A 115,343-nucleotide genomic window follows, 5' to 3' on the forward strand; every position below is an offset into this window, starting at 1 on the left:
TCAGAGGACGGAGCCGGGATTCCCGGGACGGATGCGGCCGCGCCAGCCGCCGGTCTCGCCTCCGCGCTGCTCGATGTAGTCCTTGAAGCGCCGCAGGTCTCCCTTGACCCGCCGGTCGATCATGCCGAGGGCGTCGGCCCCCTTCTCGGCGACGCTGCTCGGCTCGACGTCCATCGTGAGCTCCACCCGGGTGTGGGTGTCGTCCAGGGACTCGAACCGGACGGATCCCCGCTGTCGGATGTCACCCTCGACGGCCCGCCAGGTGATCCTGTCGTCCGCGAGCTGGTCGACGATCTCGGTGTCGAACTCACGCCGGACCCCGCCGATCCTGGTGGTCCAGTGGTTGTGCCGGTCGTCGAGCTGCCTGACCTCCTCGACACCCTCCATGAAGTGCGGGAAGTCCTCGAACTGGGTCCATTGGTTGTAGGCCGTGCGGACCGGGACGGCGACGTCCACGGCTTCCTTGACCGTGCTCATCTGTTCCTCCTCGTTGTCCCGCTTGTCTTCCTGCGGCGACCGGGTACCCCGAGAAGGGAGAATTGTTCTGATCGGTGCAGTGCTTCCGGCAAGGAGGACGCCGTGAACGCAGTCATGGAGAGCGTGCGCATACCCGCCCGAGGTGTGCTGCTCGAAGCCGACGTGGCCGTCCCCGAGGCGGCGAAGGGTGCCGTGCTCTTCGCGCACGGCAGCGGCAGCAGCCGGCTCAGCCCCCGCAACCGCTTCGTCGCCGGCGAACTGCGGACGGCGGGGTTCGGCACCGTGCTCGCCGACCTGCTCACCCGCGAGGAGGAGAACGTCGACACGGTCACCGGGACGCTCCGCTTCGACATCGACATGCTCGCCGCGCGCCTGGTCGGCCTCGCCGACTGGCTCCAGGGGTACGAGCCCGCCGCCGGCCTCGGCTGCGGGCTCTTCGGCGCGAGCACGGGCGCCGCGGCCGCCCTGGTCGCCGCTGCGGAGCGCCCCGACACGATCCGCGCGGTCGTCAGCCGGGGCGGCCGGCCGGATCTGGCCGGGGACTCCCTGGCGGCCGTCCGGCAGCCGACCCTGCTGATCGTCGGCGGGCGGGACCAGGAGGTGCTGCGGCTCAACAGGGAGGCGATGCGGGAGATCCCCGGGGAGACCCGGCTGGACGTCGTCCCCGGCGCGACCCATCTGTTCGAGGAGCCCGGCACCCTGGAACGGGTGGCCCACCTGGCCGGTGACTGGTTCACCCGTCATCTGCCCGGCTGACCTCGCCGCGGGCCGGTCACGGCGCCGAGGGGCGCGTCTCCGTCCAGTCGACCATCAGCCGGCGCTCGGCGAACAGCCACTCGCCGTCCTGCTTGGTGAACTCGTCGAGACAGCGGATGGACGCGACCATCAGCGTGCGCTGCCCGTCGTCCCCGACCGAGACATGGTGGGCCAGGCAGTAGCTCTCGCCGGTCGCACGGTCCCCGTCCAGGGAAACGGTGCTCTGCCCGTTGAAGTGCCTCGTCGTCCGGTACGAGTTGAGGTTGTCGAACACGGGGGCGAGCGACTCCCGGCCGTGCAGCTCCTGCGTCGGCTCCGCGGCCGTGGCGTCCATGAAGACCAGGAGACGGGTGTCCTCGGTGAACAGGCTCATCTGGCCCTTGGCGTCCCGTCGGTCCGCGCAGTGGGCATAGGCGTCGATCAGCTCGCGGACGGCCGGCCGGTCGCCGGCCTCCTGCGGCGATACGGAGGTATGGGCGGCCATGAGGGGCTCCTCCGGGTTTCTTGCACCCGTCTATTTGACAGATGTATAAAAGCATAAGCGTTGCCGGTGCATGGCCGGCAATGCACCGGCAACGGCCACGCACAGGAGGGCAGTGCTCTGAACGACCGGATCGATCCGCGTATCACCCGAACGGTCCGCGCCTTCGAAGAGGCCGTGGTGGCACTGGCCTCGGAGCGTCCCGTCTCGCAGATCACCGTCGCCGAGCTCGCGGACCGGGCCGGGGTCACCCGGGCCACCTTCTACAACCGCTACAGCACCCCGCTGGACCCGCTCATCCAGGTGCTCTACGACGACCTGGAGCGTGGTCACAGGAGGGAGGACGCGCTGCGGGCCCAGGGCGGACACTCCGCTCTGGAACTGCTCCGCCTCGCCACGGCCGACATCGCCGACCACGTGGAACGGTTCGTGGACGTCTACCGGAACTCCCTCGCCGACCCGGCGGACAGCGGAGTGTACGAGGCACTCGTACGGCACTTCAGCGAGTACACCCTGGCGTTCATGGCCCGCACCGGGCAGCCCGCTCTGCCCGGTGCCAACCGGCAGGTGATCGCCCAGTTCATGGCCCATGGTTTCGCCGGGGCCATCAAGGCCTGGCTCGACGACCCGTCCGTCACCAAGGACGACATGGTCGGCTCGGCCGTGGCCTGCGCCCCCGACTGGTGGACGTCGGGTTCCGATCCGGACCCCGCCTCCCAGCAACGGAGACCCCAGTGAACGTCCTTCTCTTCGGTGCGTCCGGCATGGTCGGACAAGGCGTCCTGCGCGCCTGCCTCCTCGACCCCACGGTCGACGGTGTCCTGGTCGTGAGCCGCCGCCCGCTGGGCGTCACCCACCCCAAGCTCACGGAGGTGATCCACGACGACTTCACCGACCTGACCGCCATCGGCGACCGGCTGACCGGCATCGACGCCTGCTTCTACTGCCTGGGCGTGTCCTCCGCCGGTATGAGCGAGGCCGAATACACCCGCGTCACCTACGACTTCACCCTCGCCGCCGCCCGCGCACTGGTGGCCGCGAGCGCCGGACCGACCTTCACCTACGTCTCCGGCGAGGGCACCGACAGCACCGAACAGGGCCGCACCATGTGGGCGCGCGTGAAGGGGCGCACCGAGAACGACCTGCTCGCCATGCCGATGGACGCGTACATGTTCCGCCCCGGCTACATCCAGCCGCTGCACGGAGCGGTCTCCAGAACCTGCTCCTACCGCGTCATGTACACCCTCACCTCCTGGCTCTACCCCCTGCTGCACCGCCTCGTCCCGGCCCACACGACGACCACCGAACACCTGGCCCGCGCCATGCTGGCGGTGACCCGCCCCGGCGCCACCGAGAACCGGGTGCTGTACAGCAAGGACATCAACCGCCTGGGCGCCTGAGGGATCCCGTACGGTCGCCGCCCACCGCGTCCGCCGCAGGGCAACCGGCTGACCCGGGACGCCGGCCGGCCTCGGGGCGGATGCGCCGGCGGTGGTCATGTCCCGGTGGACCGCCCTTCGCCGGACTCCGTCGTGAGCTCTTCGAGCATGGGGCGGAGGCGGTTCGCGAGCCGGGGATCGAAGCGTTCGACCTCGTCCATCGCGAGTGCGGCGGTGGCGGTCAGGGCGCGGCGGAGTTCCGGTTCGGTGAGCGAGCGGACCAGAGTCGACTCCAGCCGATCCGTCAGCTCCTCGGGCAGCAGATGGGCGCCCTTCGCATAGGCGGTGGGATGGCCCAGCCGGAGGCAGGCGAGTGTGATCGTGTGGTCGCGTGTGGCGCCGATCCAGTGCTCGGCCTGCCACCGGTGCCCGCGCTCCATGCTGACGCGGGCGTGCAGGGCGTGGTGCCAGACGAGCCCGGCCAGGGTGCCGGGGTCGGGAGCCGCGAAGGGGTCGTGCGGCCGGGGCTCGCCGAAGAGTGTGCGCCACTGGGGGCCGCGCGGGCCGAACTCGGCCTCGGGGGCGAAGGTCAGGTCGATCTCGAGCCAGCCGGGGAGCAGGAAGACGCGGATGACGGTGCCACCGGCCGGCAGCTCCCAGTGGTGCCGGACGTCGAGTTCGTCGTAGAGCCACCGGGTCCAGCGGTCCGCGGTGTCGGTCGGCTCGCCGCGTACGGCGAGGACGAGGTCGATGTCCGACCACCGATCGCCCGCACCGACGGCGAGCGAACCCGTGAAGGCCGCGCCGGTGACGGTCCCGTCGGTCTCGGCCCGGGCCAGCAACCGCTCCCGGACCCGGTCCCGTTCGGTCGCCGCGAACATCACCCGGCTCCTTTCACCTGTTCTGCCCCACCGGGGGCTCGGCCCGCCGTGCGGCCACGAGCATCACGACCACGGAAGCCAGCGCTATCGCCGCACCGGTGTAGAGCGGCGCCGTGTAGCCGAGGCCCGCGCTGATGGCGAGGCCGCCGAGCCAGGCGCCGAGGGCGTTGCCGACGTTGGACGCTGACACATTGGCGCTCGCGGCCAGCGCCGCACCGTGGGCGGCGTCGGTCACCCTGGTGATCATGCCGGGAACGCCGGCGAACCCGGCCACCCCCATCAGGAACACCAGTATCACCGACGCCACGGCACTGGCGGCCAGCAGGCCGAACGCGGCCAGGGTGACGGTCAGTCCGAGCGACGAAAGAACCAGCGCGCGATCCCGGGCCCGGTCCGCGGCCCGCCCGCCGATCAGGTTCCCCACGACCAGACCGACGCCGTACACCATCAGCAGCCAGGCGACATCCGCCGACGAGAACCCGCTGACCTCGGTGAGGGTGTACGCGAGGTAGCTGAACGCCCCGAGCATCCCGCCGTAGCCGAGCGCGGTGGCCGTCAGCGTCAGCCAGACCTGCGAGGACCGGAACGCCCGGAGCTGGTCCCGCAGGCCGGTGGGCGCCCCGGCCCCCGTCACCGTCCCGGCCCGGCCGGGGACGAGGGCGACGATGCCGGCCAGTGCCAGCACGCCGATCGCGGTGACCGCCCAGAACGCCGCCCGCCAGCCCCAGCGCTCGCCCACCAGCGCACCGAACGGCACACCCAGTACGTTCGCGACCGTCAGCCCGGCGAACATCACCGCCACCGCCCGGGACTTCCGCTCCGGTGCGACCAGACTGCCGGCGACGAGCGAGCCGATGCCGAAGAACGAGCCGTGGCACAGGGCGGCGACGATCCGCCCGAGCAGCAGCACGGAGTAGGAGGGCGCGATCGCGGACAGCAGGTTGCCGATGACGAACAACGCCACCAGACCCACCAGGACCTGCTTGCGAGGCAGCCGCGCCGTCGCCGCGGTGAGCAGGATCGCGCCGACGGCGACACTCAGCGCGTACCCGGAGATCAGCCGGCCCGCGGTCGCCTCGGACACCGCGAAGTCCGACGCCACCTGCGGCAGCAGCCCGGCGATCAGGAACTCGGTCAGCCCGATACCGAACCCGCCGAGTGCCAGCGCCACCAGCCCGCTCGGCACCCGCCGCGGCCCGGCCGCGTGCACCTCCGCCGGCACCTGCCGGTCGTCGACCCCGGATCCGCCCATGCACCGACCCTCACCGCCGGCACCGGCTCCGTCCATGGACAAAGACCGACGGTGCTTGGACGAATCGGGATCACCGCCGCGGTCCTCGGTCCGCACCGGTCCGGCGCCGCTCACCCCGAAACCCTTTCTTCACACCTTGACTTAACATCGCGGATATTGCTTGGATCGCAACTCACCCAGAGTCCAGGAGTAGTTGTGAGACGTACGCTCACCGCGATCGCGGCCGTCACTGTCATGACACTGCCACTCATCGGCGCGGCCCCGACCGCGCACCCCGACCGAACCGAGGGCGCACAGGCCAGGCACGGCCGGATCGTGACCGGCACCTACTCCACCGGCGGTACGCAGGCCTGGCGGCCATTGCCGATCGTCAGGACGGGCACGGACACCGACGGTCCCGTCGACGCCACCGTGGTCGCTGACCCCAGCGCCCTCCGGCAGCAGTACACGGGCATCGGCTTCTCCCTGGACGAGACCAGCGTGTCCAACCTGTGGAAGCTCACCCCGGCCGAGCGGGCGAAGGCCGTACGGCTGCTCGTCGACCCCGAACACGGCGCGGGACTCGACCGGTTCCGGCTGACGATCGGCAGCCCCGACCTCATCGAACACCTGCCGTTCTGGTCGGAGGACGACCTGCCCGCCGGTGTCACCGAGGACTTCGGCCTGAAGCACTTCTCCGTCCAGCGCGACCTCGACCTGCACATCATCGACACCATCAAGCTCATCCAGCACTACAACCCGCACGCCACGTTCTTCGCGTCGGCGTGGAGCGCACCTGCCTGGATGAAGTCGAACAACCGCTTCCTCGGCGAGGTCGCGCTCAAGCCGGGGAGCAGCACGGACTACTACCAGGTCGGCAAGTTGCGGGACGACTGCATCGACGCGTTCGCCCGGTACTACGTCAAGTTCGTCCAGGCGTACGCCAGGCACGGCATCCGCGTCGACGCGCTGACCCTGCTGAACGAGCCCGGCATGGACGTCGTCTACCCGGCCATGGACATCAGCGTCGCCCAGCAGCAGAAGCTGGCCCTGGCGGTCAAACGCGAACTCCGTGCCGCCCGCCTGGACACCCAGCTCTATGTGCACGACTTCAACTTCTGGGACTGGCACGACCCCAACAGCACGGCGACGAAGAACTACTACCGCATCTTCGAGGACGCCCCCGGCGGCTCGGTGACCGGCGCGCAGGTCCGCAAGGCGGCCGACGCCATCGCCTTCCACCCCTACTGGGGCGACCCGCACGTCATGCGCGACGCCTACGAGCAGACCGGAAAGCCGGTCCAGCTCACCGAGACCAGCGACCTGTCGTCCTCGACCGTCCTCGACGACTTCCGCCTCGACGCCGGTTCCTACATCCTGTGGGCCCAGACCACCGACCAGGACGGCGGCACACTCCACTGGACGCCGTCCCGGGACAACAACATCGACTGGGACCAGGTCGCGGCCACCACCAAGTGGCCGGACCGGCTGGTCACGGTCCACACGGACACGAAGCGCTTCACGGTCCGCGACGAGCTGTACGAGCTCGGGCAGTTCGCGAAGTACCTCTCGCCCGGGGATGTACGCCTGGAGTCCAGCGCCACGGAACACGGCGTCGGCAACGTGGTCTACCGCACCCGCAACGGCGGTTACACCGCGGTCCTCGGCAACAGCACCGGCACCGACAGCCGGGTCCGGATGGTCGTCGGCGCCCAGACGTTCGTCGTGACCGTCCCGGCGGGCTCCTTCGCCACCTACCGCTGGCAGGGCCAGGCACCCACGGGCGGCCGTGACCACGCCCCGGTCTTCGCACCGGCCGCCGATGTCGTCGCCGACCAGTACGGCACCACGCACCTGCAGCTGAGGGCCACCGACGCGGACGGCGACCGGCCGGCCTACTACGCCACCGAACTGCCCGACGGCGTCACCCTCGACCCGGCGACCGGCCTGGTCACGATCCACCCGACCGTCACCGGCGAACAGGACCTGACCTTCTACGCCACCGACGGCAGAGCCCACGACAAGCTCACCGTCCACCTGACCGTCCGCCCGCACGCGGCACCCGTGGGCGAGCGGATCGAGGCCGAGAGCTACACCGGCCGGCACGGCTGGCCGGCCGGCGGCAGCAACTTCGTCGAGTCCAACTCGGCCGCCAGCGGCGGCAAGGACGTGGGCTGGACCGCCGCCGGCAACTGGCTGACGTACCGCCTGGAGGTACCGCAGGCGGGCTCGTACGACCTCGAACTGCGCGTCGCCAACGGCACGGGAGCCACCGCGGCGAACGCCGTGTCCCTCCGGGACGACACCGGCACCACTCTGGCGACGGCGTCCGTCCCGGCCACCGGCGGCTGGGGGACTTATCAGTCGGTGCAGGTGCCCGTCACGCTCCGGGCCGGAGAACAGACGGTCACCGTCTTCTGCGAGACCGGCGGCTTCAACCTCGACTACCTGCGTTTCACCGTGGCCGGGTGACGGGCGCTTATGGCTAGCCCCCGGGTGTGACAACCGGTCTGCCGGATGGTGGCAGGCGAGCCGGTCCACAAAGCTGAGAGGAGCCGCTGAACACCCGCAGCCAAGGAGGCCCCTGCCTTGCTCACCCGCCGCACCGCTGTGCTGTCGGCCGTCGCCGCCACCCTGTCCGCCGTCACCACGCGCGCCGCGTCCGCCGCCGCGCAGCCCAGGACCGGGCGGGTACGACTGACACTGCCGGCCCCCAGCGGGCCGCATCCGGTGGGGACGGTCTCCCTGCGCCTCGTCGACACCGCACGCGCGGATCCCTGGGTCGCGTCGCAGCCGTACCGGGAGCTGATGATCGGCATCCGCTACCCGGCGCGGGCCGTCGGCGCGTACCCGAGGGCACCGCAGATGCTGCCCGGGGAGGCTGCCGGGTTCGCCGCCGTCAACAACCTCACCGACGTGCCCGCCGACAGGGTCGACTGGTCGGCCACCCGCACCCACGCCCATGCAGGCGCCCCGATCGACCGGGACCGGGGTCCCTACCCGGTCGTCTGCTACTCACCCGGTGCCGGCGATCCGCGTTCCCTGGGCACCACCCTCTGCGACGACCTCGCCTCCCGAGGTTACGTCGTGGTGACACTCGACCACACCTACGACGCCACGGCCGTCCAGTTCCCCGGCGGCCGTGTCGAACACACCGTACTGCCCGCGGAGTTCGCCAAGGCCTCCCCGGACCAGGGGCGCATCACGGCCCTCCTCAGGAAGACGATGGCCGTCCGGGTGGCCGACACCCGCTTCCTCCTCGACGAACTGCCCCGCGCGCTGCCCCGGGAACTGCGCGGCACCCTCGACTGGGACCGGATCGGCATGTTCGGCCACTCGGCGGGCGGCTTCACCGCCCTGCAGACGATGCACGACGACCGGCGCATCGCGGCGGCGGCCGACTTCGACGGCGTTCTCGCCTACGTCCAGGAGGACAGCGACTCCGGCAACCTGTCCGGCGTCGCCGCCGACGGCCTCGACCGTCCCTTCCTGCTGGTCGGCAAGGACGGCAACGACCTCGACACGGTGCCGTCCTGGAACGCCCTGTGGCGGCACAGCCGCGGCCCGCGCGAGGGTCTGACACTGCGCGGCGCGGAACACGCCACGTACACCGACGCGGAGGCGATGATCCCGCAGCTCGCCCGCCGGCTCGGCCTGCCCCGGAAGACGGTCGTCGAGAACATCGGCACCATCGCCCCGGGACACGCGATCGCCGCCGAACGGCCCGTCCTCGCCTCGTTCTTCGACCGCCGGCTGCGTGCACGTGACGGCGAAGTCCTGCCCGGCCGTCATCCGGAGGTGCGCGCCTTCTCCCGCTGAGCGGGCGCCCCTTTCTGCGAGCCGAAGGGGCAAGGAGCCGTCAACCGCTCGTGCCGGCGCAGCTTCTTCGAGGTGGGCCTGCCCCGCCCGGCCGGGCTATCCGCGCCAAGGGCCGTACGACCCCTTCGGCCCTTCGGTAAGGGGCCAAACGGCGTGCCGCGGGGCGCCTGCGGCCCCTGCCCGGGGCGCCGGGGAGCGACCAGCATCGTCCGCGGAGCCGCCGCACCTCCCTGCGCGCCGTCCTGGGGCCCCGTCCACACCGACGACCACGTTCTGGCGGGTCATGTCGACTTCCCTTCTGCTCCGTTGCACGGTGGCCCGGTACTGCTGGTGCCGACCACCAGCTGACGGATCCTCAACATTCCTCACAGCGAGGGACGTTCGGCCCTACGAGGTGGGCGGGGCAGCCCCCTGCGGAGCGGATGCGACAGCGGGACATTGAAGACGCAACGAGAGGCGTCAGATCCCCGCGCACCACCCCTTGGAAGGGATGACCATCATGGCAGTCCACCACGACCACCCCCGCCGGCACCTGGGATTCCACCTCCCGTCCCTGCGCAAGGACGGGACGGCGCCCGAGTCCGGTGAGGTGACGACCGCGGCGGTGACGGCGACCAGCGCGTACGCGCTCGCCGGGCTCCGTCTGGTGACCGGGTTCGTCTTCCTGTGGGCGTTCCTGGACAAGACGTTCGGCTTCGGCTACGCCACTCCGTCCGGCAAGGGCTGGATCGACGGCGGCTCGCCCACCAAGGGCTTCCTCAGCGGGGTCGCCGCCGGCCCGATGGAGTCCACGTTCCACGACTGGGCCGGCCAGGGCTGGGCGGACTGGCTGTTCATGCTCGGTCTGCTCGGCATCGGCCTCGCGCTGATCGCCGGCATCGGCCTGCGGATCGCCGCGATCGCCGGCACTTTGATGATGGCGTTCATGTGGATCGCCGAGTGGCCGCCGGCCAAGCACCTCTCGGACGGTTCGGTGAGCATGTCCACCAACCCGTTCGCCGATTACCACCTCGTCTACGCCGTCGTCATGATCGCCCTGGTGGCCGCAGGCGCCGGCACGGTCTGGGGCCTGGGCAAGGTCTGGGCCCGGCTGCCCTTCGTCAGCCGCAACCACTGGCTGCTCTGACCTTCGGGTACACACAGAAGCACGCACCGCAGGCCCGGAATGGGGCCTGCCGTGTTGTGGTCGGAGGCCGAACACCGCGTCAGCCGATGCCGTGGACGAGCAGGCAGAGCTCGCGGAAGGCACGAGTGGGGGCCGCCGGCTCCGCCGGAGCGGACTTCGGGCACCGCGAACGGCAACGGCACGCCCGCGGTCTGAGGCGCGGATCGGGCCGTGGCGCGGGTCGGGCCGTGGCGCGGGTCGGGTTCGTGCGGTACGACGCCACGGCCCTGCGAACTCACTCGTGCGGCACGATCGCGACCGGGCAGCGGACGTGGTGCATGACGGCGTGCGCGACGGGCCCGGTGTGCGCGCCCAGCCGGGCCGGACGGATCGGGCGGCCGACGGCCAGCAGACCGGCGTCCTGCGCGGCGCTCAGCAGCCGCTGAGCCGGATGCCCCTCCTCCGCCTGCTCGACGACCTCGACGGTGGGGAACTTCTCCCGCCATGGGGCGAGCGCCGCGGTCAGGGCCCGCCGGGCGGCGGCCTCCTCCGTCTGGTGCGCCCCGGCCTCCGCAACGGCCCGCACCATCGGCAGCCGCCAGGCGTACACCGCCCGCAACGGCGTGCTGCGCAGGGCCGCGCTCTCGAACGCGAACGCGAGCACCTGTTCCGCGGGCCGCACCGCGTCGACACCGACGACCACGGCACGGTACGGGGTGTCGGCCGACGGGCGCCCTTCCGGATCCGGGGTGTGCTCGTCCTCGACGGTCTGGTCGGCACGGACGAGCACGACGGGCCGTTCCACGCGGGTCACCGTCTGCAGCGCCACCGAACCGGCCAGGAACCCACCGAACCCGCTGAACGCCCGGCTGCCGAGCACCAGCAGTTCGCCGGCGCCGCCCGCGGAGACGAGCGCCTCGGCGGCGGGCCGGGCGATCTGCTCCGCGCTCAGGTACAGCCGCGGATACCGCTCGTTGATCTGGTCCATGGCGTCGCGCAGGATCCGCCGCGCCCAGTGGCGCGGGGCCGAGAGCTCCGGCAGGTCCGACCCACCGGCGGCCGGCGCATCGGCCGCATGCACCAGGCGCAGCGGCAGGCCGCGCCGCAAGGCCTCCCGCGCCGCCCAGTCGGCGGCGGTGAGACTCTCCCGCGATCCGTCCAGTCCTACGACTACGGGGCGAAGCACGACCCTCACCTCTCTCGGATCCGCGCCCGCGCCCGGCGCTACGGGCTCCGTACCACCAGGGTCGCCGCGCGACGCCGGCCGGGGACAGGGGCTGCCCGGCCCCGGGAGCGGGCCGAACGTCCCTCACAGCCGGAGGGTGAACCAGGTGGTCTTTCCCTCGTCCGTGGGCCGTACCCCCCAGCTGTCGGCGAGCGTACGGACGAGGAGCAGCCCCCGGCCGGACTCCTCGTCCTCGGCGGCCCGGCGCGGCCGGGGCAGCTGAGGGCTGCGGTCGCTGATCTCGACGGTGAGGTCGGTGGCGGTGCGGTGCAGATGCAGGCCGATGGGCCCCTCGCCGTGCTGGACGGCGTTGGTCAGGGTCTCCGACAGCAGCAGGAGCGCGTCGTCCGCGCCCGCGGCGCAGTCCCAGGCGGTGAGCGCCTTGTGCAGGAACGCCCGGCCTTCCGGCACCGAGGAGGGGCAGGCCGGAAGGTCGGTGGTGAGGGCCGCCAGCGGTGCGGCCGGTAGCTGCGCAAGCAGCAGGGTGACGTCGTCGTTGTGGCTCTCGGCGTCCGGGAGCAGGCTCGCCAGCACCTGGTCGGCGGCGGTCTCCAGGCACGGGGTGCCGGTGAAGAACTCCTCCAGGGCGACGCTGAGTTCGGAGATCCGGCCCTCGATGTCACTTCCGGGGGTCTCGATCAGCCCGTCCGTGTACAGCACGAGGGTCGACCCGGGCGGGACGGCCGTACGGGACTGCTCGTAGAGGATGCCTCCCACCCCCAGCGGGGCGTTGACGGGCGAGTCGAGGATGCCGACCGCGCCGTCGCCGGCGCCCGCGACGAGCGTCGGCAGATGGCCGGCCGAGCAGACGGTCACGGTCCCGGAGTCGGGGGCGATGACCAGATAGCAGCAGGTGACGAGCTGATCGGGGACGTCGAGGTCGGCCACGCAGGAGTCCAGGGCCTGCATCAGCAGCCGGGGTTCCATCCCGGTCTTGGCGAGCGCGTGCGCCGCCGAACGCAACTGGCCCATGACGGCGGCGGCCTCCAGCCCGCGGCCCATGACGTCACCGATGAGCACGCCCACCCGGTCGGCGCCCAGCGGTATCAGGTCGAACCAGTCGCCGCCCACCCCGGCGCCCTGGGTGGCGGGCCGGTAGCGGCTGGCGGTGGCCAGGCCGGGGAGCGCGGGCGGCGTGCCCATCAGGCTGCGCTGGAGGGTGAGGGCGATGTGCCGCTGCTGCTCGTACAGGGCGGTCAGTTCGGCCTCGGCACGCTTGCGGTCGCTGATGTCCCGGACGATGGCGCAGGCCCCGACGACCCTGCCGTGGGTGTCCCGCGTGGGCCACAGGGTCACGTCCACGTCCAGCAGGGCGCCGGAGTCGGTGACACACAGCGTCTCGAAGTGCTCGACCTTCTCGCCCCGGCGCAGCCGGGTCAGCAACGCGCTGATCTCCCCGCGGAGTTCGACCGGGGCGAGCATGGAGACGTGCCGCCCGATTGCATCCTCGGCGGTGTAGCCGTAGAGGTCCTGCGCCGCCGCGTTCCAGTACGTGATGTATCCGTCGAGGGTCTTGGCGAGGATGGCGTCCTGGGAGGACTCGACGAGGGCGGCGAGTTCGTTGATGCGGGCCTCGGCTGCCTTGCGGTCGCTGACGTCGCGGACGGCGGCGGACACCAGCAGCCCGTCCTCCGTCTCCATCGGGCTGAGGCTGATCTCCACCGGGAACTCGGTGCCGTCCTTGCGCAGCCCGTGCAGTTCCAGGCCGGCGCCCATCGGACGCACCTGGCGGTTGGCCGAGTAGCCGCCCCGGTGCCGGGTGTGCTGGCTGTGGAAGCGGGTCGGTATCAGCAACTCGACCGGATGGCCCAGGAGTTCCTCGCGGCGGTAGCCGAAGAGCGCCTCGGTCTGCGCGTTGACCAGCTTGATGATGCCCGAGCCGTCGACGATGACCATCGCGTCCGGCGCGGCCTCCAGCAGACCGCGGAACCGTTCCTCCGCGGCGCCGGTCGCCTGTCCGGCAGCCGCAGAGCTGCTGCATGTGCAGCGCTCCGCCTCTGCTGTGACGACCACACGCGCCCGTTCGCCTTCGAGGGAGCCGACCATGTCCGCCCCACCCCTTTCCCAACGATGGTTGCGGTCATCTCAGCGGTTCCGGCGCGCTCGGGCGAGGAGAAGTCGTTTACTGGCCGTGACCGGCCGAACCTGTCCGGTGCGGCACACTGGTTGGTCACCTTGTGTGCGGGACCGGTGTCCGGGCCGTGGGGGCAGCGGGGGATGGGCCGACCTGCCCTCCCCCGGGCGTTTCCAGCACCACCTCACGGCGCGAGGGAGAAGTAGTTCTCCTCTTCCTGGGTGAAGTGCAGGCGCAGCACAGTGTGCAGCCCGTACAGGCAGGCCCGGAGGTCGTCGAGTTGTTCCGGGGGCAGGGGCCCGGCCTTGCCGGCGAGTGCGAGGTGGATGGCGATGCGGCGGGCGAGGCGTTCGATCTCGGCGTGGGCGCGGCTCATCGTGGCGGTGGCCTCCGGGCCGCCGAGGGCCGGGGCGAGTGCCGGATAGAGCTCGTGCTCCTCCGCGTACTCGTGCGGCAGCAGCCGCTCGGTGAGCAGTCGGTGGACCTCCGCCACCGCCGCGAGGGACTCGGGCCCGGTGCCGGCGGAGAGGCGGTCCGCGGCGGAGCGTACGGCCTCCAGCACGTCCCGCAGGTCATCGTGCTCGGCCGCGAAACGGTGGATGAGCGCCGTCGTGGAGCGCCGCAGAGCCGGTCGCGCCGCCCGGTCGTCGCCCAGTGCCCGCAGGGCGTTGAGGATCACCACGACGTCGATCCCCTCCTGAAGGAGAGCGCCGACGGCCGGCGGGAGCAGACCGACGGCGGCCACGGCCATCGCGGCCAGCGACAGTGCCATCCCGCCGAGCGCGCTCTGCACGGCGATGCGCCGGGACCGTACGGCGATGGCGACCGCGTCGGCCAGCCGGTCCACCCGGTCGGTGGTCAGCACGATGTCGGCGGCCTCGGAGGACGCCGTGGCGCCGCGGGCTCCCATGGCCACGCCGATGTCGGCCGCCGCGAGGGCAGGAGCGTCGTTCACGCCGTCCCCCACCATCACGGTGACCGCGCGGGCGCGTTCCGCGCGGACCACGGCGACCTTGTCGGCCGGGGTGAGCCCGGCCCGTACCTCGTCGAGGCCGAGTACGGCGCCGACCTCCAGGGCGGGTTCGGGCCGGTCGCCGGTGAGCATCACTAGCCGTCCGACTCCCGCCGCGCGCAGCCGGCGCAGCGTGCGCGGCGCGTCGGGGCGCATCGTGTCGTGCAGCAGTACTGCACCGACGGGGCGGCTGTCGACGCTCAGCCAGGCGACGGCCGCGCCGTCGAGCAGGGCCCGGTTGTCCACCCCGCGGACCCAGTCCGGCCTTTCGGCGGCGGTGTCGAGGCGGCCGACCGTCATCCTCCGGGCGGCGAGCGTGCCGGCCGCGCCCCGGCCGGGTACCTCGGACACGTCCGCCGGGACGGACAGCGGCAGCCCGCGCTCACGGGCCGCGTCCACCACCGCACGGGCCAGCACGTGCGGTGAGTACTGGTCGATCGAGGCGGCCAGCCGCAGCACCTGACTGGACTGCCAGCCGGGCGCCGCGACCACGTCGAGGACTCGAGGGCGGCCCTCGGTGAGCGTGCCGGTCTTGTCCAGGAGCAGGGTCCGGGCCCGGCCCAGTGCCTCCAGCGCCCCGCCGTCCCGGACCACAACGCCGAGCCGAGAGGTCCGCGACAGACCGGAGACGACGGCGACCGGAGCCGCCAGCAGCAGCGGGCACGGCGTGGCGACCACCAGGACCGCCACCGCGCGCACGGCGGAACCGGATACCAGCCAGGCCAGCCCCGCGGCCACCAGGGACAGCGGAAGGAACCAGGCCGCGTACCGGTCGGCCAGCCGGACGACGGGCGCGGACTCGGCACCGGCCTGCCGCGCCAGCCGTACGATCCCGGCGTACGTGCTGTCCCGCTCGGTGGCCGTGGCGCGTATCTCGAATGCGCCCCCGGCGTTCACGACACCGCTGCGCACCGGCTCACCGGCGGGGCGCCGCACGGTCAGCGGCTCGCCGGTGAGCACCGATTCGTCCAGCACCGCCGGGTCGCCGGCGACCCGGCCGTCGACAGGGACGACCTCGCCGGGGCCGACCACGAGCAGGTCGCCGGGCACGACGTCGGCCGACGGCACGGTGTGCACCTCGGCGCCGGTGCGCCGCCGTGCGGTACGGGGCGCGTGTTCCAGCAGAGCGCGCAGGTCCCGGGAGGCGCGCCGCTGCGCCACCGACTCCAGGGTGCGGCCGGTGGCGAGCATCAGCGCGATCAGCGCCCCGGCCAGGTACTCGCTGACGGCCAGGGTGCCGCCCAGGGCCACCACCGCGATCAGGTCCACCCCCGCCTGCCTGCGATGCAGGGCCTCCAGCACCCATGCGACGGCGGGGACGACGGCGGCGACCGTGCCGAGGGCCCAGCAGAGATCGGCGAGGTCCCGGGCGCCGAGCAGCCACGCGACGGCGCCGGCCGTGAGTGCGGCGGTCGTGGCCGCCAGGAGAGCCGGTTCGGTGCCAGGGAGCCGGAACGATCTGGTCCGCAGTGCGTGGTTCATCGGCGGTCCTCACTGGGGCGACCAGAAGCCGTCAGCCGTGTGGGGGTGACGGTGACCGGTCGTGCGGTACGGGCGGAGGGAGGTGCGGTACCGGGGGACGGCGGCGGTTGTCGCCCGTACCCTCGCGCGGACGGATTGCCGAATCCGCAGAACTCCGCGAATGCGGAACCAGCCATGACGTACACCTCCGGTGCCGGCGCGACGGGCCGGGGCAGGGGCGCCGCGAGGTTGCCTCCGATCCCAGCCTCCGTGCCGGCACCGCCGACGGGGGAGGGCCGGTCGGTGCGCTTTTGGGACCGTACGGCCCACTGCGGACCGGAGCGGCCGGACAGACGCCGGCATCCGGACAGTGCGGCGGTGGCCGCCCGGCCGCACGCCGCCGCCTGTCCCGGCGTCCGGGAGAGGACCCGCTGACAAGGGGAAGGGGAGGGCTGCGCCTACGGCAAGCACTTCCCGGGCCGGCGCGCTCATGTACCGCACCGCGACGGCGGGAGGAAACGCGAAGGTGACGCGCGAGGGCGAGCGGTGAACGATGGAGATGAGGTCTGAGGTCGACGTGGTGAGACCGGCCGGCCAGGGCAGCCCGTGACCGCCTCGGCAGTCGCCGAAGGCCGCGGCGTCCGGGCCGGCGGAACGGGCGGTGACCGGCATGCGGGATGTCACTCCACTCGGCGGGAGCCCCGGCGTACCGCCGGATCCGGCCGACTCGGCCACGGCGGTCGTCGACGACCGGGGCATCGTGACGGGCTGGAGCGCGGGAGCGGAGCACCTGCTGGGCTACCCCTATGACGAGGCCGTGGGAAGCCCGGTCACCCGGCTGATCGCCCCGGACGCGGGCGGCGGCAGGAACGGTCTGCCAACTTTGAACGGGCCCGGTACCACGGTCCTGCTCCGGCACCGGGACGGCCGCCACGTGAAGGTCCTGGTGCGGGCGTATCCGTCCGTCGACCACGAGGGCCGCACCCAGCGCTTCCTCGTGGCGACGCCATCGGAGCAGCCACCACCGGATCCGGTGACGGCCGACGAGGCGTTCGCACAGTGCCGACTGCCCGTGATGGTCTACGACTCCGCGCTGCGGGCCGTACGGGCGACCGCCGGTGCCGTACGGATACTCGGCCTGAGCGAGGAGCGGATACGCGGCCGGCGGGTCACCGACATCCTGCCGCCCCACCTCTGCGAACGGATCGAGGACGGCATGGGCCGGGTGCTCGCGACGGGTGAGTCCCAGCAGTTCCACGTCCGGGGCAGGGCCCGGCGGGACGCGCCCGAGAAGGTCTGGTCCGTGACCGTGTCCCCGCTCGTCACGCCGACGGGGGAGGTGCGGCACGTGGAGGTCTCGGCGCTCGATGTGACCGAGCAGCACCTGGCCCGGGAGCGGCTGGCGCTGCTGAACGACATCAGCGCGCAGGTGGGCAGCACCCTGGACGTGATGCGAACGGCCCAGGAGATGGCCGACGTCATCGTGGGCCGGCTCGCCGACTTCGTCACCGTCGATCTGCTCGACTCCCTGTACCGCGGAGACGAGCCGAAGCCCTCCACGACGAGCTCGGTCCCGCTGCGGCGCGCGGCCCAGCAGTCCGTCCTGCCCGGCGTGCCCGAGGCGCTGATCGGGCTGGGAGACGTGGACGACTACCCCGAGTTCGCACCCCCCGTCCGCTGCCTGGCCACCGGCAGGTCCTCACTGCACGGCACCCAGGACGAGGCGATCAGGAACTGGCGACGGGCGGATCCCGAGCGGGCGGGAGTCGTCCGCAGGTTCGGCATCCACTCGATCATGGTCATTCCGCTGCGTGCCCGCGGTATCACTCTCGGCGTGGCGGTCCTCGTCCGGCACCAGCGGGAGGATCCCTTCACCCGCGACGATCTGTTCCTGGCCGAGGAGATCGGCGCGCGGGCCGCCGTGGCCGTGGACAACGCCCGCCGCTACACCCTGGAACGAGCCACCGCACTGGCCCTGCAGCGCAGCCTGCTGCCGAGCCGGCTCTCGGCCCAGGACGCCGTCGAGGTGGCTCATCGCTACCTTCCGGCCCGTACCCGGGCCGGGCTGGGCGGTGACTGGTTCGACGTGATTCCCCTGTCAGGCGCCAGGGTGGCGCTGGTGGTGGGCGATGTGGTGGGGCACGGGCTGCGGGCGTCGGCCACCATGGGGCGGCTGCGGACCGCGGTGCGCACGCTTGCCGACGTCGAGCTTCCCGCCGACGAACTGCTCACCCATCTCGACGACCTGGTCACACACCTGGCGGCCGAGGAGGACAGCACCGCGGACCACGAGCCAGACCTCGAAGTTTCGACCGACCTCGTCGCCACCTGCCTGTACGTGGTCTACGACCCGATCTCCCGGCGTTGCACGGCCGCCTCCGCGGGTCACCTGCCGCCCGCCGTCGTCCGGCCGGGCAGCCCGCCGGAGTTCGCCGACGTTCCGCCCGGCCCTCCGCTGGGTGTGGGGGGTCTGCCCTTCGAGACCGCCGAGTGGGAACTGCCCCCGGGCAGTCTCCTCACGCTGTACACGGACGGCCTCGTCCAGGACGCCGGGCACGATCTGGGCAACGGGCTGGAGGAGCTGCTCCGGTGCCTGGGCCATCCCGGTTCGGGGCCGCTGGAGACGCTGTGCGACGAACTGGTCCGGACGCTGCTGCCCGCACGGCCCCAGGACGACGTCGCCCTGCTCGTCGCGCGCACCCGGGCGTTCGACGCCGGCCGGGTCGCCACCTGGGATCTGTCCTCCGACCCGGCGCTGGTGGCCGACGCCCGTGCCCAGGTGCTGGCCAAGCTGGACGCCTGGCACCTGCCGGACGTGGCGTTCGCCGCCGAGCTGGTGGTGAGTGAGCTCGTCACGAACGCGATCCGCTACGGGCAACCGCCGATCCGGTTGCGGCTGATCCGCGGTGCCGCGCTGATCTGCGAGGTGTCCGACGGCAGTGGCACCGCCCCGCACCTGCGCCGGGCCCGCACGTACGACGAGGGGGGCCGCGGCCTGCTGCTCGTCGCCCAACTCGCGCAGCGCTGGGGCACCCGGCACCACGGCGGAGGCAAGACCATCTGGGCAGAGTTCGAACTCACCGAGCCGGACAGCTGACGCCCTGAGCCGGACAGCGAGTCGCCCTGGAGAGCGCCGTCGGTCAGAATGGATCTCACGAAGAACCTCACCCGTGCACGGAGGGGGAGGGAACCATGAAGGTAGGAGTACTGACCGGCGGCGGTGACTGTCCCGGTCTCAACGCCGTGATCCGCAGCGTCGTACGCAAGGGTGTCCAGGAGTACGGCTTCGAGTTCGCCGGCCTGCGGGACGGCTGGCTCGGCGCGCTCCAGGACCGGGTGGTGCCGCTGGGCGTCCCCGAGGTGCGGGGCATCCTGCCACGCGGCGGAACCATCCTCGGCTCGTCCCGCACCAACCCGTTCAAGCACGAGGACGGCGTGCGCCGCATCCAGGACACCCTCGCCGCGCACGGCATCGAGGCTCTCGTCGCGATCGGCGGCGAGGACACGCTCGGCGCGGCGGCCGAGCTGAGCCGCCGGGGGATCCCGATCGTCGGCGTGCCCAAGACGATCGACAACGACGTACCCGGCACCGACTACACCTTCGGCTTCGACACGGCCGTGGGCATCGCGACCGAGGCCATCGACCGTCTGCACACCACCGCCGAGTCGCACATGCGCACCCTGGTGGTGGAGGTGATGGGCCGGCACTCCGGATGGATCGCCCTGCACGCCGGTGTAGCGGGCGGTGCCAACGTGATCCTCATCCCGGAACGGCCCTTCGACATCGAGCAGGTGTGTGCGTGGGTGAAGCGCCGCTTCGAGTTCCACTACGCGCCGATCGTCGTCACCGCCGAAGGCGCTGTTCCCAAGGAGGGGCAGATGGTCCTCAAGGACCGGTCGGTGGACGAGTACGGCCATGTGCGGCTGTCCGGGATCGGCGACTGGCTGGCACGGGAGATCTCGCAGCGGACCGGCACGGACGCCCGCACGACGGTGCTCGGTCACGTCCAGCGTGGCGGCACGCCGAGCGCCTTCGACCGGTGGCTGGCCACCCGCTTCGGACTGCACGCCGTCGACGCGGTCAAGGACGGCGCCTTCGGGACCATGGTCGCCCTGAGCGGCACCCGGATCGTACGGGTCCCGATCCCCGGCGCCGAGACGAAGAGCCGGATGGTCGACCCGTCGCTGTACGACGAGTTCGGGGTGTTCTTCGGCTGACACCGCGGTGTTCCTCGGCCGGCCCCTGCGCGGTGTCAGGCGGCGTGCGGTACGACCGCCACCGGACACCCGGCGTGGTGCAGCACGGCGTGCGTGACCGGTCCCAGCCGGCCCTCGCCGCCGCCCCGGCCGGCACCGCGGCCCACGACCAGCAGGTCGGCTCCGCGGGACGTGTTCAGGAGTGCCTCCGCGGGGTGCAGGAGGACGACATCCGTGCGGACCGTCACCTCCGGGCACTGCTCCTGCCGGGCGCGCAGGGCGTCGGACAACCGCAGGACTTCCTGGTCCTCCCAGGTGGCGCGGTCCTCCTCGGCCACGAACAGCGTCCGCGGCGACACGGCCTCGGCGGGAAAGGCCCATGCCTGCACCACCCGGAGCACCGCCCCGCGCGTCCGGGCCGCCCCGAACGCGAAGTCCGCCACCTCGCCGACCGGGCGGTGCGCGTCGAAACCCACCACGACCTGAGGAACGGCGCCCGCCGGGCGTGCGCCGTTCCCGAAGCCGCCGGGCCGAGGTCCGGGCACCACGACGACGGGGCGGTCGGCGGCGGCCGCCACCCGAAGGGCCACCGAGCCGACCGCGAGGCCGTTGAAGCCGCCCGAGCCCCGGGCCCCGACCACGAGCAGCCCGGCACCGCGAGCCGCGGACAGCAGAGCCTCGGCCGGGGCTTCGGCGCTCTGCGCGCCCCGTACCCGCAGCTCCGGGTAGCGGGCACCGAGGTCGGCGATCACCCCCTCGACGATGCGCTCGCCCACACGGCGCAGCGTCTCCCCGGCCTGATGGGGAACCACAGCGCCCGGAAGGGGCGGAGCGGCGTGCACGAGACGGAGGGGAACATCCCGCAGCACCGCTTCCCGCGCCGCCCACTCGGCTGCGGCGAGGCTGTGCTCGGAGCCGTCGACACCGGCCAGCACGGGGTGACTCATCGTGTCCTCCTTCGCCCGCCGTGCCTGTTGACGCGATCCTCCACTGTTCCATGGCAGGGGCCTTCGAAAGCCCCGGCAGGCGCGATGTCCGGCTGCTCGTGGACCGTTCGGCCCCGACGAAGGGCCCGACCGGCTCTGCCGGGAGGTCGCTCCGCACGGATGATGGACAGGGAACCCGTGACGCGGCCGCACGGACTGTGTCACGTCCTGCTGCCCCGCACGTGTGCGGCCGTCTCCATCGACATTCCGCGGAACAGGAGAGGCGGAAGCCATGACCGACATCCAAGAGCTTCTGGGCGACGAGGCCAAGGACCTGCTGACCCACTCCGCCCAGGGGATCCCGAGGGAAGACCTGGTACTGCCCGGACCCGACTTCGTCGACCGGGTCGTGTCCGGGACCGACCGCTCGCCCCGGGTGCTGCGCAACCTGCAGTCACTCTTCGGCCACGGCCGGCTGGCAGGCACGGGGTACGTGTCGATCCTGCCGGTCGACCAGGGAATCGAGCACTCCGCGGCGTCGGCGTTCGCCCCGAACCCCCGCTACCTCGACCCCGCGAACATCGTCGAACTCGCCCTCGACGGCGGCTGCAACGCGGTGGCCAGCACACTCGGCGTGCTCGGCGCCGTGTCGCGGCGCTACGCGCACCGGATCCCCTTCATCGTCAAGCTCAACCACAACGAGCTCCTGACCTACCCCAACCACTACGACCAGATCATGTTCGGCGACGTCGAGCAGTGCTTCGACCTCGGCGCGGCGGGCGTCGGCGCCACCATCTACTTCGGCTCGGAACAGTCCGACCGCCAGCTGCGGGAGACCAGTGAGGTCTTCGCGCGCGCCCATGAACTGGGCATGTTCACCGTGCTGTGGTGCTACCTGCGCAACTCCGCATTCAAGAAGGACGGCGTGGACTACGCGCTCTCCGCCGACCTCACCGGCCAGGCCAACCACCTCGGCGTGACGATCGAGGCCGACATCGTCAAACAGAAACAGGCGGAGAACAACGGCGGCTACCGCGCACTGGGCTTCGGCAAGACCCACCCGCTGCTGTACGACAGGCTCACCACCGACCACCCGATCGACCTCACGCGATGGCAGGTCGCCACCTGCTACATGGGCCGCGTCGGCCTGATCAACAGCGGCGGCGCCTCGGCAGGCCAGGGGGACCTGGTCCAGGCGGTACGGACCGCGGTGATCAACAAGCGGGCCGGCGGCACCGGCCTCATCACCGGCCGCAAGGCATTCCAGCGCCCCACCGCCGAGGGCATCGAGCTCCTGCACGCCGTCCAGGACGTCTACCTGGACGAGGGCGTCACCGTCGCCTGAGGGGGGCGTGGCCGGACAGCGGCGGCCGGACCCGGATGCCCCGGGCGGATGACGCCCGGCAGGCCGCACCCGGCTGCGGGCGCCGACGCCGGGCGGCATCGTGGTCCGTGGCGAGTGGGGTGAGCACGGTGCGAGGCCACACGGATCCCGCCGCCGCGACCGGCTCTGCCTCTCGCGCCGACTCTCGAAAGGGAAGCATGCCGCAGCCGGTGACCCGAGCCGGTGACATCGGACCGGTGCCGGGTGGAGTCACCCGGCCGGGCCGGTTCTGGTGGCTCTGCTCGGCACTCGTACTGGCTGCCGCGGTGGTGGCCGCCCTCTTCCGACGGCGTGAGATCGCGGAGGCGTATGACCTGATCGCCCGTGTGCGGCCACCTGGTCTCGTGGTCGCCATGGCACTCGAAGCCATGTCCCTGCTGTGCTTCGCGGCCGTGCCTCGGTGGCTGCTGAGGGTGGGGGGTGTGCGGTGGAGCATGGCGAGGATGACGTGTACCACCGTGGCCGCCAACGCGATGGCGGGTGCGCTGCCGGCCGGCGCGGCTTTCTCGGCCGCCTGGCTGCTGCGCCACCTGTCCCGCCGGGGTGCGGGCGGGGTGCTCGCCGCTGCCGTCCTGGTGACCTCGGGCGCGGCGTCGGCGGCGGGCCTCTGCCTCCTGTTCGCCGCCGGGGTGGCGGTGGCCGGTCCGGCCGGTCCCGGTGCCCTGGTACGCCCTGTGACGGACGACGTACTGCTGCCGGCTCTCGTCGCCGCGCTGGTGCTCCTCGCTCTGTCCCGCTTCGCCGGCTGCCGCCGGTTGCTGCGCCGTGTCCGGATGAGCACAGGCCGACGGTACCCGCGAGTACGCCGAGCGGAGTCGGACTTCGCCGGTGTGGTGCGGCAGGCCCGCGCCGCGGAACCCCGGCCGCTGCCCTGGCTGTGGCCGCTCGGATACGCCTTCCTGAACTGGTTGCTCGATGCGGCTGCCCTGGCCGCCGGGATGTGGGCCCTGGGCATCGAGGTGCCCTGGCGGGGGCTGCTCCTGTCCTACGCACTCACCCAGCTGGCCGGGAGCCTGCACCTGACGCCGGGGAACCTGGGCATCGCCGAAGCGACGCTGTCCGCCCTGCTCGTCGTATCCGGTCTGCCGGCCGCACAGGCGATCGCCGCGACGTTCCTCTACCGGATCATCAGCTACTGGGCACTGCAACCCGTCGGCTGGACCTGCTGGATCGGCCTCGCCCTCGAAGAGGCACACGCGGCGCGCGGCGGGCGATGAGTCCCCGCCGCGACCCTCTCGCGGGCCGCCGACGAGGCCAGGCAACGCGGTCCGCCCCTGCTCCTCGTCCACGCCCTGAGAGCGCTGCCGGCTTCTCACCGTTCCGCACCCGACCCGCTCGACGGACCGCGGTCCCCCCGGACCCGGGACTGTCGGCTGGTGATCAGGGACATCCGGCCCCTGCCTGCGCGGATGCCCTGCGAGTTGACTGACGGTGACCCCGATACGAGCCGACCGTCACCTAGCGCGGACGGCAGGACGGAGGGACGTCGTGACCGACGCTCCGCAGCAGTCCCGGGCCTACTTCGTCGGTGGTGGTATCGCCTCGCTGGCGGCCGCCGCCTTCCTGATCCGCGACGGCGGCTTCCCCGGGCAGAACATCCACATACTGGAGGAACTCCCGGTCACCGGCGGCTCCATGGACGGCCGTGGCGGATCCGCCGGTTACGTCAGCCGGGGCGGCCGCATGCTGGAGGACGAGGCTACACCTGCCTGTGGAACCTCCTGGAGAGCATCCCGACCCTCACCGACGAGAGCGTGTCGGTGCGCGAGGAGATCCGGGCGTTCAGCGCCGAGTGGCCCACCGACGCCAAAGCCCGGCTGATCGGCAAGGGCGCCGAGATCCTGGACGCCTCCGACTACGGCCTCGACACCCGCGACCGCATGGAGCTGACCCGGCTGCTCGTGCTCCCCGAGTCGCTGATCGGGGCCCGCCGGATCGACGAGTTCTTCTCCCCGCACTTCTTCGAGACCAACTTCTGGGCGATGTGGCGCACCACCTTCGCCTTCCAGAACTGGCACAGCGCCATCGAGCTGAAGCGCTACTTCCTGCGTCATGCAGGAGTTCCCCCGTATGCACACCCTCTCGGGCGTACGCCGGACCCGGCTCAACCAGTACGACTCGATCATCCGCCCCCTCCAGGTCTGGCTCACGGAACTCGGCGTGCGCTTCGAGCACGGAGTGCGGGTCACCGACGCCGACATCACCACCGACGCGGACGGCACCCGGCGGGTGCGCCGCCTCCACCTCGACCGCGCCGGACAGCCCGACGTGTACGACCTCGCGACCACCGACCACGCGTTCCTCACCCTCGGCTCCATGACCGCCGACGCCGCCTACGGTGACGACGACACCGCGCCCGAGCTGATCCGCGACAAGCGCGACGGCGGCTGGCGGCGGTGGGAGACCCTCGCGGTCAAGGCCGACGACTTCGGACGCCCGGCCGTCTTCCACGGCAACGTCGACGAGGCCAAGTGGGAGTCCTTCACCCTCACCATGCGCAGCCCGCTCCTGCTGCACCGCATCGAGGAACTGTCCGGCAACCTGCCGGGTACCGGCGCGCTGATGACGTTCAAGCACTCCGGCTGGCTGATGTCGATCGTCGTCCCGCACGCCCCGCACTTCGAGGGCCAGCCGGAGGACGTGTACACCGTGTGGGGCTACGGCCTGTTCGTCGACCGCGACGGCGACTTCGTCCACAAGCCGATGGCACAGTGCACCGGCCGGGAGATCCTCACCGAACTCCTCGGCCACCTGGGCATGTCGGACATCGAGGAGCAGGTCGCGGCCACCACGACCGTGATCCCGGTGATGCTGCCCTACATCACCAGCCAGTTCGCGCCGCGCACCCCGCACGACCGGCCGCCGGTCATTCCGCGCGGGGCGGCGAACTTCGCCTTCCTCGGTCAGTTCACGGAGATACCGGAGGACGTCGTCTTCACCGTCGAGTACTCCGTACGCGGCGCCATGCACGCCGTCTACGGCCTGCTCGGCCTCGACCGCGAGATCCCCGGCATCCACCACGCCCTCGCCGACCCGAAGACGGCGTTCGGCGTGCTGAAGGCCGCCCTGGCCTGAGCCCTGACCCGGGACCACACCGGTCCGGTTCCCGGCACGACACCGAGGACCGGACCGGGGCGTTCACCGCGTGCTCACCGGCACGTCCCGACCGCCCAGGCCCACTGACCGGAGATGCGGGTCCTGCGCGTGCCGTCGGCCGTCCGTCACTTGGCCGCGTGCCCACCGGGACGGGACGGGGCGCACTAAGGCCGTCCGGTCCCACTTATGCGTTGCGGGGCATCCGCCGCGGCGGGTGCCGGGTTCGGGGACAGGTCGAATTCCACGTCCACCGCGCCCTCGACAGCCCTGACCAGCCATGCCGCCACGGGCACCAGGGACGTGTCCCGGATCCGGCCCGCGAGCGTCACGACCCCGTCGCGGACGTCCACGCGCAGCACCGTGCCGGGGGGCGGGGAAGAGGTACGACACGATCTCGCGCCGGACCTCCTCCGCGATCGCCTCGTCGTCGCGCAGGAAGACCTTGAGCAGGTCGGCGCGGCTGACCACGCCCTGGAGGACGCCCAGGTCGTCGGCCACGGGCAGGCGCTTCACCTTGGCCCGTGCCATGATCCGCGCGGCCTGTGCGAGCGTGGCGTCCGGGCGGACGGTGAGCGCGGGGGACGTCATCAGCTCGCCCGCCGTCAGGGCACCGGCCGTGGCCAGCTCGTCGACAGGGCGCAGTCGGGTGTACCGGTCGGGGTCGCCGTCCCGGAACTCCTCCTTGTGCAGCAGGTCCGCCTCGGAGACGACGCCGACGACCCGGCCCTCGCCCTCGACCACGGGCAGGGCGCTGACCCGCCAGTCCTGCACAGCCTGGTCTGGAGCGCGCTGGACGCGGACGACTTCGCGCTCGCGCCGCTGCCGAACCACCTCTTCCCGCGCGACAACTCCTGCTGGATCTACGACCGTCTCTCGGTCAACCCGATGGCCAAGCAGGCTCGGCGGCGCGAGAGCCTGCACGCCGAGGCCATCTACCGCTTCCATCCGCTGTTCGCCGGCACGGCGCTGCTGGACGGTGTGGCGGGCACCCTGGAGGGCGGTGACGTCCACGTCCTCGGCAACGGCTCCGTCATGGTCGGCATGGGGGAGCGCACCACCGCGCAGGCGGTGGAGAACCTGGCCGCCCGGCTGTTCGCCGACGGGACCGCGAACCGGCTGATCGCCGTCCAGCTGCCGTCCGCCCGCGCGTTCATGCACCTCGACACGGTGCTGACCATGGTCGACCGGGACGCCTTCACGATCTATCCGGGACTTGCCGACTCGCTGCGCTCCTGGACGCTGCTGCCCAGCGACACCCGCGAGACCGGCTTCGACGTCACCGCCGACTCCGCCCTGGCCGAGGCCCTGGACCTGGACAAGGTCCGGATGCTCTCCGCGCCGCAGGACATCCGGGGTGCCGAGCGCGAGCAGTGGGACGACGGCAGCAGCTACCTCGCCGTCCTCGGCGACGCCCGCAACAACATGGGCAACTCGCTGCTGTCCATGGGCGCGCTGCTCGGCATGGACGTCCGGATCGCCGCGCCCGCCCCGCTGTGGCCCGACCCCGCGCTGGTCACCCGCTGCCGGGAACTGGGCGAGCGAAGCGGAGCGCGGATCCTGCTCACCGAGGACGTCGAGACAGCGGTCCGCGGCGCCGAATTCCTCCACACCGACGTCTGGGTTTCGATGGGAGAGCCGGCGGATACCTGGCGGGAGCGGATCGAGCTGCTCCTGCCGTACCAGGTCAACGACAAGACGCTGGCCGCCACCGGCAACCCGGACGTCAAGTTCATGCACTGCCTGCCCGCCCTGCACGACCGCAGCACCCACCTGGGCCAGGAGCTCTTCGAAGCCCACGGCCTGGACGGTCTTGAGGTCACCGACGAGGTGTTCGCCTCGCCGGCGTCGATCGACTTCGACCAGGCGGAGAACCGGCTGCACACCATCAAGGCCGTCCTCGTCGCCACCCTGGAGGACTGAACCATGCGCATCGTCGCCGCCCTCGGGGGCAACGCCCTGCTGCGCCGGGGCGACCACCCCGACGCGGCCGTCCAGGAGGCGAACGTCGAGCGGGTCGTCACCGCACTCGCCGCCCTCGCCCACGACCACGAACTGGTGATCACCCACGGCAACGGCCCGCAGATCAGCCTGCTTGCCGTCGAGAGCGTCGCCGACCCCGCCCTGACCGCCCCCTACCCGCTGGACCTGCTCGGTGCCGAGACCCAGGGCATGATCGGCTCCCTGCTGGCCCGCGCCCTGCACAACGCGCTGCCCGGCCGGCGTATCGCCACACTCGTCACCCACACCCTGGTACGGGCCGACGATCCGGCCTTCGGCCGGCCCACCAAGTTCGTCGGCCAGATGTACTCGGGGAAGGCCGTCCCGACCCTCGCACGGCTGCGCGGCTGGCAGGTCGCGCGGGACGGCGACGGCTGGCGCCGAGTCGTACCCTCACCCGGCCCGGAGGGCGTCGTGGAGACGGAGACCGTCCACGAACTGCTCGCCTCCGGCACGCTGGTGATCTGCGCGGGCGGCGGAGGTGTGCCCGTCGTCGCCGACGCCGACACCGGTGCCCTCACCGGGGTCGAGGCGGTCGTCGACAAGGATCTCACCGCCGCCCTGCTCGCCGAGGAACTCAAGGCCGACTTCCTGCTCATCCTCACGGACGTGCCGTGCGTGTACGAGGGCTACGGCACCCCACGGCAGCGCCCGCTGGACGACGCCACCCCGAGCCGGCTGCGCCGGGGCGGCTTCCCGGAGTGCTCGATGGGCCCCAAGACGGAGGCCGCCGCCCGGTTCGTCGAACGCACCGGCGGACTCGCCGCCATCGGCGCCCTGGACGCCGCGTACGAGATCGTCCACGGCCGCTCGGGCACGCTGATCCGCCCGGACCTCATGGGCGAGTGAGCTGCCGCCGGGGGCCGTCCGGCCCCGCGACCGTTGGACCGGACGGCACTCCCCGCGATCACCGCGACAGACCACCATTCGAAGCGAGAGCCGTCCAGTCGAGGAGAGAACCGACCATGACCGTCGGCAGCCGTACGGATGCCTGGCGGGGCTTCACCGGCATCCGCTGGCGCGAGCAGATCGACGTGCGCGACTTCATCCAGGCCAACTACACACCGTACGAAGGGGACTCCGCGTTCCTGAGCGGAGCCACCGGGCGCACCTGGGCCGTCTGGGAGAAGGTCAGCGCCCTGTTCCCCGAGGAGCGGCGCCGGGGCATCCTCGACGTCGACACCGCCACCCCGTCCACCATCACCTCGCACGCGCCCGGGTACATCGACCGCGACCGCGAACTGATCGTCGGCCTGCAGACGGACGCCCCGCTCAAGCGCGCGATCATGCCCAACGGCGGCCTGCGGATGGTGGAGAACGGACTACGGGCGTACGGCTACGAGCCCGACCCGTTCGTGACCCGCGTCTTCGGCACCTACCGCAAGACCCACAACGACGGGGTCTTCGACGCCTACACCCCCGAGATGCGCGCAGCCCGCAAGGCAGGCATCATCACCGGGCTGCCCGACGCCTACGGCCGCGGCCGGATCATCGGCGACTACCGGCGGGTGGCCCTGTACGGCACCGACCGCCTGATCGAGGCCAAGCGCGCCGAGCGTGCCACGCTGGACGCGCTCGACTCCACCGCCGAGGTCATCCGCGACCGCGAGGAACTCGCCGAACAGGCACGGGCGTTGACCGAACTGACGCAGATGGCGGCGACGTACGGCTGCGACGTCTCCCGGCCCGCCGGTACCGCCCACGAGGCCGTCCAGTGGCTGTACCTCGCCTACCTGGCCGCCGTGAAGGAGCAGAACGGCGCGGCGATGTCACTCGGCCGCACCTCCACGTTCCTCGACGTCTACCTCCAACGGGACCTGGCGGACGGGACCATCGACGAGACCCGGGCCCAGGAGCTGATCGACGACTTCGTGATCAAGCTGCGGATCGTACGGTTCCTGCGCACCCCCGAGTACGACGCCCTGTTCTCCGGCGACCCGACGTGGGTGACGGAGTCCATCGGCGGCATCGGCGAGGACGGCCGGCCGCTGGTCACCCGCACCTCCTTCCGGTTCCTGCAGACCCTGTACAACCTCGGCCCCGCCCCGGAACCCAACCTGACCGTTCTGTGGTCGCCCCGACTCCCCGAGGGGTTCAAGGAGTTCTGCGCCCAGGTGTCGGTCGACACCAGCGCCGTCCAGTACGAGTCCGACGAGCTGACCCGCCCGCGCACCGGCGACGACACGGCGATCGCCTGCTGTGTGTCGGCGATGGCGGTCGGCAGGCAGATGCAGTTCTTCGGAGCGCGGGTCAACCTCGCCAAGGCGCTGCTGTACGCGGTCAATGGTGGCCGGGACGAGCTGACCGGAGAGCAAGTGGCCCCCGCAACTGCGCCGTTGACCGGGGAGTACCTGGACAGCGACGAACTGGCCGCCGCCTACGACCGGATGCTGGACTGGCTGGCGCGGACGTACGTCAACGCGCTCAACGTCATCCACTACATGCACGACAAGTACGCCTACGAACGTGTGGAGATGGCCCTCCACGACCACCCCGTGCACCGCTTCATGGCCTGCGGAATCGCCGGCCTGTCCGTCGCCGCGGACAGTCTGTCCGCCGTGAAGTACGCCCGGGTGAAGGTGATCCGGGACCCGGAGACCGGACTCGCCGTCGACTACGAGGTCGAGGGCGACTACCCGGTGTACGGCAACAACGACGACCGCGCCGACGAACTCGCCGTCGGTCTGGTCGAGTCCTTCATGGCCAAGGTGCGCCGACACCCCACCTACCGGAACGCCGAGCACACCCAGTCCGTCCTCACGATCACCTCCAACGTCGTCTACGGCAAGCACACCGGCAACACCCCCGACGGCCGCCGCGCCGGACAGCCCTTCGCCCCCGGCGCCAACCCGATGAACGGCCGCGACCGGCACGGGGTCGCCGCCTCGGCGCTCTCGGTCGCCAAGCTGCCGTACGACCAGGCCCGGGACGGCATCTCGCTGACCACGACCATCACCCCGGAGGGCCTGGGGCACCGCCCGGAGGAACGCGCCCGCAACCTGGTCGGCATCCTCGACGCCTACACGGCGGCCAGCGGCTTCCACATGAACGTCAACGTCCTGGACCGCGCCACCCTGGAGGACGCGATGGAGCACCCGGAGAAGTACCCGGACCTGACGATCCGGGTGTCCGGGTACGCGGTCAACTTCGTCCGGCTGACCCGCGAGCAGCAGCTCGACGTGATCAGCCGCACCTTCCACGGATCGTTGTGAGCACTCTGGTACGGGGCCGGATCCACTCCTGGGACCTGTCCACCGGCGTGGACGGTCCCGGCACCCGGTTCGTGCTCTTCGTGTCCGGCTGCCCGCTGCGCTGCCTGTACTGCGCCAACCCCGACACCTGGCACATGCGCGACGGCAAGGAGACGACCGTGGACGAGGTGATGGCGGAGATCGAGAAGTACCGGGCGTTCATCACCACGGCCGGCGGCGGAGTGACCGTCACGGGCGGCGAACCGCTGCTCCAGCCCGCCTTCACCGGCGAACTGCTGCGACGCTGCAAGGAGGCCGGGCTGCACACGGCGCTCGACACCTCCGGCTTCCTCGGCGCCCGCGCCTCCGACGAACTCCTCTCCCACACCGACCTGGTCCTGCTGGACATCAAGTCCTTCGACGTCAACACCTACCGGCGCCTCACGGGCGGCGAACTCGCCCCCACCCTGAGCTTCGCCACCCGCCTCGACCGGCTCGGCGTGCGGATGTGGATCAGGTACGTCCTGGTCCCGGGCTGGACCGACGCCCCGGAACCCGTCGACGGCCTGGCCCGCTTCGTCGCTGGCCTCGACGCGGTCGACCGCGTGGACATCCTGCCGTTCCACAAGCTGGGCGCCGCGAAGTACGAGGCCCTCGGCATCCCGTTCCCGCTGCGCGACACACCGAGCCCCGCGCCGGACTCGGTCGAGCGAGTACGGAAGCAGTTCCGCACACATGGCTTGCGGGCTTACTGAACGCGAGCTCCCGTTGGTCCGCCGTATCGCCCACCGGCCAGGGCCGATCGGCCCGCCAGAGGGACCTGCGGCCTCTGCCGGAGATCCCGTCCGAAGACGACGCTCGTACCGGAAACCCCGTTCAGGAGGCAGAGATCATGACCCGTACCGTCACCGTCGGCCTCGACGGCTCTCCCGAGAGCCGCGCCGCGGCCGAGTGGGCGGCCCGCGAGGCGGAGTTGCTCGAACTGCCGCTGAAGCTGGTGCACGTCTGGGAGCCCGTACCGGCGCCCATGGCACAGGCACCGGTGCTCGGTCCCGAGATCCACCGGCACTGGACGGAGCGTGTGCCGCGCGAGGCGGCCGACGGCGTGCGGCTGCGGCACCCCGGCCTCGACGTGAGCACCGAGCAGTTGTCCGGCCGGCCCGCGGATGTCCTCGTGGGCGCGGCGAACGACGCCGAGCTGCTCGTCCTCGGCTCCCGTGCCCTGGGCGGCATCGGCGGGTTCATGGTCGGCTCCGTCGGCCTGTCCGTCGTCGCCCACGTCGAACGGCCGGTCGTCCTGGTCCGCGCCGGGGAACAGGCCGCCGAGGAGCACGAGTCGGCCCCCTTCGGCATCCCGTCCGCGCAGACACCGTTCCGGCCCGTCGTCCTCGGCCTCGACACCGAGAGCCCCGACGACGACCTGATCGCGTTCGCCTTCGCCGCGGCGGCCCGCCGAGGTACGTCGCTGCGGGTCGTGCACGGCTGGAACCCGCCCTACTCCTACGACACCTACGGCGTGGCCGCCGACCTGGGTCTCCGCGAAGACCTGGCGCGGTACGAAAGCACCGCGTTGACCGAGGTCCTGCGCCCCTGGCGAGAGAAGTTCCCCGCTGTCGAAATCATCGAGCAGTCCCACTGCGGCACCCCCGGCAGCCACCTCGTCGACGCCTCCCGCGACGCCTGCCTAGTGGTCGTCGGCCGGCGTACCCGCCGCAGCCCGCTCGGCACCCACATCGGCTCCGTCACCCACACCGTCCTGCACCACTCCACCGCCCCCGTCGCCGTCGTCCCGCACAGCTGACCTGCTGGGGGGCTGCCCACTGCATACGTGGCAGTTCCGTCTCCTGCTCCCTGCGCGGCAGCTCCGCCGCGTACTTGCCGGCCATACCGCCTGTACCGCCCGACGACCCTCGCGACTTCTGGAGTCTTTCCATGTCCAAGGCCGAACACCAGGACGCCACCATGCTTTCCGAAGACGACCTGCGCACCCTGGACGCGCACTGGCGCGCTGCGAACTACCTGGCCGCGGGCCAGATCTACCTGCTGTCGAACCCGCTGCTCACCGAGCCGCTGCGGCCGGAGCACATCAAGCCCCGGCTGCTCGGTCACTGGGGCACCTCGCCCGGTCTGAACCTCGTGTACACGCACCTGAACCGGGTCATCAGGGCACGTGGGCTGGACGCTCTGTGCGTATGGGGGCCGGGGCACGGCGGTCCGTCCGTGCTGGCCAACTCCTGGCTGGAGGGCAGTTACGGCGAGACCTACCCCGACGTGTCGCGGGACGCGGAGGGGATGGCACGGCTGTTCCGGCAGTTCTCCTTCCCCGGCGGTGTGCCCAGCCATGTGGCCCCGGAGACGCCGGGTTCGATCCATGAGGGCGGTGAGCTGGGCTACTCGCTCTCCCACGCCTACGGTGCCGCCCTGGACAACCCGGACCTGCTGGTGGCCTGTGTGATCGGCGACGGTGAGGCGGAGACCGGGCCGCTGGCCGCGTCCTGGCACTCGAACAAGTTCCTCGACCCGGCGCACGACGGCGCGGTGCTGCCGATCCTGCACCTCAACGGCTACAAGATCGCCAACCCGACCGTCCTGGCCCGTCTGCCCGAGGCCGAACTCGACTCCCTGCTGCGCGGATACGGCCACGACCCGATCCACGTGACCGGCGACGATCCGGCACAGGTGCACCGTGCCATGGCCGCGGCGATGGACCGGGCGCTGGACCGCATCGCCGTCATGCAGCGCTCAGCCCGCGAGGACGGTGTCACCGAGCGGGTGCACTGGCCGATGATCGTGCTGCGCACGCCCAAGGGCTGGACCGGCCCCGTGGAGGTGGACGGTGTGCCCGTGGAGGGCACTTGGCGGGCCCATCAGGTCCCGCTCGCCGGGGTCCGTGAAAACCCGGAGCATCTGCGGCAGTTGGAGGCGTGGCTGCGGTCGTACCGGCCGGAGGAGCTGTTCGGGTCCGACGGCCGGCCGGTCGCCGACGTGCTCGCCTGCGTCCCCGACGGTGCGAAGCGGCTGGGCGCCACCCCGCACGCCAACGGCGGCCTCCTCGTCCGGGACCTGCCCATCGCTGACCTCAACGACTTCGCGGTGCCCGTCGACAAGCCGGGCAGCACCCTGCACGAGCCCACCCGCGTCCTCGGTGACTTCCTCGCCCGGGTTATGAAGGACACCCGGCTGCGCCGGGACTTTCGTGTCGTCGGTCCCGACGAGACCGCCTCCAACCGGCTCCAGGCCGTCTACGACGCCACCGGCAAGGCCTGGCAGGCCGAGGTGCTCCCGGTGGACGAACACCTGGACCGGCACGGCCGGGTGATGGAGATCCTCTCCGAACACACCTGCCAGGGGTGGCTGGAGGGCTATCTCCTCACCGGCCGGCACGGGCTGTTCTCCTGCTACGAGGCGTTCGTGCACATCGTCGACTCGATGGTCAACCAGCACATCAAGTGGTTGAAGACTTCGCGGGAGTTGCCCTGGCGGGCGCCCATCGCCTCCCTCAACTACCTGCTGACCTCGCATGTATGGCGTCAGGACCACAACGGCTTCTCGCACCAGGACCCCGGCTTCGTCGACCACGTCCTCAACAAGAGCCCCGAGGTCGTCCGCGTCTACCTCCCGCCGGACGCCAACACCCTGCTCTCCGTCGCCGACCATGTGCTGCGCAGCCGGGACTACGTCAACGTGGTCGTGGCCGGCAAGCAGCCCTGCTTCGACTGGCTCTCCATGGACCAGGCCCGTGTCCACTGCGCCCGCGGCGCGGGGATCTGGGAGTGGGCCGGCACCGAGAACGGCACCCGTGAACCCGACGTCGTCCTCGCCTGCGCCGGCGACGTCCCCACCCAGGAGATCCTCGCCGCCGCCCAGCTGCTGCGCGGCCATCTCCCCGAGCTGGCCGTGCGCGTGGTCAACGTCGTCGACATGACCAGCCTCATGCCCAAGGACGAACACCCGCACGGGATGAGCGACTTCGAGTACGACGGCCTGTTCACCACCGACAAGCCGGTGATCTTCGCCTACCACGGCTACCCCTGGCTGATCCACCGCCTCGCCTACCGCCGCACCGGCCACCAGAACCTGCATGTGCGCGGCTACAAGGAGTCCGGGACCACCACCACACCGTTCGACATGGTCGTCCGCAACGACCTCGACCGCTACCGCCTGGTCATGGACGTCATCGACCGTGTCCCCGGTCTCGCCGTGCGCGCCGCCGCCGTACGCCAGCAGATGGCCGACGTCCGCACCCGCCACCAGGCCTGGATCCGCGAGCACGGCACCGACCTGCCCGAGGTCGCCGACTGGACCTGGACCGCCTGAACACCACCTACCCTGTGAGGAGTTCACCGCCATGACCGTACGTGTCGGCATCAACGGCTTCGGCCGGATCGGCCGTACCTACCTGCGCGCCGCCCTGGACCGTGCCGAGGCGGGCACCCAGGAGCTCGACGTCGTCGCGATCAACGACGTCACCTCGCCCGCCACCCTCGCCCATCTCCTGGAGTACGACTCGACGTTCGGGCACATCGGACGCGACGTCCTGCACGACGACAGCTCCATCACGGTGGACGGCCGGCGCATCGCCGTCACCTCGGAGCGCGACCCGGCCGCCCTGCACTGGTCGGACTACGGCGCCGGGATCGTCATCGAGTCCACCGGCCGGTTCCGTGACCGGGACTCCGCCGCCCTGCACCTGAAGGCGGGCGCCCACACCGTGCTGCTGTCGGCCCCCGGCAAGAACGTGGACGCCACCATCGTCATGGGCGTCAACGATGGTGCATACGACCGGCGACGCCACCAGATCGTCTCCGCCGCATCCTGCACCACCAACTGCGTCGCCCCGATGGTCAAGGTCCTCGACGACGCCTTCGGCATCGAGCGCGGAGTGATGACGACCATCCACGGCTACACCAACGACCAGTCCCTGCTCGACGGCCCGCACAAGGACCTCCGCAGGGCCCGCTCGGCCGCCCTTAGCATCATCCCCACCAGCACCGGCGCCGCCCGCGCGGTGGGCCTCGTGGTGCCCGAGCTGGCCGGGGCGCTGGACGGGATCGCGGTCCGGGTGCCCGTCGAGGACGGCTCGCTCACCGACCTCGCCGTGGTGCTGGAACGCGAGGCGACCCCGGACGAGATCAACGCCGCGTTCTCGGCCGCCGCCGAGGGTCCCCTCAACGGCATCCTGCGGGTGTCCAAGGCCCCGATCGTCTCCCGTGACGTCATCGGTGACCCCTCCTCCTGCGTCTTCGACCCGGCCCTGACCCAGGCCAACGGCACCCTGGCCAAGGTCTTCGGCTGGTACGACAACGAGTGGGGCTACACCAACCGGCTCCTCGACCTCACCGCTCTGGTCGCCGAGGAGTGAAACCCGCCGGGGCGAGGCCGTCCGGGGCGGGGTGAGGGCCGATCGGCCCTCACCCCGCCCCGGGCAGCCCATGGGATCACGGGCGCCCACGCCGGATGCTCGAAGTACCGACCGGTTCGGAGGAGACCCGCCATGACGGACTACCTGCTCGACCGAGCTCTCGCCGTCCACGCGCTGCTCGCGGACGGAACCACCATCTGTATCCGCTCCGTGCTGCCGGGCGACCACGACCGGCTGGAGCGGTTCTACGACGACATGTCGCCGGAGAACCTCCGCCTGAGGTTCTTCGGGCTGAGCCCTCGCTCGGCCGCCATGGCCGCCGACCGGGCCTGCACGCCCCGCCCCGGCTACCGGGCCCTGCTCGCCGAGGCCCAGGGAGCCGTGCTGGGCCTCGCCGAGTACGACACCGGCGGCAAGCCGGGCCTGGCGGAGATCTCCATCGCCGTCGCCGACGGACTGCACCACCGAGGGGTCGGCACCCTGCTGATCGAGCACCTGGTCTCGGCGGCCCGCGCGGCCGGTATCGACACCTTCACCGCCGACGCGCTCAGCGAGAACCGCGAGGTGCTCCGGCTCTTCACCGACCTCGGCCTGCGCACCTCCCGCCGTTTCGAGGGTCCGGAGGCGCGCTGCACCATCCACCTCGACGAGGACGACACCTACCTGTCGGCCGTCGAGGCCCGCGGCCGCTCCGCCGACGTGGCGAGCCTCAAGCCGCTGCTGTGCCCGGACGCGGTCGCCGTCATCGGCGCGGGCCGCACCCCCGGCTCGGTCGGCCGGGCGATCCTTCACCACCTGCACTCCGGCGGCTTCACCCGTCGCCTCTTCGCGGTGAACCCGAACGTGACGTCGGTGCTCGGTGTGCCGTCCTACCCCAGCGTGCACGCCCTGCCGAAGACCCCGGACCTCGTGATCATCGCGGTGCCCGCCGCAGGCGTACCGGCCTGCGCCGAGGAGTGCGGCAAGATCGGCGTCCGTGCCCTGGTCGTCGTCACCTCGGGTCTCGACGCCGCCCAGGCGCGGGCGCTCCTGGCGGCCTGCCGCACCTACGGCATGCGCATGGTCGGCCCCAACTGCTTGGGCATCTCGCACACGGACCCGGAACTGCGCCTCGACGCCACGTTCGCCGCCGGCCATCCACGCCCCGGCAGCGCCGGAGTGGCCGCACAGTCCGGCGGCATCGGCATCGCCCTGCTCGACGGGCTGTCCCGGCTGGGCATCGGCGTGTCGTCCTTCGTCTCGCTGGGCGACAAGTACGACGTCAGCGGCAACGACATGCTCCAGTGGTGGGAGACCGACGGCCGCACCGACCTCGCCCTCCTGCACCTGGAGTCCTTCGGCAACCCCCGGGCCTTCTCCCGAACCGCCCGCAGGGTCGCCCGCCGGCTGCCGGTGCTGACCGTGGACGCGGGACGCTCACAGGAAGGCCGCAGGGCCGCCGCTTCGCACACGGCCGCGGCCGCCACCCCCACCATGACCCGCCAGGCGCTGTTCACCCAGGCCGGCATCACCGCCACCCGCTCGGTCGGTGAACTCCTCGAAACGACAGCGCTGTTGTACTCCCAGGCGCTCCCCGAAGGGACGCGCGTCGCGATCGTCACCAACGCGGGCGGGGCGGGCGTTCTGGCCGCCGACGCCTGCGCCGAGGCGGGCCTTACCCTGCCGCCGTTCACGCCCAGGGCCGTCGACGAGCTGGCCACCGTCCTGCCGGACGGCGCGTCCTTCGGCAATCCCCTCGACGCCACGGCCGCGGTGAGCGAGGAAGAACTCAGGCGGTGCGTCGACCGGCTCGTCGGCAACCCGGGCGTCGACGCCGTGCTGGTGGTCCTGGTCCCGACGGCGGTCGCCGCCGCCACCGGCGACGACCTCGTCCGGGCCCTCACCCGGGCGCCCGGCCGCCGGACCAAGCCCGTCGTCGCCGTGCGCCTGGAGCAGGACCTTCCGGTGAAGTTGCTGCCCGCGCTCGAAGACGGCACGATCCCCAGCTACGCCGAACCGCAGGCGGCCGCTTGCGCGCTGGCCCACGCGGCCCGCCGCGCGGCCTGGCTGTCCCGCCCGGCCGGCACCGTCCCGGCCCTCGACGACATCGACACCGAACAGGCCCGGACGCTGGCCGACGCCTACCTCGACGCCCACCCCGACGGCGGCTGGGCGGACCCGCGGACCTGCGCCGACCTGCTCGCCTGCTACGGCATCCCGCAGATCCGCTGGGCCTGGGCCGAGACGGAGGACGACGCCGTGCGCGCCGCCGAACGACTGCGCGGTGCCGACGGCAGGGTGGTGATGAAGGCCCACTGGCCGGGCATCCTCCACAAGAGCCAGGAACGCGCGATCCATCTCGACCTGCACGGTGAACACCAGGTCCGGGCCGCCTTCCGCGACCTGGAGACCCGCTTCCACGGCCTGCTGACCGGAGTGGTGCTCCAGCCGCTCGCCGATCGCGGCACCGAACTGTTCGCAGGTGTCGTCCAGGACGAGGTCTTCGGCCCGCTGGTCCTGTTCGGGCTCGGAGGTACGGCCACGGAGGTGCTCGCCGACCACGCGGCCAGGCTCGCTCCGCTCACCGACCACGACGTGCACGACCTGATCACCGCCCCGCGCTGCGCGCCCCTGCTGTTCGGCACGAACGGCGCCGGGCCGGTCGACCTGGAGCGCCTGGAACAGCTGTTGCTGCGGCTGTCCCGGATGGCGGAGGACCTGCCGCAGCTGGCCGAGGCCGACTTCAACCCGGTGCTCGCCGCACCCGGCGGGGTCACCGTGCTCGACGCACGGCTCCGTCTGCTGCCGCGCCACGCCAAGGACCCTTATCTGCGCCGGCTGCGCTGAAGCCGAGGAGGGAACAGACATGAAGCACGACAAGGTGGGCTCCGTGATGACCACGACGTCGTCCACGCCACCTACGCCACCCCGTTCAAGGAAGTCGCGCGGCTCCTCGCGGACCACCGGATCAGCGGACGGCCGGTGCTCGACGACGACAAGGTCATCGTGGTCATCTCCGAGACGGACCTGATGGTGCGCCAGGCGGCCGCCCCGGTCCCCTTCGCGAACAAGCGGCGCACGCCGCCGCTCGGACAGCTGACCCGCGGTGCCCGGCGGCAGGCCGGCAAGGCCGGGGCCCGCATCGCCGGGGAACTGATGACCGAACCTCCGGTCACGGTGCACGCCGAGGACACCATCGTCGAGGCAGCCCGCACGATGGCCGCGCGGCACGTGGAACGCCTCCCCGTCCTCGATGTGGAGAACCGGCTGGTCGGCATCGTCACCCGCCGCGACCTGCTGACGGTGTTCCTCCGCCCGGACGCGGAGATCCGCACGGAAGTCGTCGACGAGGTACTGGTGCGTGCCCTGTGGCTGTCGCCCCGCACCGTCGGGGTCTCCGTCACCGAAGGTGTCGTCACGCTCACCGGCCATATGGAACGCAGGACCGAGACCGAGATCGCCGTCTCCATGACCTGCCAGATCGACGGCGTGGTCGACGTGGTCGACAAGCTGACCTACCGCCTCGACGACGCCGGCATCCGTGCGGAGCAGGCCCTGCACGGCGCGGCCGACGACTGGCTGCGCGGACTGTGAGAGGAGGCATGTGGCCATGACGGGCACCGTGCTGGTCACCTACGGGACCACGAACGGATCCACGGCACAGATCGCGGAGACCGTCGCGGCCTTCCTGCGCAAGGACGGCCTGACGGCGGAGACCCGCTCGGCCGGAGCCGTCACCGACCTGACGCCCTACGGCGCGGTCGTGGTCGGCGGCGCGCTGTACGCCGGCCGCTGGCACAAGGACGCCCGGCGCTTCGTGCGCCGCCACCGCCGCGCGCTCGCGAAGCGGTCGCTGTGGTTCTTCAGCAGCGGCCCGCTCGGCCTCCGTCGCCGGCTCCGGGGACATCCCGCCGGTGCGCGGGGTGCGGCGCGCGATGACGGAACTGGGCGTCCGGGGCCACGCCACCTTCGGCGGCTGTCTGGAGGAGGGTGCCAAGGGCTGGTTGGCGCAGCGGATCCTTCGCTCGGGAAATGGCGGGGACTTCCGGGACTTCGCGGCGATCGAGGCCTGGGCGGCTCGAGTCGCCGGGGAGTTGCGGGGAGGCGAGGCGGACGACGAGTGAGAGGTGAGAGACGTCAGAGAGCGGTGCCGATCATGGTCAGCGCGGCCTCCGCGGAGCAGGGGGGCAGCGCCTCGGCCGGGGGCGAACAGCCTGACGTCCTCCAGGACCGGTACCCCGGCGTGCCTCGCTCGCCACGGGCGAGGCACATCCGCCAGGAACTGGACCTGCTGGTCCTCCCAGGCGGCACGGTCCACGTCGGGGACGCCGACGGGCACAGTCGAAGGCGAAGTCGATCTCGGCCCGCGCTGGATCGAGGGACGAGCGGGGGGTTTCCGTGCGCCGTCTCCCGCGGACGATCGTCGTGGCACAGGTGCCATCGCTCAGCCCGTCCGGTGTCCCCACCGCGGTCCGACGAGATCCCACTCCCGCCCCCACTGTGCCATCCGCCGTTCGTCCAGCCGCCAACGGGCGACGGCTCCCGCACCCAGTGCGGCGCCCGCCACGGCGGCCACGGCCAGCGCCCCCAGAACCCCTGCCTCGATGGCCGCCTCCGTCGCGTCCGGCGGTTCGGCGACCAGGCGTCCCCGGCCGTCCTCCCAGACCATGACCGAAGTCCCTGCGCCCAGGTCCGCGTCCACCCGGGTCAGGCCGGTGCGGAAGGATCGGTCGGGCGCCGTCCACGGCACCCTGGCCATCCTGCGCTCGTCGGTCACCCCACCGGTGCCGGTGCTCTTCGGAACGCCCGTGAGCAGTACCGCCTGGACGGGTCGGCGATCGGCCCGCTGCTGTGCGAACACCTGGTCCGCGGCCCGGGCCGTCACCACGCCGGCGACGGCACCGCCCACCGCGATGAACGCCCACACGGCCAGGACGATCCAGGCCTCGACGATGTCGTCGTGCCGCCGCAGCGGGTTGTCCTGCCACCGCCACAGCCGCTTCTTCCCGCTCTTGGCTCCGCGCATCGGACCGTACCCCCTCCTCGTCGTCGTGGTGACGTTTCCGAAGGTGGCAGCCGGTGTGCCGGCCGGGTATGGGCCGGACAGGGGCCGCCGCAGGGCCGCTCGGACTCAACTTGCGAGAGGGACAAGGCCGTTCAGCCCTCCCGCGCTGTCGAGGCCGGCGGCCGGGGTGGCGTGCGGGACGGCTCGAAGGCGCTGTCCTGCCCCGTGCGGCACGCGGCGGGGGCCGGACGGCCCAAGCGCGTCCTCGCAAGCCGGGACAGGATGGATCTGCGGGGCAATCCGGCGTCTTCCCGGCGTCCGTCGGTCCCCGGCCCCGCAGCGGACCAAGGACGGTGAGCGCGACATGAAAGCCTTCGTCTTCCACGGCCCCGGGCAGTCGGCCTGGGAAGAGGTCCCCGACCCCGCCGTCAAGGAGCCCACCGACGTCGTCGTACGCGTGGACGCCGTCACGATCTGCGGGACGGATCTGCACATCCTCAAGGGCGACGTCCCCGAGGTCCTTCCCGGCACGGTCCTGGGCCATGAGGCCGTCGGCGAGATCGTCGAGGTCGGCGGCGACGTGCAGACCGTACGGCCGGGCGACCGGGTGCTGGTCTCCTGCATCACCTCCTGCGGGCGCTGCTCCTACTGCCGGGAGCGGATGTACGGCCAGTGCCGGGGCGGCGGAGGCTGGATCCTCGGCCACCTGATCGACGGCACCCAGGCCGAGTACGTCCGCGTCCCGCACGCCGACCTGTCCGTCCACGCACTGCCCGGCGCGCTCGACAGCAGGGACGCGGTGCTGCTCGCGGACATCTTCCCCACCGCTTACGAGGTGGGCGTGCTGAACGGGCGGGTGCGCCCCGGCGACACTGTCGCCGTCGTCGGTGCCGGTCCCATCGGACTCGCGGCGATCGCCACGGCCCGCCTGTTCTCACCCGAGCGGATCATCGCGGTGGACCTGGCCCCGGCCCGGCTGGAGGCTGCCCACCGGTTCGGCGCCGATGCCGTGGCCGACGTCCATGAGGCCCCCGCGCAGCTGGTTGCCGACCTGACCGACGGGCTGGGCGCGGACGTGGTGATCGAGGCGGTCGGAGTGCCCGAGAGTTTCGAGCTGTGCACCCGGATGGTGCGGCCCGGCGGTCACGTCGCCAACATCGGCGTGCACGGCAGGCCGGCCACCCTGCACCTCGAAGACCTGTGGATCAAGGACGTGACCATCACGACCGGCCTGGTGGACACCCACTCCACACCGACCCTGCTGCGGATGGCCGCCGCCGGCCGGCTGCCCACCGCGCAGATGGTCACCCATACCTTCCCGCTGAGCCGTATGGAGGAGGCGTACGACGTCTTCCGTCGGGCCGGTGAGACCGCCGCACTGAAGGTGGTGCTCGGCGGGGTCCAGCACGAGCTGGCCGTCCCCGCGGCCTGACGGGAGGACGGGACAGGGGACGGCCGAACAGGTGGGGCCGGGCGAGGCCGACCGGACCGGCGACGTGTTCAGCGAGGGAGTACCTCGTGACCGGCCGCTCAGCCGTCGTCGCCGACGAGGGCGATGCCCGTCACCAGGTCGGGGCGGATCCGGACCGCGTCTTCCATGTTCCTGTTCAGCCATGGACGCAACAGTTGCTCATAGCGGGCGAGTTCGCGTGGATCGGTCACCAGGCGTGCGTAGCCGGTGACCACCACGCTCCAGCCCAGGTGGGTGTCGGGATCGATGATGTCCGCTTCGTAGGCGACCACGACCCCGGCGCCGTCGGCCTGCCGGGTGCGGGAGGTCAGGGCGGCGCTCTCGTGGGTGCGGATGACGATGTCGCCGTCGACCAGCACATGGTTGACGGGGCGGACGGTGGGCAGCGCCTGCCGGGTGAAGACGATCCGTCCCAGGGAGACCGAGCCCAGCAGCCGCAGCGCCTCCGCGCTGTCGAGCTCGACGCTCCTGCGCGCATTCGTCGAAGGGGCGGGTGCGCTGTCGTCGTTCGCCATGTCGGGCTTCCGTCGGTGAGTCGTCCCTCGGCGCGGCGGACATGCCTCGCCGAGACGGTGCGGAGTGGTGGTACGGGCGGAGCGGCACCGCAGGGGATCGGTGCCGCTCCTGACCCAACTCTCTCCCCGGCCGCGCTGCGGCGCAGGTGCCGTTGGTCCCGCGTCCTGGGCCGATCGGCCCTTACGTGGCGGACCGGCTGCCGTCGTCCGATCCCGCGGGCCCGCCGCGCCACGGCGGCGGCGCGGCCGACCTGCGGGCCGTGTCCGTGCGGTGCGCCTCCGCCTCCGCACGGGCCCGCACCCTGTCCTCCAGCCGGTCCCCGAGTTCGTGGGCGGTGGGCTCCTCCGCGTGCACGACGACCACGGTCCCGGCCACCAGGAGCCGGGCCGTGGCCGACCACGGCCGCCGGACGTGCGGTGCGGCGGCCCGGACGACGGTCAACGTGCCCTCGGCGGGAGGGAGTCCGAGCCGCTCGAAGGCCGCGTCGACCTTCGAGCGGACATGGCCGAGCGCTTCCTCGTCCACCTCGCCCTGGGCCCGCATGCGTACGGCGTCCCTGATGGTCATGTGCGCCACGTCCTTTCGATTCTTTCGCTCACTGTGAGGGGTGTTCACCGGCTGTCGCTGACGCCGGTCGTCTCGGGAAGGGCGGCCCGTCCGGCCTCCAGCCGGGCCACCGGGACACGGAAGGGCGAGCAGGAGACGTAGTCCAGTCCCGCCTCGTGGAAGAAGTGCACCGACTCGGGGTCGCCGCCGTGTTCGCCGCACACGCCGATCTCCAGGTCGGGACGCGCCGCACGGCCCTCGTCGACGGCGATCCGGACCAGCCGGCCCACGCCCTCGCGGTCGATCGTCTCGAACGGCGAGGCGGCGAAGACGCCACGGTCGAGGTAGGCGGAGAAGAACGCAGCCTCGACGTCGTCGCGCGAGAAGCCCCAGGTGGTCTGGGTCAGGTCGTTCGTACCCAGCGAGAAGAACCTGGCCTCCGCGGCGATCCGGCCCGCCGTGAGCGCGGCCCGGGGCAGCTCGATCATGGTGCCCACCGGGCAGGCGAGCGGTATGCCGGACTCCTCGGCCACCTCGCCCAGGACACGTTCCACTTCTTCGCGGGCGAACCGGAGTTCCTCCACGGCACCCACCAGCGGCACCATGATCTCCGCCTTCGGAGCGCCGCCGGCCCGGGTACGCGCCACCACCGCCTCGGCGATCGCCCGCACCTGCATGGCGACCAGGCCGGGGACCACCAGTCCCAGGCGCACACCGCGCAGCCCGAGCATCGGGTTCTGCTCGTGCATCCGGTTCATCGCGGCCAGCAACTCCGAGTCGTACGCGTCCGGTTGCTCGCCCCGGGCCTCGGCGGCGCCGACGCGTACGGCGAGTTCGGTGCGGTCCGGCAGGAACTCGTGCAGCGGCGGGTCCAGTAGCCGAATGGTGACCGGCAGTCCGTCCATCGCGGCCAGGATGCCGGTGAAGTCGTCCCGCTGGAGCGGCAGCAGTGCCGCGAGCGCCCGGTCGCGGTCCGCGTCCGTGCGGGCCAGGATCATGTCCTCGACCAGCTTGCGCCGCTCGCCGAGGAACATGTGCTCGGTACGGCACAACCCGATGCCCTGAGCACCGAACCGGCGGGCGCGAGCCGCATCCTCGGGCGTGTCCGCGTTGGCCCGGACCGCCAGGCGCCGTACCGAGTCGGCCTGTTCCAGCGCGCGGGCGACCGCCGCGACGACGCCGTCCGACTGTTCACCGGTCTCCAGGTACCGCATCGCGGCGGAGGCGACCAGCGGGACCGCTCCCGCGTACACCGCGCCGGAGGAGCCGTCCACCGAGACGACCGTGCCCTCCTCCACGACGGTGCCGTCGGGCGCGGTGAAGCGGCGTGCCTCGGTGTTCACGGCGAGCTGCTCCGCGCCGCACACGCACACCCTGCCCAGCCCGCGGGCGACGACCGCGGCGTGACTGGTCTTGCCTCCGCGGCTGGTCAGCACCGCCTGGGCGGCCAGCATGCCGGGCAGGTCGTCCGGGGTCGTCTCCTGCCGGACCAGCACCACCCGCTCACCGGCGGCGGCCCGCCGCACCGCCTCGGCCGAGTCGAACACGACCGCGCCGACCGCCGCGCCCGGAGAGGCGGGGATGCCGTGGACGAGGGCGGTGCCGGTCGCCGCGCTGTCGAAACGCGGGAACATCAGCCGGGCCAGTCCCTCGCCGCTCACCCGGGCGAGCGCCTCGTCCGGGGTGATGAGCCCCTCCTCGGCCAGCTCGGCGGCGATGGCGAACGCGGCCTCGGCGGTGCGCTTGCCGACCCGGGTCTGCAGCATCCACAGCCGGCCGCGCTCGATGGTGAACTCGATGTCGCACAGGTCCCGGTAGTGCCGCTCCAGGGTCTGCATGTGGTTGCGCAGCTGCCGGTAGGCGGCCGGGTTCAGCCGCTCCAGGTCGGCCAGCGGCACGGTGTTGCGGATGCCGGCGACCACGTCCTCGCCCTGGGCGTCGGCCAGGTAGTCGCCGTACAGACCGGGGCGGCCGGTGGCGGGGTCGCGGGTGAAGGCGACGCCGCTGCCGGAGTCGGGGCCCAGGTTGCCGAAGACCATGCACTGCACGGTGACGGCGGTGCCCAGGTCGTCGGGGATGTGCTCACGGCGGCGGTAGACGCGGGCACGCTCGCCGTTCCAGGAGCGGAAGACGGCGAGGACCGCCAGGCGCAGCTGCTCGGCGGGGGACTGAGGGAAGTGCCGTCCGGTCTCGTCGAGGATCAGGCGCTTGTACGTGTCCACCAGCCACGCGAGGTCGCTCGCCTCGAGATGGACGTCGTCCGGGGCGTCGCGGGCCTCCCTGAGCAGGCCGATGGCCTCTTCGAAGAGGGCCGGGTCGACGCCCATCACCGTGCTGCCGAACATCTGGACGAGCCGCCGGTAGGAGTCCCAGGCGAACCGCTCACTGCCGGACGCTTTGGCCAGACCCTGCACCGTGTCGTCGTTCAGGCCGATGTCCAGGACCGTCTCCATCATGCCCGGCATGGAGAACCGGGCGCCGGAGCGCACGGACAGCAGCAACGGGTCGTCCCGCTGCCCCAGCGACCGCCCGGCGGCGGCCTCCAGACCCGACAGGTGCCGGGCGATCTCCTCGGTCATGCCCTCCGGCTCGGCTCCGGTGGCCAGAAAGGCCCGGCAGGCCTCGGTGGTCACGGTGAAACCGGGCGGGACCGGCAGGCCCAGCCGGGTCATCTCGGCCAGGTTCGCACCCTTGCCGCCGAGCAACTCGGCCATGTCACGGCCGCCCTCGGCGAAGTCGTACACGTATCGGACCATGACACCGGTCTCCTCCGTCTTGCTCAGGGCTGGTTTCAGCTCAAGCGTCGATCGGCCGGGGCCGCTGGGGCAGATGCTGTCCGTCCCCATCGGAGGGCCGACCGGCCCACCTGGACCCGACCCGTTCGAGTCGGAAGGATCTGGAGATCCGCGGTGGAAGGCTCCGAAGCGGCTCGCGCACGGCTGCCACAGCTCAGGCTCGACGACGAGCCGCTACAGCACGTTCGCCCGCTCCGTCCGGCTGCCGTGGGTGCCAGGGGCGACGAGGCGACGGCGGAGTACAAGGACGGTGTCCTGACCATCCTCGTGCGGACGGGCTGACTCGGGGTGACGCCCCACCGCACGAGGTGTGCGTGGCCCGCGCTCACCGCCCGGCTGCGCGGCCGGCGGCCGCACCGCACCACGCCACTGATCCCGTATCCGCGCGTGCCGGCCGACCCCCGCGCACCACTGAACCCGAAGGTCCCGGTGCCGCGCACAGGAAGCGGGCGGCACCGGGCCTGCGGCGCCGTGGCGGCGGCCTCGATCCGCGGCCACCCCGCCCGCAGAGGCTGAGCGGGTACGCCAACGGGCCGAGTGGCCCCTCCTGCCGGCGGGCTGCCGGTGCGAAGGTGGATGGGGATCCACTGCCGCGCGAGGTGGCAGTCCGAGGAAGGCGGTGGGGACGATGACACTTCCCCTGGTCGCAGGCGTCGACGGATCGGACGGCAGCCTGCAGGCGGTCGACTGGGCGGCGGCCGAGGCCGCCCGCCACGACGCCCCGCTACGGCTGGTGTACGCGTCCCTGTGGGAGCGCTACGAGAGCGGCATCCCCGGGGTCGGTGAGGAGCGCCCTTCCGAACGTGTGCTGGCCGAGCACATCGTCGCCTCGGCGGCGGACCGCGCGGCCCGGCGCGCCCCGGACGTGAAGGTCACCACCGACATCCTTCCCGAGGACGCGGTCGACGCCCTCCTGCACGAGGGCAACAACGCCTCCCTGGTCGTCACCGGATCGCGGGGCCGCGGCGAGCTGAAGGGACTGCTCCTCGGCTCGGTCGGCCTGGCGGTCGCGGGCCGGGCACACTGCCCGGTCATCGTGGTCCGCGGTGACAAGGCGGGCCTGGCAGGCACCCATGAACGGATCCTGCTAGGCGCCGGCGACCCGGAGACCGGCGGTGCGGCCGCGCGTTTCGCCTTCCGCGAGGCGGCGGTGCGCGGATGCACCCTGGACGTGGTCCGCGCCTGGCGTCGTCCCATGACGGCGGAGGAGCCTGCCCGGGAAGCCGAGCCGCAGGCCTCGGCCCTGCTCGACGGTCTGCTGCGCGAACCCATGGCCGAGTACCCGGACGTCCGGGTACGCACCGTGACGGTCGAGGGCCCGGCCCACCGGATCCTGGCGAACCGCTCGGCAGCCGCCGACCTCGTCGTTCTGGGCGCCCGTCGCCGGAGCGGCCACCGCGGCCTGCAACTCGGCCGGGTCGTCCACGCCCTGCTGCACCAGGCGGACTGCCCGGTCGCCGTCGTACCGCAGACAGTGTGATCGTCGTATCCGGTGCACTGGTGGGGGGTGCCGATGACCGCTCGGGACCACGGCTGTTCACCCGGCGGCTGCGGCTGCGGCTGCACGGTGCCGCCGAACGTCGTACTCGACCTCGGAGAAGAGCCGGCCGTGAGGGGAGTACCGCAGTGACGTGGGAGTACGGCGGCTACGTGCCCGCCGACGAGCGGCTCAGGGAGTCGCTGTGCACGCTCGGGAACGGCTACTTCGCCACCCGGGGCGCACTGCCCGAGTGCGCGGCGGACGACGTGCACTACCCCGGCACCTACGTCGCCGGCTGCTACGACCGGCTGACCACGGACGTCGCCGGACACCGGGTCGAGAACGAGGACATGGTCAACCTCCCGAACTGGCTGCCACTGCGATTCCGGCTCTCCGGTGGGGACTGGCTCACCCCGGACACCGCACCCGTGCTGGACCACCGTCAGATCCTGCACCTGGGCGCCGGGGTGCTGGAGCGCCGGACCCGCTACCTGCTCGGAGCCGGGCGGGTGCTGTACGTCCGCCAGAGACGACTGGTCCACATGGGGGACCCGCATCTCGCGGTCCTGCGAACCGAGTTCACCGCCGAGGGCTTCGCCGGCGAACTGGAGATCGAGGCGGCGCTCGACGGGGACGTCCGCAACGCAGGGGTGCCCCGCTACCGGGACCTGGACGGCCGCCACCTGGCCCGCGTACGCACCGGTACCGCCTCTGCGGACACGGTGTGGCTGCGCTGCCGCACCCGCACCTCGGACATCCGGATCGCCCTGGCCGCACGACTCATCGCGGACACCCCGGTCTCGGACGGAAACGGCCCCTTGAGAGCCGTCCAGCGGCTGAGCCTGCCGCTGACGCCCGGTCGTACCCGCACCGTCGACAAGACCGTCGCCCTGCACACCTCCCGCGACCCCGCGATCGCCGACCCCCTGGGGGCCGCCGTCGGCCGGATCGGCGACGCTCCCGGATTCGACGCGCTGCTGAACACCCATCGGAATGCCTGGGACCAACTGTGGCGCCGGACCGCCCTCGACGTCCCCGGGAAGGCGGGCCGCATCCTGCGGCTGCATCTCTTCCACGTGCTGCAGACGCTCTCCCCGCACACCGCCGACCTGGACGTCGGTGTGCCGGCGAGGGGGCTGCACGGCGAGGCCTACCGCGGGCATGTCTTCTGGGACGAGCTGTTCGTGCTGCCGTTCCTCAACCTGCACTTCCCCGAGGTCTCCCGCGCCCTGCTCCGCTACCGGCACCGGCGCCTGGACCGGGCCTGTGCCGCCGCCCGCGCGATCGGCCGGCGCGGCGCGATGTACCCGTGGCAGAGCGCCGCCGACGGACGCGAGGAGTCGCAGTCGCTGCACCTCAACCCGCGATCGGGACGCTGGCTGCCGGACCACTCGCACCTCCAGCGGCACGTCGGCTCCGCGGTCGCCTACAACGTGTGGCGGTACTGCGAGGCGAGCGGTGACACCGAGTTCCGGCACACCAAGGCCGCCGAGATGCTCCTGCAGATCGCCCGGTTCTGGGCGGACTCGGCCACCTGGGACGACCACCTCGAACGGCACCGCATCCGCGGCGTGGTCGGTCCCGACGAGTACCACGACGCCTACCCCGGTGCCCGGGAACCCGGCCTCGACGACAACGCGTACACCAACGCCAGCGCCGCCTGGGTCCTCACCCGCTCCCTGGAACTGCTGGACACCCTGCCCGAACCGCGCCGCCGCGAACTCACCGAACGCACGGGCCTGGAAGACGCCGAACTCCAACGGTGGGAGCACGTGTCCCGCTCGCTCCACATCCCCTTCCACGACGGCGTCATCAGCCAGTTCGAGGGCTACGGCGGCCTGGCCGAACTCGACTGGGACGGCTACCGCGAGCGGTACGGCGACATCCGCCGTCTGGACCGGATCCTGGAGGCGGAGGGGGACACCGTCAACCGCTACAAAGCCTCCAAACAGGCCGATGTCCTGATGCTCGGCTACCTCTTCTCGCCTGCCGAACTCCGCATAATCTTCCGGCAGTTGGGCTACGAACTCGACGAGGGGACCTGGACGCGCACGGTCGACCACTACCTGCGCCGCACCAGCCACGGCTCCACCCTCAGCGGCCTGGTCCACGGCTGGATCCTGGCACGTGCCCGACGCGCGGACGCCTGGACGTTCGTCCAGGAGGCCCTGCGCGGCGACATCGCCGACGTCCAGGGCGGCACCACCGGAGAGGGCATCCACCTGGGTGCCATGGCGGGCACCCTCGACCTCGTGCAGCGCGGGCTGACCGGGCTGGAGACCCGCGAGGGAGCGCTCTGGTTCGACCCGGTGCCGCTGCCTGAGCTGTCGTCGTACGGTATGTCCCTTCGCTATCGCGGGCATTGGGGTGTACGGCTGCGGCTGACGCGCGGACGGCTGGAGGTCACCGTGCCGTCGTCCGACGAGGCGCCGATCGACATCCGGCTGCCGGACCGTGCGGTGTGCGTCGAGCCCGGGGACACCTGTGCGCTGGTGCTCCCGGACCACGGCTCTCGCCCCGGGCACGGACCGACCGGCCCCGGGTGAGACCCGGGCGGCCCCTGCCCGCCGACGGCTCGCCGCGTGACGCTGGTAGCGGGAGAAACCCCTTACCAGGAGGTGTCGCCATGGTGCCGTGTGTCGTCGCCGGAGTCGACGGGTCCGAACAGAGTCTGGCCGCTGCCGAATTGGCGGCCCGTGAGGCGTTGCGGCGTGAACTGCCTTTGCGGCTGGTGCACGTCTGGGACTGGCATCCGCGCCGGCAGGACGGCGCCATCGCCACCGCCGCACAACGCCACCTGGCCCGGCGGGCGTTGCGGCAGGTCGAGGAACGGGTGCGTGCCGCGTGCCCGGACGTCCGGGTTCAGGACGAGCAGGTGGACGGCCCGGTCGTCCCGGCCCTGGTCAAGGCGGCCGAGCGGGCGGAGTTGCTGGTGCTGGGCTCGCGCGGACTGAGCGGCTTCACCGGTTTCCTGGTCGGCTCGGTAGCCCTGGGCGTGGTCGCCGAGGCCACCCGTCCCGTCGTCCTGGTCCGGGCGGACGAGGTCGCGGCAGACGAACACCTCCCGGCGGCCGACGGCACCGCCTCCACGCGCACCGGCTACCGGGACGTCGTCCTCGCCGTCGACGTCGCCGACGCCTGCGACGAGGTCATCGAGTTCGCCTTCGAGGCGGCCCGGGTGCGTCATGCCCGGCTGCGCGCCGTGTACGCCTGGCACCCGCCCGTTCCGCTCGGCCTCGGCCCCGGCGAGATCGGCCTCGTCGACGACCCGCGGCAGGCCGAGGAGCGGCTGGGCTTCCTCAAAGCCGTGCTCCGGGTGTGGCGCGACAAGTACCCGGACGTGGACGTGTTGGAGACAGTCGCCGAGGACAAGGCCTCGACGGTCCTGGTCCGGGCGGCCACCGGGGCAGGCCTGCTCGTTGTCGGCCACCGGCTCGCCGAGCGGCCCGTGGGCCCGCGCACCGGACCGGTCACCCATGCCGCGATCCACCACGTCGGCTGCCCGGTGGCTGTCGTCCCGCACACCTGAGGCGGCTCGCGGGCTCGGTCCTGCCGCCTGGCGCGGGTGCAACTCGTCGCGCAGCGTGGAGGAGGGGCCGGCGCACTGCTCGGCTCCGTCAGCCGGCCGGTGTCGCCGCACGCTACCTGCTCTGTCGTGGTGGTGCGCGCCGAACAGGAGTGACACGGGGCCCGGTTACTGGAACGCGGCGTGGATCTCCTGCTCGGTGGCCTCGTGCGAGACGAGCAGGACTTCGTCACCCGGCCGCAGCTCCACCTCCGGGCCGGGGACCGTCGGCCGTCCGTCGCGTACGACCGTGGCGACGACGGTGCCGGCGGGCAGGTCGATCTCACCCAGGGGGCGCCCGGCCGCCCTGGACTCCGCGGTGATCGCGGTCTCGATGACCGCGACGCCCGCCTTGCTGAGCCTCAGCAGCGCGACGGTGTCCGTTGCGCCGGTGGCCTCCTCGATGAGGGAGACCAGCGGGGTGGCGGCCGGCACCGCCACGTCCACGCCCCACCGCAGATCGAAGAGCCAGGCGTTCTCCGCGTCGTTGACCCGGGCCGCCACCCTCGCCACGCCGAACCGCCGCTTGGCGAGCAGACCGATGACCAGGTTGTCCTCGTCGCGGCCGGTGGCGGCGATGAGGACGTCGGCGGTGCGGGTCCCCGCGCGGGCGAGCAGACCGGGCTCGGAGGCGTCTCCGGCCAGCAGCCGCACCTGGGCCATGCCGTCCAGTTCCGCCAGCCGGTCCTCGTCGCGCTCGACGAGGGTGACGTCGTTGCGCGCGGCGGACAGCACCTGGGCGATCTGGGTGCCGAGGCGGCCCGCGCCGGCGATCAGGACCTTCATGTTCCCAGCTCCTTGTCCAGGAAACCGCGCAGCCTGCCGAGCGCGGTCGCGGCGACGGCGAAGGTGACCAGGTCACCGGGTTCGGCCGGGAGACCGTGGGCGGGCATCAGAGAGTGGCCCGCGCGGGTGATCTCCACGACCCGGATCTCGCCGTCGACGTCGAAGCCGGTCACCGGCCGGCCGGCGAGGTAGGGCGGCAGCTCGGAACGGACGAGGAGCGTCTCGCCGTTGCCGAAGACGAGTTCGGGGGTGAGGTGGCGGTGCAGCAGCATCTGGTGGATGCGGCTGACGGCCCAGCGGACGCTGGAGACCGCCGGGATGCCCAGGTCCCGGTAGATCTCGGCGCGGCGCGGATCGTGGACACGGGCGAGGACGATCGGGACCCTGTAGGTCTCCTTCGCTGTCCGCGCGCTCACGAGGTTGGCGTTGTCGGTGGAGGTGACCGCGACGAAGGCGTCGGCACCGTCGATGCCGGCCGCCTCCAGGACCGGGCGGCCGAAGCCGTTGCCGACGTGGAAGGTGCCGGGGAAGCCCGCCGGCAGCAGCCGGTCCGCCGTGGGCCGCCGGTCCACCAGCCGTACGTCGTGTCCCTCCGCGGCGAGCTGCGCGGCGAGGGTGGCCCCCACCCGGCCGCAGCCCACGATGACGACTCTCATCGTGTTCCTCCCTTCACGGCCGCGGGGCGGCGCCGCAGCAGCCACTTCCGGCATTCCTCGGCGGCCAGCAGCAGGACACCGAAGGCGGCCAGGACCGCCCAGTCGGCGGCGGTCAGCGGGGCGGTGCCGAAGACCGCCTGGAACGGCGGCGCGTAGCTGACGGCGGCCATGAAGGCGATGCCGAAGCCGCCCGCGGCCAGCAGCCAGGGGTTGCTCAGCAGCCCGGCCCGGAACACGCTCTGCCGGTCGGTGCGCACCGCGAGGGCGTTGAAGAACTGACTCACGACGATGCCCGCCTGGACCATGGTGATCGCCTCCCGGTAGACGGGGGTGTCCTTGGTGAAGTCCGCGTAGGGGATGCCGGAGGCCTGGATGTGCCAGAAGAACACGGCGCACACGCCGAGCGCCTGGATGCCGCCGAGGAAGAGGATGCGCCCCATGACGGCCGCCGAGAACAGCCGTTCCCGGCGCGGCCGCGGTGGGCTGTCCATCACGTCGGGCTCCGCGGGTTCGGCGCCGAGCGCCAGCGCCGGCAGCACGTCCGAGCCCAGGTCGATGGCGAGGACCTGGACGGCGGTGATCGGCACCAGCGGGAAGCCGACGAAGGTGGCCGCGAGGATCGGCACCAGTTCGGCGATGTTGTGGCTGAACAGGTAGATCAGGAACTTGCGGATGTTCCGGTAGACCGAACGGCCCAGCCCCACCGCGGTGCTGATGGACGCGAACGAGTCGTCCAGCAGCACCATCACCGCCGCCTCCCGGGCGACGTCGGTGCCGGAGGCGCCCATGGCCACCCCGATGTCCGCGTGCTTGAGCGCGGGGGCGTCGTTGGCGCCGTCTCCGGTGACGGCGACGACCTCGCCCCGCCGCTGGAACGCCGTGACCACCCGCATCTTGTGCTCGGGGCTGACCCGGCACAGCAGCAGCTCGGCCGAGCCCGCCAGCAGCGCGTCCAGCCCGCCGTCGTCCAGCGCGTCGAGCTGCGCGCCCGTCACCACGGTCGGGTCGGGCGCGCGCACGATCCCGACCCGGCGGGCGACGGCCTCCGCCGTCAGCGGATGGTCGCCGGTGACCATGACAACACGGATCCCGGCCCGTCGGCACGCGTCCACCGCGTCCCGCACCTCCGGCCGCGGCGGGTCGTACATCCCGGCCAGCCCCCGCAGCGTCAGCCCCGACTCCACGTCACCGATCGGCGGGCGCGGCCCGGAGACCCGGCGCGAGGCGACCGCCAGCACCCGCAGCCCCTCCCCGGCCATGCCGTCCGCGGCGGCGGCCACCTCGGCGCGGGCGGCGTCGGTCAGCGCGACCGGCACGCCGCCCCGGTCGACGGCGGTGCAGCGGGCCAGCAGTTCGAGCGGTGCGCCCTTGACGTACGCGACGTACGTGCCGTCGGTGTCGCGGTGCACGGTGCTCATCAGCTTGCGCACCGAGTCGAAGGGGTACTCCGCCACCCGGGGTGTACGAGCCTCCTCGCCCGCCGGATCCAGGCCCGCCTTCCGGGCGGCCACCACCAGGGCGCCCTCGGTGGTGTCGCCCAGCACCCGCCACCCGTCCCGCCCGGCCGGCGGCACCAGCCGGGCGTTGCCGCACAGCGCCGCCGCCCGCAGCAGCTCCCGGACGGCTGCCGCGTCGGCGACCTCGCCGTCGGGCGCGTACCCGACGCCGGTCACGGCGTGCGGCACCCCGTTCGCCCACAGTCGTACAACCGTCATCTCGGCCTGGGTGAGGGTGCCCGTCTTGTCGGTGCACACCACGCTGGTCGACCCCAGCGCCTCCACCGCCAGCAACTGCTTGACCAGCGCGTGCCGTCGGGCCATCCGGCGCACCCCGATCGCAAGGGACACCGACAGCGTCGCCGGCAGTCCCTCAGGCACCAGCGCGACCATCACGCCGAGCGCGAAGACGAACGTGTCCACGAACGGCTGCCCGCTGGGCACACGGAGCGCGAACACCACCGCCCCCGTCGCGAGCGCGACACCGGCCACCCGCCGGGCCATGGCGGCGACCTGGCGCTGCAACGGGGTCTGCTGCCTGGGCGCCGCCGCGGTGAGCCGGAAGATCCGCCCGAACTCGGTGGCGGTCCCGGTGGCGAACACGACGGCCTCGGCGGTCCCCGCCACCACGTCGGTGCCCATGAACACGCAGTTGCGCGCCTCCAGCACCGCGCCCGCCGGCACCGGGTCGACGACCCGGGCCACGGCGTCGCTCTCGCCGGTGAGGGCCGCGTTGTTGACGGCGACCTCCTGCGCGCGGACCAGCCGGCAGTCGGCCGGCACCGCGTCCCCGGCCTCCAGGACCACCACGTCACCCGGCACCAGACCCCGTGCGGGCAGCTCTCCGGGTTCACCGTCCCGCAGTACCCGGCAGGTGTGCGGCACCATCGCCTGCAGGGATTCCGCCGTGCGCTCGGCGGAGTACTCCTGCGCGAAGCCGATGCCCGCGTTCAGCAGCACCACACCGAGGATCGCCACGGCCAGCTGGAGCGTGGCCGCGTCCCGGGGCTGCCCGAGCAGGTAGGCGAGGAACGTGATCGCCGAGGCGACGAGCAGCACCACCGCGAACAGGTCGGTGAACTGCGCGAGCAGCCGTCGTCCCACCTGGCCGCGGGCCGCGCCGGGCAGCTCGTTGGCGCCGTACCGGGTCAGCCGCGCGGCGGCCTCGGCCGGGGTGAGACCACGCGGGCGGCTGTCCAGCGCGGCGAAGACGTCGGCGGCCGGGAGGGAGGGGACGGGGGAGTCGGGGCCGGGTTCCCGGGGCTGTGCCTCATCGGGCGGTGCAGCCGCGGGAAGCAGAGCGGCCGTTCCGGAGGGCGGCTCAGAGCCCATGCGGGCCTCCGCCCGCACCGTCGCGTCCGGACGGCTCCTGCAGCACGGTCCGGGCGACCGGTCCCAGCAGGTCGGCCAGCCCGCGGAAGACGTCGAGGAACAGGTCGTCGATGGTCAGCACGCCCACCACCCGGCCCAGCTCCAGGACCGGCAGCCGACGGACCCCGGTGCGGCGGAAGGTCCGGTACGCCGCCTGGAGGTCGTCGCCCGCGTCGACGGTGACGACCTGGGCCGACATGACCGCGTCCACCCCGGCATCCCGGTCCAGGCCGCCGCCCAGGCCGCGCAGGGCTATGTCGCGGTCGGTGACGATACCGACCAGCACCCCTTCGTCGTCGACGACGAGCACCGATCCGACGGAGGCCTCTGCCATCCGCCGGACCGCCTCCGCCAGTCGCACGCCCGGGGCCACCGTCACCGGCGGGGCGGTCATCGTCTCGCAGACTTTCATACGACAACTCCTCATCTTGGGGAGGGAACGACGCGGGTCAGTGCGGACGCACCGCGCCCGGGACGACGTCGAGCACCTCGTGCACCGGGCGCCGAGGGCTCGGGTGGCCCACGGGGCCGTAGCCGAGCCGGATCACCATCTGCACCTGGGCCATTCCGGAACTCGGATCGCGGGTCACCCACCGCAGCTCGGGCCAGTCCAGGGTCTGGGACACCATCGAGGCGACCAGTCCGCCTGCCGTGGCCGTGAGCAGGACCCGTTCCAGGGCCTGACCCGCGCGTAGCCAGTCCGCCGGTCCGTCGTGGCCGGTACCCAGCAGGGCGATGTGCGGAAGCTTCTCGAACACCGCCGAGCCGCGTCCGGGCACCGCGTGTCCGGCGGCGAAGTCGCGCACCGGAGTCGCCGGGCCGTACCGGCTGGGGCCGAACGCCTCGACGGGGATGCCATCCGACGCGGGGGAGGCGTCCGGTGGTCCGGTCCGGGTCCAGTGGGCCGTCTCGGCGCGCAGAGCGGGGTCGAGTGCCTCGCGGCCCTCGGCGTCCTGCACCAGTTCCAGCAGTTCCTGCACATGCCAGGCACCGGGGAAGACCAGTTGCGCGCCCTCGGCGTCCGCGGCCTCGCGCATCCGGTCCTGCAGGTCGGCCGGTATCGGCCGCTCGCTGAAGGGATGGCGGCTGGAGTGGCGCCGGGGGATCGCCGGGTACAGGCAGGCGAGGGCTTGGTCGGGCGGTCCGGTGGTGTCCAGGGCCACTTCGGCGAGCAGCGTCGGATCCGCCGGATCCGGCAGCAGCCGTACGACCGCGGTCCATCCGGCCGCCGCGGCGGCCACACGCAGGTTGAGCAGCGCGGCACCGCAGCCCACATGCAGGCCGCGGCCGTCCGGGTCGGTACGCGGCAGCGCCCGCGACACGTCGGCGTGCAGCCGCAGGACGCCCTCGGCGGACAGGTAACGGAAGCGCCAGGGCTGTGCGTTGTGCAGCGACGGCGCCGCCGTGGCGTCGGCCACGAGTGCGGTGAGCGTGTTCGCGTCCACCTGTTGAGCGGTCACGGTGACTCCCTTCGCCGGGCCCCGCTTCCAGCGTGGACGATCACCACCGAGGTGCGGCATGGGCCGCATGGACCCGGCGGGGGACCGAGTGGACCTAAGGCAGCGGCTGCTCAGGCGGCTGCCGGCGGAACGACGAGGACGGGGCAGCGGGCATGATGCAGCACGCCCTGACTGACCGAGCCCAGCAGCATGCCGGTGAAGCCACCGCGCCCCCGGGTGCCGACGACCAGACCCAGCGCGTCGGCCGAGGCGTCGGCCAGTACCTGCACAGGGTGGCCGACCACCAGTTCGTGACGCAGTTCCACCTCCGGGTAGCGGGCCTGGCGGCCGGCCACGATCTCGGAGAGCAGACGGCGAGCCTCCTCCTGTGGTTCGTGCTCGTCGAAGATCCGCAGCGGTCCCGGCTGCCACACGTATAGCGCGCGCAGTTGGGCCCCGTGCAGGGCCGCCTCCTCGAAGGCCAGGTCGACGGCGGCGGCACCGTGCTCGCTGCCGTCGACGCCGACGACGAAGTACCCGGGTTCCCGGGGAACGTGCTCCGGTTCCGGTACGACGACCACGGGACACCGTGCGTGCGCCATGACCGGTATGGCGACCGAGGCGGAGCCGAACACCTCCTGGGTCCGGCTCAGGTGCCGTGAGCCCAGGACGACGGCCGTGGCCTCGCGGCTCTGTTCGCGCAGCACCCACACCGGATCGCCCTCGGCGAGGAGAGTGTCGGTCCCGACGTCCGGCTGCCGGGCCACGACGAAGGCCGTGGCCTCGTCGAGCAGTTGCCGCCCCTCCTTGTGCAGTGCCGCGTTCCACTCCTCCCAGGAGGGCGGCACCTCCCGTCCCCGGTAGCCCCGGGTGGGCACGCCCTCGGCATGGACCACGCGCAACGGCAGCCGGCGGCGGGCCGCCTCGTCGGCCGCCCAGGTCAGCGCCGTGCGCAGGCCCGGATCCGGGGCGATCCCCACTACGATCGGGCGTCGGTCAGATGCCGTGGTCATGGCTGCCTCCGGCTGCCGGCGCGGATGTCAGATGCCTGACGCAGGCGTCCGGGCCGGGGAAGTAGAGGGTCACCCGCCCGTCGTCGGCCCAGCGCACGTCGTACGGCGGACTGCCGTCCGGATGGTGCAGCCCGACGACCTCGCCGTCCCGGGCCACGACCCCGTCCGTGGTGCCGCGTACGACGATCTCGTCGCCGACGCGGGCCTGCATGGAACCGCCGGTCGCCTCGGGACGGACGCCCGGATCAGGCTTCCTGCGCGGTGCGGGAGCGGTCATCGTCCTCGCCTCCTTCACGGCGGGGCGGGCTGCCGCCGCCGATTCCATGGAACCCCGGGTGCCGCCGGCGTGCCAGTGCCATTGGGCCCATGCCGAACGGCGGGAGCCTGGAGCCGATCGCACTGGAGTACGTGGACCTGCCGGCCATGGCGGCGATCGCCGACGACCACGGGACAGGGCTGGGCGTTCCCGCTTCCGTACGGCGCACCGCGCTCGGCTATCTGCTGGTCGTGCTGGAAAGCAACTCCGCGACACGGCTCCAGGAGGATGTCGAGGCGGCCGGCGAGCAGTTGCTCGGACTCGGCGCGCTGGACGTCTTCGTCCTGTCCGCGGCCACGGCCAGGAAGCTGGTCGAGGCCCGTGAGCGAGCCTTCTGGACGGCGAAGGCGGCCGGCGCCGACGACGTCGTGGACGTGGTCGTGCCGCGCGGGGAGCTGTCCGGCCTGCTGGTCGCCGTCCACGCGGCCGCCGAGGACACCGGGTCGCTGGTCACCGGCTGCGGTCACGCCGGCGACGGCAATGTGCACCTGTCGGTCTTCCAATCGGAGACGGAGTACGAACGCCTGGTCCCGGCCCCGCACGGCCCGGGCTCCCGGCAAGCCCGCCGGGACCTGCTTGGTGCCCGCCTCCCGTGTCGCCACCGCCGAGGACTTCACGGCCCAGCTCGCCAAGGCCCTCGCCGAACCAGGCCCCCACCTCATCGAGGCCCGTATCCCTCCGCTCTTCGGCCCGTAGTGCTCCTCATGACCGTCCGGGCGTCCGGGTGCGCCAGGCAGGCCGGGCCGCGGTTCCAGCCGTACGGCCTGTCGATGGGTCCGCGTGGCTTCACATGGGCCAGCCGATGCTCTCAGAGGTGCTCTCCCGGGGGCCGGCCATGTCCTGAACGTCGTTCGCGGCGATGTTCAGCAACTGGTGGGCGAGATCCTCCATGGCCCTGCCGGCGGCCAGTTCGTCGCCGATCTCCGGCACGTCGGTGTCCGCCGGGTTGCAGTGCGCGGCCCCGCGGCCGGTGAGTTCCGTGGTGCCGGTGTCCAGCACCACCTGTGCCTTCGTCGTCCCGCGGTCGTCCTCGAAAAGGTGGAGACGGACCTTCCACTGCTCTGTGTGCGACATCGTTCTCTCCTTGCCTCCGTCCGCTCCCGTGGTCGGCCGGCCGCATCCGCACGATGGAGCCGGGTGGCAGGCCTCCAGCAGTCGCGGGTCGGTCCCCCTGCTACCACTGTCGAACAGCGGCGGCCGTGGGTACAGGGCCGAACGGCCCCGCGGGACTTCCACTGGTACGAGGACGGCGAGCAGCGGACCACCTACGAGCGGCTGCCGGGGCCCACCCGTCGCGTCCCCCGGCCGTTGTCTAGCATCGACCCCGTTCCTCGGTCCCTCTTGGGAGGCAACGGGTGCCCGGCAGTTCGTTCGCACGGCTTCAGTACCTGGTGGAGTCACTCACCGACGACCTGGTCTTCACGATGTCCAGGGGCAGCAAGGAACTGTTCCACAGCGACATGCTGGCCTGGTACGTGGAGCACCACCCGGTGCTGGGCGAAGCGCTGTCGGACGCCTGGCAGGTGCCCGCGAGCTGCAGCGGGCCGGATCGTGTGCGCGTACGGCGGGAGTGGCGGAACCTCGATCTCGTCGTGGAGTGGCCCGGCCGCAGTCCGCTGGTGGTCGAGAACAAGGTCTTCTCGCTCCCGGACACCGGCCAGCTGGACGCCTACGCCCGCGCCAAGCTGCACGGGCTCCACCACCCCGTCCTGGTGCTGCTGAGCCTGCTCGATCCCGGGTGGCCAGGACGGTCGTGGACGACGCCGGACGGGGCGCTGTGGCGTTTTCGCGGTTACGACGAACTCGGCGCCGTACTCCGCCCCTGTCTACCGGAGCTACGCGGAACGGACCGGTTCGCGGCCGACGCGTTCGAGCGCTGGCTCGGCCTGATCGACACCCTCGTGCGGCTGACTGCCGAGGTGGGCACGCCCGCCGACGAGGAGCCCCTGCTGCTGCCCGAGGAGGCGGCCGCCGTCCTCAGGTCCGCGCACCTCGACGCGACGGTGCAGAAGATGCGTTGCCTGTACGCCACGAACCGCATCCGCGCGGAGCTGGCGGGGGAGATCGAGCAGAGCGGGATCGTGGTGCGGACCACGATGAGCCGGGGCCAGGGCATCGTCGAGATGTTCACCGCCGACTCGGGACCCGGTTTTGGCTGGCAGATCCAGGAAGGCCAGTTCCGCCTCGTCTATCTCACGGGCCCGGGTCCCGGGTACGGCAGGGGGGAGGAACGGCGGGCGGTACGCGAGGACGAGGCACGCGCCCACAGCGACTACTTCCGCTTCGACGGCGCCCGCGACCTGCTCGGTGACACCGGACCCGAACGCCCCGTCGTGGCTCCGGGCCTGCCGCTGTCCTTCAACGGGTTCGCCCCCGACTTCGTCTACCGCAGTGTCCCGGCACCCGACCTGACCATCGAGCAGGTGATCGACCTCGGTGTCACCTTCGCCCGCGCGGCACTGAAGGCCCACGCCGACGCCTTCGGCGCGGACCTCCGTACGGACGACCGGTGACCGGCATGCGCGCCGGGCCGGACGTGGACGTCCTGGGAGTCGACGCCTGCGGGAAGCAGGGGTGGGTCGGGATCGGGCTCGCGGACGGTGCCTACGCGGGCAGCTTCGTCGACATCCGGCTCGACGCGCTCATCGAGCGAGCCGCCACGACGCGGACCATCGCGGTGGACATGCCGCTCGGCCTCGTCGAGACGGGCTGGCGTGCCGCGGACCGCGCTGCCCAGGCCCTTCTCGGTGCACGGCGCAGCAGTGTCTTCCTCATCGCGCCGAGACCGGCATGGCAGGAGCGGAACTACACGGCGGCGGCCGACCGGTGTCAGGAGCTCACCGGCAACCGGCTGAGCCGGCAGGCATGGGCGCTGGCCCCGAAGCTGCTCGAAGCCCGGGCGTGCTGGCTGACCGACGAGCGGATCCACGAGGTCCACCCCGAGGTGTCCTTCCACGCCCTGGCCGGCGCGGTGCCGCTGACGCACGCGAAGAAGACCTGGCGCGGTCAGCAGCAGCGCCGCTCCCTGCTGGCCGGGGCCGGGATCGTACTCCCGGACATACTCGGTGAGGCGGACCGCGTTCCCGCGGACGACGTGCTCGACGCCGCCGTCGCGGCCTGGTCGGCACACCGGATCGCGCTGGGGGCCGCGCAGCGGATTCCGGAGCCACCGCAACGCGACGCGGAGGGCCGCGCGATCGAGATCCGGTTCTGACCGTCGCCGGACGAGGGAACGTTCGAGTGGCAGGGCTGGATACGCTGGCGCGGTGATCGAGAATCTTCCTCCCTGTCCGAAGTGCTCCTGCGAGTACACCTACGAGATGAACGCCCTGGTGGTGTGCCCCGAGTGCGGCCACGAATGGGTTCCCGCCGACGCCGCTGCCGAGGGCGGCGGCGAGGCCGCCGGAGAGCGTGTCGTCAAGGACGCCGTCGGCAATGTGCTGCAGGACGGCGACACCGTGGTGGTCGTCAAGGCGCTCAAGGTCAAGGGCAGCCCTTCGGGGATCAAGGCCGGGACCAAGGTGCGCAACATCCGGCTGGTCGACGGGGTCGACGGGCACGACATCGACTGCAAGGTGGACGGTTTCGGAGCGATGCAGCTCAAGTCGGGCGTGGTCAAGAAGGCCTGATCCTTCGGACAGGACCTCCTCGGTGGCGAGGTTGCCCGGGGCGCGGTCGGATGCAGAATTGCAAAATTTCGCAATTGGTTAGATGCTTTGTTTGCTGTGTCTGCAGGTGATCGTGGGCACCGCCTTTTGCGTCCGCCCCCGGAGGGGGACTTGTCGGGGAAGCCGAGGGGTCGTGTCCGTTCCGCTGTACCAGGCCAAGGCCGAGTTCTTCCGGATGCTGGGGCATCCCGTACGGATACGGGTGCTGGAGCTGCTGCAGGACGGGCCGATGCCGGTGCGGGACCTGCTGGCCGCCATCGAGGTGGAGCCCTCCGGTCTGTCGCAGCAGCTGGCGGTACTGCGCCGCTCGGGGATCGTCACGTCCGTCCGTGAGGGTTCGACCGTCGTCTACGCACTGGCCGGCGGCGACGTCGCGGACCTGATGAAGGCGGCGCGCCGGATCCTGACCGAGATGCTCTCCGGTCGGAACGAACTGCTGGCCGAGCTGCAGGAAGCCGAGGCCGTCGCGTGATGACCACTGCGTTCGGCCGGGCGTGGGCCCGGATCGTGTCGCTGCTGCCGGGCCCGGCCGACCTCGCCGAGGTCCGGCGCGACCCGCGCCGGGACCTGCTCGCCGGTCTCACCGTGGCGATCGTCGCGCTGCCGCTCGCGCTCGGTTTCGGCGTCTCCTCCGGGCTCGGCGCCGCGGCGGGACTGGCGACCGCCGTTGTCGCGGGCGCCCTCGCCGCGGTGTTCGGCGGGTCCAACCTGCAGGTGTCCGGCCCGACCGGCGCCATGACCGTCGTCCTGGTGCCGATCGTGGGCCGGTACGGGCCGACCGGGGTGCTCACCGTCGGGCTGATGGCGGGCGTCATGCTCGTCGGCCTGGCGCTGCTGCGGGCCGGGAAGTACATGCAGTACGTGCCCGCCCCGGTCGTCGAGGGCTTCACCGTCGGCATCGCCTGTGTGATCGGCCTCCAGCAGATCCCGAACGCGCTCGGTGTGCCCAAGCCCGAGGGTGACCGCGTGCTGGTCGTGACCTGGCGTGCCGTCGAGGAGTTCGCGAAGAACCCGAACTGGACGGCGGCCGGACTCGCGGTCGCGGTAGCCGCGGTCATGCTGCTGGGAGCCCGCTGGCGGCCGACCGTGCCGTTCTCGATCGTCGCCGTCATCGCGGCGACGGTCGTGGCACAGCTGGCCCACCTGGACGCGGCGAAGCCGATCGGCGACCTGCCGGCCGGACTGCCCGTGCCGTCGCTCTCCTTCCTCGACCTCGGCTCGCTCGGCACCCTGCTCGCCCCCGCCGTGGCGGTCGCGGCGCTCGCCGCCCTGGAGTCCCTGCTGTCCGCCTCGGTCGCCGACGGCATGACGGTCGGGCAGCGGTACGACCCCGACCGGGAGCTGTTCGGCCAGGGCCTCGCGAACATCGCGGCCCCCCTGTTCGGCGGTGTCCCGGCCACCGGCGCGATCGCCCGCACCGCGGTCAACGTCCGCACCGGCGCGGGCTCCCGGCTCGCCGCCCTCACCCACGCCGCCGTCCTCGCCGTGATCGTCTTCGCGGCGGCCCCCGTCGTCTCGAAGATCCCGCTGGCCGCTCTCGCCGGCGTGCTGCTGGCCACCGCGATCCGCATGGTCGAGGTCGGCTCGCTGAGGGCCATGGCCAAGGCCACCCGTTCCGACGCCCTGATACTCGTTCTCACCGCCGTGGCCACCCTGGCCCTGGACCTCGTGTACGCCGTGATCATCGGCCTCGCCGTCGCGGGCGCCCTCGCCCTGCGCGCCGTGGCCAAGCAGGCCCGCTTCGACCAGGTCCCGCTCGACCGGGGCGATCACAGCGCGGAGGAACACGCGCTGCTGGCCGAGCACATCGTCGCCTATCGCATTGACGGCCCGCTGTTCTTCGCCGCCGCCCACCGTTTCCTGCTGGAGCTCACCGAGGTCGCCGACGTCCGGGTGGTCGTCCTGCGCATGTCCCGGGTGTCGACCATGGATGCCACCGGAGCCCTGGTCCTCAAGGACGCGGTGGCCAAGCTGCACCGCCGCGGCATCCTCGTCCTGGCCTCCGGCATACGGGCCGGCCAGCGTCAGGTCCTCGCCTCCGTCGGCGCGCTCGACCTGCTGTGCCACGACGGCCGGGAGTACGCCACCACGCCCGACGCGATCAGGGCCGCCCGCGACCACCTGGAGACCGCCGGAGTGCTGCCCGCCCTCCCCGACCCCCAGCCCCGAACCTCCGGCGAGGAAGCCCTGCGATGAGCTCTTCCCCCGCCCCTCCTCGTCTGGTCGAGGTCTCCGGCGCGGAGGCCCTGTGGCTGCTGGACGGCAGCACGCTGGGCCGGCTGGTCTACGCGCAGCGGGACCTGACCGTGATCCGGCCCGCCCGGCACGTATGGGAGTACGGCCGCCTGGTCGTCCGTGCACCGGCCCCGGCGGTGCCCGCTACCGCGACGTACCACGTCGACGACATCCGTACCGTCGCAGGCACCGGGTGGACGGTCACCGTCTCCGGCCCCACCGAGGTGATCAGCGACCCCGACGAGGCCGCCCACTATCACCGCATCCTCGCGGGCTGGACCCACGGCCCGCACGACACCCTGCTGCGCCTGCACCCCAGGACCGTCACCGGTTTCCGCCTCGCCCCCGCGGAGGCGTGATGTCCACCCAGCTCGAAACCCTGCCCCACCGCCATGTGCTCACGCTGCCCAGCGAGCCGTCCGCCGTCCGCGCGGCCCGCGAGACGGCCGAGAAGGCCCTGGTCGAGTGGGGCATCGGACTGCGTCACTCCACGGTGGACCCGGCGCTGCTGATCCTCGCCGAACTCGTCACCAACAGCGTCCGGCACGCCGCCGTCCTCTCCCCGACGGTGACCGTGATCTACGCGGCGGGGCCGGGCTGCCTGGCCTTCGCCGTCCACGACCGCCATCCCCACCAGCCACCGCTGTACGGAGCGGTCACCGGCACCGGAACGAGCGGCGGCCTGGCCACCGTCATGGAACTCACGCTCGCCCTGGGAGGCACCGCGGTGGTCCGCCCCGACGCCGACGGCGGCGGCAAGGCCATCTGGATCACTCTGCCCCTCTGAACCACCCTCTCCCTCTGAACCGGACAGCGAACTCCGGCCGGCCACGCGCGCAAGGAGGAGCACCACCATGACCATCGACTGGCGCTACACCGTCGAGGACGACCTCGGCGTCCTGTCGGTCGCCGGGTACCTGGGCCCGGACGCCGTACGCCGCTTCACCGGCGCGGTCGGCTGGGCGCTGGCCCGCGGGGCCGGCCCGGTCGTCGTCGACCTGACCGAACTGCGCGGCTGGTCGGCCGAGGGGCAGCTGGCGATCACCGACGCCGCCCGCCGCCTGGCGCAGGCGGGTCGCGGCCTGGAACTGGCCGCCATCCCCGCCGACGGCTCCCTCGTCCCCACCGGCGACTGCCCGCTGGTCCCGGTTCACTCCGACCTGCCCGCCGCGCTCGCCGCACACGGTGCCCGGCACGGGGAACCGGCAGAGGCACGCCAGTCGTGGCGCACCACCGGCTGGCCGGACGGCGACCGCGGTCCTCGCGCAACACCCTCACAAGACCTCACGAATTGCTAATGTTGGCAATTACTGAGGTCCTTACTGGTGGACTCCGTGGTCCGCATCGCCTGTGCGGTTTCGGCTTGCCCGGTGCCGCAGGCGAGGATGGTCCACATGTTCCTGACGAGTGGGTGGATGCGATGCGCGAAGGCCCGGCCGGCAGTGCCGTGCTGCTGTACGGGGGAGGGGGTGGCCAGGTGAGTACGCCGCTGTACCAGCTGAAGGCCGAGTTCTTCAAAACCCTCGGCCACCCGGCCCGCATCAGGGTCCTGGAGCTGCTGAGCGAGCGCGAGCACGCGGTCGCGGAGATGCTGCCCGAGGTGGGCATCGAGGCAGCGCACCTCTCGCAGCAGTTGGCCGTGCTGCGCCGGGCGAACCTGGTGCGGACCCGGAAAGAGGGGTCGAACGTGTACTACTCGCTGGCCAGCCCGGAGCTGGCGGAACTGCTGCGGGTGGCGCGCTCGATCCTGTCGGGCGTGCTGACGGGGCAGGCGGAGCTGCTCGCGGACCTGATGGCGGCCCAGTCGGAGGCGAAGCCGCCGGCGTAGCCACCGCCATCGCCTGCGGCAATATTCCTTAATTCCGGGCAAATTACCGGAAAAGCGCAGTAACTCCACTGGTGGGGAGGCGCGTTGGCCACATGCAGACACGTCCTCACCACGCCGGGAAGAGGGTTCATGGGCCTGTTGCGCAAGATCCGCGAGACCGGGCGGGTGGCCGAGTCCGCACCGCCGTTCCCCCAGGGCGATACGCCAGAGAAGGCACGGGAGTTCGGCGACTCGGTGCAGGTGCGGTGCGTGGATGGGGGCTCCTGCAACGGCTGCGAGATCGAGATCGCGGCGGCCTTCAACCCGGTGCGCGACGCCGAGCGGTACGGGGCGCGGCTGGTGGCCTCGCCCCGGCACGCGGATGTGGCCCTGGTGACCGGGCCGGTGACGCGCAACATGGCCGAGCCGCTGCGCCGCACGGTCGCCGCGATGGGCGAACCCAGGCTGGTGGTGGCGGTCGGGGACTGTGCCGTCGACTGCGGTGAGTTCGCGGGCGGGTACGCCGTCGAGGGGGCCGTCTCCGATGTCGTACCGGTGGATCTGGCCGTGCCCGGGTGCCCGCCGGAGCCCGCCGAGATCGTGGCGGCCCTACGGCGCGTGACCGGGCGGTGAGCGCCATTCCGGCCGCCCTCGCGACGGCCACCGCAGCGGGCGGCGCGGGGGCGCTGGCCGGGTTCGGACTGCCGTACCGGGTCCGGATGCTGTGCCTCCGGCCGGATCCTGCAGATCACCGGTACCACGCGGATCGGACGTGTCCGTGGCCTGATCGCCCAGGCGCCGCCGTTGGGAGGGGCGTTCGGGCTCGCGATGGTCGCGCTGCTGGCCTTCCCGCCGTTCAGCCTCTTCGCATCCGAACTGGGCATCGCCCGCGCCGGTTTCGCCGCGGGAACCGGCCTGGCCTGGATCACCGCGACGGCCCTGCTGCTCGTGCTGGTCGCCTTCGCCGCACTGGCCGCCCGAACCGCCAGGATGCTGCTCGGCCCGGGGACGCCGAGCACGGAAAGCCCGGCCGGGATCTGGCCGTTGGCGCTCGGTCTGGCCGCCTGCGCCGCCCTGGGCGTGGCCACCGGGCCGCTCACCGACCTGCTGCACGCCGCCGCCCAGGCGATCGGAGGCTGAGGCGATGCGCACCGCACATGACGTCGACGTCACCGAACTGCCCCGGCGGGCCGAGGAGTTGCTGACCGACGGCCACCGGCTCGCACCGGGCACCGGCTGCTGCGCGGCGGCGTCGTCCCCGGCGGCGCGGCCCCTGCGCACGCTGCCCGACCCGACCCGGCTGAAGTCGATCCGCGAGGACATCGGGGAGATCACCGACCTCGCCCTCGGCCACTCCACCGTCAGCGACCGCTTCACCGGCACCGCGGTCCTGCGTACCGCCGCGGCCCGCGAGATCGGCTGCCTGGGCTATGTCGCCCGCGCCAGCGGCATCCCGGACGACACCCGGGTGACGCACCCCTTCACGCCGTACGGGACGCGCCTCGACGTACCCGTCCATGACGGCGGCGACGTCCTGGCCCGCTTCCTCGTCCGTGCCGAGGAGATCGCGGTCTCTTTCGCCCTGATCGAGGAGTTCGCCGAGGGACTGGCCGCCCCCATGGCGATGCTCGCGGCCGAGCCGCCACCCGGCGCGGGCGCCGGTACGGGCGTGGGCGCCGGTACGGGCGTGGGCCTGGTGGAGGGCTGGCGCGGCACCATTGCCACCCGCGTCGCACTCGCTCCCGACTCCACACTGGCCCGGGTCAAGCCCGTCGACCCGTCGTTCTTCAACTGGCCCGCCCTGCCGGTCGCCCTGGCGGACACGATCGTCCCGGACTTCCCGCTGACCGACAAGAGCTTCAACCTGTCCTACGCGGGCAACGACCTCTGACGCCCGATCCTGCGCCGTTCCAGATCGTCAGGCCCGCTCCTCGCCCGGTGTCATCCGGCCGGCTCCGTCGGGCCACAGGACCTCTACGGCGATACCGCTGCTGCGGGCGAAGGCCACGAGATGGGCCGTCGCGTCCCGGCCGTCGGTGGGGGAGCCGTCCCACACCGCCAGCAGCCGGGCGCACGAGCGCAGCAGGCTCTCGTCCGCCCCCACGCAGGAACCGCGGTCGGACGGGTCGTACTCCAGCAGCCGTACCTGCTCCGAGAGCAGCAGCAGTTCCCCGGCCGCCGTGCGATCGGACGACTCCAGCACGTCCGGGACGCCGTTCCTGGAGGGCAGGACGGTCACCAGCGCCAGTCCCGCGGCGCGGGCAGCCCTCCCGAAGGCGACCGGCAGTCCCTGTCCGGCACGTACCAGCCCTGCCCTGCCCGTCCGGGCGAACTCGGCCAGACGGCGGCGCAGCTCCTCCTCCAGCATCGCCAGCGTGGGCGCGGTGAGGTCGGGGTGTCCCACCACAGCGATCACTTCAAGCATCCCTTCTCCGCAGCACCCACGGGTCGTGGGCCGGCCGTCCGCCCGGACAGCCGATCTTCCCTGGCCGGAGAAGGCCGTGCCATGGGTCGGCCGGGCCTGCGGCAGGGCCGGTCGGCCCATGTCCGAGGTGCGCGCGCCCGCCCACGGTCACTAGTGCGCGTGCCGGCCCAGATAGAAGAGCATCATCACCCAGCCGGCGATGATGTGTGTGCCGAAGATGTAGAAGCCCGCGCGGATCGCGACACCGCGCTCGATCTGCCACTCCCTGTCCTTCTTCTTGGCTTTACGTTTCCGCTGCTCGCCCGCGGACCCGTCGGACACCTGCTCGGTCATCGTGCCGTCTCCCTGCTTCCTGTTCCGTGCCCCGAAGTCCACGCTGTTCACGACGGCACCGTCGTGGTCCCGGCGATGGTCACCGCGTCGCGTCCGTCTCGCGCAGCTCCTCCAGCAGGTCCTGCCGGCCGGTCAGCAGTGTGGCCAGGATCCGCCGTGCCGCGGCGAGCAGGTCGGCCACATCGCCGCCGGCCAGCTCGTACACCACCGTCGAACCGGTGCGCGTCGCGGTCACGATGCCCGATCGGCGCAGCACGGCGAGCTGCTGGGACAGGCTCGACGGCTCGACCTCGATCGCCGCGAGCAGCTCGCGCACCGGCTTGGGGCCGTCCTGCAGCAGCTCGAGCACCCTGATGCGCACCGGATGGCCGAGCATCCGGAAGAACTCGGCTTTCGCCTCGTACAACGGAACCGGCATCCCGATCACCCCTCGTCCGCCCCGGTCGCCTCGACGTCCAGCCCGTGCCGCCGTGCCAGCCGTATCGCGTCGTCCAGGTCGTCCTCGGCCACCGCGACGGCATACGCGTCCGCGGCGCTCACGGCGGCCGCCAGAGCGGCTCGCGCCGCGCGCACCCGTGCCAGCAGTGCTTCGGTGACTTCGTTCATCACCAGGACCTCCGGACAGTGGATCACTTAGTAGTCATGACAACTAACCAATTGAAGAACTCTTCAATTGAAGTGTAAGGGGTGAGGGCACCGGTTCGGGGAGGGTGCCGGTCCTATTCCGGCAGCCAGGACAATCCGTCCTCCGTGGCCGTGAGCCGGCCGATGACAGGCGGGGTCCTGTCGTCCAGGGGGCCGCCGTACAGGGCCTGTTCCTGGAGGGCGTTGCCGGTGCGGAAGGTCTCGGTGACGACTCGGGTGCCGAGGAGCGGGTTCGTACGGTCGTCGGCCGACGCCAGGCGGCCCACCGCACCCTCCAGTTCGGCCGCTGCGGAGGTCCACCGGGCGCCGAGTCCGCCGGCGGCGAGCACACCGGTGTCGCCCGACGCCACGCCCCCGGCCAGCTCGGCGAAGGCCGCGGCCTCGTCGATGTCCACCCGGGTGATCTTCTTCGCCGACCAGAAGTACGAGTCCTCGTTGCGCTCCATGTCGTAGAAGGCGATGAGGAATTCGTAGAACACCCCGTACTCCCGGCGGTAGCGCGCCTCGAACTCGGCGAAGCCGCGCTCCTCCGGAACGCTGCCGTCCAGGGCCGAGTTCACCGCGCGGGCCGCCAACAGGGCGCCGTACGTGGCCAGATGGACGCCCGACGAGAGCACCGGGTCCACGAAGCACGCGGCGTCGCCGACCAGGGCCATGCCCGGTGACCACAGGGACGCCTTCCAGTAGGAGTAGTCCTTGCGCACCCGGACCTGGTCGTACGGCGGCTCGGTCGCGACCGGCACGTCCGTGAGCAGACGGTCGACCTCGGGGCAGGCCTTGATCATGTTCTGCCAGGCGGCGTGGGGGTCGTCCTGGACGGCCGCGTAGTGCTCCGGGGCGATCACGGCGCCGACACTGGTGAGGTCGTCGCGCAGCGGGATGTACCAGAGCCAGCCGGCGTCGAACGCGGCGCAGAAGATGTTGCCGCTGTTCGGCGCGGGGAGCCGACGGCCGCCCGCGTAGTAACCGAACACGGCCAGATTGCGGAAGAAGTCGGAGTACACGCGAGCCCCGCCCACCCGGCCGTGGATCCGGCTCGTGTTGCCGGAGGCGTCGATGACGAACCGCGCGTGCGCCGTGCGCCTGGTCCCGTCCCGGTCGGTGTACTCGACACCGCGCACCCGGTCGTCGCCCCCGCTGAGCACCCGGCGCACGGGGCTGCCCTCGCGGACCTCGACGCCCACGCGCTCGGCGTTGCGCAGCAGGATCTCGTCGAAGCGGGAGCGCTCCACCTGGAAGGCGGTCGCCGTGGGCTCCGGCAGCCGGGGTGTCATGGCGAAGGAGAACTGCCAGGGCTCCGGGTCGCGGCCCCAGCGCAGCGTTCCGCCGCGTTTGAGGGTGAAACCGGCCCGGGCGACCTCGTCGGCGACACCGAGCAGACGGCACAGGCCGTGCACCGTGGCGGGCAGCAGCGACTCGCCGATCTGGTAGCGGGGGAAGGTCTCCCGCTCCAGCAGGAGAACCCGGTGCCCACGCAGGGCCACAGCCGACGCGGCGGTCGAACCGGCCGGCCCGCCGCCTACGACTATCAGATCGTAGTCCTCGTTCTCAGAGGGCATCCGGCACTTCCTTTCCCATGGGCAACGTGATCACTTGGTCAGCCAGGCGCGGATCGCCGCGGCCGTGCTGTCGGCGTCCTGGTGGAGTACGGAGTGGTGGTCGCCGGGCACGTCCACGCCGTCGTGCGGCAGCGGCCAGTGCGGCCGCCAGTCGCCGTCGGGTGCGACGCGCAGCATCTCGGCGGTGGGCCGACCGCGCAGCAGCAGGGTCGGGACCGGGGACGGTTCGGGCCGCCACCCCTCCATGACACGCACATACCCGCCCCCGGTGATCAGCAGGGAGTCGTCCAGCCCGTCGACGACGTCGGCGGGGAGCGCGGCGCCCGCGGACACCAGGGCCTGCCCGCGCGCATCGGCGCGGCGCAGCACTCCGGCATGGGAGTCGATCAGGACCACCCCGGCCGGCGGCCGTCCCGCCAGCGCCAGCTGCCGGGCCACGGCGTGGGCGATCGCGCCGCCCGCGCAGTAGCCGACCAGGACCGGTGCCGTCTCGACGGGCAGCGAGCGCACGGTGTCTGCGTGTGCCCGCACCAGCGTGGCCACACTGTCCGGAACGGCCCTGCGCGTACCGAATCCGGGATGCTCCAGCAGGTACAGATCACGCTCACCGTCGAACCGCCGGGCCAGGGCGGTGGGGAGACGCAGGTGCGGTGCCAGGTAGTCCGGGAGATACACCAGCGGGGTGCCGTCACCGTGGGCGAGCTGGAGCGGCGGAACGGTGTGCCGCGCGCGCTCGCCGTCGGAGAAGACCGGGAGGGCGTAGGACGCCAGGAACCGCAGCCCCATCGCCTCCTGCGGTCCCTGTTCGCGCAGGACGCGGTGGTACAGGGGGCTGAACCGGTAAGGGGCGTGGGGGAGTTGTGCCGCAGGTTCGGGCCGGGTCTCCCGGGGGCCGTCGACACGCTCCGGTTCGGCTCCCTGCGGTGCGTCCGCGTCGAGCAGCGCCGTGTGGACGTGTGCCGCCAACTCCGGCAGCGTGGGGTACTCCAGGGCGACGGTCGGAGCCAGCCGTACCTGGGTGAACGCGCTGAGCCTGTTCCGGATCTGGACGGCGGACAGCGAGTCGAATCCGAGCTCCGTGAAAGAACGTTCGGCGGGAAGGGCGGCCGGGTCCGCGAAGCCCAGGACCGCCGCGATCTCGGCTCGGATCAACTCCGTGAGCAGGGCCGGACGTTCGGGAGACGGAACGCTCGCGAGCCGCTCGCGCCAGGCACCGGGCCGCTGCCCGGCTCCCTCGACGGGCGCCGTGTCGACCGCGGCCGGACTCCGCGGCAGCAGATCGGCGAGGACGGCCGGCGCACCCGCGTCGGCGGCGGCCCGGAGGTCCAGCGGGACCGGCACCAGCAGCGGTTCCGGAGTGCGCAGCGCCGCGTCGAGGAGAACCGTGCCCTCCCGCTCGCCGACGGACAGGACGCCGCCCTCGCGGGTCCTGCCGGGCGCGACCCGCCCCGCCATCCCCTCATCGCCCGCCGTGGCCCACGGTCCCCACGCCAGCGCCTGCGCGGGCAGGCCGCGGGCCACCCGGTGCCGGGCGAGGGCGTCGAGGAACCCGTTCGCGGCCGCGTAGTTCGACTGTCCCGGCCTGCCGAGGACGCCCGCGGCCGAGGAGTACAGCACGAAGGCGGACAGATCGAGGCCCTTCGTCGCCTCGTGCAGATACCAGGCACCGTCCGCCTTCGGCGCGAGCACGGTCACCAGCCGCTCGGGCGTCATGGCGTCCACCACACCGTCGTCCACCACGCCCGCCAGGTGGAAGACCGCGGTGAGCGTCGAGCGGCAGGACCCGACCAGGGCGTCCACCGACGCGCGGTCGCTCACATCGCACGCCACCACCCGAACATCGGCGGGCAGTTCGTCCACCCAGTCCGGAACCTTTCCGCTGCGGCTCGCCAGCAGCAGACGCCGTACCCCGCGTTCGGTGACCAGATAGCGGGCCAGGCCGGCCCCGAGCGCGCCGGTGCCTCCGGTGACCAGCACGGTCCCCTCGGGGGCCGGCTCGGCAGATCCGGCGGCCGGGGGATCGGCCAGGACCAGCCGGGGAGCCAGGACGACACCGTCGCGCAGGGCGACCTGAGGCTCACCGGACCGCAGCGCCGCCTCCAGCTCGGCTGCCTCCAGGTCCGCCGCCTTCGGGTCGGCCGCGTTCAGGTCTGCCACCTTCGGGCCCGCCGCCTCCTGGTCTGCTGCCTTCGGGTCGGCCGCGTTCAGGTCTGCCACCTTCGGGCCCGCCGCCTCCTGGTCTGCTGCCTTCGGGTCGGCCGCGTTCAGGTCTGCCACCTTCGGGCCCGCCGCCTCCAGGTCCGCCGCTTTCGGGTCGGCCGCGTTCAGGTCCGTGGCCTTCAGGTCGGCCGCTTCCAGGTCCGCGAGCCCCGGCTTCGCCGTGTCCGCCGGAGCGTCCGGCCGGTCCACCAGGACGATGCGGTCGGGATGCTCGGACTGGGCGCTGTGCACCAGCCCGGCGACGGCGGCCTCGGCGAGGTCGGGATCGTCGCCGGTGGCGTTGCGGGTCAGCACCAGCAGACGGCCCGGCCGGGCGTCGGCGGTCCAGTCGCGCACCCGCTCCAGCACGGCGGTGAGCAGCCCGCGCACCCGATCGGGCACAGCGGCGTCCGGGGGCAGGGCTGCGGCCAGCCGGGCCACGTCCAGCACCTCGTGCGTCGTGCTCGCGGAACCTCCCGGCGCCATGGGCCGCCAGGCGAGCCGATACGTCTCCGCGGGAGCCCGCGTCGGGATCGGCCGGGTGACCACCGACTCCACCACGGCCAGCGGCAGACCGGCCCCATCGGTGAGGGCGACGCGGAACTCGTCCGGGCCGACACGCCGTACGACCGCCCGCGCGGCACAGGCGCCGGTCGTGTACACCTTCACGCCGGAAAGGGCGAGCGGCGCCTCGGGCTCGCCCTGCTCATCGCCAGGCTCCCCGGCCAGCAGCGCGGCGTGCAGCGCCGCATCGAACAGGGCGGGATGCAGGGTGTACGACCCCGCTGCCGCCGCTTCCCCCGGCGGCAGCGCCAGTTCGGCGAGGATCTCGTCGCCCCGCCGCCACAACGCAGTCACCGCGCGGAAGGCGGTGCCGTAGCGATGGCCGTGGCCGGCGAGGCGCCCGTAGTCGACGGCGATCCGTTCGGCTCCGGCCGGCGGCCACGCCGTGGGTAGGCCGTCCGGCGGCGGACCGGCCGGTGCGGTCGTCGCGGTGGCATGCCGGGTCCACGGCCCCGGCGTACCGGCCCGGCGCGCCCAGACGGTGACCGGCCGGCCACCCGACTCGTCCGGGCTCCCGGCCACCACCTGCACCTGCGTCCCGTGCTCCGCAGACAGCACGAGCGGCGCGTGGAGGGCCAGTTCGGCCAGCCCGGCCGGGCCCGGGGAGCCGTCGGCCCGCGCGGCCAGTTCGGCGAAGACGGTGGCGGGTACCAACACCCGGTCGCCGATCGTGTGGTCGGCCAGCCAGGAGTGGCGGTCCAGGGACAGGACGGTGGTGTGCCGGATTCCGGGCCTGTCGGCGTCGGGCAGCGGTTCCCCCATCAGCGGATGACCGGACCGGCTCCGGTGCGCGGCGGCGTTCAGCCAGTAGCGCCGGCGCTGGAAGGGGTAGGTGGGCAGCGGACACCGCCGGGCCCCGGTGCCGGCGTACACCGACCGCCAGTCGACCGGCACCCCGTGCACATGCAGCGCTGCCAGCGCCGCCGCCGTCGTACGCGCGTCACCGCACGCACTGAACACCGCGCCGGTGCCCGGCCCGACGCACTCCTCGGCCGCCACGGCCAGCGAGGGGAAGGGCCCGGCCTCGACGTAGGCCGTGACCCCCTCCTCGGCCAGCCGGCTCATCGCCTCGGCGAACCGGACCGTCTCGCGCGCCTGCCGCACCCAGTGGTCGGCGGTGGCGAGTGCCTCCGGCTCGGTCCGGCCGGTCAGCGTGGACACGATCGGAACGGACGGCCGGTGGTAGGTCACCGACTCGGCGACCGCACGGTAGTCGGCCAGCATCGGGTCCAGCAGCGGCGAGTGGAAGGCATGGCTCACCCGCAGCCGGCGGTACGGCCGGCCCACGGCGGTGGCCAGCGCCGTCACCGCGTCCTCCGGTCCGGAGAGCACGACCGACTCCGGACCGTTGACCGCCGCGACCGCGACGGCCCGGCCGGGAACCCTGTCGAGGCGGCGCTTCACCTCGGCCAGCGGCGCGCGGACCGCGATCATCGCGCCGCCGGCCGGCAGGGCGGCCATCAACCGGCCGCGCGCGGCGACCAGCCGTACCGCATCGGCGCGCGAGAACACCCCGGCCACATGAGCGGCGGCCAGCTCGCCGACGGAGTGCCCGACCAGGAAGTCCGGCCGTACCCCAAGGCCGGCGAGCAGGGTGTGCAGGGCCACCGCATGGGCGAACAGCGCGGGCTGCGCATAGTCGGTACGGTCCAGCAGACCGGCTTCCCCGTCGATCACCTCCAGCAGAGGGCGGTCCAGCCACGGGGTGAACTCCTCGCACAGAGCGGTGAACGCCGCCTCGAAGACCGGGAACGCCGCCCGCAGTTCGCCGCCCATCCCAGGGCGCTGAGCTCCCTGGCCCGGACAGAGGAGCGCCACCTTCGGACGCGGGTGCGCGGTGCCCCGCAGCAGCGCCGGGCCGTCGATGCCGGCGGCGAGGTCGCGCAACCCCGCGAGCAGGCCGTCGGTGTCGGTGGCGAGGACGGCCGCCCGGTGGGAGAGCGGTGCCCGGGTGGTGGCGAGTGAGTACGCGGAGTCCAGGGCGCCCGTCTCGTCCCGGACGTCGGTGAGCGCGGCCGCCAGCCTCGCGGCCTGCGCGCGCAGCCCGGCCTCGTCACCCCCGCCGACGAGCCAGGGCATGACCGGCAGTCGACGTGTGGTGGGCGCGGCCTGGTCTGCGTCGTCCCGGGGCGGTTCCTCGATGATCACATGGGCGTTGGTGCCGCCGATGCCGAACGACGAGACCGCTGCCCGGCGCGGGCGGTCGCGGCGTCGCGGCCACGGGCGGGCCCGGTCGAGCAGCTGTACCGCGCCCGCGGACCAGTCGACATGCGGCGACGGCTGCTCCGCGTACAGGGAGGCGGGCAGTTCGTCGTGGCGCATCGCCTCGATCAACTTGATCAGGCCCGCCACCCCCGCCGCGGCCTGGGTGTGCCCGAGGTTCGACTTCACCGAGCCCAGCCACACCGGATCGCCCGGATCGCGGTGCTGTCCGTAGGTGGCGAGCAGGGCGCCGGCCTCGATCGGGTCGCCGAGCGCGGTTCCCGTACCGTGCCCCTCGACCGCGTCCACGTCGGCCGCCCGCAGCCCCGCGTCGGCCAGTGCCAGCCGGATCAGGTCCCGCTGCGCCTCGCCGTTGGGGGCGGTCAGGCCGTTCGAGGCGCCGTCCGAGTTGACGGCGGAGCCGCGCAGCACCGCCAGTACCGGATGGCCGTTGCGCCGGGCGTCCGAGAGCCGTTCCAGCAGCACCAGGCCGACGCCCTCGGCCCAGGCGGTGCCGTCCGCGCCCGCGGCGAACGAACGGCAGCGGCCATCCGGCGACAGCCCCCGAAGGCGGCTGAACGCCACGAACGGCAGCGGGCTCGGCAGCACCGTCACCCCGCCGGCCAGCGCGAGCGAACACTCCCCGGCGCGCAGCGACCTGGCGGCCAGGTCCAGCGCCACCAGCGACGACGAACAGGCCGTGTCCAGAGTGAGCGCCGGGCCGCGCAACCCGAGGACATAGGCGATCCGGCCGGACGCCACACTCGGTGACGATCCGACGCCGAGATGCGACTCCAGTTCGTGCGGCGAGAGCCCGCTCGCGTACCCGCCGGCGTGCATCAGACCGACGAACACGCCGGTGCTGGTGCCGCGCAGCCGTGGTGCCGGGATGCCCGCCCGTTCGAAGGTCTCCCAGGCGACCTCCAGCAGCAGCCGCTGCTGGGGATCGGTGGCCAGCGCCTCGCGGGGCGACATGCCGAAGAACAGCGGGTCGAAGTCCGCCACGCCGTCGAGGAATCCGCCTCGGCGGGTGTACGTCGTCCCGATCCGGTCCGGGTCGGGATGGTGCAGGGCGGCCAGGTCCCAGCCCCGGTCGGCGGGGAACTCGGAGGTGGCGTCGGCCCCCTCGGCCACCAGGCGCCAGAGGTCCTCGGGCGAGCTCACTCCGCCCGGGTAACGGCAGCCGACGGCCACGATCGCCACCGGGTCGGCCTCCGGGCCGCGCGTCGCAACCGCCCTCGCGGATACCGGAGTTCCGTGCAGCCGGGCGTCCAGGTAGGCGGCTGTCGCGGCCGGGCTCGGATGGTCCCACATCAGTGTCGCCGGGAGCCGCAGCCCGGTGCGGGCGCCGAGCCGGTGCCACAGGGTCATGGCGTCCATCGACGTCAGACCGATATCGGCGAACGCGGTGCCGGGATCGGCGGCCGCCCCGCTGATCGCCGCGGCCTCCGTGCACACCAGGTCGGTCAGCGCGGCCCGCCGCTCGCCGGGCGTGCGGTCGGCCAGTGCGACGAGGCCCGGTTCGGCACGACGGTCGGCGAGGGCCTGGCGCAGTAGGGCCCGGCGCAGTTTGCCGCCCGCGGTGCGCGGCACGGCCGGGGTGAGCAGCACCTCCTCGGGAACCTTGTGCGCGGAGAGCACCGCCGCGCAGGCGCGCAGCAGCGGCGCCGGATCCAGGTCCGGCCGGTCCGGCACCACGAACGCCACCGGAACCTCACCGAGCAGCGGATGGGCCCGCCCGACCACGGCCGCGTCCTGCACCCCCGGCAGACCGCACAGCACGCGCTCGACCTCGGCCGGGTCGACGTTCTCCCCGCCGCGCACGATACGGTCGGTCGCCCGCCCGGTGACCGTCAGAACGCCCCGCTCGTCCAACCGGCCCAGGTCACCGGTCCGGTACCAGCCGTCGCGCAGGACGGCGGCGGTCTCCTCGGGCCGGTTGTGGTAGCCGAGCATCACGCCCGGGCCCCGCACCCAGATCTCGCCGTCCCCGTCGGCGGTCTCCGGCGTGACGAGGCGTACCTCCATACCGGGCAGCGGTGTCCCGCTGCCGCCACGCGCCCTCGGCCCGCCAGGCCCCTCCATGGCGATCTTTCCGCAGGTCTCCGTGGAGCCGTAGCCGTCCAGCAGCGGGGCACCGAACCGCGCCTCGACCTCCTCCCGCAACTCCGGGTCACTGGGCGCCCCGGCCGTGACGCACAGCCGCAGCGAGGGCACGGAGCCCAGCCCGGTGTCCAGCAACTGCCAGTAGGTGAGGGGGACTCCGGCCAGGACGGTCGGCGCGTACTCGTCGACCAGCCGTGCCAGCGCGGCCGGTTCGCGGGACGCGGTGATCCGGGCGCTCGCCCCGGCCACGGTGGTGCCCAGGACACAGAGCGAGTGGGCGTAGGTGTGGGAGAGGGGCAGCGGCCACAGGATGCGGTCCGCGGCCGACAGGCCGAGCCGGGGCAGGTAGCAGGCGGCCGGGGACCAGAGCGCGGACCGCTGACTGGAGACCGCCGCCCTGCTGACGCCGGAGGTACCGGAGGTGTAGAGCAGCCAGGCAGGCTGGTCCAGGCCGAGGTCGTCAGGGGGAGCGGACGACGGTTCTGCGACCAGCGCCTCCCAGGCGGTGGCCCCTTCCGGCAGCGGGCCCTCGCCGGTGACGAGCAGCCGGACCGGCCGGCCGGCCGTCAGCCGGGTGATCCGTGACAGGTTGCGCCGGTCGGTGACCAGCACGGCCGGATCGCAGTCGGCCAGCAGCTCGGCGAGTTCGGCATCCGTGGCGCGGGAACCGAGCGGCACGCCCACCGTGCCGGCCCGCACCGTGGCCAGCAGCCCCTCGACCAGCTCCACGCCGTTGTCCAGGCAGAAGGCCACCCGGTCCGAGCGGCCGGTCTCCAGCCGTGCCCCCAACCGGCCCGTCCTGCACTCCAGTTCGGCCCAGGACAGCGCCCGCCGGTCATCGGCGAAGGCGACCCTCCCGCCGTGCCGCCGGGCGTTGTCGACGAGCAACTCCGCGACGGGCCGCACTTCCGGCGCCTGCACCGTTCCCACCCGGTTCCCCCTGATACCCCAACGCCTGTGCCATACAGGCCCGTTGAGGAGCCTAACGCCGCATGCCGGCGCCGAACGGGCCGCGACGCGCGGCCCGACGGGAGTCGTTCGACGGGTTGGTGACGGCCGCGTACGACGCCGGGACCCGCCGCCGGTGACCGTCCGGGACGGCAACGGCAGGTTGATGATCTTCGGGATCGCGGAGCCGATCGCCTGCGGAGCGGGGGTGCGCCCCGAGCACTCACCGCATCCGGACCCCCGAGGGGGTTGCAGCGCCAGCCCGAGCGGCGTTTTCTGGAAGTATCCGATGGTGAAACAAGAGCGCCTAGGGTCGCGGCACGGACCGGGGGTTCTGCCTCGACGTGTTTCTCCTGGCCACCGCCTCGGTCTGCGCGGTCCGTCGTCGGCCCCCGGCGTTCGACGCGGAGGTGAGCCAGGTGAAAGCCGTCGTCTACGAGAAGCCCTTCAGTGTCACTGTGAGGGACGTCGACGATCCGCGCATCCAGCACCCGAACGACGTGCTGGTACGGGTCACGTCGACCGCCATCTGCGGATCCGACCTGCATATGTACGAGGGCCGCACGGCCGCCGAGTCGGGCATCGTCTTCGGACACGAGAACCTCGGCATAGTCGAGGAGATCGGCGCGGGCGTGACGTCGTTGTCCAAGGGCGACCGTGTCGTCATGCCGTTCAACGTCGCCTGCGGATTCTGCAAGAACTGCCTGGCCGGCAAGACCGGCTTCTGCCTCACGGTCAATCCGGGCTTCGCCGGCGGAGCCTACGGCTATGTGGCGATGGGCCCCTACAAGGGCGGGCAGGCAGAGCTGCTGCGGGTACCGTTCGCCGACTTCAACTGCCTCAAGCTGCCGCCGGGCGAGGAGTTCGAGACCGATTTCGTGCTGCTCGCCGACATCTTCCCGACCGGCTACCACGGCTGCGAGCTCGCCCAGGTGTCTCCCGGCGAGAGCGTGGCCGTCTTCGGGGCCGGCCCGGTCGGGCTGATGGCCGCGTACTCCGCGCTGCTGCGCGGTGCGGCCAAGGTGTTCTCGGTCGACCGCGTGCCCGAGCGGCTCGCCAAGGCCGAGCAGATCGGAGCGATCCCGATCGACTTCACCAAGGGCGACCCGGCGGCCCAGATCAAGGAACAGACCGGAGGCGAGGGAACGGACAAGGGCGTCGACGCCGTCGGCTATCAGGCCCAGGCGCACGACGCGAGCCACGAGGAACCCGCCATCGTCCTCAACGCCCTCGTCGAGACGGTGCGGCCGACCGGTATGCACGGTGTGCCGGGCCTGTACGTCCCGTCCGACCCGGGCGGCCCCGACGAGCACGCCAAACACGGCCAGCTGCTGGTCTCCATCGGCAGGATGTTCGAGAAGGGCCAGCGGATGGGCACCGGCCAGTGCAATGTGAAGCAGTACAACCGCCAGTTGCGTGACCTGATCATCGCAGGGCGGGCCAAGCCCAGCTTCGTGGTCTCCCACGAACTGCCACTGGAGGAAGCGCCGAGGGCGTACGAGAAGTTCGACCAGCGGATAGAGGGCTACACCAAGGTCGTCCTGCACCCCGGGCACGCTCTCGCGGCGTAGGACCGTCCACACACCCACGGCGGGCCGGCTCCCGTGCCCGGCCCGCCCTTCGGCGGGCGAGGTCTCCTCGACGGCATCGGCCGGGGTCCGGCTACGGGCGTCCGGCACCGTCCCCGCCCGGTTCGGCATCCGCGGAAGCCGCGGTGAGCGCGGCGACCCACTCGGCGGGCCAGGGCGCGCTGACCCGCTCCTCTCCCGGCTTTTCCGGTGGCACATGGACGACCGTGTACCGGCCGGACGCCGCGAGCCGACGCGGCCGGCCGTCGGTCCTCTCGCCCCACACCTCGAACCGGAACGTCATCGAGGACGTCCCGATGCGTTCGACGGCGAGGATGGTCGTCACCTCCTGCTGGAACCACAGCGGAGAGGCGAAGTCGACCTCGTAGCGCACCCGCGGTGCGGCACCGAAGTAGCCGACGACACCGTGCTCGCGGGCCAGCGCCGCCTCGGCCGCCTCCACGAACCGGACCACCGCCGAGTTGTGGTAGTGCCCGGAGGCGTCGGTGTCCGACCACTCCACGCGGCACCGGTGGACGGCACTGGCCAGTTCGGCGGGCGTATCCTCGGTGGATCTCATGTCTCGTATTTTTCACGGTCGTCATTTAAAGTCAATACGCTCGCCCGGTCGTGGGCGTGTCCGACCGCAACTGAGCGAAAGGGGCGACGTGAAGCTTGCATCCCTCGCCGTCGACGGCGAGCGGCGATCCGGCGTCGTAGACAAGACCGGGCAGACGGTCACCGTGCTGCCCGCGGAGATCGGCACCGTGGACGACATCGTCCGCGGCGGCCCGGAAGCCCTGGAGGCGGTCCGCGCCGCCGTGCCCGGTGTGCCCCTGGCCCTGTCCCAGGTCCGCCTGGAAGCCCCGCTGCACCGCTTCAACCGTGACATCCTGTGCACCGGCTGGAACTACTGGGACCACTTCGAGGAGTCGAGGGGGAAACGGGAGGGACAGGACCCGGACAAGCGGCCCGAGCATCCCACCTTCTTCACCAAGGGCCCCGGCACCGTCATCGGCCCCGGCGACGACATCGCCTACGACCCCGACCTCTCCGCCAAGTGGGACTACGAGGCCGAGATCGCGCTCGTCATCGGCCGCGAGGGACGGTCGATCCCGGAGGAGAAGGCCCTGGACCACGTCTTCGGCTACCTCGTCGCCAACGACGTCTCCCAGCGTGACCTCCAGCGGGCACACGGCGGCCAGTGGCTCAAGGGCAAGAGCATCGACGCGACCATGCCGCTCGGGCCGTGGCTGACGACCGCCGACGAGATCGACGACCTGACCGGCCTGCGGGTGCAGTGCGAGGTCGACGGCCGTCTGCTGCAGAACGCGACCAGCGGCCAGATGGCCTTCCCCATCCCCAGGATCATCGCCGAGCTCAGCCGCGGCATGACCCTGCGTGCCGGGGACGTGGTCCTCACCGGCACGCCGAGCGGTATCGGCAGCGCCCGCGAACCGCAGATCTTCCTCGGCGACGGCGATCTCGTCGTCACCCGGGTCAGCGGTCTGGGGGAACTGTGCAACCGGGTGCGCCGGACCCGGCTCACCTGACTCCGGCGCGCGACGCCCTACAGGCCGGCCGGGCCACCCGGCCCGGCCGACCCGCCCCTCACATCGTTGCTAACCGCGACGCCCCGCCGGGGTGCTGTGGTCCCCGCCGGGCGCCGGAACGGAGCCGCCGGGTGCCGTGTCCGCCGTCGGCTCCGCCCGGTCGGCGTGGCCCGGCCACCAGGCCGCGTGGCCGATCAGCGCCGTGAGGCTCGGGGTGAAGAACATCGCCATCACGAACGCGGCGACCGCGATGCCGAAGGAGACCGCGAAACCCATCTCCGTGAGCAGTGCGTTGCCCGCGAGCATCATCGTGGCGAAGGTCGCCGCCAGGATGAAGCCCGCCGCGGCCACCGTCGGACCCGCGTGCCGCAGCGCCATGCCGGCCGCCTCACGCGGCTCCCGGCCCTCACGGGCCTCCTCGCGGAGCCGGGCGATCATCAGGATGTTGTAGTCCGTGCCGATGGCGACCACGAAGAGATACATGATCACCGGGAGCATGAACATCAGCCCGGGCTTGCCCTGCGCCTCCTGGAAGATCCAGACCGTGGCACCGAGGGTGGCACCGAAGCCGAGCCCCACCGAGGCGATCAGGTACCAGGGAGCGACCACACTGCGCAGCAGCAGCCCCAGGATCACCATGATCAGCAGGGCGGCGACGGGGAACACCGTCCGGTAGTCGTGGTTGACCGCGGAGTCGATGTCCTTGTAGATCGAGGACATCCCGCCGACCACCGCCTCGGTGCCCTCGGGCGCGTCGGCGTGCGCGACGTCACGCACCCGGCCCACCGCGTCGATCGCCTTGTCCGTGGACGCCTCGTACTTGAGGGTGACGGTGAAGTCCGCCGTGGTGCCGCCCTCGTTCACCTGGGTCATCCGGGCACTCGCGACACCGTCCACGGCGCCCAGCTTCTGCGCGTAGGCGTCGAAGGAGGACTTGTCCAGCGGCTTGCCGTCGGTGCTGGACAGATAGACGTCGGTGGGCGCGGCGGCACCCGCCGAGTACGCCTTCTGCATCTCGTCCTGGACGACCATGGACTCCTTGGTCTTCGGCATCGAGCCCGACGCCAGGTCGAACGTGGCGTGGTAGCCCAGCGTGCCCAGCGACAGCATGACCAGAACGGCGCCGGAGACCGCGGCGGTCAGCGCCGGGCGGCGCTGCACCCCACGGCCCAGGGCCGCGAAACGGGCGTTGGCCGGCTCCTGCTGCCAGGACTTCGAGGGCCAGAACACCTTCGGGCCGATGAGCGAGACCACGGCCGGGATCAGGGTCAGGCCCGCGACCAGCGTGACCGAGACCGCGATGGCCAGCGCCGGCCCCATCTGCTTCAGGAAGCCCAGCGTGGACAGCACCAGCGCGAGGAAGGCGATGATGACCGCGCCGGCCGCCGAGGCGATCGCCTCGCCGACCCGGCCGACCGCGTTGACCATGGCCTGCTTGGGTTCGTCACCCGCGCGCAGGCGTTCGCGGTAACGGAACATCAGGAACAGGAAGTAGTCCGTGCCCACACCGAAGAGCACGACGATCAGGATCGACGAGACGGAACTGTTGGCCTGCAGATCGAACAGCTTGGTGGCGTACGCGATCAGCCCGTTGGCGATCGCCGACACCAGGCCGATCAGGATCAGCGGCAGGAAGGCGAGGATCGGCGCCCGGAAGATGATCAGCAGGGTCACCAGGATGATCGCGAAGGTCCCGATGCCGATCAGCGCCTCGCCGCGCTTGGACGAGTCCTGCTGGTCCAGGGCCTGCGCGGCCGAACCGCCCAGTCTGGCCTCCAGGCCGGTGCCCTTGACCAGTTGCCCGAGGTCGTCGCGCAACACCTTGGCGGCGTCCGCCTGTACGGGCTGGCCCGCGTTCTTGCTGTCCATCTGCACCAGGGTCAGGGTGTACCTGCCGTCCTTGGACGGCTGGCCGGGGACGACCTTCTGTAGCTGATCGATGTGCTTGCCGCCCAGTTCGGTGGTGATCCGGGCGACGGTCTGTTTGTCCTCGGCGGTGAGCCTGCCGCCGTCGGTGCGCTGGTACAGCGCGATCGCGGCCGGGGTGAAGGCGCTGGGGAACGCCTTCGCCTGGAGGTCGGCCGCCTTGATGGACTCGTAACTCTTGGGCAGGAAACTGCTCTCGTCGCTGTTCGAGGGCAGGCTCGGGGCGGTGGCGACGATCGCCACCGCCGCGATCAGCCATGCCACGATCGTCCAGACTGGATGTCGGACGACGGCACTGCCAATTCGTCGGAACATGCGGAAGGTCCTCCTGGGTAGGAAGATCACCGCAGCCCGGGGAGCGGACCCTGGCATCGGCGACCCCGACCGGCACGCATCCAACGAGCCGGTCGCATGGTTGTCTTGAGGTCATATCGTAGGGATCACACAGGAAGAGCGGTCCAGTGGATTTCGGGTGGCTGATTTCGTGCGGCTCCCGGACACCGCGGCTCGACTCCGCGCATCAGGGCGGCCCCTCACTAGAATTCCGGTCATGGCGTCCTCGCCCACCAGGCGGCTCTCCCGGCGCCGGCGTCCGGTACGAGGAGGTCCGCGATCATGCGCGAACTGGCGGAAACGGCACGGCAGTGGGCGGCCCGGGGCCGTACGGGAGTCCTCGCCCGCCCCGTCACCGAGCAGGGCTTCGGCCCCCGGCACCCCACCGACGCGATCCTGATCGACGAGGGCGGAGACTGCCACGGCACCCTGTACCGCGGTGCTTTCGACGCCCATCTCGCCACCGAGGCGGCCGCCCTGACGGCAGGGCACACGGCACGCGTCTGCGCGGTGTCCGTCCACGACGAGGAGGTGAAACGGGCCGGCCTGACCTGCGGCGGACGGGCCGACGTCCTGCTCCAGCCCCTTGCGGCGATCCCCGCCCGCTGGTGGACCCTGCTGGCCGAGGGAGCCGACGCGGCACTGATCACCAGACTGGACGCCGGCCGGACCCGGGCGGTCAGCTTCGTTGCCGCACCGGACGACGGCACCGTGGCACAAGGGCCCGTCCAGGCCATGGAAAGGGCCCGCGAACTCCTCGCCCGCCGAAGGGCCGGCCGCGAGACCCACGCCACCGACGCCGGACTCGTCCTCATCGAGACCTTCCCGGCCGTACCGCACCTCGTCATCGCCGGCGGCGGCGAACTCGCCGAACTCCTGGCCGCCCAGGCACACCTGCTGGGCTGGCAGGCGACCGTGACGGTCACCGCCCAGGACACCGTCAAGCTGCTCGCCGACCGTCCGGCCGCGGCCTGTCTGATCGTCCTCAGCCATGAGCCGGACGTCGACATCCCCGCCCTGCACACCGCACTGACCGGCGGTGCCGCCTACGTCGGCGCGCTGGGCTCACGACGCACACAGGCCCGCCGAGCCCAGGCCCTCACCGAGGCCGGCCTCGACGACGCCCACCTCGGGCGCATCCACGGCCCGATCGGCCTCGACCTCGGCGCCCGCACCCCGGCCGAGACGGCACTGGCGATCTGCGCCGAGGTGCTCGCCGCCCTCGACGGACGCGAGGTCAGGATCCTGCGCGAGCAGACCGGGCCGACCGGTGCGATCGGTGACTGACGCAGATACCCGGGTGGTGCGAGGAGCGGGTTCGTAAATACAACTCTGATGAGCTTTCTGATCTCGTATTTGCGGCTCCCTTCGGTCGCTGTCCGGGTACGGTCGTGCGGGAGGTGGTCGGCCCGTGATCCAGATCGTGGAACACACACCGCAGGAAGGCCCGTACGCCATCGGAACCGCACTGGAGGCGGCCGGGCTGCCGCTGCGGGTCTGCCGGACCTGGGCCGGCGACCCGGTGCCGCACACCACGGACGGACTGGCGGCCCTGGTGGTGATGGGCGGACCGATGGCCGCCTACGCCGACTTCCCCAGCCGTACGGCGGAACTGGCGCTGCTGCGTGCCGCGCTGGAGGCCGAGGTCCCGGTGCTCGGCGTGTGCCTGGGCGCCCAGCTGCTGGCCGTCGCGGCCGGCGGCACCGCCCGGCCCGGCACCGGAGCGCAGATCGGCTGGGGCGACGTACGGACGGCGGCGGCCGCCCCCGCCGACCCGCTGTTCGCCGGCGCCCCCGGCCGACTGCGCGTGCTCCACTGGCACCGCGACACCATGGACCTCTCGGCCGAAGCGATCCTCCTGGCGTCCTGCGACCGCTACCCGGTCCAGGCGTTCCGGATCGGCCGCTCGGCCTGGGGCACCCAGTTCCACCTGGAAGTGGACGAGCCGGCGGTCGAGGCCTTCGCCGGGGCCTTCCCCGAGGAAGCGGCTGCCGCGCCCGGCCTGCTGGAGTCCGCGCCCACCGAACTGGCCGCCCCTGGCCCGGCACCGCGACGACATCTTCAAACGCTTCGCCGCCTTCGTCGCGGGCCGGTCCGAACAGACGACGACCCGTGCCTTCTTCACCCGGCGCGCGGCCACCTGGGAGGACCGCTTCACCGACGACGGCCCCCGGTACGCGGCGGCGGTCGGCCGGATGGGCCTGCGCCCCGGGCAGCGCGTCCTCGACCTGGGCTGCGGGACCGGCCGGGCGCTCCCCGCGCTGCGCGCACAGGTCGGTGTCGACGGCATGGTCTCCGGCGTCGACCTCACACCCGCGATGCTCCGGGCGGCCCTTCGCGAAGGCCGGGACGCGGACGGGCAGTTGCTGCTCGCCGACGCCTGCCGGCTGCCGCTGCGGACCGGCGCGGCGGACGCCGTCTTCAGCGCCGGCCTGATCAACCACGTCCCCGACCCCGCCGCGGCGCTGCGCGAATGGGCCAGGGTGACCACTCCCGACGGCGTACTCCTCCTCTTCCACCCGTCCGGCCGTGCCGAGCGCGCCGCCCGCCACGGACGCCCCCTGGACCCGGACGACCTGACGGCCGAGGAGAACCTCACCCCCGCCCTGCGGGTGGCAGGCTGGCACATCGAGGTCTACGAGGACGCCCGGCACCACTTCCTGGCACGCGCGACCGCACCCGCACCCTCGTCTGAGCACACCGCCCGCCGGCCCCGACACCCGCCCCGCCTTCTGTACGGCAGGGGCCCGGTCGGCGACCATCGGTGACATGATCCGCCGACCGCACCGCGCCCCCGCTCCCGCGGGCGCCCGTGGCCGGCGCCGGTTCCGCCCCGAAGCCTCATGTCGCGCGCACCCCGACCGAAAGGCCGAACCATGTCGACGATCAGTCAATGGCAGCTGCGGGCCGCGTTCGCGGTGCGGTTGTCGGAGATGTACGGGCAGGAGGTTCCCGCCTACACGACGCTGGTGGACGTCTCCCGCGAGGTCAACGAGGACGTCCTGCGCGCGCAGGGAGCCGACGCCGAACGCCTCGGGTCCATCGGCCGGGTGACCGCGGAGCGGCACGGAGCCATCCGCGTCGGCACCCCGCGGGAACTCCAGCAGGTCGCCCGCGTCTTCGGTGCCCTCGGTATGCACCCCGTCGGCTTCTACGACCTGCGGGAGGCCGCGGCCAGCGCCGTCCCCGTCGTCTCCACCGCCTTCCGCCCGATCGACGGCGAGGAACTCGCCCGCAACCCCTTCAGGGTGTTCACCTCGATGCTCACCCCGGCCGACCCCCGCTTCTTCGACGCCGGCCTGCGCGCACGTCTGGAGACCTTCCTCGCCGGCCGTCAGCTCTTCCCGCCGGAGCTGCTCACGCTGGCCGACCGCGCCGCGGCCGAGCGTGAACTGCCGGAGGACGACGCCGAGCGCTTCCTCCGACTGGCCGTCAGCGTCTTCGAGTTGTCGAAGGAACCGGTGGACCGTGCCTGGTACCGGACCCTGGAACAGGTCTCCGCCGTCGCCGCCGACATCGGCGGCGTCCGCAGCACGCACATCAACCACCTCACCCCGCGCGTCCTGGACATCGACGAGCTGTACCGCCGGATGACGGACCGCGGCATCGAGATGATCGACACCATCCAGGGCCCACCGGCCTGGAAGGGCCCGGACGTCCTGCTGCGCCAGACCTCCTTCCGCGCCCTGGCCGAACCCCGCCCGATGCGCGCCGAGGACGGCAGCGTCGTCGGCGGCGAACTGCGGGTCCGCTTCGGCGAGGTCGAGGCCCGCGGCATCGCCCTCACCCGTACCGGACGGGCCCTGTACGACGAACTCCTTGGCCATGTCGACGAGTTGGCGTCCCGGAGCCCCGTCGAGAGCCGCCACGACATCGCGCGTGCCGTGTGGGAGCGCCATATGCCCGGCAGCGAGGAAGAACTCGCGGCCGAGGGACTGGCGTACTTCACCTACCGCCTCGCCGACGACCGGCCGAGTGACGCCGCCACACCGCCCGCCGGTCTCGCCGAACTGGTGCGGCAGGGCTGGGTGCGCGCCGAGCCCATCGTCTACGAGGACTTCCTGCCCCGCTCCGCCGCCGGCATCTTCCAGTCCAACCTCAGCGGCCAGGGCACCCGCGACAACGAACAGACGGGCGCCGCCTACGACGCCGACTGGCTCTCCGGCGCCGTCGAACGCGAGGTCCTCGACCCCTTCGCCCTCTACGAGCAGCAGCAGAACCGCTCCCTCGCCCATGTCGCCCGCTCGCTCGGCCTCACCACCACCCTCCGCTGACCCGCCACCCCCTGGAGGACCACGATGACCAGCAACGCGCTGCCCACCACGGACGACCTGCGCGCCCGCGCCCGGACCTGCCTGCGGAACATCGGTGCGGAGGCGACGGAGGGCCAGGACTTCCCGGCCCGTACCCCCATCACCGGCGAGAACCTGTTCGGGTTGAAGGCGGCCACCGGCACCGACATCGAAGAAGCCCTCGCCGCCGCCCGTACCGCCTTCCTCGCCTGGCGCACCACACCCGCCCCACGCCGCGGTGAACTCGTCCGCCGGCTCGGCGAGTTGCTGCGCGAGCACAAGGGCGCTCTGGCCGATCTCGTCACCATCGAGGCGGGCAAGATCCACTCCGAGGCGCTCGGCGAGATCCAGGAGATGATCGACATCTGTGACTTCGCGGTCGGCCTCTCCCGCCAGTTGTACGGCCGTACGATCGCCTCCGAACGCCCCGGCCACCGCCTGGCCGAGACCTGGCACCCGCTCGGCGTGGTCGGCGTCATCTCCGCCTTCAACTTCCCCGCGGCCGTGTGGTCCTGGAACACCGCCGTCGCGCTCGTCTGCGGCGACGCCGTGATCTGGAAGCCCTCCGAACTCACCCCGCTCACCGCCCTGGCCTGTCACCATCTGCTGGCCCGGGCCGCCGACGAGGTCGGCGTGCCACGCGACGTGCACCGACTCCTGCTCGGGGACCGCGCGGTCGGCGAGAAGCTCGTCGACGACCCCCGCGTGGCCCTCGTCAGCGCCACCGGCTCCACCCGTATGGGCCGCGAGGTCGGCCCGCGGGTCGCCGCCCGCTTCGGCCGCAGCCTGCTGGAGCTCGGCGGGAACAACGCCGCGATCGTCGCCCCCTCCGCCGACCTCGACCTCGCCGTCCAGGGCATCGTCTTCGCCGCGGCCGGCACGGCGGGCCAGCGCTGCACCACGCTGCGCCGACTGATCGTCCACCGGGACATCGCCGACACCCTCGTCGAGCGCCTGGCCGCCGTGTACGGCAAGCTCCCCGTCGGCAGCCCGTTCGACGAGACGACACTGGTCGGCCCGCTGATCTCCACCACCGCGCTCGACGCCATGCGGCACGCCCTCACCCGTGTCCAGGCCCAGGGCGGCAAGGTCCTGGCCGGCGGGAACCGGCGCCTCGGCGAGGCGGCACCGGCGGCGGCCTACGCCGAACCCGTGCTCGTCCGCGTGGACGAACAGACCGACGTCGTACGGGAGGAGACCTTCGCTCCGATCCTGTACGTCCTCACCTACGACACCCTCGACGAGGCGATCGCGCTGCACAACGACGTCCCGCAGGGCCTGTCGTCCAGCATCTTCACCCGCGACCAGCGGGAGGCCGAGATCTTCCTGTCCGCCGCCGGCTCCGACTGCGGTATCGCCAACGTCAACATCGGCACCTCAGGAGCCGAGATCGGCGGCGCCTTCGGCGGCGAGAAGGACACCGGCGGCGGCCGCGAGTCCGGCTCCGACGCCTGGAAGGCGTACATGCGCGCGGCGACCAACAGCATCAACTACTCGGGTGAACTCACCCTGGCCCAAGGGGTCAGCTTCCTCTGACCCCGGCGGGTCTCCCACCACGGGTGGAGGTCTCTCCATCAACCCGTGGGTGGTGGTGATCCGCACCCCTCCCGGCGCAGCCTTGAGGCATGGGTTCACTTCACTCCGCACTCGTCGCTGTCACCGGCATCTGCATCGTGGTCTTCGCCGCGGCCTGGATCGCGGGTGCCGTCTACTTCGGTCTGAAGAGCCAGGGCGGCGTGCGGGGCTGGGGGCGCGGCCTGCGTCGCGCGTTGCCCCGCCGGGTTCTGCTGATCGCAGGCGCCTACCTGTTCTCCTCGTTGATCAGGTACTCCGGGGACTTCTGGCGCCATCTTCGGTACTGGCAGCCCGAGCTCGCGCTCCTTGGGGGTCTGCTCGCCGTCGCCTCCACGGCGCTGCTGCTGTGGGCCCGCTGGGTCCTGGGCACGATGTGGGCCAGTGTGCCGATGGTCCAGGAGCATCACGAGCTGCGTACGGACGGCCCTTACCGGCTGGTTCGCCATCCCATATACACCGGCTTGCTCGGACTGGTCGTCGGCGCCATGCTGGCCTGCGGCTTCGGCGTCTGGACAGCTGTCCTCGTGGTCGCCGTTCCCTGGCTGCTGCTCCGCGTCCGGACCGAGGACGCGCTCATGGCCGGCCGGTTCGGGGCTTCCTACGACGCCTACCGCGCCGGCGTCCCGGCCTTGATCCCGTGGACGCGTCCCGCGAGGACGGCGGCCGGGACACCGAGCTCGCGGTAGCCGTCGCCGTGCTTCCCGCGCTCCGTCACGGCTGCGGCTCGTCGGGCGCCCCGGCGTCCGGGCCGGTGTGGGGGGCGCCCGGCCTCCCGGTCGTTCCCTCGGGGAGCAGGAAGGCGGTGAGCGCGGCCGTGTCGTCCTGCAACTGGTCGTGGCTGTAGGCCAGCAAGTCCTCATGGAGCCGTTCCAGCAGCTCCGCGGGCGGCAGGGGCCCCCAGGAACGCAGCCGCTGGAGCAGGGGATAGAAGGAGCCGTCCGGATCCCGGGTCTCCGTGACGCCGTCCGTGTACAGGAGGAGCTGGTCGCCGGGGCCGAAGGGGTAGGTGTCGACGCGGTAGGGGTCCCGGACGAGCATGCCGAGGTTCAGCGGTGGCCCCGGCCGCCCGAGGTCCAGCTCACGGACCTCGCCGGGGCGGATGAGCAGCGGCGGCGGATGGCCGCAGTTGAGGATGCGGACGACCGTGTCGTCACCGCCGCCGGGGATCTCGGCGAAGACGGCCGTGACGAACCGTTCGGTCACCTCGCTGCCGCCCAACCGGTCGGCCCGGCGTGACATGCTGATGTCCACCCGCTCCACGAGGGCATGCAGGTCGGGTTCGTCGTGCGCGGCCTCACGGAACGCGCCGAGCATGGCGGCCGCGGTCTCCACGGCGAGCAGTCCCTTGCCGCGTACGTCACCGATGAGCAGCCGTACCCCGTACGCGGTCGGCACGGCCTCGAAGAGGTCGCCGCCGATCCGGGCCTCCGCGGCGGCGGACAGGTAGAAGCTCTCCAGCAGCAGGTTCCCGATCCGGTGCGGGACCGGTCTGAGCAGCACGCGCTGCGCGATCTCGGCCACGAACCGGACGTCGGCCAGGGTGCGTTCCCGGCGGGTCCGGTGCGCGGCGAAGATCGTGCCCAGGGCGCCCACCAGGGCCGTACACACATAGGCGGCGACGTAGTGCCGTTCCCAGATGTAGCCCACGGAGCGGCCCGCACAGCACGGGGTGCCGGCCAGCACCATCTCGAAACCGATGGCGAAGACGGTGGCGCCGGCGACGACGACCGCCCCATGTGCGAAGGCGGTCACCAGGGGGAGTGCGATCAGCAGGAAGCTCACCGGCCACTCCACCGGGGTGATCGGTTCGAGCACCAGCACGGCGACGACGTACAGGACGGGAAGCCAGCGCATCCACTTGGGGGAAGCGGGGGGAGCGGGCAGTGCTGAGTGGCGACCGTCGTGCCTCACCCGGGACTCCTGGCATACGAATCTCGACAAGACGCCCAGCCTTCCGGGCCGCCGCCCGCCGCGCCGGTGATTGCTCCACTCGGCGGCATGTTCCGGCGTGGCAGCAGCATTCGCGTCCAGTTACGAAACATTCGGGATTTTCCATTGGCATAATCGATCTTGAATTGGCTGATTGTCGACTCCTGTGATCGATAGCTGGAATTCAGTGCATTTGAGCTGCAGGAAAAACGCCTTGAGTGAATCGAAGGTTTCGAAATAATCACCGAAACTGTTGACAGGTGGCATGGCCAGACCAACACTCGCCCAGCAAGCCACACCCGCACAGGCCACACGAGGAGGCACTGCATGAACCCGCTCGACCACGCACTGAGCCGCCGCGGCGCAGGCGCCCTGCTGCTGGGCGCCGCCGCCGGGCTGGCCCTGCCCGGCACCGCCCGTGCCGCCACGGTCGTCACCACGAACCAGACCGGCACCAACAACGGCTACTACTACTCGTTCTGGACCGACGCGCAGGGCACGGTCTCCATGACCCTCGGTTCCGGCGGCAACTACAGCAGCAGCTGGCGCAACACCGGCAACTTCGTCTGCGGCAAGGGCTGGAGCACCGGCGCCCGCCGCAACGTGACCTACTCCGGCAGCTTCAGCCCGTCCGGCAACGGCTACCTGTCCCTCTACGGCTGGACGTCCAACCCGCTCGTCGAGTACTACATCGTCGACAACTGGGGCACCTACCGGCCCACCGGGACGTACAAGGGCAGCGTCACCAGCGACGGCGGCACCTACGACATCTACCTGACGACGCGGTACAACGCCCCGTCCGTCGAAGGCACCAAGACCTTCAACCAGTACTGGAGCGTCCGCCAGTCGAAGCGGACGGGCGGCACCATCACCACCGGCAACCACTTCGACGCCTGGGCCAGGGCCGGCATGTCCCTCGGCAGCTTCAGCTACTACCAGATCCTCGCGACCGAGGGCTACCAGAGCAGCGGCAGCTCCAACATCACGGTGGCGTGATGAGTGCCGCAGCGCAGCACTCGTCACGCCCCCTGCTGGCAACGGCCGCCGCGATCGCGCTGGCCGCCGCGGGTACCCTCGCCGTCGGCGCCGCTCCGGCCCACTCCGCCACCTGCGCCGGTTACGTCGGTCTCACCTTCGACGACGGACCGTCCACCGCCCACACCCCGAGCCTGCTCAGCGCTCTCAGGGCGAACGGGCTGCGGGCCACGATGTTCAACGAGGGCCAGTACGCGGCCGCCTACCCCGCCCAGGTCCAGGCCGAGATCGGGGCGGGCATGTGGGTCGGCAACCACAGCTACACCCACCCGCATCTGACCCAGGAGACCCAGGCGCAGATCGACTCGGAGATCTCCCGCACCCAGTCGGCCATCGCCAGTGCCGGTGGCGGGACACCGACCCTGTTCCGGCCGCCGTACGGCGAGACCAACGCGACCGTGCACACGGTCGAGGCCAAGTACAGGCTCACCGAAATCATCTGGGACGTCGACTCGCAGGACTGGAACGGCGCGAGCACCGACGCCATCGTGCAGGCCGTCTCCCGGCTCACGAGCGGCCAGATCATCCTCATGCACGAGTGGCCCGCCAACACCCTGGCCGCGATCCCGCGCATCGCACAGACCCTTGCGGCCAAGGGACTGTGCTCCGGGCGGATCTCCGCGCAGACCGGCCGCGCGGTCGCTCCCTGAGGACCACCTGAGCACCACCGGCACCAGGGGCGCGGCGGCGGTCCGTCAACCGCCGCGCCCTTCTCATGAGTTCGGATGACACCGGGATCTTCCGCCTCCTTCCGCCGATAGGGTCGCCGCCGTGGACTACTACGACCTGGGCCGTCACAGCCGGCGCGTGACGACGTCGTCCCCCGAGGCGCAGACCTGGTTCGACCGGGGACTGATCTGGACCTACGCCTTCAACCACGAGGAAGCCGTCCGCTGTTTCGAGGCCGCCGGCGCTGCGGACCCGGACTGTGCGATGGCCGACTGGGGCGTGGCCTACGCCCTCGGCCCCAACTACAACAAACCCTGGGAGTTCTTCGACCAGGACGACCTGGCCCGGACGGTGGAGCGCACGCACACCGCCGTGGAACGCGCACACGCCAAGGCCGCAGTCGCGACCCCCGTCGAACGCGCCCTCATCGAGGCGCTGCGCGCCCGCTACCCGCAGGCCGCGGCTCCGGACGCGGAGGCCTGCTCGGTGTGGAACACCGCCTACGCCGACAGCATGCGGGCCGTCCACGAACTGGCGCCCGACGACCTCGACGTGGCGACCCTCTACGCCGACGCCCTGATGAACCTCACCCCCTGGCAGCTCTGGGACATCCGCACCGGCCGGCCCGCCGACGGAGCCCGCACCCCGGAGGCCAGGGCCGTGCTGGAGCGGGCCCTCGACGCCGAGGCGGGCCCCCGGCACCCCGGGCTGCTGCATCTCTACATCCACCTGATGGAGATGTCACCCACGCCCGAGAGCGCCCTGCCGGTCGCCGACCGGCTGCGCGACCTGGTGCCCGACGCCGGGCACCTCCAGCACATGCCCTCGCACCTGGAGGTCCTCTGCGGCGACTACCGGCGCGTGGTCTCCGACAACGCCGCCGCCGTCGACGCCGACGAGAAGTACCACGCCCGCGCCGGAGCGTTGAACTTCTACACCCTCTACCGCTGCCACAACCTCCACTTCGGGATCTACGGCGCGATGTTCCTGGGCCGCCTCCAGGACGCCCTCGCCACCGCCGAACGGCTCGAAGCCGCCGTGCCGGAAGAACTGCTGCGTGTGGAGAGCCCGCCGATGGCCGACTGGCTGGAGGGCTTCCTCGCGATGCGGGTGCACGTCCTCATCCGCTTCGGCCGCTGGGACGACATCCTGCGTCTGCCGCAGCCCGCCGACCCCGTGCTGTACTGCGTGACCACCGCGATGCACCACTACGCGCGCGGAGTCGCCCACGCGGCCACCGGCAGGATCCCCGAAGCGGAGGCGGAACGCGCCCGCTTCCGGGGCGCGGTCGCCGCGGTCCCCGCCACCCGCATGCTGTTCAACAACACCTGCGCCGACATCCTGGCCATCGCGTCCGCGCTGCTGGACGGCGAACTCGCCTACCGCAAGGGCGACTTCGACACCGCGTTCGTCGCCCTGCGCCGCTCGGTCGACCTGGACGACAACCTCCCCTACGACGAGCCCTGGGGCTGGATGCAGCCCACCCGGCACGCCTACGGCGCCCTGCTCCTGGAACGCGGCAAGGTCGAGGAGGCCGAGGCGGTCTACCGCGCCGACCTCGGCCTGGACGACACCCTGCCCCGGCCGCTGCAGCACCCCGGCAACGTCTGGTCCCTGCACGGCTTCCACGAATGCCTGCAACGGCTCGGCAAGGACGGCGAGGCACGGATCGTGGCCCAGCAGCTGAAGCTCGCCGCCGCGACGGCGGACGTGCCGATCACGGCGTCCTGCTACTGCCGTACGGAGTGCTGCGGCACGCGTTAGAGCGCCCGCGCGACCAGCAGCGCCACGTCGTCGTGGTCGTCGGGGTGGCGCAGGCCGTGCAGCAGCAGGTCACAGGTCTCCTCCAGCGGCCGGTGGGGCTCGTCGAGGAAGCCGAGCAGCACGCCGAGGCGGTCGTCGATGGGGTGGCGGCGGGTCTCGACCAGGCCGTCGGTGTACAGGACCAGCAGGTCACCGGCGGCGAGGTCGACGGTGGTGGTCTCGAAGGGAATGCCGCCGACACCGAGCGGCGCGGCGGGCGGCAGTTCGAGCAGGGTGGCGGCGTGCCCGCAGTGCACCAGCGCGGGCGGCATATGACCCGCGTTGGCGAATTCGCAGCGCCTGGTGTGCGGGTCGTACACCCCGTACAGACACGTGACGATGTAGTGCTCCAGATCGCAGGTGATCTTGTCCAGATGCTGGAGCACCGCGGCCGGGGGCAGTTCCAGGTCCGCGTACGCGCAGGTGGCGGTGCGCAGCCGGCCCATGGTGGCGGCCGCGTCGATGCCGTTGCCCATCACGTCCCCGACGACCAGTGCGGTCCGCTCGCCCGACAGCGGGATCACGTCGTACCAGTCGCCGCCCACCTCGCTGGTCGCCTGGGCGGGCTGGTATCGGGAGGCCAGCTCCAGGCCCGTGTGGTGCGGCGCGTGGTCGGGGAGGAGGCTGCGCTGGAGGGTGAGGGCGGTGTTGCGGACGCTCTGGAACCAGCGGGCGTTGTCGATGGCCACGGCAGCCCGCCCGGCCAGCTCGGTGGCGAGGACCACGTCGTCCTCGTCGAAGGGGAGCGGATTGCGGGTGCGCTTGAGATCGAAGGCGCCGAGCACCTCGCCGTGCGCGATCAGGGGTACGACGAGGTACGAGTGCACCCCGGCCTGCGCCAGCAGGTCGCCCGCCTCGGCGTTGCGGGCGATACGCGACAGATCGTGCGCGCCGACACGGGGGACCAGGACCGGCCGTGCCGTGTGGACGCAGACGGTCACCAGCCGGTCGCCGTCGTAGGCGGCCAGGTCGCCGAGCGGATCGGCGGCACGCAGCGCGACCGTGGGATGTGCCGCTTCGAGGGCCAGGGCCCGGAACAGCTCCGGGCCGTTGTCCGGTCTGCGGGAACGGCGCAGCGCGAGCGCCGAGTCCAGCACGTCCACGGCGACCACGTCCGCGAGGACCGGAGTGGCGATCTCGGCCAGCTCATGGGCCGTACGCTCCACCTCCAGCGAGGTGCCCACCCGCGCCGAGGCGTCGGCGATGAGGGCGAGCCGTCTGCGGGCCCGGTCGGCCTCGGCGGCCGCGCGGTGCCGCTCGGTGACGTCGACGACCGAGGTCGCCGCGCCCAGGACCCGGCCGCCGTGGTCCTCCAGCCGGTAGAACGACAGCGACCAGGCGTGCTCACGCTCCGGATCCGCCGGGGGCCGGCCCACGTGGTACTGGTCGAGCAGCGGCGTGCCCGTGGTGAGCACCTGCCGCAGCGCCGACTCCACGGAGTCGATGTCGGGCAGCGGCAGGGCCTCCCGCAGATGGCGGCCGATGTGTTCCTCGGCGGGAATGCCGTCGATGCGTTCCAGCGCCGGGTTGACCAGCAGATAGTGCAGGTCGGGGTCGAGGAGGGCCAGGCCGATCGGGGACTGGTTGATCAGCCGCTCGCACAGCGCCAGGTCGGTCTCCACCCTTTGGAGCATCGTGTGGTCGGCCACGATCCCCAGTGCGTAGATGTCGCCCGCGTCGTCCATCAGCCGCATGCTGCGGAACTCCATGAGCCGGCTGCTGCCGTCCTTGTGGCGGACGGGGAAGGCGCCGGCCCAGCTCTGGCCGGTCTCCAGCACCTGCGTGAAGAGGCTCACCGCGGCCTTCAGATGGTCCGGGTGGACGAGCAGTCGCGCCGCGTACTCTCCCAGGGCCTCCTCGGCCGGGTAGCCGAAGAGTGCCTCGGCCTGCGGGGTCCAGAAGACGATCCGGCCCTGCGAGTCCAGTGCCACCGCGGCCACGCTCAGCACGTCCAGCAGACCCGTCGGGCGGGGCAGCCCGGGGCCGTACCCCGGGCGGCCGGGGCCGTCACCGGACCGCAGGGAACCCACAGCCATGCCTCAACCACCTCCATCGGCCGGCGGGGCCGATGCCGCTGCTGCGGCACTTCCATGCTGCCCCCGCCACACGGCCCACCCCAACCCCAGGACAGCGCGCCGGACGCCCCTGGAGGGGTCCTCCCCGCTCCCGTCGGCCCGTGCGTATCAGGCGGGCAAGCAGGAATATTGGGGTACATAGAGGATGTAACCAATGAATTCTCCGCGAGAAGACTTCGACGTGCCGACCTCCGCGGGCCCGCGCGATCTCCTCGACGCCTCCAGCGACGCTGCGGCGGTGCTGTCGTCCCGGGGCGTCGTGATCGGCTGGACCCGCGGCGCCGAGGCACTGCTCGGCCACCCGGCCGCCAAGGTGGTCGGCCGCTCCGCGGGGTGCCTGCTCGCCATGCGCCCCGACCCGGCCCGCGCCGCGGGTGTCGCCGAGCGCTGCCGCTCCGGCATGGGCTGGAGCGGCCTCGTCCCGGTACTGCACCGCGACGGCCGCAGCATCGTCGTCGACCTGCGGATCTCCGCGTCCTTCCGGATCGGCGGCGAGGAGTGCTTCCTCCTCTCCGCCCGCGAGCAGCGGCCCCGGTGGACGATGGGCCAGTCCGTCCTCGACGGCTTCCTCACCCGCTCGCCGATCGGCATGGCCGTGATGGACCTGGACCTGCGCTACATCTGGCTGAACGACACCCTGGAGCAGTTCGGCGGAGTCCCCCGGGAACAGCGCCTGGGACGCCGGCTCAGCGAACTGCTGCCCGGACTGCAGGCCAGCACCATCGAGGGCCTGATGCGTAAGGTGCTCCTGACCCGGGAGCCGGTCACCGACTACGAGTACCTCGGCTGGAGCTGGGCCGACCCGCACCGGCAACGCGCCTACTCCACCTCGTTCTTCCCCCTCGTCGACGCCGACGGATCGGTGACCGGCGTCTGCTACATGGTCTCCGACGTCACCGAGCGGTGGAACGCCCGGCAGCTGCTGTCGCTGGTCAACGAGGCAGGTACCCGCATCGGTACCACTCTCGACGTGCTGCGCACCGCCCAGGAACTCGCCGACTTCGCCGTCCCCCGCTTCGCCGACTTCGTCATCGTCGATCTCCTGGAGCCCGTCCTCAGCACCGAGGGACACGGCACCTGGCTGACCGACGCGGGCCCGGCGCCCGCCAAACCGTCGATGCGGCGGGCCGCGCTCAAGACCGTGCGCGAGGGCAGCCCCGAGGCGGTGGCGCGGATCGGCGACCGGGTCGACTTCCTGCCCCCGCCGCACGGCATCGACCTGCTCATCAGGGGCGAGCCCATCATCATCCCGGTGCTCGACCCGGACGACCACCTCTGGGTCACCGAGCAGCCCGCGCGGACGGCCCGCATCAGGGAGTTCGGCCTGCACTCCCTGATCTCGGTCCCCATGCGGGCGCGGAACACCGTCCTGGGCCTCACCACGTTCGCCCGCTCGCTCAACCAGATCTCGTTCCGGCCCGACGACGTCCTGCTCGCCCAGGAACTGGTCGCGCGCGCCGCCGTCTGCGTCGACAACGCCCGCCGCTACACGAGGGAGCACACGGCGGCCGTCACCCTGCAGCGCAGCCTGCTGCCCCAGGCGCTGAACGGGGGCACGGCGCTGGACGTGGCCTCCTCCTACCTGCCGGCGGACGCGGCGGACGGAGTCGGCGGCGACTGGTTCGACGTCATCCCGCTGTCCGGCGCCCGGGTCGGCCTGGTCGTCGGCGACGTGGTCGGCCACGGCCTCGCCGCGGCGGCCAGCATGGGCCGGCTGCGCACCGCCGTACAGACCCTCGCCGACATGGAGATGCCCCCCGACGAGCTCCTCGCCCACCTCGACGACCTCGTGCTGCGACTGGGGGAGGAGGAGAGCGGCGGCACGGCTTCCGACGGCAGCACGACCACCTTTGTCGGAGCGACCTGCCTGTACGCCGTCTACGACCCGGTGACCCGCCGGTGCGCCATGGCCCGGGCGGGACACCCGCCCCCCGTCGTGGTCGCACCCGACGGGCGGGTCCACTTCCCCGACATGCCCGCCGGACCACCACTCGGGCTGGGCGGCATGGCCTTCGAGGCCACCGAGATCGAACTCGCCGAGAACAGTCTGTTCGGCCTCTACACCGACGGCCTCATCGAAGGCGCCGACCGGGACGTCGAGAAGGGCATGTCCCGGCTCCGTGTCGCACTGGCCGGCCCCGCCACCGAACTGGACGCGCTGTGCACGGCCACCGTGCAGCAGCTGGTCACCGTACCCCTGCCCGACGACGTCGCCCTGCTGCTGGCCCGCACCCACGCCCTGGGCGCCGACCACGTCGTCTCCTGGGAGGTGCCCGTCGACCCGGCCGCCGTCGCCGACGTCCGGGCCCGGGCGACCCGCCAGGTTTCGGTGTGGGGCTACGACGAACTGGCCATGACCACCGAACTCATCGTCAGCGAGCTGGTCACCAACGCCATCCGCTACGCCGAACCGCCCATCCGGCTGAGGCTGTTGCGTGACGCCCGACTGACCTGCGAGGTCGCCGACGGCAGCAGCACCGCACCCCGGCTCAGGCATGCCCGCAGCACCGACGAGGGCGGCCGCGGACTCTTCCTGGTGGCCCAGCTCGCCCACCGCTGGGGCGCCCGTTACACAGGGGAGGGCAAGATCATCTGGGCCGAGCAGGAGATCCCGCCGGACATTCCCTGAGGCGCCCAGGGCGCCGGCACGGTCCAAGAGGAGGGGGCCGGGGGCCTGTCGAAATCGCACGTTTGGCCGTACGCTGTCAATTCATAAGGATTCGGCAGCAATTGGGGGAGCCGCCATGTCCGGGGACACGTACGGTCCGAACCAGGGTTTCCAGGGACCGGGATTCCCGAACCCGGGTCCCTTCGTCCCGCCCATGCCGTCGGCCCCGCCGCCCGCCCCGCCGGACGCCCTGCGCGCCACCGCCGTCGCCCTTCTCAACCTCAGCGGCCTCGGCCTCGGTTACCTGCTCGTCCGAAGACGCATCCCGATGGCCGTGTGCCTGGCGGCGACCGTCGTCCTGCTGCTCGTCGCCCTGCCTGCGGACGCCGACGGCGTACCCGGAGCCGCGCTCGTCCTCTACGCCGTGCTCCTGCTGCTGGCGGCCCTCCACGGCGCGTCCGTCGGCCTGCGCACCCGCCTGGTGTGGCCCGGACAGCAGCCCGTCGCCCTGGCGCTGGGCGTCGTGCTCCTCGCCGTACCCGTGGGCGGTGCGCTCTGGTACGACAGCGCACAGAAGGAAGCCGTCGAACGCGCGCTCCTCGACCGCCTCGACCGCGCCGACAAACGGGTCACCGCGGCCGGCCAGGAGGCCTTCGCCACCGGCAAGTCCGACTACCAGGACGCCCTGGCCGTCTACCGGGACCTCGCCGTCAACCACGCCGGCTCGCGCGCCGCCGCCCAGGTCCCCGACCGTCTGAAGACCTACTACACGACCGTCGCGGCGGCCTACAGCCACAACGACTACTGCACGGCCGTCGAACCCCTGAAATACCTGCGAACGGTCCCCGAATCCATACCGAAGGACCAGCTCGGCACCCTCGCCCACTGGCCCGACGACCGGCTGGCCACCTCGCTCTACGAGTGCGGAGCGGACGGCCTGACCAGTGGCGGAGACGACTGGGTCACCCGGTTCGGCGACCTCCTGAGCACCTTCCCGGACTCCGGCCAGGCGGCAAAGGTCGTCCCCGCCGTCGACACGGCCGAGAAGAAGACGGCGAAGGCGGTCTCCGGGAACGACCCCTGCACCGCAGTCAAGCAGTTGCACACCCTGAACACCCAGATCCTGCAGCTGTCGAACGGCGCCGCCGCTGGCGCCGACGGTCTGACCAAGGTCGCCGCCCGGGCTGACAGCAGCGGTGACGCGGGGGAGTACGAGTGCGGCGTCAAGCAGTACAAGGACGGTGACTTCGAGCAGGCGCAGCAGACCATGGAGCAGTTCGTCACCGACAACCCGCACCACGGGAACCGCGACCGCGCCCGGAAGATCGCCATCGGCGCCGAGGTCGCCCAGACCCTCCCGGCGGCCGGCAAGAAGCTGCCCACCACCGCGGGCGGCGGCGGCATCTCCGTGACCGTCAAGAACGACAGCCCCGACGACATCACCGTCCTGTACACCGGCCCGGTCACCGGCAGCTTCACCCTGAAGGCATGCGGCAGCTGCAAGGCGTACTCGTTCGCCAGCTCGATCATCCCCGGCTGGGAGCCCTGCAGCGACAGCGGCAAGAACTATCCCCAGCGCACGATCAGCCTTCCCCCGGGCACCACGTACTTCGTGCACAAGCCGAAGAACGACACCACGGCCACTGCGGGCTCCGACACCGCCAAACTGAGCTACGGCTACGTCTACACGGAGTGCGCCTACACGACACAGTCGCTGGGGTCCAGTTACTGAGCGGAATGCGAGGTTGTCAGCGCCGCCAACTAAGCTCCCGCGCATGAGCGACGAGGGCAGAGACAACCCCGCGAGACGGGTTGTCGACGGACGGTTCGAGCTGGTGGCACGGCTCGGTGGCGGCGGCATGGGCATGGTCTGGCGGGCCACCGACCTGGTACTGCACCGCAGTGTGGCCATCAAGGAGGTACGGCCGTCCGACCCCGGCCTCGCCGAGTACGACCCCGAGGCCTCACACCAGCTGCGGGAGCGGGTGCTGCGGGAGGCCCGCGCGCTGGCCCGCGTCGACCACCCCAACGTGGTGACGATCCATCACATCGTCGACGGCGGCCCCGGGACCTATCCGTGGATCGTCATGGAACTCGTGACCGGCGGCTCGCTGGCCGACCGCCTCGCCCTCGGCCCGATGAACCCGACCGAGGCCGCGCGCATCGGCCTGGAAGTGCTGGCCGCGCTCCGCGCCGCCCACGAGGCCGGCATCGAGCACCGCGACGTGAAACCGGCCAACGTCCTGCTGCGCCCCGACGGCCGCCCGGTACTCACCGACTTCGGCATCGCCGCCATCCGAGACGCCACCGCCCTCACCGCCACCGGCTCCGTCATCGGCACCCCCGACTACATGGCACCCGAGCGCGTCTCCGGCAAGGACGGCGGAGCGGCCTCCGACCTCTGGTCGCTCGCGATGATGCTGTACGTCGCCGTCGAGGGCCACCATCCGCTGCGCCGGGGCACGACCCTCGCGACGCTCGCCGCGGTCCTCACCGACGGCATACCGTCGCCGGTCCAGGCGGGCCCCCTGACGGAGGTCCTCGCCCGCGTCCTCGTCCGCGACCCCCAGGCCCGCCCGGACGCCCGGCAACTGGAGCGGATGCTGGCCGTCGTGGCGCGCCAGGCGCAGGAGCAGACGCCGACAGAGACTCCCACGTCGTTCCCCCTGCAGCCCCCGGCCGCGCCACCGCAGGTCACCCGCCCCACCACTGCGGTGACCGCCGGTCGCCGCCGCTGGACGCTGTTCGTCCTCCCCACCGCGGGAGTGGCCCTCGTGGGCGCCCTTGTCTGGAGCCGGCTGCCGGACTCGGGCACGCACGCCTCCGGGGCCACGGGCTCCGGGTCGACGGCCACCAAGACATCGCCTTCGGCCGGATCCACGGCCTCCTCCACAGCCACGCAACAGACCGCCACGACCGACCTGTTGACCCCGCAGGGCATCCGCACCGCGATCGCGGCCATCGAGAAGGAGACCGGCCGGGACCGCTTCGGCAAGCTCGCTGTGTACCCGGGGTATGTCATCGCCTATGTGATGGTGAAGGGCAGCGACACCGCGTACGACAGCTACACCTACTGGTCCGGCCGGGGCGTGGAGAAGGACATCATCAACGGCGGCCTGTCCGACGGCGACACACCCATCCGCCTGGACAACTTCGCCTGGGACAAGGTCCCCTCGCTACTGGCCGAAGCGAAGAAGAAGCTCAACGTTCCCCACCCGAACGCCCGTTACCTGGTTGTGGACGTTCCGGACTCCGTCTTCCACGATCCCGCAGGGATGTCCGTCTACCTCAGCAACGACTACAACCAGAGCGGCTATGTGCAGGCGGACACGAAGGGCAAGGTCACCAGGGTGGTGCCGGCCGACACCTGAGCTCGGTCGACGACGGTCACCGGAAAAGAGTTCGCCGTCCCGTGGGATCGCTTCTAGCCTGCGTCGAGTGATGACGGCTGACGAGGTGCTGTCCGTGCTGGCCCTGCTGTGGCGGGCGGAGGCCGATGTCTGGGTCGGCGGTGGCTGGGGGATCGACGCGCTGGTCGGTGAGCAGACCCGGGAGCATCGCGACCTGGATCTGATGTACCGGCTGGATCAGGAAGACGCCGTGGTCGGAGCCCTTGCCGCCGTGGGGTTCGCGGAGAGCCCGGACCAGCGGCCCGTCCGGTTCGTGGTCACGGCCCCGGGCGGGCGGGAGATCGATCTGCATCCGCTGGTCTTCGACGACGACGGGGCTGCGGTCCAGGCGTCGTTCGAGCCCGACCGGCCGTTCCGGTACCCCGCCTCGTGCTTCGTCACCGGCAGGATCGGCGGAGCGGCCGTCCCCTGTCTGTCGGCCGAGCAGCAGGTGTATTTCCATCAGGGCTACCGGCCCTCGGCCCGTGACCGGCACGACATGGCCCAACTCCGCCGTGTCTTCGGGATTCTCACGTACTTCTGATCACGGTCAGGCGTCCTGGTACAGATTGACGATGTTGCCGTCCGGGTCACGAAGCCACACCGAACGGCGTCCCCACGGCTGGGTCGTCGGCGATTTGAGTACGGGAACGCCTTGGGACAGCAGCCGTTCGTGGCGAGCGTCCACCTCGGTGACCCGGAACTCCAGGGTGAGGCCTCCGCGGGTGCCGGCGGCCTCAGATCCGGGCACCATCGACTCCATGCCCTGGGCGGAGAAGAACGACAGCTCGGCACCGGGGACCGCCACCCGAGCGAAGGGGTCACCGCCCTCGACGTGCGTGCCGAGGAGCGCCGCGTAGAAGGCGGCGAGGGACGGAACGTCGTCGGTGATCAGGGAGATGCCGGTGAAATGTGGCTGCATGCGGGCATCGTAGGCGGAGGGTCCGACAACCGGCCGGACGCGGCGGCATCTCAGGCGGCCGGACGCAGCAGCCCCTGGATCTCCGTCTCCGCGCCCGGACCGAGCCGGTGGCGGAGCCGCGAGAACGTGCCGGCCGATCGGGCCGCCGGCCAGTCCCCGGGCAGCTGCGCCGCGGGCAGCCCCGGGTCGGTGCGCAGCAGCCGCCCCCAGTCGTCGATGAGCAGCAGCAACTGCGGCAGGGCCTCCCCGGCGCCCGGCTCGGCCCGCTCCCAGCGGTCGAGGAAGTCTTCGTGAGCCGCCCGCAGCGCAGTCAAGTCCCACGCCCTGTCCACGAGTTCCGCGGGATCGCTGGGCGCGGTCGGTGTGCCGTGGAACGCCTGGGCGAGATGGCGCACATCCGCTGTCAGCAGATCCCCGATCATGGCCTCGACGTCCACGCGGCCGGGGGCGACCCACACATGGGACTGGACGGCGCCGAAGCCCGCCCAGGTCAGCCGGGTCTGGAGCTGGTAGCGCACATTGCGCAGGGTCTCGGGCAGCGGGCAGCTCAGGACCGTCCAGACGCCGGGCTCGTGGTCGAAGGGAGCGGGGGAGAACAGCCGGTCCCGGCCCTGCGCGAGCAGCGTGCGCGCCCGTGGCGTGAGTTCGAACGCGCTGGTACGGCCGTCCTTGTGACGGGCCAGCAGACCGCGGTTGACCATGCGGTTCAAGGCGGCCCGGGTCGCCGTGTCGGACGTACCGAGCCTCCCCAGCACCGCCAGCAGCACCTGGGTGGGGACCCGCACATCGACTTCCCGCAGGGTGGCGCCCTGGCCGAACACGCACAGGCCGAAGAAGGCGAGCGCCACTTCCTGGGGCACGACGTGCCGTTCGGCGCTCGTCACATCGCCTTGCTTGCTCATGGGGCGATCATACGAGCGACTCCGTGTCGTCGAAGATGACGATCTCCCTGGTGAGCAGGAAGAACGACAGCGACGGCAGGTGGAAGGCGCCATGCTCCTGCGTGTGCCGGGCCAGCCCCGCCTCGTACGCCCGGATGCCGGCGACCGCCTCCCCTTCGTCGAACCACAGCGTCGCATAGCCTTCGTACGCGGGCTGTCCGGAACCCCCGAAGTAGCCGCCGTCGTCGCCGGCGGGAAGGGCCGGGTTCCATTCGTAGCCGCGCAGGTGGCGGGCGACGGCACCGGACGGATCGGCGAGCACCTCCTCATGGGCGTGCTGCCGGCGCTCCTGGAACACGCTCGGTTCCATGCCCTCAGCGGCCTTGAAGAAGTACAGGACCTTGACCGCACCGGGCCCGGGCTGCGGCACCTCGGCCCGCTCCTCCGCCACCAGCAGGCTCAACGCCGCAGGCAGATCACTGAAGTTGACTCCGTCGGGGCCCACGACCTCACGGGTGTACGGGTCGGTGAAGGTCTGCCCCATCGTCTCCAGGCTGTCGAAGTACAGCTCCGTGACGGAGTCGCGCGGCAGTGTCACTTGGTAGCCGGTGTCGCCGAGCGCGCCGTACGCACTGTCGAAGACGTGGTTCTGGACGTACTTGCGCAGGGTCAGCTTGTTGGCGACGGCTATCCCACCGTGCACCTCGCGGACGTAGTCGGCGTACTCGGCATGCGTCATCCCCGGACGGCGCCGCACGGCGGCCACCAGCTTGATCATCACAACCTCCTCGTGGCGAGACCCGAGGAGACAAATGTATGGCATAAAATTGTGGAATCGCAAAAATCTGCAACACCACGTCCTATGTCCTATGTCCTATGTGTCGACCTGTCTGCCGAGCTGATCCGCATGGTCGCGATGTGCCGCGGAGTCGCCTGGCACGGGAGGCGGCGGCGGTCCAGGATTGGCGGCAACTGGAGGTCGTCGTCGGCGCCACCGGGAGTCCAGGCTCAGAGCAAGAGGGGGTGCCGTCACAGTGATCGACGCGGACGAGCTGGCCGAGCGGAACGCAGGGTTCGCCGACGGCAGATCTTTCGCCGGCCTCAAGCTCATGCCCAGTGGCAGTCTGACGGTCATCGGATGCGTCGACCCTCGTGTCGACCCGTCCGACGTGCTCGGGCTCAAGCTCGGCGAGGCAGCGGTGATCCGCAACGTCGGAGGGCGGGTCACGCCCGAGACACTCCGGACGCTGGGGATGCTGGCGAAGGTCGTGCAGGCCCGTACGGGTGGCCCTCGCCCGGGCGACGTCCACTACGCGGTCCTGCATCACACCGACTGCGGGATCACGGACCTGGCCGCCTTCCCCGAGCTGCTGGCCGACTACTTCGAAGTGCCGGCCGGGGACCTGGACGCCAAGGCGGTCACCGACCCGGTCGCCGCCGTCCGCGTCGACGTCGAAAGCCTCAAACGGAAGCTTCCGGCCGGAGTCTTCGTCTCAGGGCTCGTGTACGACGTGGCCACCGGGCTCATCGACGTCGTCGTCCCGCCCGCGCGAGTGGACGCATGAAGCATGTGTGACGATCACGGGCACTCGGCGGCCGAGGCGGCGTGGTCGGCGCCTCGCCTCGCGCAGGGACCGGCTGTCGACCCGGTGACGCTGCCCGAGGTCGACGAGGTCAGGGTCACGACGATGGTCGACAACACCTACGACGCCCTGCTGGCTTCTGCCGAAGGCGTCACCCGGGCGTCGCTGGGCGCCGGGCGGACCGCGGCGCGGCAGTTCGCCGGCGGCGAGGCCCTCGCGGGGCTGCGTGCCGAGCACGGCTTCTCCGCCCTGCTCACCGTCCGAAGCGGGAACGCGAGCAGCACGCTGCTGTTCGACACCGGCGCGTCGCCGGACGGTTGGCGGTGAACGCCGAGCGTCTCGGTGTCGATGTCGGCGGCCTGCAGGGCGTCGTGCTCAGCCACGGACACTTCGACCACGCGGGCGGCTTCGAAGGCCTGGCCCGGCTGCGCGGGCGCTCCGGCCTGCCGCTGACCGCCCACCCCGCGGTCTGGACCCGCCGCCGCCTGGCACTGCCCGCCGTTCAGGGGCTGGAGATGCCCACGCTGTCACGGGGCGCCCTGGAACGCGAAGGGTTCGAGGTGATCGAGCGGCGGCAGCCGTCCCTGCTGGCCGGCGGCATCCTGATCACCGGCGAGGTGGACCGCGTCACCGAGTTCGAGCACGGCATGCCGCCGGCGCACCAGGCCTGGGACGGGAACGGCTGGCGGCACGACCCCGCCGTCATCGACGACCAGGCACTCGTCGTCAACGTGCGCGGCCGGGGACTCGTCGTCATCACGGGGTGCGGTCACGCCGGAGTGGTCAACATCATCCGCCACGCCATGAGACTGACCGGCGTCGGTGAACTGCTTGCCCTCATCGGCGGTTTCCACCTGAGCGGCCCCGCCTTCGAGCCGGTCATCGGCCCGACGGTGGCCGCGCTCACCGAACTCGCACCCGAGCTGATCGTCCCCGGTCACTGCACCGGCTGGCGCGCCCAGCACGCCCTCGCCGCGGCGCTCCCGGACGCATGGGCGCAGACCAGCGTCGGAACCACCTACACACTCGGCGCCCCACAGGGGGCTGTTGGCTGATCCCGGCTCGACCGGTGCGGCAGGCGGGCGAGGCCCGTCGGCGCGGAGAACACCCGGAGCGTGCTGCGGTCAGTGCGAGTGGTCGTGGTGGCCGGAGTGGTCACGGTGGTCGTGGCCCGCGGGGCGTCGGGCCAGGGATCGGGCGCGTGTGGTGACCTCGTCCGTGGTCACGGCGCACAAGCCCGTGAGCACATCCTCCAGGGCGGCCAGCCAGAGCCCGTAGTAGTTGTGCGGTTCGTCCCGCTCCGCCGAGGCTTCCCAGGCGGCGATCCGGGCGATCAGCGCCGCCTGGAACTCCGGCCAGGTGAACGCTCCCGCGTCGTACAGGGTGACGGCCATCCCGAAGGCGCGGCTCTCCCACGGCTCGGCGAACACCAGCTCGCCGTTGGAGCGGGGCGGTGCGGCGGGGCCCTCGATGTCCAGAGGCGCGCTCACGGTGCCGCCACCTTGGCCACGCCGACCATGGCGTCCCTCGTCACCAGCGCCACGAGTTCTTCCTCGGTCAGGTGCTCGGTGCCGGACGGCCGTTCGGGCAGCACCAGCCAGCGCACCTCGCTGGTCGAGTCGCGGACGGTGATCCGTACATCGTGGGCCAGTTCGAGTCCCATCTCGGACAGCACCGCGCGCGGTTCCTTCACCACCCGGGCGCGATAGGCGGGATCCTTGTACCAGCTCGGCGGTAGGCCGAGCACTGGCCAGGGGTAGCACGAGCACAGGGTGCAGACCACCACGTTGTGCGTGGTGGGGGTGTTCTCCACCACCACGATGTGCTCGCCCTGGAACCCTCCGAAGCCCAGTTCCCTGATGGCGGCCGTGCCGTCCTCGAGCAGCCGGCGGCGGTACTCGGGGTCCGTCCAGGCCCTCGCGACGACCTTCGCGCCGTTGAGCGGTCCGATGGTGGACTCATAGGTGGTGATGAGCCCGTCCATCGCCTTCGGGTCGATCAGGCCCCGTTCGGTGAGCAACTGCTCGAGCGCCTCGGTGCGCAGGGCCGGGGGAAGGTGCTCGGCCGATCCGGCGGTGGTCGTCATGAGGGGGTCTCCAGATAGCTCTCGAACAGTTCTACGGTGACTTCGAACGGCTCGGCGTCGGTGCCCCACAGGTCATGTGAGTCGAAGCGCACCGAGTAGACGTACTGCGGGTTCTCGCCCAGGAAGTGCGCGTTGGTGTCCGGCAGCACGCCGGCGGGCTGGACGATGTCGACGACGCCGGCATGCCCTCGCACATAGTGCGGGAGTCTGGTGTGGCCGGGCGGCGACATGTCCTTGGCGCGCACGCGCTCGCCGACGGCGAAGGCGGGCGCGCTGTCGAGGGAGCGCAGCGTGCCCTCGGCGGTCGGCGCGTAGTCGGGCTTGGCCGGCTCCGGGACCGGGGGCTCCGCCACGTGCTCGCCGCGGAGGTTGCGGGCGCGGGCGTCGACCGCACCGGGTGCCAGGATGGCGCTGTCGAGGAGTCTCAGCTCTCCGGCGTTGAGCCAGCGCCCGTAGTAGCCGTCGTCGATGTAGTGCGCTCGGTCCAGGCGCTCCAGCGCGTGCCGGAAGGAGTCCAGGTTTCCCCCGGACACCCGGTTCGAGAGGATCGCGAGCGCGAACGCCCGGCCTTCCCAGGGCTCTGCGAAAACAGGCTCATGTCGTCTCGGCGGATGCATGGAGCCCCAGCCCGGGACTCCTCCCATGTCGGCAATACCGTCCATGGCCGGACCTCTCTTTTGCCGACAATAGCGGGCATAGCTAGATGAATTGTATTTGGGTGACGTCTCTGGCGTCACGGTGAGAGCTCCGCTCCGACCCGCTGGTCGCGGCGCCTGCCGCGGATGCGTCGGGCTCATTGCCGTCAGCCCGGTTGCGCCCTGGTCGGGCGGCCCGCAGGCTGCCACCATGGACTACAGCCCGGAAGCAGGTGTGCGGCCCGTTCTGGTGACCGGTGCCGCGGGCAGCGTCGGGGCCGTCGGCAGGACCGTGGTCCAAGGCCTACGGCGCCGGGGGCTCCAGGTCCGTGCTCTGGTGCACCGGGACGACGACCGTGCCCAGGCGCTGCGCGCGACGGGTGCCGACGTCGTGGTCGGAGATCTGACGCGGGCCCGTGATGTCGCCGACGCCCTCGACGGCTGCGGTCGGATGTATTTCGGCATGGCCGTATCGGCGCAGTATCTGCTGGCCGCCGTGACCACAGCGACGGTCGCTCGCGCCTACGGAGGGCTGGAGGCGTTCGTGAACATGTCGCAGCTGACCGTCTCCGAGATGGACGCCACCAGCGGCTCCGAGTCGCATCAGCATCGTCAGCAGTGGCTGGTCGAGCAGGTTCTGGACTGGTCAGGCCTGCCCGTGGTCCACGTCAGGCCCACCGTCTTCATGGAGAACCCGCTCATCCGGACCGTGTTTTCCTCGATCGCCGAGGACGGCACCATCAGGTGGCCCTTCGGCACGGCGAAAACCTCCCCGATCGCGGCCGGTGACGTTGCCGCGGTCGTCGAGGAGATTCTGGCCGATCCGGCCGGGCGCATCGGCCGGACCTATGAGCTGACCGGTCCCCGATCACAGGACGTCGCGGCTCTGGCCGCGGAGATTTCCGATGCCTTGCACCGCACGGTCGGCTACACCGACGTCCCGTTGCGGGAATGGCTCGACAACGATCTCGGGGCGCTGGGACTGCCGGACCATGTCCTCCAGCACATCTCCACCATGGCTCGCCTGCACTTGGCCGGCCGCTATGACCGCCAGGCGGACGGCATGGCAGAGGTCCTCGGGCGGCCCGCCGCGGGAGTGGCCGACTTCGTCCGCGAGAACCCCGAGCTGTTCACTCGCTGAAGCCGCTCGCCGTCCGGGCACCGCCGAGGTCGGCCGGGCAGGGCCGCCGGGGCGGAGCGGCCACACCGAGGCGGATCCACGTCCGGGCCACGTCCCACGGACCAGGGCGACGGCCGCGGTGCATCGGCGTAGGCCGCGAGAAGTGGGCCTTGCGCCGCAGTGCAGCCGGACGTACGGCGCGACGGTGCAGCCCCGCTGGGCCCCCACCTTGTCGTTGGTCGGAGCCTTCCCGGTCGGGGCCGTGGGAAACGATCACCGACGTCGCGGCACCGTGGATTCCCCAGCGGTCGGCCACCCGGTGGTGTCCGACCGCTTTGCGTGCTAGCGCGCGAGCAGTTCGAGCGTGTCGATGACCCGGTTCGAGAAGCCCCACTCGTTGTCGTACCAGGCGACGACCTTGACGTGGCGGCCGTCGACCCGGGTGAGGGCCGAGTCGAAGATCGACGAGGCCGGGTTGCCCGTGATGTCCGAGGACACCAGCGGGTCGTCCGAGTACTCGAGGACGCCCGCGAGCGGCCCCTCGGCCGCGGTGCGGTACGCCGCCAGCACCTCGTCACGCGTCACGTCACGGGACACCGTCGTGTTGAGCTCGACGATCGAGCCGACCGGCACCGGCACCCGGATCGAGTCACCCGACAGCTTGCCGTCGAGGTTCGGCAGCACCAGGCCGATCGCCTTGGCCGCACCCGTCGTGGTCGGCACGATGTTGACACCGGCGGCACGGGCGCGGCGCGGGTCGCGGTGCGGGCCGTCCTGCAGGTTCTGCTCCTGCGTGTACGCGTGCACCGTCGTCATGAACCCGTGCTCGATACCGGCGAGCTCGTCGAGAACCGCGGCGAGCGGCGCGAGCGCGTTCGTCGTGCACGAGGCGTTGGACACGACCGTGTGCACATCCGGGTCATAGGCGTCGGTGTTCACGCCGTACGCGAGCGTGACGTCGGCACCGTCCGACGGCGCACTGACCAGCACCTTCTTCGCACCCGCGTCCAGGTGGACCCGGGCGGCCTTCGCCGACGTGAAGCGGCCGGTCGACTCCAGCACGATGTCCACGCCGAGCTCGGCCCACGGCAGCTGGGCCGGCTCGCGCTCGGCGAGCACCTTGATACGCCGGCCGTCGACGACGAGGACGTCCCCGTCGACGCTCACCGGACGCCCGAGGCGGCCCGCCGTCGAGTCGAAGGCCAGCAGTCGCGCGAGCGCGGTGGGCTCCGTGAGGTCGTTGACGGCGACGACCTCCAGGCCGCTGTCCCGCTCCAGCAGCGCGCGCAGCACATTGCGTCCGATGCGGCCGAATCCGTTGATGGCAATACGAGTCATGAGTGGCGTCCCTTCGCTACGCCACCAGGTTCGCGGGCCGCACCGGCCTCCGACAGCGGCGAGATCGCCATGGTTCGAAAGGATCCCGCCAGCCCGCCAGCCCGCCAGCCCGCCAGCCCGCCAGCCCGCCAGCCCGTCGGCTCGCCGGGCCGGCCGCTACTCCCCCTTCGTGAAAGTCCGCCGGTAGTCGCTCGGCGTCGTACCGAGGATCCGCTGGAAGTGCAGCCGCAGATTCGCCCCGGTGCCCAGACCGACATCGCCGGCGATCTGCTCGACGCTCCGCTCCGACCGCTCCAGCAGCTCACGGGCCAGGTCGATCCGGGCGCGCATCACCCACTGCATCGGCGTGTACCCGGTGTCCTCGACGAAGCGCCGCGAGAACGTCCGCGCCGACACCCCCGCGTGCCGGGCCATCGCATCCAGGGTGAGCGGCTCGCCGAGCCGGTGCAGGGCCCACTCCCGGGTCACCGCGAACCGCTCGCCAAGCGGCTCGGGCACACTGCGCGGCACGTACTGCGCCTGACCCCCACTGCGGTAGGGGGCCGCGACCAGCCGCCGGGCCGCGTGGTTGGACGCGGCCACCCCGAGATCACCGCGCAGGATGTGCAGACACAGGTCGATGCCCGAGGCGGCACCGGCCGACGTCAGCACACTGCCCTCGTCGACGAACAGCACGTTCTCGTCGACCTTGACGAGCGGATGCTTCTCGGCGAGCGCCCGTGTGTAGTGCCAGTGCGTGGTGGCGCGCCGGCCGTCGAGCAGCCCGGTCGCGGCGAGCGCGAACGCCCCTGTAGAGATGGCGGCCAGCCGCGCGCCCCGCTCGTGGGCGGCGAGCAGCGCGGCGACGACGGCTGGTGGCGGATCCTCCCGGTCCGGGAACCGGTACCCGGGCACGAACACGATCTCCGCCCACTCCAGCGCGTCGAGACCATGGGCGACGTGGTACGACAGCCCGTCACCGCCGGTGACCAGACCGGGCGCCGCCCCGCACATCCGTACCTCGTACGGCATGCTCGCCCGTGTCGTGAACACCTGCGCCGGGATCCCGACGTCGAGGGGCTTTGCCCCTTCCAGCACAAGGACGGCGACGCGATGCAGGCGGATGGGAGGCACGTCAGACAGGGTACGAGGACACGACCGGCGTCCTGAGCGGCCCGCCCGCCGGCCCCGACGGGGTCAGAGCTCTTCTTCCGTCCGGCTCACCCTGTGCGGTTCGTCGGCCGCTTCCTCCGGCCGACGCGCCAGGAACACGAACTCCCGCCCCGGGCGGTCGGGCGCGTCGCGAACGCCGTCGATCACGAACCCCTCGGCGAGCAGATCCGCCTCGACCTCCTCCCGCTCCCGGAACCGCAACGTCGAATCCGACGTCAGCACCTGCCCGTCCGAGGCGAACACATAGGTCCACCGGAACGTCACCAGCGGCTCCGCCACCTCGGTCACCTGCACCCAGCTCTCGACCGTCCCGACCCCCGGGACCTCCGTCACCCGATACGGCGCCGCCCGCTCCCACTCCTCCCAGGCCCGCCGCGCCGGATCCCGCGTCTCGAACACCAGCCGCCCGCCCGGCCGCAGCGCCGCGTGCGCCCCGCGCAGGGTCTGCCGCCAGCCCCTCCGATCGACGATGCCCTGGGCGACGTTCCCCGTCATGGTCGCGAGGTCGACCCGGAGCGGCGGCAGCGCCGTCGCGTCACCGCAGATCCACCGCACCCGCCTGGCGCCCGGCTTCCCCCGCGCCACCTCGATCGACGCGGCCGCGGGATCGAGGCCGACCACCTGGACGCCCCGGCCAGCGAGGAGCAGCGCGAACACACCCGTCCCGCACCCGATGTCCAGCACCCGGCGAGCCCCGAACCCGTCCGCCAGCCGGACGTACGCGTCGAGGTCGCCGCGGTCGGGGTCGAGGGCGTCGTACACCGCGGCGAGTCGCGGTTCCCGAAAGCATTCGTCGGTCACCTCATCGACCTCGCCTTCTGCGAAGCCACCGCAGCCGGCCGCGTACCGGGCTCACGCCGGCAAGGCGGCGCGCTCGTCGAGCAGGCCGGCCTCCAGAAGGTCCGCCCACAACCCTTCCGGTACGGCCGCCCGGAACGACGCGACGTTGTGCCGTACCTCCTCGGGCGAGCGCATGCCGACCACGATGCCCGCGACCGCGGGGTGCCGCAGCGGGAAGGCCATGGCCGCCTGCGGAAGGGTCGTGCCGTGCGCCTCGCAGACGGCGGCGATCTCCTGAGCCCGCCGCAGGACCTCCGGCGGGGCGGGCGCGTAGTCGAAGGCCGCTCCCTCGGCGGGGTGCGCGGTGGCCAGCACGCCCGAGTTGAAGACCGAGGCGGCCAGCACGGAGACGCCGCGTTCCGCGCAGGCGGGCAGCAGATCGTCGGCGGCGCTGTGGTCGAGGAGCGTGTAGCGGCCGGAGAGCATCACCACGTCGACGTCGGTCTCCCGCACCAGCCGGGTCAGCATGCCGGGGTGGTACATGCCGGCCCCGATCGCGCCGACCACGCCCTGGGCACGCAGCTCCGCCAGCGCGGGGTAGCCGTCGCGCACTGCCACGTCGAAGTGCTTCTCGGCGTCGTGCAGGAACAGCATGTCGATCCGGTCCACGCCCATCCGGGTCAGGGAGTCCTCGACGCTGCGGAACACACCCTCGCGGGAGAAGTCCCACACCCGTCGGTGCGTCGCCGGCACGTTGAAGCTCTCGTCGCGCCGTCCGGCCGGATCCTGTTCCACGAGGAGGCGTCCGACCTTGGTCGACAGTGTGAACTCCTCACGCGGCAAAGGGCGCAGGAACTCACCGGTCCGGCGCTCGGAGTGCCCGATGCCGTAGTGCGGGGACGTGTCGAAAT

93 protein-coding genes and 7 pseudogenes (1 of these 100 only partly in view) are annotated in these 115,343 nt (G+C 72.0%); 59 read left to right on the top strand and 41 right to left on the bottom strand.

What is annotated here, in order from left to right:
- Positions 1-477, bottom strand: a complete 477-nt coding sequence (locus EDD90_RS49615) for an SRPBCC family protein (protein ID WP_123979665.1) — start codon at positions 475-477, stop codon at positions 1-3.
- Between the two features lie 114 nt (positions 478-591).
- Here EDD90_RS49615 and EDD90_RS49620 point away from each other — a divergent pair, with 114 nt between their 5' ends.
- Positions 592-1,233, top strand: coding sequence for a dienelactone hydrolase family protein (locus EDD90_RS49620; protein ID WP_123982451.1), 642 nt, complete (start codon positions 592-594; stop codon positions 1,231-1,233).
- Positions 1,234-1,249: 16 nt separating this feature from the next.
- Here EDD90_RS49620 and EDD90_RS49625 read toward each other — a convergent pair whose 3' ends face one another.
- A complete protein-coding gene (locus EDD90_RS49625) occupies positions 1,250-1,717 on the bottom strand; it encodes a nuclear transport factor 2 family protein (RefSeq protein ID WP_123979667.1) in 468 nt (155 codons plus the stop codon).
- Positions 1,718-1,783: 66 nt separating this feature from the next.
- Between EDD90_RS49625 and EDD90_RS49630 the strand changes: the two genes are divergently transcribed.
- The gene (locus tag EDD90_RS49630; protein ID WP_123979669.1) at positions 1,784-2,452 is read left to right on the top strand and encodes a TetR/AcrR family transcriptional regulator; all 669 of its coding nucleotides are present in this window, start codon (positions 1,784-1,786) and stop codon (positions 2,450-2,452) included.
- Positions 2,449-3,114 (top strand): NAD-dependent epimerase/dehydratase family protein, encoded by a 666-nt coding sequence (locus tag EDD90_RS49635; RefSeq protein ID WP_185149500.1) that lies wholly within the window; start codon positions 2,449-2,451, stop codon positions 3,112-3,114. The genes EDD90_RS49630 and EDD90_RS49635 overlap by 4 nt, the downstream gene beginning before the upstream one ends.
- 95 nt (positions 3,115-3,209) lie before the next feature.
- Here the strand turns inward: EDD90_RS49635 and EDD90_RS49640 are convergent, their stop codons facing one another.
- Both EDD90_RS49640 and EDD90_RS49645 read right to left on the bottom strand, forming a co-directional pair.
- Positions 3,210-3,974 carry a hypothetical protein gene (locus EDD90_RS49640; RefSeq protein ID WP_123979671.1) on the bottom strand — a complete coding sequence of 255 codons (765 nt, stop codon included), beginning with the start codon at positions 3,972-3,974 and terminating at the stop codon, positions 3,210-3,212.
- 13 nt (positions 3,975-3,987) lie between these two features.
- Entirely contained in the window at positions 3,988-5,160 is a 1,173-nt protein-coding gene (locus tag EDD90_RS49645; protein ID WP_123982455.1) for an MFS transporter, read from the bottom strand.
- 261 nt (positions 5,161-5,421) lie between these two features.
- Here EDD90_RS49645 and EDD90_RS49650 point away from each other — a divergent pair, with 261 nt between their 5' ends.
- From EDD90_RS49650 to EDD90_RS49660, 3 genes are all read left to right on the top strand, one after another.
- Complete coding sequence (locus tag EDD90_RS49650) at positions 5,422-7,677, top strand: carbohydrate-binding protein (RefSeq protein ID WP_260328576.1); 2,256 nt, start codon at positions 5,422-5,424, stop codon at positions 7,675-7,677.
- Between the two features lie 117 nt (positions 7,678-7,794).
- On the top strand, positions 7,795-9,024 hold the full coding sequence (locus EDD90_RS49655; protein ID WP_123979673.1) for a hydrolase: 1,230 nt from the start codon (positions 7,795-7,797) through the stop codon (positions 9,022-9,024).
- A 499-nt stretch (positions 9,025-9,523) separates the two neighbouring features.
- A complete protein-coding gene (locus EDD90_RS49660) occupies positions 9,524-10,150 on the top strand; it encodes a DoxX family membrane protein (RefSeq protein ID WP_123979675.1) in 627 nt (208 codons plus the stop codon).
- A gap of 274 nt (positions 10,151-10,424) precedes the next feature.
- On the opposite strand, the gene EDD90_RS49665 is transcribed toward EDD90_RS49660, so the two are convergent.
- The 3 genes from EDD90_RS49665 to EDD90_RS49675 all read right to left on the bottom strand — a co-directional run bounded on the left by EDD90_RS49665 (position 10,425) and on the right by EDD90_RS49675 (position 15,922).
- Complete coding sequence (locus EDD90_RS49665; RefSeq protein WP_123979677.1) at positions 10,425-11,315, bottom strand: universal stress protein; 891 nt, start codon at positions 11,313-11,315, stop codon at positions 10,425-10,427.
- A 123-nt stretch (positions 11,316-11,438) separates the two neighbouring features.
- Entirely contained in the window at positions 11,439-13,400 is a 1,962-nt protein-coding gene (locus EDD90_RS49670; RefSeq protein WP_185149501.1) for a PAS domain S-box protein, read from the bottom strand.
- 212 nt (positions 13,401-13,612) lie between these two features.
- Entirely contained in the window at positions 13,613-15,922 is a 2,310-nt protein-coding gene (locus tag EDD90_RS49675) for a heavy metal translocating P-type ATPase (protein WP_123979678.1), read from the bottom strand.
- Positions 15,923-16,571: 649 nt separating this feature from the next.
- Between EDD90_RS49675 and EDD90_RS49680 the strand changes: the two genes are divergently transcribed.
- Both EDD90_RS49680 and EDD90_RS49685 read left to right on the top strand, forming a co-directional pair.
- Positions 16,572-18,998, top strand: a complete 2,427-nt coding sequence (locus tag EDD90_RS49680; RefSeq protein ID WP_123979680.1) for a SpoIIE family protein phosphatase — start codon at positions 16,572-16,574, stop codon at positions 18,996-18,998.
- Positions 18,999-19,093: 95 nt separating this feature from the next.
- Entirely contained in the window at positions 19,094-20,119 is a 1,026-nt protein-coding gene (locus tag EDD90_RS49685) for a 6-phosphofructokinase (protein ID WP_123979682.1), read from the top strand.
- Positions 20,120-20,154: 35 nt separating this feature from the next.
- Here the strand turns inward: EDD90_RS49685 and EDD90_RS49690 are convergent, their stop codons facing one another.
- Positions 20,155-21,045: a universal stress protein gene (locus tag EDD90_RS49690; protein WP_123979684.1), complete on the bottom strand. Its 891-nt coding sequence runs from the start codon at positions 21,043-21,045 to the stop codon at positions 20,155-20,157.
- 271 nt (positions 21,046-21,316) lie between these two features.
- Between EDD90_RS49690 and EDD90_RS49695 the strand changes: the two genes are divergently transcribed.
- The 4 genes and pseudogenes from EDD90_RS49695 (at position 21,317) to EDD90_RS49705 (ending at position 25,483) form a co-directional block, all read left to right on the top strand.
- Positions 21,317-22,369 (top strand): class I fructose-bisphosphate aldolase, encoded by a 1,053-nt coding sequence (locus EDD90_RS49695; protein WP_123979686.1) that lies wholly within the window; start codon positions 21,317-21,319, stop codon positions 22,367-22,369.
- Positions 22,370-22,566: 197 nt separating this feature from the next.
- On the top strand, positions 22,567-23,625 hold the full coding sequence (locus EDD90_RS49700; RefSeq protein WP_123979688.1) for a YbhN family protein: 1,059 nt from the start codon (positions 22,567-22,569) through the stop codon (positions 23,623-23,625).
- Positions 23,626-23,896: 271 nt separating this feature from the next.
- Positions 23,897-24,229: an oleate hydratase gene (locus EDD90_RS58055; protein ID WP_260328577.1), complete on the top strand. Its 333-nt coding sequence runs from the start codon at positions 23,897-23,899 to the stop codon at positions 24,227-24,229.
- A pseudogene (locus tag EDD90_RS49705) lies at positions 24,163-25,483 on the top strand (oleate hydratase). The gene EDD90_RS58055 and the pseudogene EDD90_RS49705 overlap by 67 nt, the downstream one beginning before the upstream one ends.
- Positions 25,484-25,668: 185 nt before the next feature.
- Here the strand turns inward: EDD90_RS49705 and EDD90_RS49710 are convergent.
- Positions 25,669-26,281: pseudogene (locus tag EDD90_RS49710) on the bottom strand (CBS domain-containing protein); the annotation flags it as partial.
- On the opposite strand from EDD90_RS49710, the gene EDD90_RS58060 reads away from it, so the two are divergent.
- The 10 genes and pseudogenes from EDD90_RS58060 (at position 26,189) to EDD90_RS49760 (ending at position 40,158) form a co-directional block, all read left to right on the top strand.
- Positions 26,189-27,424, top strand: coding sequence for an arginine deiminase family protein (locus EDD90_RS58060; RefSeq protein WP_260328578.1), 1,236 nt, complete (start codon positions 26,189-26,191; stop codon positions 27,422-27,424). The pseudogene EDD90_RS49710 and the gene EDD90_RS58060 overlap by 93 nt on opposite strands.
- Positions 27,425-27,427: 3 nt before the next feature.
- Positions 27,428-28,351, top strand: coding sequence for a carbamate kinase (locus EDD90_RS49720; protein WP_123979690.1), 924 nt, complete (start codon positions 27,428-27,430; stop codon positions 28,349-28,351).
- Between the two features lie 116 nt (positions 28,352-28,467).
- Positions 28,468-30,714, top strand: a complete 2,247-nt coding sequence (pflB, locus tag EDD90_RS49725) for a formate C-acetyltransferase (RefSeq protein WP_123979693.1) — start codon at positions 28,468-28,470, stop codon at positions 30,712-30,714.
- Positions 30,711-31,448: a pyruvate formate-lyase-activating protein gene (gene pflA, locus EDD90_RS49730; RefSeq protein WP_123979695.1), complete on the top strand. Its 738-nt coding sequence runs from the start codon at positions 30,711-30,713 to the stop codon at positions 31,446-31,448. The genes pflB and pflA overlap by 4 nt, the downstream gene beginning before the upstream one ends.
- 137 nt (positions 31,449-31,585) lie before the next feature.
- Positions 31,586-32,494 carry a universal stress protein gene (locus EDD90_RS49735; protein ID WP_123979697.1) on the top strand — a complete coding sequence of 303 codons (909 nt, stop codon included), beginning with the start codon at positions 31,586-31,588 and terminating at the stop codon, positions 32,492-32,494.
- Between the two features lie 131 nt (positions 32,495-32,625).
- The gene (locus EDD90_RS49740) at positions 32,626-35,010 is read left to right on the top strand and encodes a phosphoketolase (RefSeq protein ID WP_123979699.1); all 2,385 of its coding nucleotides are present in this window, start codon (positions 32,626-32,628) and stop codon (positions 35,008-35,010) included.
- 31 nt (positions 35,011-35,041) lie between these two features.
- The gene (gene gap / locus EDD90_RS49745; RefSeq protein ID WP_123979701.1) at positions 35,042-36,055 is read left to right on the top strand and encodes a type I glyceraldehyde-3-phosphate dehydrogenase; all 1,014 of its coding nucleotides are present in this window, start codon (positions 35,042-35,044) and stop codon (positions 36,053-36,055) included.
- 132 nt (positions 36,056-36,187) lie between these two features.
- Complete coding sequence (locus EDD90_RS49750; protein WP_123979703.1) at positions 36,188-38,881, top strand: bifunctional GNAT family N-acetyltransferase/acetate--CoA ligase family protein; 2,694 nt, start codon at positions 36,188-36,190, stop codon at positions 38,879-38,881.
- Between the two features lie 19 nt (positions 38,882-38,900).
- Positions 38,901-39,628 (top strand): annotated as a pseudogene (locus tag EDD90_RS49755) (CBS domain-containing protein).
- A 16-nt stretch (positions 39,629-39,644) separates the two neighbouring features.
- Positions 39,645-40,158, top strand: a pseudogene (locus EDD90_RS49760) (flavodoxin domain-containing protein).
- 320 nt (positions 40,159-40,478) lie between these two features.
- Here the strand turns inward: EDD90_RS49760 and EDD90_RS49765 are convergent.
- Positions 40,479-41,060: a hypothetical protein gene (locus tag EDD90_RS49765; RefSeq protein WP_123979705.1), complete on the bottom strand. Its 582-nt coding sequence runs from the start codon at positions 41,058-41,060 to the stop codon at positions 40,479-40,481.
- A 343-nt stretch (positions 41,061-41,403) separates the two neighbouring features.
- Between EDD90_RS49765 and EDD90_RS49770 the strand changes: the two genes are divergently transcribed.
- Positions 41,404-42,471, top strand: a complete 1,068-nt coding sequence (locus tag EDD90_RS49770; protein ID WP_123979707.1) for a zinc-dependent alcohol dehydrogenase family protein — start codon at positions 41,404-41,406, stop codon at positions 42,469-42,471.
- Positions 42,472-42,569: 98 nt separating this feature from the next.
- Here EDD90_RS49770 and EDD90_RS49775 read toward each other — a convergent pair whose 3' ends face one another.
- The 3 genes from EDD90_RS49775 to ppdK all read right to left on the bottom strand — a co-directional run bounded on the left by EDD90_RS49775 (position 42,570) and on the right by ppdK (position 46,328).
- Complete coding sequence (locus EDD90_RS49775; RefSeq protein WP_123979709.1) at positions 42,570-43,025, bottom strand: pyridoxamine 5'-phosphate oxidase family protein; 456 nt, start codon at positions 43,023-43,025, stop codon at positions 42,570-42,572.
- A gap of 181 nt (positions 43,026-43,206) precedes the next feature.
- Positions 43,207-43,593: a hypothetical protein gene (locus EDD90_RS49780; protein ID WP_123979711.1), complete on the bottom strand. Its 387-nt coding sequence runs from the start codon at positions 43,591-43,593 to the stop codon at positions 43,207-43,209.
- A 44-nt stretch (positions 43,594-43,637) separates the two neighbouring features.
- On the bottom strand, positions 43,638-46,328 hold the full coding sequence (gene ppdK, locus EDD90_RS49785) for a pyruvate, phosphate dikinase (RefSeq protein WP_123979713.1): 2,691 nt from the start codon (positions 46,326-46,328) through the stop codon (positions 43,638-43,640).
- Between the two features lie 153 nt (positions 46,329-46,481).
- Here ppdK and EDD90_RS56040 point away from each other — a divergent pair, with 153 nt between their 5' ends.
- The 4 genes from EDD90_RS56040 to EDD90_RS49800 all read left to right on the top strand — a co-directional run bounded on the left by EDD90_RS56040 (position 46,482) and on the right by EDD90_RS49800 (position 51,376).
- Positions 46,482-46,649 carry a hypothetical protein gene (locus EDD90_RS56040; RefSeq protein WP_185149503.1) on the top strand — a complete coding sequence of 56 codons (168 nt, stop codon included), beginning with the start codon at positions 46,482-46,484 and terminating at the stop codon, positions 46,647-46,649.
- Between the two features lie 346 nt (positions 46,650-46,995).
- Entirely contained in the window at positions 46,996-47,847 is an 852-nt protein-coding gene (locus tag EDD90_RS49790; RefSeq protein WP_123979715.1) for a universal stress protein, read from the top strand.
- Between the two features lie 146 nt (positions 47,848-47,993).
- Complete coding sequence (locus EDD90_RS49795) at positions 47,994-50,393, top strand: glycoside hydrolase family 65 protein (RefSeq protein ID WP_123979717.1); 2,400 nt, start codon at positions 47,994-47,996, stop codon at positions 50,391-50,393.
- Positions 50,394-50,473: 80 nt separating this feature from the next.
- Entirely contained in the window at positions 50,474-51,376 is a 903-nt protein-coding gene (locus EDD90_RS49800; RefSeq protein ID WP_123979719.1) for a universal stress protein, read from the top strand.
- 165 nt (positions 51,377-51,541) lie between these two features.
- Here the strand turns inward: EDD90_RS49800 and EDD90_RS49810 are convergent, their stop codons facing one another.
- The 7 genes from EDD90_RS49810 to EDD90_RS49840 form a co-directional block, all read right to left on the bottom strand.
- Positions 51,542-52,198: a TrkA family potassium uptake protein gene (locus tag EDD90_RS49810; RefSeq protein WP_123979721.1), complete on the bottom strand. Its 657-nt coding sequence runs from the start codon at positions 52,196-52,198 to the stop codon at positions 51,542-51,544.
- A complete protein-coding gene (locus tag EDD90_RS49815) occupies positions 52,195-52,854 on the bottom strand; it encodes a TrkA family potassium uptake protein (protein ID WP_123979723.1) in 660 nt (219 codons plus the stop codon). The genes EDD90_RS49810 and EDD90_RS49815 overlap by 4 nt, the downstream gene beginning before the upstream one ends.
- Positions 52,851-55,682 carry a cation-transporting P-type ATPase gene (locus EDD90_RS49820; protein ID WP_123979725.1) on the bottom strand — a complete coding sequence of 944 codons (2,832 nt, stop codon included), beginning with the start codon at positions 55,680-55,682 and terminating at the stop codon, positions 52,851-52,853. The genes EDD90_RS49815 and EDD90_RS49820 overlap by 4 nt, the downstream gene beginning before the upstream one ends.
- Positions 55,672-56,133, bottom strand: a complete 462-nt coding sequence (locus tag EDD90_RS49825) for a cyclic nucleotide-binding/CBS domain-containing protein (RefSeq protein WP_123979727.1) — start codon at positions 56,131-56,133, stop codon at positions 55,672-55,674. Before EDD90_RS49825 ends, EDD90_RS49820 begins: the two co-directional genes overlap by 11 nt.
- Positions 56,134-56,170: 37 nt before the next feature.
- Positions 56,171-57,181, bottom strand: a complete 1,011-nt coding sequence (locus EDD90_RS49830; protein ID WP_123979729.1) for an Acg family FMN-binding oxidoreductase — start codon at positions 57,179-57,181, stop codon at positions 56,171-56,173.
- A gap of 110 nt (positions 57,182-57,291) precedes the next feature.
- Entirely contained in the window at positions 57,292-58,173 is an 882-nt protein-coding gene (locus tag EDD90_RS49835) for a universal stress protein (protein ID WP_123979731.1), read from the bottom strand.
- Positions 58,157-58,450 carry a DUF1918 domain-containing protein gene (locus EDD90_RS49840; protein ID WP_123979733.1) on the bottom strand — a complete coding sequence of 98 codons (294 nt, stop codon included), beginning with the start codon at positions 58,448-58,450 and terminating at the stop codon, positions 58,157-58,159. Before EDD90_RS49840 ends, EDD90_RS49835 begins: the two co-directional genes overlap by 17 nt.
- Positions 58,451-58,596: 146 nt before the next feature.
- Here EDD90_RS49840 and EDD90_RS49845 point away from each other — a divergent pair.
- Positions 58,597-58,938, top strand: a pseudogene (locus tag EDD90_RS49845) (FAD-linked oxidase C-terminal domain-containing protein); the annotation flags it as partial.
- 337 nt (positions 58,939-59,275) lie between these two features.
- Here the strand turns inward: EDD90_RS49845 and EDD90_RS49850 are convergent.
- A complete protein-coding gene (locus tag EDD90_RS49850) occupies positions 59,276-59,563 on the bottom strand; it encodes a DUF1876 domain-containing protein (RefSeq protein WP_123979735.1) in 288 nt (95 codons plus the stop codon).
- A gap of 281 nt (positions 59,564-59,844) precedes the next feature.
- Between EDD90_RS49850 and EDD90_RS49855 the strand changes: the two genes are divergently transcribed.
- From EDD90_RS49855 to EDD90_RS49910, 12 genes are all read left to right on the top strand, one after another.
- Positions 59,845-61,002, top strand: coding sequence for a PD-(D/E)XK nuclease family protein (locus tag EDD90_RS49855; RefSeq protein WP_260328580.1), 1,158 nt, complete (start codon positions 59,845-59,847; stop codon positions 61,000-61,002).
- A 5-nt stretch (positions 61,003-61,007) separates the two neighbouring features.
- Positions 61,008-61,703 carry a DUF429 domain-containing protein gene (locus EDD90_RS49860; RefSeq protein ID WP_260328815.1) on the top strand — a complete coding sequence of 232 codons (696 nt, stop codon included), beginning with the start codon at positions 61,008-61,010 and terminating at the stop codon, positions 61,701-61,703.
- Between the two features lie 52 nt (positions 61,704-61,755).
- A complete protein-coding gene (locus EDD90_RS49865) occupies positions 61,756-62,118 on the top strand; it encodes a zinc ribbon domain-containing protein YjdM (protein ID WP_123979737.1) in 363 nt (120 codons plus the stop codon).
- 172 nt (positions 62,119-62,290) lie between these two features.
- The gene (locus tag EDD90_RS49870; RefSeq protein ID WP_123979739.1) at positions 62,291-62,629 is read left to right on the top strand and encodes a metalloregulator ArsR/SmtB family transcription factor; all 339 of its coding nucleotides are present in this window, start codon (positions 62,291-62,293) and stop codon (positions 62,627-62,629) included.
- Positions 62,629-64,353 carry a SulP family inorganic anion transporter gene (locus tag EDD90_RS49875; RefSeq protein WP_123979741.1) on the top strand — a complete coding sequence of 575 codons (1,725 nt, stop codon included), beginning with the start codon at positions 62,629-62,631 and terminating at the stop codon, positions 64,351-64,353. Before EDD90_RS49870 ends, EDD90_RS49875 begins: the two co-directional genes overlap by 1 nt.
- Entirely contained in the window at positions 64,350-64,751 is a 402-nt protein-coding gene (locus tag EDD90_RS49880; protein ID WP_123979744.1) for a pyridoxamine 5'-phosphate oxidase family protein, read from the top strand. Before EDD90_RS49875 ends, EDD90_RS49880 begins: the two co-directional genes overlap by 4 nt.
- Positions 64,751-65,179, top strand: coding sequence for an anti-sigma regulatory factor (locus EDD90_RS49885; protein ID WP_123979746.1), 429 nt, complete (start codon positions 64,751-64,753; stop codon positions 65,177-65,179). The genes EDD90_RS49880 and EDD90_RS49885 overlap by 1 nt, the downstream gene beginning before the upstream one ends.
- Positions 65,180-65,246: 67 nt before the next feature.
- Positions 65,247-65,690 carry an STAS domain-containing protein gene (locus tag EDD90_RS49890; protein ID WP_123979748.1) on the top strand — a complete coding sequence of 148 codons (444 nt, stop codon included), beginning with the start codon at positions 65,247-65,249 and terminating at the stop codon, positions 65,688-65,690.
- Positions 65,691-65,869: 179 nt separating this feature from the next.
- Positions 65,870-66,220, top strand: a complete 351-nt coding sequence (locus tag EDD90_RS49895; RefSeq protein WP_123982469.1) for a metalloregulator ArsR/SmtB family transcription factor — start codon at positions 65,870-65,872, stop codon at positions 66,218-66,220.
- Between the two features lie 84 nt (positions 66,221-66,304).
- Positions 66,305-66,832, top strand: coding sequence for an NADH-quinone oxidoreductase subunit B family protein (locus EDD90_RS49900; protein ID WP_260328581.1), 528 nt, complete (start codon positions 66,305-66,307; stop codon positions 66,830-66,832).
- A gap of 171 nt (positions 66,833-67,003) precedes the next feature.
- A complete protein-coding gene (locus EDD90_RS49905; RefSeq protein WP_260328582.1) occupies positions 67,004-67,339 on the top strand; it encodes a hypothetical protein in 336 nt (111 codons plus the stop codon).
- A 4-nt stretch (positions 67,340-67,343) separates the two neighbouring features.
- Positions 67,344-68,090 (top strand): hypothetical protein, encoded by a 747-nt coding sequence (locus tag EDD90_RS49910; RefSeq protein WP_260328583.1) that lies wholly within the window; start codon positions 67,344-67,346, stop codon positions 68,088-68,090.
- Between the two features lie 27 nt (positions 68,091-68,117).
- Here the strand turns inward: EDD90_RS49910 and EDD90_RS49915 are convergent, their stop codons facing one another.
- The 6 genes from EDD90_RS49915 to EDD90_RS49940 all read right to left on the bottom strand — a co-directional run bounded on the left by EDD90_RS49915 (position 68,118) and on the right by EDD90_RS49940 (position 79,162).
- Positions 68,118-68,624, bottom strand: a complete 507-nt coding sequence (locus EDD90_RS49915) for a hypothetical protein (RefSeq protein ID WP_185149504.1) — start codon at positions 68,622-68,624, stop codon at positions 68,118-68,120.
- A 150-nt stretch (positions 68,625-68,774) separates the two neighbouring features.
- On the bottom strand, positions 68,775-68,957 hold the full coding sequence (locus tag EDD90_RS49920; RefSeq protein WP_123979750.1) for a DUF6126 family protein: 183 nt from the start codon (positions 68,955-68,957) through the stop codon (positions 68,775-68,777).
- A 79-nt stretch (positions 68,958-69,036) separates the two neighbouring features.
- Entirely contained in the window at positions 69,037-69,375 is a 339-nt protein-coding gene (locus EDD90_RS49925; RefSeq protein ID WP_123979751.1) for a helix-turn-helix transcriptional regulator, read from the bottom strand.
- 5 nt (positions 69,376-69,380) lie between these two features.
- Positions 69,381-69,563 carry a hypothetical protein gene (locus EDD90_RS49930; protein WP_123979753.1) on the bottom strand — a complete coding sequence of 61 codons (183 nt, stop codon included), beginning with the start codon at positions 69,561-69,563 and terminating at the stop codon, positions 69,381-69,383.
- Between the two features lie 113 nt (positions 69,564-69,676).
- Positions 69,677-71,161 carry a tryptophan 7-halogenase gene (locus tag EDD90_RS49935; RefSeq protein ID WP_123979755.1) on the bottom strand — a complete coding sequence of 495 codons (1,485 nt, stop codon included), beginning with the start codon at positions 71,159-71,161 and terminating at the stop codon, positions 69,677-69,679.
- Between the two features lie 30 nt (positions 71,162-71,191).
- A complete protein-coding gene (locus EDD90_RS49940) occupies positions 71,192-79,162 on the bottom strand; it encodes a type I polyketide synthase (protein ID WP_123979759.1) in 7,971 nt (2,656 codons plus the stop codon).
- 437 nt (positions 79,163-79,599) lie between these two features.
- Between EDD90_RS49940 and EDD90_RS49945 the strand changes: the two genes are divergently transcribed.
- Positions 79,600-80,751, top strand: a complete 1,152-nt coding sequence (locus EDD90_RS49945; protein WP_123982474.1) for a glutathione-independent formaldehyde dehydrogenase — start codon at positions 79,600-79,602, stop codon at positions 80,749-80,751.
- Positions 80,752-80,842: 91 nt separating this feature from the next.
- On the opposite strand, the gene EDD90_RS49950 is transcribed toward EDD90_RS49945, so the two are convergent.
- Positions 80,843-81,328, bottom strand: a complete 486-nt coding sequence (locus EDD90_RS49950; RefSeq protein WP_123979761.1) for a thioesterase family protein — start codon at positions 81,326-81,328, stop codon at positions 80,843-80,845.
- An 88-nt stretch (positions 81,329-81,416) separates the two neighbouring features.
- On the opposite strand from EDD90_RS49950, the gene EDD90_RS49955 reads away from it, so the two are divergent.
- Complete coding sequence (locus EDD90_RS49955) at positions 81,417-82,301, top strand: fumarylacetoacetate hydrolase family protein (protein WP_123979763.1); 885 nt, start codon at positions 81,417-81,419, stop codon at positions 82,299-82,301.
- Positions 82,302-82,370: 69 nt separating this feature from the next.
- Here EDD90_RS49955 and EDD90_RS49960 read toward each other — a convergent pair whose 3' ends face one another.
- Positions 82,371-84,542, bottom strand: coding sequence for an MMPL family transporter (locus EDD90_RS49960; protein WP_123979765.1), 2,172 nt, complete (start codon positions 84,540-84,542; stop codon positions 82,371-82,373).
- Positions 84,543-84,842: 300 nt separating this feature from the next.
- Between EDD90_RS49960 and EDD90_RS49965 the strand changes: the two genes are divergently transcribed.
- The 6 genes and pseudogenes from EDD90_RS49965 (at position 84,843) to EDD90_RS49985 (ending at position 91,113) form a co-directional block, all read left to right on the top strand.
- The gene (locus EDD90_RS49965) at positions 84,843-85,847 is read left to right on the top strand and encodes an XdhC family protein (protein WP_123979767.1); all 1,005 of its coding nucleotides are present in this window, start codon (positions 84,843-84,845) and stop codon (positions 85,845-85,847) included.
- Between the two features lie 286 nt (positions 85,848-86,133).
- Positions 86,134-86,439, top strand: a pseudogene (locus EDD90_RS58065) (gamma-glutamyl-gamma-aminobutyrate hydrolase family protein); the annotation flags it as partial.
- A 316-nt stretch (positions 86,440-86,755) separates the two neighbouring features.
- Positions 86,756-87,328, top strand: a complete 573-nt coding sequence (locus EDD90_RS56050) for a class I SAM-dependent methyltransferase (RefSeq protein ID WP_398928071.1) — start codon at positions 86,756-86,758, stop codon at positions 87,326-87,328.
- 108 nt (positions 87,329-87,436) lie between these two features.
- A complete protein-coding gene (locus tag EDD90_RS49975) occupies positions 87,437-88,834 on the top strand; it encodes a 2-oxoadipate dioxygenase/decarboxylase family protein (RefSeq protein WP_123979769.1) in 1,398 nt (465 codons plus the stop codon).
- Positions 88,835-88,858: 24 nt separating this feature from the next.
- The gene (locus tag EDD90_RS49980) at positions 88,859-90,388 is read left to right on the top strand and encodes an aldehyde dehydrogenase family protein (RefSeq protein WP_123979771.1); all 1,530 of its coding nucleotides are present in this window, start codon (positions 88,859-88,861) and stop codon (positions 90,386-90,388) included.
- A gap of 89 nt (positions 90,389-90,477) precedes the next feature.
- Complete coding sequence (locus EDD90_RS49985; RefSeq protein ID WP_123979773.1) at positions 90,478-91,113, top strand: isoprenylcysteine carboxylmethyltransferase family protein; 636 nt, start codon at positions 90,478-90,480, stop codon at positions 91,111-91,113.
- 25 nt (positions 91,114-91,138) lie between these two features.
- Here EDD90_RS49985 and EDD90_RS49990 read toward each other — a convergent pair whose 3' ends face one another.
- Entirely contained in the window at positions 91,139-92,281 is a 1,143-nt protein-coding gene (locus EDD90_RS49990; protein WP_123979775.1) for a PP2C family protein-serine/threonine phosphatase, read from the bottom strand.
- 402 nt (positions 92,282-92,683) lie between these two features.
- On the opposite strand from EDD90_RS49990, the gene EDD90_RS49995 reads away from it, so the two are divergent.
- The 3 genes and pseudogenes from EDD90_RS49995 (at position 92,684) to EDD90_RS50005 (ending at position 95,824) form a co-directional block, all read left to right on the top strand.
- Positions 92,684-93,352, top strand: coding sequence for a glycoside hydrolase family 11 protein (locus EDD90_RS49995; RefSeq protein ID WP_123979777.1), 669 nt, complete (start codon positions 92,684-92,686; stop codon positions 93,350-93,352).
- A pseudogene (locus tag EDD90_RS50000) lies at positions 93,352-94,038 on the top strand (polysaccharide deacetylase family protein); the annotation flags it as partial. The gene EDD90_RS49995 and the pseudogene EDD90_RS50000, both read left to right, overlap by 1 nt.
- 124 nt (positions 94,039-94,162) lie before the next feature.
- Positions 94,163-95,824 (top strand): hypothetical protein, encoded by a 1,662-nt coding sequence (locus EDD90_RS50005; protein ID WP_123979781.1) that lies wholly within the window; start codon positions 94,163-94,165, stop codon positions 95,822-95,824.
- Here the strand turns inward: EDD90_RS50005 and EDD90_RS50010 are convergent.
- Positions 95,821-97,899 carry a SpoIIE family protein phosphatase gene (locus EDD90_RS50010; protein ID WP_123979783.1) on the bottom strand — a complete coding sequence of 693 codons (2,079 nt, stop codon included), beginning with the start codon at positions 97,897-97,899 and terminating at the stop codon, positions 95,821-95,823. The genes EDD90_RS50005 and EDD90_RS50010 overlap by 4 nt on opposite strands.
- A gap of 193 nt (positions 97,900-98,092) precedes the next feature.
- Between EDD90_RS50010 and EDD90_RS50015 the strand changes: the two genes are divergently transcribed.
- The 4 genes from EDD90_RS50015 to EDD90_RS50030 all read left to right on the top strand — a co-directional run bounded on the left by EDD90_RS50015 (position 98,093) and on the right by EDD90_RS50030 (position 104,479).
- Entirely contained in the window at positions 98,093-100,567 is a 2,475-nt protein-coding gene (locus EDD90_RS50015; protein WP_123979785.1) for a SpoIIE family protein phosphatase, read from the top strand.
- A 115-nt stretch (positions 100,568-100,682) separates the two neighbouring features.
- Positions 100,683-102,278, top strand: a complete 1,596-nt coding sequence (locus EDD90_RS50020) for a hypothetical protein (RefSeq protein WP_123979787.1) — start codon at positions 100,683-100,685, stop codon at positions 102,276-102,278.
- 43 nt (positions 102,279-102,321) lie between these two features.
- The gene (locus EDD90_RS50025; RefSeq protein ID WP_123979789.1) at positions 102,322-103,917 is read left to right on the top strand and encodes a serine/threonine-protein kinase; all 1,596 of its coding nucleotides are present in this window, start codon (positions 102,322-102,324) and stop codon (positions 103,915-103,917) included.
- A gap of 70 nt (positions 103,918-103,987) precedes the next feature.
- Positions 103,988-104,479: a nucleotidyltransferase domain-containing protein gene (locus tag EDD90_RS50030; protein WP_185149505.1), complete on the top strand. Its 492-nt coding sequence runs from the start codon at positions 103,988-103,990 to the stop codon at positions 104,477-104,479.
- Between the two features lie 6 nt (positions 104,480-104,485).
- On the opposite strand, the gene EDD90_RS50035 is transcribed toward EDD90_RS50030, so the two are convergent.
- From EDD90_RS50035 to EDD90_RS50045, 3 genes are read right to left on the bottom strand one after another with little or no spacing between them, the layout of a single operon-like run.
- A complete protein-coding gene (locus EDD90_RS50035; protein WP_123979793.1) occupies positions 104,486-104,857 on the bottom strand; it encodes a VOC family protein in 372 nt (123 codons plus the stop codon).
- Positions 104,858-104,907: 50 nt separating this feature from the next.
- On the bottom strand, positions 104,908-105,759 hold the full coding sequence (locus EDD90_RS50040; RefSeq protein WP_185149506.1) for a PaaX family transcriptional regulator C-terminal domain-containing protein: 852 nt from the start codon (positions 105,757-105,759) through the stop codon (positions 104,908-104,910).
- A gap of 7 nt (positions 105,760-105,766) precedes the next feature.
- Positions 105,767-106,516 carry an EthD domain-containing protein gene (locus EDD90_RS50045; RefSeq protein ID WP_185149507.1) on the bottom strand — a complete coding sequence of 250 codons (750 nt, stop codon included), beginning with the start codon at positions 106,514-106,516 and terminating at the stop codon, positions 105,767-105,769.
- A gap of 256 nt (positions 106,517-106,772) precedes the next feature.
- On the opposite strand from EDD90_RS50045, the gene EDD90_RS50050 reads away from it, so the two are divergent.
- Genes EDD90_RS50050 through EDD90_RS50055 form a run of 3 tightly spaced genes read left to right on the top strand, consistent with a single transcriptional unit; the run spans position 106,773 to position 108,376 of the window.
- Entirely contained in the window at positions 106,773-107,303 is a 531-nt protein-coding gene (locus tag EDD90_RS50050) for a carbonic anhydrase (RefSeq protein WP_123979799.1), read from the top strand.
- A gap of 3 nt (positions 107,304-107,306) precedes the next feature.
- Complete coding sequence (locus EDD90_RS56525; protein ID WP_221305159.1) at positions 107,307-107,648, top strand: hypothetical protein; 342 nt, start codon at positions 107,307-107,309, stop codon at positions 107,646-107,648.
- A complete protein-coding gene (locus EDD90_RS50055; protein WP_221305160.1) occupies positions 107,645-108,376 on the top strand; it encodes an MBL fold metallo-hydrolase in 732 nt (243 codons plus the stop codon). The genes EDD90_RS56525 and EDD90_RS50055 overlap by 4 nt, the downstream gene beginning before the upstream one ends.
- A 69-nt stretch (positions 108,377-108,445) precedes the next feature.
- Here EDD90_RS50055 and EDD90_RS50060 read toward each other — a convergent pair whose 3' ends face one another.
- From EDD90_RS50060 to nthB, 3 genes are read right to left on the bottom strand one after another with little or no spacing between them, the layout of a single operon-like run.
- Complete coding sequence (locus tag EDD90_RS50060) at positions 108,446-108,811, bottom strand: nitrile hydratase accessory protein (protein WP_123979801.1); 366 nt, start codon at positions 108,809-108,811, stop codon at positions 108,446-108,448.
- Positions 108,808-109,407: a nitrile hydratase subunit alpha gene (nthA, locus tag EDD90_RS50065; protein WP_123979803.1), complete on the bottom strand. Its 600-nt coding sequence runs from the start codon at positions 109,405-109,407 to the stop codon at positions 108,808-108,810. Before nthA ends, EDD90_RS50060 begins: the two co-directional genes overlap by 4 nt.
- Entirely contained in the window at positions 109,404-110,069 is a 666-nt protein-coding gene (nthB, locus tag EDD90_RS50070; RefSeq protein ID WP_123979805.1) for a nitrile hydratase subunit beta, read from the bottom strand. The genes nthA and nthB overlap by 4 nt, the downstream gene beginning before the upstream one ends.
- Positions 110,070-110,253: 184 nt before the next feature.
- On the opposite strand from nthB, the gene EDD90_RS50075 reads away from it, so the two are divergent.
- The gene (locus EDD90_RS50075) at positions 110,254-111,183 is read left to right on the top strand and encodes an NAD(P)H-binding protein (RefSeq protein WP_123979807.1); all 930 of its coding nucleotides are present in this window, start codon (positions 110,254-110,256) and stop codon (positions 111,181-111,183) included.
- Between the two features lie 321 nt (positions 111,184-111,504).
- On the opposite strand, the gene gap (EDD90_RS50080) is transcribed toward EDD90_RS50075, so the two are convergent.
- The 4 genes from gap (EDD90_RS50080) to EDD90_RS50095 form a co-directional block, all read right to left on the bottom strand.
- Positions 111,505-112,500: a type I glyceraldehyde-3-phosphate dehydrogenase gene (gap, locus tag EDD90_RS50080; protein WP_123979809.1), complete on the bottom strand. Its 996-nt coding sequence runs from the start codon at positions 112,498-112,500 to the stop codon at positions 111,505-111,507.
- Between the two features lie 156 nt (positions 112,501-112,656).
- Positions 112,657-113,613: a GlxA family transcriptional regulator gene (locus EDD90_RS50085; protein ID WP_123979811.1), complete on the bottom strand. Its 957-nt coding sequence runs from the start codon at positions 113,611-113,613 to the stop codon at positions 112,657-112,659.
- A 63-nt stretch (positions 113,614-113,676) separates the two neighbouring features.
- A complete protein-coding gene (locus tag EDD90_RS50090; RefSeq protein WP_123979813.1) occupies positions 113,677-114,453 on the bottom strand; it encodes a bifunctional 2-polyprenyl-6-hydroxyphenol methylase/3-demethylubiquinol 3-O-methyltransferase UbiG in 777 nt (258 codons plus the stop codon).
- Positions 114,454-114,504: 51 nt separating this feature from the next.
- On the bottom strand, positions 114,505-115,343 hold the 3' portion of the coding sequence (locus tag EDD90_RS50095; RefSeq protein WP_123979815.1) for an aldo/keto reductase. The gene runs 145 nt beyond the window's last position; only the last 839 of its 984 coding nucleotides appear in the window; its start codon lies beyond the right edge, outside the window; the stop codon is at positions 114,505-114,507.

Origin of the sequence: Streptomyces sp. Ag109_O5-1 (assembly GCF_003814875.1) — a bacterium.
In the GTDB taxonomy this organism is placed as follows: Bacteria; Actinomycetota; Actinomycetes; order Streptomycetales; family Streptomycetaceae; genus Streptomyces; species Streptomyces sasae.

What these genes read in the sequence shown, in the direction of transcription:
- EDD90_RS49615 (WP_123979665.1), bottom strand. Translation starts at nt 477, where the DNA reads ATGAGCACGGTCAAGGAAGCCGTGGACGTCGCCGTCCCGGTCCGCACG.
- EDD90_RS49620 (WP_123982451.1), top strand. Translation starts at nt 592, where the DNA reads ATGGAGAGCGTGCGCATACCCGCCCGAGGTGTGCTGCTCGAAGCCGAC.
- EDD90_RS49625 (WP_123979667.1), bottom strand. Translation starts at nt 1,717, where the DNA reads ATGGCCGCCCATACCTCCGTATCGCCGCAGGAGGCCGGCGACCGGCCG.
- EDD90_RS49640 (WP_123979671.1), bottom strand. Translation starts at nt 3,974, where the DNA reads ATGTTCGCGGCGACCGAACGGGACCGGGTCCGGGAGCGGTTGCTGGCC.
- EDD90_RS49660 (WP_123979675.1), top strand. Translation starts at nt 9,524, where the DNA reads ATGGCAGTCCACCACGACCACCCCCGCCGGCACCTGGGATTCCACCTC.
- EDD90_RS49670 (WP_185149501.1), bottom strand. Translation starts at nt 13,400, where the DNA reads ATGGTCGGCTCCCTCGAAGGCGAACGGGCGCGTGTGGTCGTCACAGCA.
- EDD90_RS49675 (WP_123979678.1), bottom strand. Translation starts at nt 15,922, where the DNA reads ATGAACCACGCACTGCGGACCAGATCGTTCCGGCTCCCTGGCACCGAA.
- EDD90_RS49680 (WP_123979680.1), top strand. Translation starts at nt 16,572, where the DNA reads ATGCGGGATGTCACTCCACTCGGCGGGAGCCCCGGCGTACCGCCGGAT.
- EDD90_RS49685 (WP_123979682.1), top strand. Translation starts at nt 19,094, where the DNA reads ATGAAGGTAGGAGTACTGACCGGCGGCGGTGACTGTCCCGGTCTCAAC.
- EDD90_RS49690 (WP_123979684.1), bottom strand. Translation starts at nt 21,045, where the DNA reads ATGAGTCACCCCGTGCTGGCCGGTGTCGACGGCTCCGAGCACAGCCTC.
- EDD90_RS49695 (WP_123979686.1), top strand. Translation starts at nt 21,317, where the DNA reads ATGACCGACATCCAAGAGCTTCTGGGCGACGAGGCCAAGGACCTGCTG.
- EDD90_RS49700 (WP_123979688.1), top strand. Translation starts at nt 22,567, where the DNA reads ATGCCGCAGCCGGTGACCCGAGCCGGTGACATCGGACCGGTGCCGGGT.
- EDD90_RS49720 (WP_123979690.1), top strand. Translation starts at nt 27,428, where the DNA reads ATGCGCATCGTCGCCGCCCTCGGGGGCAACGCCCTGCTGCGCCGGGGC.
- pflB (WP_123979693.1), top strand. Translation starts at nt 28,468, where the DNA reads ATGACCGTCGGCAGCCGTACGGATGCCTGGCGGGGCTTCACCGGCATC.
- EDD90_RS49735 (WP_123979697.1), top strand. Translation starts at nt 31,586, where the DNA reads ATGACCCGTACCGTCACCGTCGGCCTCGACGGCTCTCCCGAGAGCCGC.
- EDD90_RS49740 (WP_123979699.1), top strand. Translation starts at nt 32,626, where the DNA reads ATGTCCAAGGCCGAACACCAGGACGCCACCATGCTTTCCGAAGACGAC.
- gap (WP_123979701.1), top strand. Translation starts at nt 35,042, where the DNA reads ATGACCGTACGTGTCGGCATCAACGGCTTCGGCCGGATCGGCCGTACC.
- EDD90_RS49750 (WP_123979703.1), top strand. Translation starts at nt 36,188, where the DNA reads ATGACGGACTACCTGCTCGACCGAGCTCTCGCCGTCCACGCGCTGCTC.
- EDD90_RS49765 (WP_123979705.1), bottom strand. Translation starts at nt 41,060, where the DNA reads ATGCGCGGAGCCAAGAGCGGGAAGAAGCGGCTGTGGCGGTGGCAGGAC.
- EDD90_RS49770 (WP_123979707.1), top strand. Translation starts at nt 41,404, where the DNA reads ATGAAAGCCTTCGTCTTCCACGGCCCCGGGCAGTCGGCCTGGGAAGAG.
- EDD90_RS49775 (WP_123979709.1), bottom strand. Translation starts at nt 43,025, where the DNA reads ATGGCGAACGACGACAGCGCACCCGCCCCTTCGACGAATGCGCGCAGG.
- EDD90_RS49780 (WP_123979711.1), bottom strand. Translation starts at nt 43,593, where the DNA reads ATGACCATCAGGGACGCCGTACGCATGCGGGCCCAGGGCGAGGTGGAC.
- ppdK (WP_123979713.1), bottom strand. Translation starts at nt 46,328, where the DNA reads ATGGTCCGATACGTGTACGACTTCGCCGAGGGCGGCCGTGACATGGCC.
- EDD90_RS49790 (WP_123979715.1), top strand. Translation starts at nt 46,996, where the DNA reads ATGACACTTCCCCTGGTCGCAGGCGTCGACGGATCGGACGGCAGCCTG.
- EDD90_RS49800 (WP_123979719.1), top strand. Translation starts at nt 50,474, where the DNA reads ATGGTGCCGTGTGTCGTCGCCGGAGTCGACGGGTCCGAACAGAGTCTG.
- EDD90_RS49810 (WP_123979721.1), bottom strand. Translation starts at nt 52,198, where the DNA reads ATGAAGGTCCTGATCGCCGGCGCGGGCCGCCTCGGCACCCAGATCGCC.
- EDD90_RS49815 (WP_123979723.1), bottom strand. Translation starts at nt 52,854, where the DNA reads ATGAGAGTCGTCATCGTGGGCTGCGGCCGGGTGGGGGCCACCCTCGCC.
- EDD90_RS49820 (WP_123979725.1), bottom strand. Translation starts at nt 55,682, where the DNA reads ATGGGCTCTGAGCCGCCCTCCGGAACGGCCGCTCTGCTTCCCGCGGCT.
- EDD90_RS49825 (WP_123979727.1), bottom strand. Translation starts at nt 56,133, where the DNA reads ATGAAAGTCTGCGAGACGATGACCGCCCCGCCGGTGACGGTGGCCCCG.
- EDD90_RS49835 (WP_123979731.1), bottom strand. Translation starts at nt 58,173, where the DNA reads ATGACCACGGCATCTGACCGACGCCCGATCGTAGTGGGGATCGCCCCG.
- EDD90_RS49840 (WP_123979733.1), bottom strand. Translation starts at nt 58,450, where the DNA reads ATGACCGCTCCCGCACCGCGCAGGAAGCCTGATCCGGGCGTCCGTCCC.
- EDD90_RS49850 (WP_123979735.1), bottom strand. Translation starts at nt 59,563, where the DNA reads ATGTCGCACACAGAGCAGTGGAAGGTCCGTCTCCACCTTTTCGAGGAC.
- EDD90_RS49860 (WP_260328815.1), top strand. Translation starts at nt 61,008, where the DNA reads ATGCGCGCCGGGCCGGACGTGGACGTCCTGGGAGTCGACGCCTGCGGG.
- EDD90_RS49875 (WP_123979741.1), top strand. Translation starts at nt 62,629, where the DNA reads ATGACCACTGCGTTCGGCCGGGCGTGGGCCCGGATCGTGTCGCTGCTG.
- EDD90_RS49880 (WP_123979744.1), top strand. Translation starts at nt 64,350, where the DNA reads ATGAGCTCTTCCCCCGCCCCTCCTCGTCTGGTCGAGGTCTCCGGCGCG.
- EDD90_RS49885 (WP_123979746.1), top strand. Translation starts at nt 64,751, where the DNA reads ATGTCCACCCAGCTCGAAACCCTGCCCCACCGCCATGTGCTCACGCTG.
- EDD90_RS49890 (WP_123979748.1), top strand. Translation starts at nt 65,247, where the DNA reads ATGACCATCGACTGGCGCTACACCGTCGAGGACGACCTCGGCGTCCTG.
- EDD90_RS49910 (WP_260328583.1), top strand. Translation starts at nt 67,344, where the DNA reads ATGCGCACCGCACATGACGTCGACGTCACCGAACTGCCCCGGCGGGCC.
- EDD90_RS49915 (WP_185149504.1), bottom strand. Translation starts at nt 68,624, where the DNA reads ATGCTTGAAGTGATCGCTGTGGTGGGACACCCCGACCTCACCGCGCCC.
- EDD90_RS49920 (WP_123979750.1), bottom strand. Translation starts at nt 68,957, where the DNA reads ATGACCGAGCAGGTGTCCGACGGGTCCGCGGGCGAGCAGCGGAAACGT.
- EDD90_RS49925 (WP_123979751.1), bottom strand. Translation starts at nt 69,375, where the DNA reads ATGCCGGTTCCGTTGTACGAGGCGAAAGCCGAGTTCTTCCGGATGCTC.
- EDD90_RS49930 (WP_123979753.1), bottom strand. Translation starts at nt 69,563, where the DNA reads ATGAACGAAGTCACCGAAGCACTGCTGGCACGGGTGCGCGCGGCGCGA.
- EDD90_RS49935 (WP_123979755.1), bottom strand. Translation starts at nt 71,161, where the DNA reads ATGCCCTCTGAGAACGAGGACTACGATCTGATAGTCGTAGGCGGCGGG.
- EDD90_RS49950 (WP_123979761.1), bottom strand. Translation starts at nt 81,328, where the DNA reads ATGAGATCCACCGAGGATACGCCCGCCGAACTGGCCAGTGCCGTCCAC.
- EDD90_RS49960 (WP_123979765.1), bottom strand. Translation starts at nt 84,542, where the DNA reads ATGTTCCGACGAATTGGCAGTGCCGTCGTCCGACATCCAGTCTGGACG.
- EDD90_RS49965 (WP_123979767.1), top strand. Translation starts at nt 84,843, where the DNA reads ATGCGCGAACTGGCGGAAACGGCACGGCAGTGGGCGGCCCGGGGCCGT.
- EDD90_RS56050 (WP_398928071.1), top strand. Translation starts at nt 86,756, where the DNA reads ATGGGCCTGCGCCCCGGGCAGCGCGTCCTCGACCTGGGCTGCGGGACC.
- EDD90_RS49975 (WP_123979769.1), top strand. Translation starts at nt 87,437, where the DNA reads ATGTCGACGATCAGTCAATGGCAGCTGCGGGCCGCGTTCGCGGTGCGG.
- EDD90_RS49980 (WP_123979771.1), top strand. Translation starts at nt 88,859, where the DNA reads ATGACCAGCAACGCGCTGCCCACCACGGACGACCTGCGCGCCCGCGCC.
- EDD90_RS49985 (WP_123979773.1), top strand. Translation starts at nt 90,478, where the DNA reads ATGGGTTCACTTCACTCCGCACTCGTCGCTGTCACCGGCATCTGCATC.
- EDD90_RS49990 (WP_123979775.1), bottom strand. Translation starts at nt 92,281, where the DNA reads ATGCGCTGGCTTCCCGTCCTGTACGTCGTCGCCGTGCTGGTGCTCGAA.
- EDD90_RS49995 (WP_123979777.1), top strand. Translation starts at nt 92,684, where the DNA reads ATGAACCCGCTCGACCACGCACTGAGCCGCCGCGGCGCAGGCGCCCTG.
- EDD90_RS50010 (WP_123979783.1), bottom strand. Translation starts at nt 97,899, where the DNA reads ATGGCTGTGGGTTCCCTGCGGTCCGGTGACGGCCCCGGCCGCCCGGGG.
- EDD90_RS50015 (WP_123979785.1), top strand. Translation starts at nt 98,093, where the DNA reads ATGAATTCTCCGCGAGAAGACTTCGACGTGCCGACCTCCGCGGGCCCG.
- EDD90_RS50020 (WP_123979787.1), top strand. Translation starts at nt 100,683, where the DNA reads ATGTCCGGGGACACGTACGGTCCGAACCAGGGTTTCCAGGGACCGGGA.
- EDD90_RS50025 (WP_123979789.1), top strand. Translation starts at nt 102,322, where the DNA reads ATGAGCGACGAGGGCAGAGACAACCCCGCGAGACGGGTTGTCGACGGA.
- EDD90_RS50030 (WP_185149505.1), top strand. Translation starts at nt 103,988, where the DNA reads ATGACGGCTGACGAGGTGCTGTCCGTGCTGGCCCTGCTGTGGCGGGCG.
- EDD90_RS50035 (WP_123979793.1), bottom strand. Translation starts at nt 104,857, where the DNA reads ATGCAGCCACATTTCACCGGCATCTCCCTGATCACCGACGACGTTCCG.
- EDD90_RS50040 (WP_185149506.1), bottom strand. Translation starts at nt 105,759, where the DNA reads ATGAGCAAGCAAGGCGATGTGACGAGCGCCGAACGGCACGTCGTGCCC.
- EDD90_RS50045 (WP_185149507.1), bottom strand. Translation starts at nt 106,516, where the DNA reads ATGATCAAGCTGGTGGCCGCCGTGCGGCGCCGTCCGGGGATGACGCAT.
- EDD90_RS56525 (WP_221305159.1), top strand. Translation starts at nt 107,307, where the DNA reads ATGTGTGACGATCACGGGCACTCGGCGGCCGAGGCGGCGTGGTCGGCG.
- nthA (WP_123979803.1), bottom strand. Translation starts at nt 109,407, where the DNA reads ATGACGACCACCGCCGGATCGGCCGAGCACCTTCCCCCGGCCCTGCGC.
- nthB (WP_123979805.1), bottom strand. Translation starts at nt 110,069, where the DNA reads ATGGACGGTATTGCCGACATGGGAGGAGTCCCGGGCTGGGGCTCCATG.
- EDD90_RS50075 (WP_123979807.1), top strand. Translation starts at nt 110,254, where the DNA reads ATGGACTACAGCCCGGAAGCAGGTGTGCGGCCCGTTCTGGTGACCGGT.
- gap (WP_123979809.1), bottom strand. Translation starts at nt 112,500, where the DNA reads ATGACTCGTATTGCCATCAACGGATTCGGCCGCATCGGACGCAATGTG.